The organism is Neisseria subflava, assembly GCF_003044935.1.
Taxonomy (GTDB): domain Bacteria; phylum Pseudomonadota; class Gammaproteobacteria; order Burkholderiales; family Neisseriaceae; genus Neisseria; species Neisseria subflava_E.
The window spans coordinates 859,370-974,712 of the sequence record NZ_POXP01000001.1; the positions used below are offsets into that span (position 1 = coordinate 859,370).

Consider the following 115,343-nt stretch of genomic DNA (forward strand, 5'->3'; position numbering starts at 1 on the left):
TTTTCAGCCCTCACTTTAAACAGCAAATCAATATTCGGATGTTTGCCCGGATTGGCTTCGGCATCGGCAACATGTTCGGCGAACCATGCCAGGCCGCGTTCTGCCGCCGCTGCGTCAAGTTTACCGCCAAACTCTTGTGCCAAAGCATGGTAAAGCTTGAGCGAGCCTTGTTTGCCGGGTGCATTGGGAATGTGATGAACCACATTGCCCTCTTTGTCGAGAATATCCAAGCCGCTCAAATGATCGATGGCAGGCATGGCGGCCAGATTGTCTTGGAAGCTCATGATTGTCCTTTCTGATGTGGGTTTTAAAGCAAACCATATAACAAGGCCGTCTGAAAGTTTAGGTTTGACACTTTTCAGACGGCCTTAAACATTTCAATTAACGTGTACCGAAAATCTTATCGCCGGCATCGCCCAAACCGGGGATGATGTAGCCGTGTTCGTTCAAGTGGCTGTCGAGTGCGGCAGTGTAGATGGTTACATCAGGATGCGCCTCGTTGACGGCTTTCACGCCTTCCGGTGCGGCAACCAATACCAATGCTTTGATGTTGCGGCAACCTTTGGCTTTCAAAAGGTCGATGGTGGCAACCATAGAGCCGCCGGTCGCCAACATCGGGTCGATAATCAGCGCGGGACGTTCGTCCATGCTGTCGACAAATTTTTCAAAATAAGAAACCGGTTTCAAAGTTTCTTCATCGCGCTGCAATCCGACAACGCTGATTTTGGCAGTCGGAATCAGGTCGAGTACGCCGTCGAGCATACCCAAACCGGCACGCAAAATCGGGACGACGGTCAGCGTTTTGCCTTTGATGCGGTCGCCTTCGATAGAGCCGCACCAGCCGTCAATAATATATTTTTCAATTTCAAAGTCACGGCTGGCCTCATATGCCATCAGACGTGCCAACTCGGTAGTAAGCGTGCGGAATTTGTAAGTGCTGCAATCCGCTTCACGCATCAGCGTGAGTTTGTGGCGGACTAAAGGGTGGTTGATAACGGTAACGTTCATGTTGATTTTCCGAATTGCGTTGATGGAGGGGGATTATACTTTTTTTCGCATGGCGCGCAAAGTGCGTATTCATGCGAAAGGCCGTCTGAATCAGGGTTTCAGACGGCCTTTGTCAACAATTTTACATTGCGTGAATATTTAAAATGCTTAAGCTTTCAACAATTCTTGCAGCTCGCCGGCTTCGTACATTTCCATCAAAATGTCGGAGCCGCCGACAAATTCGCCGTTAACGTACAGTTGAGGAATGGTCGGCCAGTCGCTGTATTCTTTAATGCCTTGGCGTACGGCATCGTTTTCCAATACGTTGACGGTTACATAATCGGTGCAACCTGCCGCATTCAGGATTTGTACGGCACGGGAAGAGAAGCCGCATTGCGGGAATTGCTTTGTGCCTTTCATGAACAATACGACGCGGTGTGTGGTAACGACTTCTTTGATTTGATCGTGGATAGAGGACATGGTGTATTCCTTTTTACTAAATCGGTTGTTCGGGGAAAATCAAATTTCCCGCCATTATACGCAAATTGATGAAGTTGAGGGGCGTTTATCAACGTCGGATCTGACCGTTGCCGTTGATGTAGAACTTGGTCGAAGTCAGCGCTTCCAGACCCATCGGGCCGCGGGCGTGCATCTTTTGGGTGGAAATCCCGATTTCCGCGCCCAATCCGAACACAAAGCCGTCGGTAAACCGAGTGGACGCATTGACATAAACCGCCGCCGCATCAATGCTTTCTTGGAAAAACTCGGCATGGGCAATGCTTTGGGTCACAATCGCTTCCGAGTGGTGCGTTGTATGGCCGTTAATCCAATCGACGGCTTCTTCCACTGATTTCACTATTTTGACCGACATAATATAGTCAAGAAACTCGGTACTATAATCTTCCTCGGTTGCCAAAACAGCATTTTGAAACATACGCAATGCTTCCTGATCGGCTCTAAATTCAACCGGATGCACTTTGGCAACAGCTTCTTCCAGTTTGGGCAAAAACGCCTCCGCTATCTTTTCGTGGACAACCAAAGACTCCGCGGCATTACACACGCTCGGACGCTGCGTTTTCGCATTGACGACGATATCGGCCGCCATCTCCAAATCGGCACTGTCATCGACATAAATATGGCAATTACCGACTCCGGTTTCAATGACGGGGACTTTCGATTTCTCTTTCACCGTCTGAATCAAGCGCGCGCCGCCGCGCGGAATCAGTACATCAATATAATCGACTGACTGCATCAATTCCTCGGCAGCGGCATGACTGGTATCTTCGACCAGCTGCACCACATCAGCATCCATTCCCGCTTTTACCAAAGTCTGCCTGATCACGGCAATCAATGCGGTATTGGAATAAATGGCATCGCGACCGCCGCGCAAAATAATGGCATTGCCGGTTTTAAAGGCCAGAGAAAACGCATCGACCGAAACATTGGGACGGCTTTCAAAAATCATGGCAACCACGCCCAAAGGCACGCGTTTCTGAACAATCTTCAAACCGTCCAGATTAGTATAGCCGCGGACAACCTGACCAATCGGGTCCTGCAAATCGGTAACCTGCCCAACACCTTCCGCAATGCCTTTGATGCGTTCATGATTCAAGCGCAGCCTGTCGAGCATAATGTCCGAAATGCCGTTTTCTTTTGCAGCGGCCAAATCGCGGGCATTTTCCGCCAAAATCATCTCAGCCTGTTCAACCAAATCCTTTGCAACCTGACGCAGCAGATTGTTTTTTCCCACGCTTCCCAAGCTGATTAACGTTTTACTGGCTTTTTGGGCATTCTTGCCCAACTGTTCGATATAGCTCATCAAACCTCCCTATTTCTCTTGTGCAAACCACGTTCCGATAGGCGCGCCATCTAAAACCTGAAGGATATCGCGCGGATTGGCGCTGTTCATCAACACCATCTGGCCGTGATGTTCAAACATCATCTGCGCGCTCTTAATCTTACTGAGCATGCCGCCCGTACCAAACTTACTGCCCGATCCGCCGGCAGAAGCAATAATTTCTTCGGTAATATCGGTAACATGGCTGCGCAGCTTAGCATCGGCGTGAACAGCCGGATTTTTATCAAACAAACCGTTGATATCGGACAACATAATCAGCAAATCGGCTTTAACGATTTTCGCTACAACTGCCGACAAACGGTCGTTATCGCCAAACTTGGTCGCATGGTCCATCTCGTCCACGCTGACCGCGTCGTTCTCATTGACAATAGGGATGACGCCGATGGAAAGCAGGGATTCAAAAGCATTGGTAACGTTTGCCAAACTTTCCGGATATTCGACCACATCACGCGTCAGCAGGATTTGCGATACCGTCATCCGATAATGGGAAAAAATCTGCGAATAAAGGCTCATCATGGCCACTTGGCCGACGCTGGAAACAGCCTGTTGCTGCGCCATTTCCGCCGGACGTTTTTCCATGTTGAGGACATTCAGCCCGAAGCCCATTGCGCCGGAAGACACCAGCACAATTTCTTTGTCCTTACTGACCAAGCTGGAAATGACAAAGGCCAGTTGGTCGATTTTTGCCAAATTGATTTTACCGTTTAGCAACACCAAAGAACTGGTTCCAATCTTAATGACAATGCGTTTTACTGCTTCAAAATCTCGTTTCATTATTCTCCTCTGCTTTCTATTTTTATGATTGCATGCGGCATTATTTCAGCCAAACGTATCTACATCATAACTGCGAAGCAATAGAAAATACAGACAAAATTAAAAAGTACCTCCTTCAAAAGCCATATTTCCAGCTTTTACACGAATCTGTTAACAATAAAACAAAAGGCCGTCTGAAACCCTATTTCAGGTTTCAGACGGCCTTTTACCGATTATTGAAACTTTAGCCTGCAAAGATAAATAAATACAGACCGTTCCCTACAAACGCTTATTGATGGTCGGAAATAATTTTCAACATTTGCGCCAATACTTTAGGATTGGCCGCAACGATGTCGCCACTTTCTAACCAGCCTTCATCGCCGGACATATCGGTAACGATACCGCCTGCTTCTTGGACAATCAATGCACCGGCGGCAATATCCCAAGGTTTGAGGTTGAACTCGAAGAAACCGTCCAAGCGGCCGGCCGCAACGGCACACAAATCCAAAGAAGCCGCGCCTTCACGACGGCCGCCGGCGGTTTTGGCCAAGAAGTCTTTCAAAATCGCCAGATACTTGTCCATCATGCTTTGATCGACAACAGGGAAGCCGGTACCGATCAGGCAGCGGTTCAATTCGATGCGGTTGGAAACGCGGATGCGGCGGTCGTTGAGCAACGCGCCTTTGCCGCGGGAAGCCATATATACGTCGTTGCGCTCAGGTGCGTACACCAAAGCTTCTTGCAACACGCCTTTGTGCAGGAGTGCCATAGAAATGGCGTATTGGGGATGGCCGTGGAGGAAGTTGGTTGTGCCGTCGAGCGGGTCGATAATCCATTCGTACTCGGCGGTGGCTTTACCGTGGGAGCCGCCTTCTTCGCAAGTGATTTTGTGATGCGGATAGGCTTCTTTGAGCGCTTCCACCAAAATCATTTCGGAGCTGCGGTCAACATCGGAAACGAAGTCGTTGAATGCTTTGCTGTCTACTTTGACGGCATCCAGATTGCCGGCGGCGCGAATCATCATTTGCCCTGCTTTACGGGCGGCTTTGAAAGCGGTATTTAAAAACGGATTCATGGTTTTCTTCCTAATTCAGGTAAAATACGCCCTAATGCGCCGAACATGGCACACAAAAGGCTGTTAATCGTTTCCGATGCTGTTAAAGAACATTTCAGACGGCATGGAAAAAGGCCGTCTGAAAACAAAAAGATGGCGCATTATACCTGATTCCCGTACAAACAGAAAATAAAACATGACTTCCGAAAAACCCGCCCTGCCCGCTTACCTGGACAACATCCGCATCATCCTCACGCGCACCAGCCATCCTTCCAATATCGGTTCTGCCGCGCGCGCCATGAAAACGATGGGCCTGCACAAACTGACCATCGTCGCCCCAAATCTGATGGCAACGCCGATGACGGAAAATCCGCCCGTGTTCGACCCGGAGCGTCCGCAATCGTTTAAATTACCGGAAGAAAGCTTCATCCTCGCTTCCGGCGCGGCAGACGTTTTGGAAAATGCCACCATTGCCGCCTCTTTGGACGAAGCCCTTGCCGACACCACCATCGCCTGCGCCCTGACCAGTCGACGCCGCGAAATCACCGCGCCGCTGCAAACCCCGCGCGATTTGGTGCCCGAATTACTGCAGGCCGCCAACCGAGGCGAGAAAGTGGCGCTGGTTTTCGGCAACGAGACTTTCGGCTTGAGCATCGAAGAAGTCCAAGCCTGCAACCGACTGATGACCATCAACGGCAATCCCGACTATTTCTCGCTCAACCTTGCCCAAGCCGTGCAGGTCGTGTGCTACGAAATCTTCAGCCAAACCGATTCGCCCATGACCCACCTGCAACAGGAAGACCACGCTGCGACCCACGAGCAAATTAAAGGCATGGTTGCCCACATGGCAAGCGTGATGAACGACATCGGCTTTTTCAACCGCCGCAACGGCGAGCGCCTGATGCGCCGTATGCAGAGTCTGTTCGGACGCGCCAACACGCAAACCGAAGACATCGATATCCTGCGCGGTTTTTTCAATACCGTCAGCCACCGTATCCATAAAAAAGACTGATTAAGGCCGTCTGAAAACATTTCCAGCCTTTCAGACGGCATGACTGACATTCGGATAAACATGAATTACGCCCTAGACGCATTATGGTGGAAACTCACCAGCCAACCCGTCCGCGACCTCGCCCCGCTGCTGACTGCGCCGCCTTTGTGGCAAAGCGGCTGCGAATTGAGCGTGCGCGAACTATTGGGGGAACTCGGTTTCCGTTACCTTTTGGCATTGGACGCCGATCCCGCTCCGCTAACGGATTACCTTGCCCAACGCGCCCCGTTCGGCCACCGTCTCGGCATTTATGCCGAAGAGCTGCTGGCTTTTTGGTTTGCCAACGCGCCGCATGCCGAACTGCACGCATACAATCTACCCGTTTTTTCAGACGACCAAACTTTAGGGGCTGCGGATTTTGTCGTTTCCCTCAACCAACAGCCCTACCATATCGAGCTGGCGTGTAAATACTACGGCGGAGACCAAGCGCAAAACCTGCGCGGCCTCAATCCTAAAGACACGCTGACGGACAAAGCTGCCAAACTGGTGCAGCAATCCCAGCTGCTGCATACGCCGCAAGGAAAAGCGACCTTAACCGCACAAGACCTGCCGGAAAATCTGCTTCCTGCTTCCATCGTGCGCGGCATCGGATTTTTTCCACACGGTTTCCATGCTTTTGAGCCGCCGCTTAACCCATACGGCTGGCGCGGCGTCTATATTCAAGATTGGGCGGAATACGGGTTTGAACGCCAAGAAGCTCGCTATCACCTGCTCGACCGCATGGCCTACCTCGCACCTGCGCGTGTCGCCGAAACCGAAACATTGAACGAAACCGAAATCCGCCGTATCGAGCAAGGCTTGATTGCCGTTTTGGAATTACGGCCGGACGGCTTTTGGCACGAAATCGAACGCATCATGAAGGCCGTCTGAAACCATTTACCAACTTTAAGAGAACCCATTACATTATGAACGCCGCACAACTCGACCATACCGCCAAAGTTTTGGCTGAAATGCTGACTTTCAAACAGCCTTCCGATGCCGTCCTCTCCGCCTATTTCCGCGAACACAAAAAACTCGGCCGCCAAGACCGTCACGAAATCGCCGAAACCGCCTTTGCCGCGCTGCGACACTATCAAAAAATCAGTACCGCCCTGCGCCGTCCGCATGCGCAGCCGCGCAAAGCCGCTCTTGCCGCACTGGTTCTCGGCAGAAGCACCAACATCAGCCAAATCAAAGACCTGCTTGATGAAGAAGAAACAGAGTTTCTCGGCAATTTGAAAGCCCGTAAAACCGAGTTTTCAGACGGCCTGAATACCGCCGCAGAATTGCCGCAATGGCTGGTGGAACAACTGCAACAGCATTGGAGCGAAGAAGAAATCCTCGCCTTCGGTCGCAGCATCAACCAACCTGCCCCGCTCGACATCCGCGTCAATACTTTGAAAGGCAAACGCGACAAAGTGCTGCCATTGTTGCAAGCCGAAAGTGCCGATGCAGAGGCAACGCCTTATTCGCCTTGGGGCATCCGCCTGAAAAACAAAATCGCGCTTAACAAACACGAACTGTTTTTAGACGGCACGCTGGAAGTCCAAGACGAAGGCAGCCAGCTGCTTGCCTTATTGGTGGGTGCAAAACGCGGCGAAATCATTGTTGATTTCTGTGCCGGTGCCGGCGGTAAAACCTTGGCTATCGGCGCGCAAATGGCCAATAAAGGTAGAATCTACGCCTTCGATATCGCCGAAAAACGCCTTGCCAACCTCAAACCGCGCATGACCCGTGCCGGACTGACCAATATCCACCCCGAACGCATCAGCAGCGAACACGATACCCGTATCGCCCGACTGGCAGGCAAAGCCGACCGTGTGTTGGTGGACGCGCCCTGCTCCGGTTTGGGTACTTTACGCCGCAATCCCGACCTCAAATACCGCCAATCTGCCGAGACCGTGGCCAACCTTTTGGAACAGCAACACAGCATCCTCGATGCCGCCTCCAAACTGGTAAAACCGCAAAGCCGCTTGGTGTACGCCACCTGCAGCGTGTTGCCGGAAGAAAACGAGCTGCAAGTCGAACGTTTCCTGTCCGAGCATCCCGAGTTTGAACTCGTCAACTGCGCCGAACTTCTGCAAAGCCTGAAGGTTGATTTGGATACCGGAAAATACCTGCGCCTCAACTCCGGAGAACACCAAACCGACGGCTTCTTTGCCGCTGTATTGCAGCGTAAGGATTAAGGTTGAAAAAGGCCGTCTGAAATCCTTTCAGACGGCCTTTTTGATAGATTTTTTACATTAAAATCATTAGATACGATAGTCGCGCTTTGCAATAATATACTTTAAGGCCTGTATCTCGACCTTTCATCAGAATATTGTGAAAAGCTGGAAAAAATGCTTTATGCTTTGTAAATGTATGTGTTCTCGTTCAAAATTCGCCCGGTCATGCCTCAGGCGATACCCGATACAGACAACGATAATATATAAATTATTTGGTTAAAAATCATGTCGCATATTTATTCTTCCCCCACAAAGCCCCGTTTATTGTCATCGGCCGTTGCCGTCGCCTGCTGTCTGTTACCGTTTCAGACGGCCTCTGCATACAGCCTGCAAGACATCCTCAGGGACGCTTTAATCAGCGACCCGATTGTGCGTGAAGCCAAAGCCACTCAAGAAGCAGCGCAAAGCACGACCAAAGCCACACGTGCGCGCCATTATCCTGTCGTTACCCTGACCGGCACGAAAGTGCTGGCGCAACACAATAAATACAACAGCAACGACATGGATGACGGTATCGGCGTGCGCGGCAGCGTGAACATCTACTCATGGGGTGCGATTGAAGCCGCCGTCCGCCGCGACCGCAGCCGCGAAGAATACTATCAACACAAATACACCGAAAGCCAAGAGCAGCTGGGCAGCGATATCGGCCGCCTCTACCTGAGCGCATTGCGTGCAAAAGAAACCCTGATCCTCAACGAACAGACTTTGGCGCGCCACAACAACCTCTTAAAAGACTTGGACACCATCGTCAAATATGATGCCGGCCGCCGTTCCGAGCTGATTGAAGCGCGCGCTCGCCAACTGCAAGTGGCCAACATCATTGCCCAACAACGCCGCACCATGGATTTGGCCCTGAGCCGCCTGTCCCGCTATACCTCGCGCCAGCTGACTGCCAACGATTTGGAAGATCCGTTTAAAAACGACACGGCAAAATCCATCAGCGAACGCTTCAACAACCCCAACCGCAACAACAATCCGTCCTATCAGGCGCAATTAGCCGAGCGCGACAGCGTCCGTGCCGATTTGGACACCTCCAAAGCCGAACGCCTGCCTGCCCTCAATTTGGAAGGCAGTGCGACACGCAACACCAGACAGCTTTATTTAAACGTTGCATGGAATGTGTTGGATATTGCCGCACGACACAATGTAGAGCGCAATGCCAAATCATTGATTGCCGCAGAAGCCAAGTCCGAACAAATCCTGCGCGACATGAACGAACGCGTTCAAACATCGGCCATCGATATGCAGGAAAGCGAACAGCGTACCGCGCTGACGGCGCAACACATCGCCGCCCAAAAAGAAGTCATCAAAGTGTACGAATTGCAGTTTAAAATCGCCCGACGTACGCTGACCGACGTTTTGAGCGCATACAGCGAGTTATCCTCCATCGAGCAGGATTATGTTGCCGCCCGCAACGATTTCCGCGATGCGGCGCTCGACTATTTAAATACCCAGGCCAAAATCTCCGCTTGGGTCGGTTTGGCACAAAAATAAAGCCATATCCGCCGGTTAAACCAAAAACATTACGCGAAAAAATATGAAAGCCATCATTGAACACATCGTTTTAGTGACCCGCCTTTTGGGTGCGCCCGTATCCGAAGCCGCTTTGTCCGCCGAAGTCGTACGCGACAAAAAGCTCAAGGTCAACTATCACTCACTGGTCGAAGTCCTGCGCAGCCACGGCTTTGAAAACACCTTATCCAAACGCAATCTGGAAGACATCCCCTCGCTCGCCGTGCCGGTCATGATTATCCTGCACAACGAAGAGGCGGCAGTTATCACCCAAATCGAAGGCTCCGGCCAAGAGCGCAAATACCATATCCGCCAAGTCGACGGTTTGGAACAGGAACTCAGCCACGAGCAGCTCTCCGGCCTGTATTTGGGCTACTGCTGGTTTATCAAACCCAAAATGGCTACCGATATGCGCTCGGAGCTGCCTGAATACCATTTGCCCAAAGCATGGTTTTGGAAAGTCATTTGGCGTTTCCGCAGCTACTACTACCAAGTCATCTTGGCCACCATCATCATCAACTTCCTTGCGCTCGTCAGCTCCCTGTATGTGATGAACGTGTACGACCGCGTTATTCCCAACCAAGCCTATGAAACCTTGTGGGTATTGAGCATCGGCGTGGTCTTGGCGATTTTGTTTGAGTTTGCCGCCAAGATGATTCGCGGTCATTTGACCGATATTGCCGGTAAAAAAGCCGACCTGATCATCAGCTCCGCCCTGTTCCGCCGAGTGATGGCATTGCGTCTGGCAGACCGTCCTGCTTCTTCCGGTTCATACGCCAGTAATTTGCGCGAATTTGAAGCCGTGCGCGAGTTCATGACCAGTGCCAGCTTGTTGACCATTGTCGACTTGCCTTTCCTGTTGCTGTTTATCTTCGTAATTTCCATGGTTGGCGGCAAACTGGCACTCGTTCCCCTGACCATCATTCCGATTGTCGTGATTGTCGGTTTTGTCGTACAACGCCCGCTCTCTCGCCACATCAATGAATCGATGAAAGAAGGTTCGCAACGCTCCGGCCTTGCCGTTGAAGCCATCGAAGGCATCGAAACCCTGAAAACCAACAACGCCACATCTTGGGCGCAACAACGTTGGGATGAATACACCGCCAAAACTTCTGCTTCTTCCATCAAAGTCAAGGACACCAGCAACTTCATGGTCAACTTCGCCGTTGCCATGCAGCAGCTCAATACCGTCTTCTTGGTCGTCGTCGGTACCTATTTGATTCACGCCGACAACCATGCGGAACGCATCACCATGGGTGCATTGATTGCCTCCGTGATTCTGTCCGGCCGCGCTTTGGCGCCGTTGGCACAAATCGCCGGTTTGGCTACCCGCTTCCAGCAGGCCAAACTTGCCCTCAAAGGCGTAAACGACATCGTTACCCGACCTATCGAGCGCAATCCGGAACGCAAATACATTACTTTGGACAACGTTCAAGGCAATATTACCTTTGAAAACGTATCGTTCAAATATCAAGCTGACAACAACAGCGCCGTCGAAGATTTGCACCTGACCATCAAACCGGGGGAAAAAGTCGGCATTTTGGGCCGTATCGGCAGCGGTAAAAGCACCATGCTCAAACTGGCCAGCGGCCTGTACGATACCGAAAAAGGCAACGTTACCCTTGACGGCGTCGATATGCGCCAGCTTGACCCCAACTTCCTGCGCGACCAAGTCCTACTTTTGAGCCAATCGCCACGCCTGTTCCTCGGCACATTACGCGAAAACATGGACTTGGCACGTACCGGCAGTTATTCTACCGACCAAGACCTGCTGATTGCGCTCAACCGCTTCGGCCTTGACAAAATCATCCGCAACCATCCGCGCGGTTTGGATATGCCTTTGGGTGAAGACGGCTTGGGCTTGTCCGGCGGTCAAAAACAAATCATCGCCCTGGCGCGCATGACCTTGCGCAATCCGAAAGTCGTCCTGCTGGACGAGCCAACCACCAGCCTGGACCAAGCTACTGAACGCATGGCGCTCAATGCCATCGCCCAATGGGGTCGCAACCGCACCATGCTTTTGGTAACCCACCGTCCGCAAGTGCTGCAAATCGTCAACCGCATCATTGTCATGGACAATGGTAAAGTCGTAATGGACGGCCCGCGTGACCTGGTATTGCAAAAACTCATGCAAAACGAACAGGCCAAAGCAGCTAACGTCAAACAACAGCAACAAGCTGTCAACGCCAAACAGCAACAACAAGCCGCCGCCCCTCAATCGGCAGCACAATAAAGCAAAAGGCCGTCTGAAAACCTACTTACCCTTTCAGACGGCCTGCCCTAATGGTTAAAATCCACCAAACACAATAAAGACACACGATTATGAGCCGCGAAAACAACGTCAAATCCAAAGACCTACACCTCATCAACGACCTCAACGCCGCCCTTCAAAAAGAAAAACACAGCGGTCAATTTTGGGTCATCATCCTTTTCTTCATTTTCCTGGTTGTCTTCGTTATTTGGGCTTACAACAGCCCGGTCGAAGAAGTGACCCGCGGCAACGGCAATATCATTCCCAGTAGCCGTGAGCAAGTGATTCAAAGCCTCGACCCCGGCATCGTAACCGAAATCATGGTTAAAGAAGGCGATATGGTCGAGAAAGATCAGATTCTGATGAAACTCGACGACACGCGCAGCTCCGCCGTTTTGCGTGAAAGCGAAGCCAAAGTCGAAAACCTCGAAGCCACTGTTGCCCGCCTTAAAGCCGAAGCCTACGGCACCAAGCTCTCCTTCCCTGACAGCGTGGGTCCCGAGCTTCGCCGTCGCGAAATCGCCGCCTACAAAGCACGCCGTCAAGCCATGACCGACGCCGTCAGCGGCCTTTCCCAAAGCAAGGCTGCGCTTGACCGCGAAATCGCTATTACCGCCCCCATGGTTGCCGAAGGTGTGGTTTCCGAAGTCGAACTCTTAAGAATGCGCCGTGAGTCTGCCGACTTGGCCACTCAAATTTCCGAGCGCCGCAACCGCTACAAAGCCGATGCCAACAACGAACTTTTGCAAGCCGAATCCGAGCTGGCGCAATCCAAAGAAAACGTTGCCATGCGCGCCGACCCGGTTGAACGCTCGCAAATCCGCGCACCTATGCGCGGTATCGTCAAAGGCATAAAAGTCACCACCATCGGCGGCGTTGTGAACGCAGGCGAAGACATCATGCAAATTGTCCCGGTTGACGACAAACTGCTGGTCGAAGCCTATATCCGCCCGCAAGACATTGCCTTTATCCGCGCAGGCCAACCTGCATTGGTTAAAGTCAGCGCATACGACTACTCCATCTACGGTGGCTTGGAAGGCAAAGTTACTCTTGTTGGCGCCGATACCGTCAGCAACTCCATGCAAAACCGTGCCAACGACCTGAAACTTGATCCGAACCAAGTCTATTACCGCGTTCTCGTCCAAACCGAAAACAACTCCCTGAAAGACAAAAACGGCAAACCTATGCCGATTATTCCGGGCATGGTTGCAACGGTGGACATCAAAACCGGCGAGAAAACCATCTTCCAATACCTGATCAAGCCGATTACGCGTATGAAACAAGCGTTAAGCGAACGCTAATCGATAAACCGATAAAAGGCCGTCTGAAAATTTTCAGACGGCCTTTGGTTTATGTTTTAAATACCTCCTTATTCAGCAGATAAATTATTTCTCCTTAAAAGCAGTACCGACAAACGTTCTTTTCGGATTGCCGCGCTCAACTTGATAGAGTTGCGCGTGCTGCTCCTGCGCAAAATTTCCAGCCTGTCCGGCATGATGTTTCGCCAGCTTTTGCGCCAATAACATTACCGCCAATTTTTTATTGGCATGCTGGCTGCGTTCGCTCTCGACCCGCACGGAAATGCCGCTTTCTTTATGGGTGGCGTGGACGGCACTCTCGGTTTTATTGACGTGTTGCCCGCCTTTACCGCCCGAACGGCAGGTTTGAAACTCGATTCCGTTTTCAGACGGCATTTCATACATCTGCGGCATATCGGGCAAGCGGAAAACGCCTATATACCAATTTTTGCGCGGATGTTTCGGGCGGACGGGGCTGGGGCATACCCATTGGAGCGTCCCCTGCCAAGTTTGCGCCAAACTTTCGGCTTTCTGCCCTTCCAACTTGAGCGTCGCCGACAAAATGCCGTGCTTATCGGCGGTTTCGGTAACAAGTTCGGCATCAATGCCTTTTGCTTGGGCTTCAGTAAGCAATTCGCCCAAGACGAAACGGGCAAATATACGGCACTCTGCCGGCCCTTGCGCGGTGGAAATTTGCAGATAAACCGCTGGTGTATTCTGTTTCATCTTTACGCTCCACACTCGCCGCCGGTTTTATAAGTCAAAACAGGTTTAAACCGCGCGACCAATTCAATCAAACCTACGTTTTTCATGGCAGCAATAACGCTGTCGATGCTTTTATAAGCCTGCGGCGCTTCTTCAAAAATCAAAGCTTTGTCCTGACAGACAACCACGCTGCCAAATTCGGTCTGGCGCAGGCTGTCGGCAGTATATTTGTGCGACAGCCTGCCTTTGCATTCGCCGCGCTGCCACTTCCGACCTGCGCCATGAGCCAAGGTATTCAACGAAATTTGGCAATCTTCGGCAGGTTGAACCAGATAGCTGTAATCGCCGCGCGAGCCGGGTATCATGACCAAGCCTTTATCAGTGGGCGTTGCGCCTTTTCGGTGCAGCCAACCGGTTATGCCGTCAATCTCGGTTTGCTCCAAAAAATTATGGTGGACATCAAGCAGGCATGTTCCTTCTGCGCGCCAACGATCGAGCATTCTGGCCGCAATCAAACGGCGGTTAAGGCTGGCAAATTCAAGGGCTGTTTGGTGTTCGGCAAGATAGGTCGCCGCCGCTTTGCCCTCTTCCGCCAAACCTTGATGTCCGAAGGCGGCAATATGGCGTTGCAAAATCTGCTGGCCCAATCCGCGCGAACCGCTATGCACCAACAGTTGCAAATGGTTTTCATTAAAATCGGGCGGAAGCAAATCGGTGCGATAAACGGTGTCAACGGTTTGCAACTCGGCAAAATGGTTGCCGCCGCCAATCGTACCGACGGCAAGGCCGTCTGAAAATTGGCGCATATCGACAACGTCGTCTAACAAATCGACCTGTTCGTCTTTGTCTAGTGGCGTATCGATGTTGCCGAGCTGTTTAGCGAGCTTGGCCGGTTTGAGTTTGGCTGCGCGTAAATTGGTCTGCCAAAACGCCATGCCGCAACCGATGTCGTTCCCAATCAGGGCAGGATAAAAATGACGGTCGCTGAAAAATGCTGCACCAACCGGATAACCGCGCCCTGCATGTAAATCCGGCATTCCGGCAACGCGTAGCATATGCGGTAATCGGGCGGTGGTTTCGAGCTGTGCGACAGCGTTGCCTTCAATCCATGTATTTGAATCGGCAATAATTTGAATATGATGGGGATAATTGCCCATGTGTTTATGCTTTCTTTAAAACGGATAGAAACCGACAACTGATGACAATAGGTATCCACCGTCTGCGAAATGTTCAGACGGCCTGGTTTCTAGCCGATAATCGTAGGGAAAGCAGCCCGAAGCGGGCGACATGGAATGCGAAAAGCGTTATCCGAAAGTCAGACCGACGCTTGGGCTGCAAAGAATGTGATTGAGCGGATTGAAGTATTGCGTGTCATGGCTTGCTCCTTTCTTTGCATGAAAATATTAAAAACGTTCGGATTATAGAAGGTTCATTTCCAATCATGCAAACTTACTGACATCAATCTGCCAATAATGTTGCATAAATGGCAACTATTGAGAACATGATTTAGGCCGTCTGAAAACTTTTCAGACGGCCTTTTATACCCAATAATCCTTACAAAACAACGGTCGGATAAGAGCCGACAACTTTCACGAAGGAAGCGCGTTCGCCCAAAAGCTGCAAGGCTTTTTGGACATTTTCATCGCTTTGGTGGCCTTCGATATCGATGAAGAACAGGTATTCCCACAAAACCGATTTGCTTGGGCGGCTTTCAAATTTGGTCATGGAAATGCCCAACTCGGTGAAAGGTTGCAACAAAGCAGTAACGGCACCGGCACGGTTGGGCGCGGATACGACCAAAGAGGTTTTATCGTTGCCGCTGCGGCCGGTTTCTTGATGGCCCATCACCAAGAAGCGCGTGGTGTTGTTCGGTTCGTCTTCGATACACTCGGCGGCAAAGCTCAACTGATAAATTTCCGCGGCAATACGTCCGGCAATGGCGGCCACATTCGGGCTATCTGATTCGGCAACCAAACGCGCTGCTTCTGCATTGCTGGCTACGGCGATACGTTCGGCATTGGGCAGGTTGCGGCCGAGCCAGTCGTTGCATTGCGCCAAGGCTTGGGCATGGGCGAAAACTTTGGTAATGCCGCCGATTTCGTGGCTGTCTTTACGCAACAGGTTGTGATGAATGCGGACAACCACTTCGCCGCAGGCTTTCAAAGCGGTTACGGCCAGCAAGTCCAAAGTGCGCCCCACTGAGCCTTCGGTCGAATTTTCTACCGGCGCCACCAAATAATCGGCTTGGCGCGTTTCAACTTGTTTGAAGCAGTTGTCGATGGTGGTACACGCCATGGTGTGTGCGGCGTGGCCGAAATGTTTGATGGCAGCTTGCTGGGTAAATGTCCCCTTCGGGCCCAAATAGGCAATCGTCAGCGGACGCTCCACCGCCAAACATTCGCTCATAATCTCGCGAAACAGCCGAGTAACTGATTCATCAGGCAAAGGGCCGCGGTTCAAATCCTGAATCCGGCGCAAAACGGTCACTTCCCGTTCAGGACGGTACACCGCGCCTGTCCCTTTCAATTCGCCGATAGCATGCGCATGACCGGCGCGCTCATTGAGCAAACGGAGGATTTCCGCATCGATGCTGTCGATGGCATTGCGGTGCGGCAATAATTGTTCGTCTATGGATAAAGGCATAAGCTGTCTCGCAATTTTGTGAGGGATATTTTCATTTTAACATTAAAGGCCGTCTGAATTCCGTTTTCAGACGGCCTCAACACTATCTTTATCTAACTTTATCGTCTATCAGGTTTGCAAACGCCGCCAATTCCATCATAATTAAGCCTTTTGAACGACAAGGCCTATTCCATGCACTCAAACGGACTGCACACCCGTTTCCTGCCCGATGAAGAAGCAACCCTGAAACTGGGTGAAGAATGGAGCAAGCAGCTTTCCGCTCCGCTGACCATCTATCTTGAAGGCGGACTGGGTGCAGGCAAAACCACGCTGACACGCGGGATTTTGCGCGGACTGGGGCATACGGGCGCAGTCAAAAGCCCGACTTACACCATTGTCGAATCTTATCCGCTGGATACATTCACCCTCCACCATTTCGACCTCTACCGCTTTACTATGCCCGAGGAATGGGAGGATGCCGGTTTGGACGAATTGTTTGCGCCCGACAGCGTCTGCCTCATCGAATGGCCGCAGCAAGGCGGGGAATTCACGCCTCCGGCAGACATTACCATTACATTGACGTACACCGATAAGGGCAGAACCTGCACCTTTTCCGCCCACACAAACCAAGGCCGAAAAAGTTTAGAATCATGGTCAAATTAACTAGAAGACACATTCTCCGTCAAGGCACAGGACTATTTCTCACCCTCACGCCCGTTGGTGCCGCATTGGCCAAACCGGCCTCTCCTGCGCAATTCCTTGCCGTCCGCATTTGGCCGGCGAACGCCTACACACGCGTTACCCTTGAGAGCAACCACTCAATGAAATACCAACATTTTATGTTGGACAACCCCAACCGGTTGGTCGTGGATATTCAAGGCGCGGAAATCAACAGCGTCCTGCAAGGCATTTCCAGCAAAGTGCTGTCTAACGACCCTTTTATCCGCAGCATTCGTGCCGGTCAAAATACGCCCAATACCGTGCGTATCGTCATCGACCTCAAACAAAGTACCCATCCGCAAGTCTTTGCGCTCGCCCCCGTCGGCAACTTCAGAAACCGCTTGGTTATCGACCTCTATCCGCACGGCGCAGATGCCAACGACCCGATGATGGCCTTGCTCAACGGCAATGTTCCCAAACAACGTCAAAATACCAATATCGCATACGACACCCCTGCCCCTAAAAACAATCGCGGCAGCGGTGGCAACCGCCGTCCCGTGATTATGATCGACCCCGGTCACGGTGGCGAAGACCCCGGCGCAATCGGCCCGAGCGGCCTCAAAGAAAAAAACGTCGTACTCTCCATCGCCCGCGAAACCAAAAAACGCCTCGAAGCCTTGGGTTACAACGTATTCATGACGCGCAACGAAGACATCTTTATCCCATTGGGCGTACGCGTTGCCAAAGGCCGTGCGCGCAATGCCGACGTATTCGTATCCATCCACGCCGATGCCTTTACCAGCCCGTCCGCTCGCGGTACCGGCGTATATATGCTCAATACCAAAGGCGCGACCAGCTCGGCGGCAAAATTCCTTGCCCAAACCCAAAACAACGCCGATGCCATCGGCGGCGTACAAACCAGCGGCAACCCCAATGTCGACAACGCCATTTTGGATATGACCCAAACCGCGACCCTGCGCGACAGCCGCAAGCTTGGCCATTCCGTCTTGACCGAATTGGGCAAACTCAACCAATTACACAAAGGCCGCGTTGACGAAGCCAACTTCGCCGTCCTCCGTGCGCCAGATATTCCATCCATTTTGGTGGAAACTGCCTTCCTATCCAATCCTACCGAAGAGCGGCTGCTCGGCAGCGAATCATTCCGCCAACAATGCGCCCAAGCCATTGCCACCGGTATTCAAAAATACATCAATACCGCCGTTTTACGCCGCGGATAATGGCTTGATAAAACAAAGGCCGTCTGAAAATTTTTCAGACAGCCTTATCTTTTCAAGCAATCTATTGGCATGAACAATACAGCAAAATGGGAGAATGGCGGCAAAATAACAATTGAGCCAAACCCTGTCAATCTTTGCTATTACATGTTCTACACTCATATGCGTGCTATTTATTGTTGGTACCTGATTTACCAAATGCCGGCTGTAATTGATCAGCAAGATCGTCTTCAATCAATTGCAGCACATCAGCGGGAAGTGTATCGGCATATTGATGAATCGTTATTTTATATTGGCCTTGATACCATTGATTTAAATGCAATGCATAGGTACTTTTATGCCCGAAGCCCAAATGCTGTGCCAATCTATTCCGAATACTGTGACGTGAAGACCCTACGTATAGAACCTGACTTGGGCGATTTAATTTTGCGCAGGCATGTGTTTTAAGTAAGCGAAAATTTTGAAATTGCTGAAAAGTTGTATTAATGTCGCCTTCAATCTGTTGGATAACATAAATAAAGCATCCATGACTGGGCAATTGTTCCAACGTTGTAAATTCAAAGGTACGGTCAGGTACAAGCTTTTTTGCTTGTATACAATGTTCAATCAATCGGTCAAGATAACGCATATTAACCGCACTTCCCTACCGCAGCCGGATAGACGGATACCTTCGTCTGCGTCAATGCAAACAGGTTTTCCAACTGCATTTGCGCCTGACGGTTGGCATGTTCCAAAATCTCAGCCCTACATGCGCTTTGCAATACCTGCCGTTTCGCCTCTTCCTGCACCGTCTTGAATACAGACTTATCCATAGGCAGCAAATTAAACGAGCCGGTCTGAATATCGTACACTTCGATATTTTCCAAATCCACGCTCAAGATTTCCACCGCCGGCAGACTGATTAATACCTTGTCGTCCACAATATTGACATTGTCCGCGCCTAACTTGTCCAAATCCAAACCGGCCAACACCTTGCCGCGCACAATAAAAATACCGCTTTGCGAATCCTGCCACAGCCTGCGCCAATCCCCTTTTTTCTCCGTACGGATAATCGTATCGATATAAAATGCCGTACTTTCCAAGCGGTTCATCTGCTTAATCTGCATCAAAACCCCCTCACGGGACAAAACCTGATGTTCTTCGTTCTGACCATGCAGGGCATAAAACCAGCCGCCTGCAGCCGTCAACGCACACAACACCAGCACGACCAATCCGCGCCCAAACATTTTCATTTCAAACATTCCCCATTAAAATAATCATCAAAACATTCCCCATATTCTCCCAAAACCGTCAATTTCAAGCCATACCCAGGCCGTCTGAAACAATAAATTTCATTACCAAAAAGTAATAAAAAATCTCAACAAACAAAGTTTGCCTTTTGGTAAAGACAAGACTACAATCCATTACACACAATTCAATTTCATCTCATCATGAATACCACCGACCTGCGCCGCCACAACCTGCGGCAATGGATAACACAACACCACAACGGCCAGCAGACCAAGTTTGCCCAAGCCATCTCCATCAACCAAGGCGAGCTGTCCGCCCTGCTGAAAAACAAATCTTTCGGCGAGAAAAAAGCCCGAAAAATCGAGCAGGCAGCCAATATGCCTGACATGTGGCTGGATCAAGACCACCAAGACCGCCACGCCCCCACCATCAGCCAAGAAAGAAATACCATGTCCCACATCTCCACCATTCCCGAAATCCTAGCAGACATCAAAGCCGGCAAAATGGTCATCATCACCGATGCCGAAGACCGCGAAAACGAAGGCGACTTGCTGATGGCCGCCCAATTCGTTACCCCCGAAGCCATCAACTTCATGATCAAAAACGCACGTGGCCTGGTCTGCCTGCCGATGGACGGCGAAATGGTCGAAAAACTCGGCCTGCCTATGATGACCCAAAAAAATGGCGCACAATACGGCACCAACTTCACCGTCTCCATCGAAGCCGCCCACGGCATCACCACCGGCATTTCCGCCGCCGACCGCGCCCTGACCATTCAAACCGCCGTTTCCCCATCCGCCAAACCCGAAGACATCGTCCAACCCGGCCACATCTTCCCACTGCGCGCCCAAAAAGGCGGCGTACTCGTCCGCGCCGGACACACAGAAGCCGGCGTCGATCTGGCACAAATGAACGGCCTGATTCCCGCCGCCGTCATCTGCGAAATCATCAACGACGACGGCACCATGGCGCGTATGCCCGAACTGATGAAGTTCGCCGAAGAACACAATCTCAAAATCGGCACCATTACCGACCTCATCGAATACCGCAGCCGTACCGAAAGCCTGCTTGAAGACATGGGCAACTCACCCGTACAAACCCCATGGGGCGAGTTCCAACAACACGTTTACGTCGACAAACTCTCCGGCGAAACCCACCTCGCCCTCGTCAAAGGCACACCTTCCGCCGAAGAAGAAACCCTCGTCCGCGTCCACGAACCCTTCAGCGTCATGGACTTCATCCAAACCAACCCGCGCCACTCATGGTCGCTGCCCAAAGCCCTTGAGCGCATCCAACAAGCCGAAAGTGGCGTAGTCATCCTCCTGCACCGCACTGAAGACGGCGCCACCCTGCTCGACCGCACCCTACCCAAAGGCGCCAACCAAGCCTACAAATGGGACAGCAAAAGCTACGGCATAGGCGCACAAATCCTCGCCGGCCTCAACGTCAAAAAACTGCGCGTCCTCGGCCAGCCGTCATCCTTCACCGGCCTCACCGGCTTCGGCCTCGAAGTCGTCGGCTTTGAAGAAGCTGAAAAATAATCTTGCTTGATTAACTCTCAAAGCAAATGAAACAAAAGGCCGTCTGAAAGTTTTCAGACGGCCTTTTAAGTTTGTTATCCAACTCAAAAACTGCGAATATAAAAAAGCCGATACACCTTTCCGATGTATCGGCTTTCGCTATCTGCTCAACGCTTAATTTTTGCTGGGCAGTTCTTTTTCGCTCAATGGTTTGATGTACCAAATATCGCGGCAGTAGTCGGCGATGGAGCGGTCGGATGAGAAGAAGCCCATGTTGGCGATGTTGATCAAGGCTGATTTGCGCCATGCGGATACGTTGCGGTAGTGTTCGTCCGCTTTGTATTGCGTGTCGATGTAGCTGCGGAAATCGGCCATCAGTTGATAGAAGTCGCCGTATGGTTGCAACACGTCGTTGTAGCGGTTTGGCTCTTCCGGAGAGAAAGTGCCTTGGCTGATTTGGTTGACGACGCGGCGTAGATCGCTGTCTCGCTCGATATAGCTCAACGGGTCGTAACCATTGCGGCGGATTTCTTCGACTTGCTCGACGGTGTTACCAAAGATATAGCAGTTGTCCGCGCCGACTTTTTCCAAAATCTCAACGTTCGCGCCGTCCAGTGTACCCATGCAGAGCGCGCCGTTAAGGGCGAATTTCATGTTGCTGGTACCGGATGCTTCTGTACCCGCCAGTGAGATTTGTTCGTGCAAATCAGCGGCTGGGATGATGATTTGGGCGAGGCTGACGCTGTAGTTCGGGATGAACACAACTTTAATCAAGTCGCGGATACGGGTGTCGTTGTTGATAACTTTGGCGACGTCATTAATCAGTCGGATGATTTTCTTCGCCATGTAATAAGCGGATGCGGCTTTACCGGCAAAGATGAACACGCGCGGCTGCCAATCGAAATCTGGGTTTTCCAGGATTTTGTTGTAGCGGTCGACGATGTGCATCACGTTCAATGCTTGACGTTTGTACTCGTGGATACGTTTGATTTGGATATCGAAAAGTGCATCGGTATTAACTTTGATGCCCAGCTCGGTTTCAATGTATTTAGCAAGGCGCTCTTTGGCGGCTTTTTTCACTTCGCCGAATTCTGCCTGTACGGAGGCATCGTCCACTTTGTCGTTGAGCTTGGTCAAGTTGTCCAAATGCAGACGCCAGTCTTCGTCGCCCAGATGTTTGTCCAAGAATTTGGTCAGGCCCGGGTTGGCGATGTTGATCCAGCGGCGCGGGGTTACGCCGTTGGTTACGTTGGTAAAGCGTTCTGGGAACACTTTGGCAAAGTCGGCGAAGATGGATGTGGTCATCAAATCGGAGTGGATTTTTGCCACGCCGTTGACTTTGTGCGAACCGATAACCGCCAGCCATGCCATGCGGACGCGACGGCCGTGGGTTTCATCAATGATGGATACGCGGCGGACAAAGTCGTCGTCGAAGTTGCCAATGGCGCGTAAGGCATTGAGGAAGTAGGCGTTGATTTCAAAGATGATGTCCAAGTGGCGCGGCAGCAGACGGCCCATCAGGTCAACCTGCCAAGTTTCCAAGGCTTCGCTCATCAATGTGTGGTTGGTGTAAGAGAAAATCTTACAGCACATATTCCATGCTTCAGTCCATGCGATGCCCTCTTCGTCAATCAGGATGCGCATCAATTCTGGAATGGCGAGCACCGGATGGGTATCGTTCAAGTGGATGGCGACTTCGTCTGCCAAAGTGCGGATGCTTGGGAAACGGCATTTGTGACGGGCAACGATGTCTTGAACGGAAGCGGAAACCAAGAAGTATTCTTGCTTCAGGCGCAATTCGCGGCCGGAATCGGTAGAGTCGTTCGGATACAGAACGCGTGAGATGTTTTCGTCGCTGTTTTGTGCGCGAACAGCAGAGGCATAGTCGCCTCGGTTGAAGTCGGCAAGGTCAAACAGGTTGCCTGCGTGTGCAGTCCACAAACGCAATGGGTTGGCACATTCGCCGCCATAGCCCGGAATAATTTCGTCGTATGCCCAAGCGGAAATTTCTTCGCTCGGCTGCCATTCTTTTTTGTCGCCCAAGTTCAATACTTGACCGCCGAAACGGACGGAATATTGTTTGTTCGGACGGGCAAACTGCCATGCCAAATCTTGGTCGAGCCACAAATCGGGTTTTTCAACTTGTTGGCCATCCACGATTTCTTGTTTGAACATACCGTATTGGTAACGGATGCCGTAGCCCATGGCCGGAATGCGCAGGGTTGCCAAAGAGTCGAGGAAGCAGGCGGCCAGACGGCCCAAACCGCCGTTACCCAAACCCGGATCTTCTTCTTGTTCGCAGACATCGGCAAATTCTTTGCCCAGTTGCTTGAAGGCTTCTTCAAATTCGGCGTAAACGCCTTCGTTAATCAGCGCGTTGACAAACGAACGGCCGAGCAGGAATTCCATAGACAGGTAATAAACCATGCGTTTGCTGTTGTCGATGTGGGCGCGGCGTGTTTTGAGGAAATCTTCCGCAATCAGGTCACGCGCGGCAAGCATGGCGGCGTTGAGCCATTGGTGTGAAGTTGCCTCCTTCGGATCTACGCCCAAGATGAAAATCAGCTTGTAAACGATGGACTTGCGGATGGTTTCGGCGTCCGGTTTAGGCATTACATAATCGTAACCGGAGATGGGGAGTTTTTTCTTAGCCATGGAAGCCTTTCTCTAGCGTGAGGCACTGGACAACGCGCCTGATGGTTTTATTAAAAACAACGAAACTCGGTTTTCAGACGGTCTGACAACGGCAACAGGCCGTCTGAAAGGAATGGTGCGTAGATTTGTTACAAACTAAGGAGATTATAGCGGAAAGATTCAAAAAAAGGATATATTTTTCTTTATAAAACATTCAATTAACAATTAAACCATTCATCATCTTATTGGCATTTTCAATTTATACCACTAAGCTGCAAATCATAAAATACTGACAAAATATCAAAGAATTAATCAACCAATAGTTTAATTCTCATTTAATTTGTTTTATGTAAAATCCAAATCCCCATATGCTCAACAACACATTTTCCTGATTCTTCGTAATTAAATTTCTCAGATGGTACGCAAGAAATTTCCCAATTGCCTTGAGGCAGGTTAAATAACTGACGACTACGTTTGGCATTGACCAACAGCAGCCATTCATCGTCCAAAACAACCTGAATCGCCTTGCTGCCCCTGTTGTGCCAACAATATTCGGTCATCGGGCTGCTATCGGCATTGAGCCATTGCACACGTTCTTTTTGCCACCAGCAATCATCTGTCAGCAGCTTGATTTGACTTCGTACGCGTATCAGCTCTTGAGTGTAATTCTGCAACATATGAGACTCATTTTGCCAATCCAACCATGTAATCGGATTATCTTGGCAGTAGCTGTTGTTGTTGCCTTGCTGACTGTTGCCAAACTCATCGCCCGCCAAAAGCATGGGCGTACCGTTGGATAAAAACAAGGAGGCAAGCAGCGCTTTGGAAGTGTATTCGCGGTTGAGCAAAACTTCTTCATCATCGGTTTCGCCTTCTACGCCGTGGTTGTAGCTGATGTTTTCATTATGCCCGTCGCGGTTGTTTTCGCCGTTGGCTTCGTTGTGTTTTTCGTTATAGCTGACCAAATCGCGCAGGGTGAAGCCGTCGTGTGCAGTGATGAAGTTGATGCTGGCGGACGGATGGCGGCCACTGTGGTTGAAAATATCGGACGACCCGGCCAAACGTTCGGCAAATGCACCCAAATTGCCGCTTTCCCATGACCAAAACGCGCGCATATCATCGCGGAAACGACCGTTCCATTCGGCAAAAGGTTGAGGGAAATTGCCCAAGTGATAACCGCCCTCGCCGATGTCCCATGCTTCGACAATCAGTTTCAAACCGGCCAAAACCGGGTCTTGATACAGGACTTGGAAAAAACGGCCGTACGATTGGAAATCGGGTTCGCGTCCCAATACGGTTCCCAAATCGAAACGGAAGCCGTCAACATGAAACTCTTCAGCCCAATAGCGCAGGCTGTCTGCCGCCCAACGGGTAACGTCGCGCCGGACAATATTGAGCGTATTGCCGCAACCCGACCAGTTTTCATAATTGCCGTAAGGGGTGTGCCAATACCATAAGGTGTTGTCGATACCGCGCTGACACAGCATCGGGCCTTTGTCGTCCTGTTCTGCCGTGTGGTTGTACACGACATCCAAAATCACTTCCAAACCTGCCTGATGCAGGGCTTTGACCGCTTGTTTAAACTCCGCCGCCGCACGCTCGGGATTGTCGGCATAAGACGGCTCGACGGCAAAATGAGAATAAGTGTTGTAGCCCCAATAATTGCTCAAGCCCATCTGCTGAAGATGGTATTCGTCCAGATGATAATGAATCGGCAGCAGCTCGACCGTTGTTACCCCCAACTCTTGCAAATAGGCCAAAACCCGTTTATCGCACAAGGCCTTATAAGTGCCTGCATATTTCAAATCGGGGAATTGCTTGGTAAACCCTTTGACATGGGCTTCATAAATAACGGTTTTGCCCCACGGTATTTCCGGACGGCAATCTTTGGCCCAATTGAATCGACTGCGTCCGATCACGACGCTTTTCGGCGCAACGGCGGCATTGTCGCGTTCATCTTCCGGTCTGAACCATGCCATTTCTTCGGCGGTACGGTAGCTTGGTTTGCCGTCAATTTTTTTGGAATACGGGTCAATCAGCAATTTGTTGGGATTAAAACATGAGCCGTATTCTGCGTTTTCACGTCCATACACGCGAAAACCGTATCGCTGCCCTGCCTTAACGTCCGGCACAAATCCGTAAAATACCGAACCGCGCCGCGAAGGCATCTCCAAACGGGTTTCTTTATCCTTATCAAACAGACACAATTCGACCTTTTCGGCATTGATGGAAAACAAGGTGAAATTCGCGCCCTTGCTTGTCAGGGTCGCGCCCATGGGATAAGGCTTGCCTTCCTCGATATGCCATGATTTGGCAGTCATAGAATGATTCCTTGGTATGTATTTGGTTTCGTGTCCAATATAAGGCCGTCTGAAAATCTTTCAGACGGCCTTGAGTCATATTGATATCACTATCTTTTAATTTTCAGCTGATTAGGCAGGCATGATACCCACCCTCAAAGTTGATTTACGCTTCGTCTTTGAGTGCCGCCTGATACAGGTAAACGGTTGCCAAAGGCGGTACGGTAACAGACAAGGAATTTGGTTTGCCATGCGACCAAACTTCTTCTGTCTCCACCGTTGCGCCGGTAGAAACGCCGCTGCCTTTGTAATGCAGGTCGTCTGAATTGAGGATTTCGCGGTATTCGCCGGCAGAATTCACGCCGAAACGGTAGCCTTCGCGTACCACAGGCGTGAAGTTGCTGATCACAATAACGCGGTTGCCTTCACGGTCGCGGCGCTCGAAGACGAATACGGAATTGTCGCCGTCATCTGCAACCAGCCACTCAAAGCCTTCAGACCATTGGTCTAATTGGTAAAGCGGCGCGTTGTCTTTATAGACATGGTTCAATTCGCGTACGAAGTCTTGTACGCCTTTGTGCCAGCCGCCATCTTGCTCCAGCAAGAACCAATCCAGTCCTTCGTTGTAGTTCCACTCGCGGCCTTGTGCAAACTCGTTGCCCATAAACAAGAGTTTTTTGCCGGGGAAGCCGTACATAAAGCCGTAGTAGGCGCGCAGGTTGGCAAATTGTTGCCAGCAGTCGCCGGGCATACGTCCGAGCAGCGAACGTTTGCCGTGCACGACTTCATCGTGTGAAAGCGGCAGGACAAAGTTTTCGCTGTACTGGTACATCATGCCGAAAGTCATTTTGTTGTGGTGATATTTGCGGTTGATGGGGTCTTCCATCATGTAACGCAACGTATCGTTCATCCAGCCCATATTCCATTTGAAGCTGAAGTTCAAACCTTCTTGACGGGTGACGTTAGCGAATGAAGTAGATTCTTCGGCAATTTCAGTCGCAGCTGGAACCTCCTCTTTCAACATGGTGTTGGTATCACGCAGGAAAGCGATGGCTTCGAGGTTTTCATGGCCGCCGTATTGGTTCGGAATCCACTCGCCGTCTTTGCGCGAATAGTTGCGGTAAATCATCGAAGCAACCGCATCAACGCGGATACCGTCAAAGCCGAAACGTTCTATCCAATACAAAGCATTGCCTTGCAGGAAGTTTTTCACTTCGTTTCTGCCGAAGTTGTAAATCAAGGTGTTCCAGTCTTGGTGGTAGCCTTCGCGCGGGTCGGCGTGTTCGTACAGCGCGGTGCCGTCAAATTTGGCCAAGCCGTGATCGTCGGTCGGGAAATGGCCGACCACCCAGTCGAGGATAACGCTGATGCCTGCGTCGTGCGCGGCTTTAATCAATGCACGCAATTCTTCCGGCGAACCGAAACGGCTGGTCGGCGCATACAAACCGGTTGCCTGATAGCCCCATGAGCCGTCAAACGGATATTCGGAAACAGGCAAAAACTCGATATGGGTAAAGCCCATGTCTTTGACGTATGCCACCAGCTCTTTGGCCAACTCTTCATAAGTCAGCCAAAAATTGTTTTCCGGATTGCGTTTCCACGAGCCCAAATGCACTTCATAAATGCTGATAGGCGCATCAATGGCGTTGGCACAGGCGCGGAAAGCAGGTTCTTCCACTTCGTCAGGCAAGCCGCGCACGATAGATGCCGTGGTTGGACGCAGTTCCGCACCGAAAGCATACGGGTCGGCTTTTTCACGTACATTACCGTTGGCATCGCGGATTTCAAATTTGTAGAGGGCATTGAGTTTGACTGCAGGAATAAAGATGTCCCAAATGCCGTTGTCGCGATGGAAACGCATCACATGGCGGCGGCCATCCCAGTTATTAAATTCGCCGATGACGGAAACGCGTTGCGCATTGGGCGCCCATACGGCAAAGCGTACGCCCTTCACGCCGTCCAACTCGGCAAAATGTGCGCCTAAAGTCTCATAAGGACGCAGGTGTTTGCCTTCGGCCAACAGCCAGGAATCCATGTCTTGCAACGCAGAGCTGAAATGATAAGGGTCTTCTTCAATCACTGGCTCGGAATCTTCGGTATAACGGATACTCAAAGCGTAATCGGGCGCATCATCAGGCAAAACGGCCACAAAGAAACCGCGTTCATCAATTTTTTCAGACGGCACGATGAGTTCGCCGCTGCGGCGGTTCACGATATCCACGCTTACTGCGCCGGGAATCAAAACGCGTACTACTTCATCGCCCTCTGCAAGGCGGTGTCGTCCCAGATAAGCGAACAAATCGCTGTGGGTGGCAAGAAACAGGCTTTCGACCGTATCGCGCTCGATTTGGTCAAGTTCATGATAAGCCTTGATTTGGCTGTTTGTTTTCATGCGTACCTCGTCAATAATGGCAAGTTGGCCGCCCATGAGGCGGTGTTGTAGGAAATCTTCCAAAGAAACCGGCATTTTTTGCGCCCAGTTCGGATAGCCTTCGGTTACACCCGGGACATTCAGATTGTCGATGACGCCCAGCAGGTTTTCCAGTTGTACGGCGTAAAGTTTGCTGCGGCTCAATGCGCCGTATTTATGCAAAGCCCCCAGCAAGATTTCATCGGCTTTTGCCGGCATTTGTACGTCTGCACCCAGACAGCCGGTTTCTTTCAATTTATCCAGCAAATCGGCTTTATCGTGTTCGCGCTCGTCCAAGGCCGTCTGAAAAGCGGCTACATCAGGCAAAGTACCGAGCTTGAACATCGTATCCAAATCTTTGCCTATCCAATAACCTGCCAAAGGCGCAACATCGTGGGTACTGATGACCGTAATCGCCTGCTCGGGGTATTCTTCAGGTAATTGGAAACCGTTCCAGCCCTTGCTGAAATACATCACTTTGTAGGAGAACACTTGATAGCGATTGAGCAGATAACGCGCTTGATCGGGTACCGTTCCCAAATCCTCGCCGATGATGACGCAACGGTTGCGCTGGCTTTCCAATGCCAAAATGGCGAAAGTCACTTCGGCATCGTAATGCACATATGCGCCGAAATCTGCTGTTTTATCGTTTAAAACCCACCACAAACGACACAATGCCATCACATGGTCAATCCGCAACACGCCATACAGGCGCATGTTTTCGCGCAACAGATGGGCAAACTTTTCATAGCCCGTATGTTTCAACATCGACGGATTAAGCGGCGGCAAATTCCAATTCTGCCCTGTCGGCCCCAAAGGATCGGGCGGCGCACCGACCGATACGTCCATACAATAATCTTGACGGTTTAACCAAGTATCCGCGCTGCCTCGCGCCACGCCGACCGCCAAATCGCCGTAAATACCGAGTTTGACACCGTATTCGGCAGCGGCTTGGTTGACTTCTTGCAACTGCTTCGCACAAAGCCATTGCAGCCACATATAAAAACGGATTTCACGCTCATGACTAAGCGCAAATTTTTCTACTGCTTCGCCATCAGGTTGATGAAATTCAGACGGCCATGACTGCCAACCCACTTGTCCGGGACGGCTGTAATACTGGTCCAAAGCCTCAAACAAACCGAAGCCCTGCAAAGCCTTGCCTTTTTCTAATACAAATGCTTCAAATGCAGCACGTTCATTTACCGCAGCCTCGCAAGTATCTTGTTCAAACGCGTTAAACGCCATCTGCAGCGCATCACGCTTACATGCCCAAACCGCCGTATAAGTCACCGTTTCCGTAACACGCAAAGCGGCGATACGCTGACGGATTTTTGGTTGTGCCAACCAGTTTTTCAGTTGTTCGTTATAAGTAAACGCCCCGACTTTCTCGATATCCAAGTAAATCGGATTGAGCCATTCGCGCGAAGAAGGGCTATACGGGCTGGCAAAGGCAGGCTTGCTGGTAAACAAGGCATGCAAAGGGTTGATACCGACAAAATCCAGCTTTTTCTCTGCAGCATATTTCATCAGGTTCAGCAAATCGGTAAAGTCGCCTATGCCCCAGTTGCGCTCGGAACGCAGGCTGTACAAATGCATGGTCAAACCATTCATCCGTCCGCCATTGGCAAGCAGTTTGGGTTGATAAACCGATTCAGGCGCAACAATCAGACGTACAAGGCAACATTTACCGTCGGTCTCGGCCGATAAAGTGTAATAACCGCAAGTCAGTTGGGGCAGCTTAATCCAAAGCGTATCGTTGTCGCCCGGATACAAAGTCAAGGTCTGGCACTCATCCGCCTCATTAATCAATACGACCGCTTCCGCACCATGAAATTTAGACGGCATCTGTAAAGATTCTTCACCGTTTTCATGCGCGACCATCGTATTCAGATAAAGGCCGTCTGAATCCGGTTTGCTTTTGTCCAAAATAGCAACGATCGATTCCAAAACTTCAGGTTTGGTCGCATGATATGTACCGTTGATGTCGTGGTAGCCTAAATCAATACCGGCCTCTACAGCCTGCTGCTCCAATGTTTCACTCATTGCATTCTGCCTGTTTTACCAATATCTGAATCTTAATACAGATTTTGTCGCACCGTTACATGTAATTCATTGTAGTCTCTAACAAAATCCATATTTCCCCGCTTGATTTGACCTGAGCCAAAATTTCCTATTTATCTGTCTTGTAAAAACTTAAAGGCCGTCTGAAAAAGAAGGTTTCACTCCTGTTCAGACGGCCTTTATCATGTTTCAAGCCTGATTAGTGGTGATGATGACCATGCGGGCCATGTACGTGACCGTGGGCAATTTCTTCCTCAGTCGCATCGCGTACACCTTCAACGGTCGCTTTGAACAATACTTTCATACCGGCCAAAGGATGGTTGCCGTCTACTACGGCTTTACCGTCGGCAACATCGGTTACACGATAAATCAATACATCGCCTGTTTCCGGATCATCGGCTTCAAACATCATGCCGACTTCAACTTCAACAGGAAATACGCTTACATCTTCAATGCGCACCAACTCAGGATCTTGCTCGCCGAAAGCATCATCGGGCGACAAAGCCACTTCGACGGTATCGCCTACATTTTTGCCGTGCAACGCTTCTTCCACCAAAGGGAAAATACCGTCATAACCGCCATGCAAGTAAGCAATCGGCTCTTCGGTTTTGTCCAACAACTGGTTGTTTGCATCGTACATTTCATAATGCAGGGAAACTACGGAATTTTTAACAATAGACATCATGTCGTCCTTAATCAATATTTATAAAGTCAAGTTCAGGCTATTCTATCACAGCTGTAACTAAACAATCGGTTTACCTTAAACAAATACTTTTAGCAAACACAACAAAACCGAAAAAGTCCATATAAAAAACAAAATTGAATGATCCCAATCCATAAAAGTTGCTTTTTCACAACACAAAGTTGCTAAATTACAAAAATTTCCCTAAACGCAAAAACATTCCAAACCCTTAAAACCTATAACAAATAAAAATACACAACTAATTGAATATAATGTATTTTTAAAATCTTCATTAATAATGAATATTTTTAGATGATTTTTCGCGCGCCAATATGATTTACATTATTTTCACTATTTTCGTATTGATTTTAGCCGGCAAACGGTTACGCAACGTTGCATTGACCTATCTCGTGGGGCATAATATTGAAAAATTCAGCAATGAATTTCTACTGTATAGGCCGTCTGACGGCTATTTTTAGTTTAAATCGATTTAAAAAAGGTTCTTAAAAATGAAAAAATCTCTGTTCGCTGCTGCTTTGTTGTCTTTAGCTTTGGCCGCTTGTGGCGGTGCTGATAAAGCTGCTGAAACTGCCGCTTCTGCTGCTTCCGAAGCCGCTGCATCTGCTACTGAAGCTGCTGCATCTGCTACTGAAGCTGCCGCTTCTGCTGCTTCCGAAGCTACTGAAGCCGCTGCTTCTGCTACTGAAGCTGCTGCATCTGCTACCGAAGCCGCTGCTTCTGAAGCTGCTAAATAATATTCTTTTGAATATTTTGAATATTAAGAAAAGCAGGATACCATTGCGTATCCTGCTTTTTTACATTCCTCACACTCCCCTTCCCGACTTTTCCGCCTGACTGCCATGCACCTTCACGACCGTTTTACTGAGTTTCTTTCCGCTTCTGAAATCATCGAAGCCACTCCGGCCTTGTTAAACGACCAACGCCGCCGCTTTGTTTCTTCGCCGGATATTGTCTTACAGCCGAACTCTGTCGAAAGCGTGCAGAAAATCATGCGTTTCTGTTTTGAAAACCGCATCCGCGTCACCCCGCAAGGCGGCAATACCGGATTATGCGGTGCAACAGTAACCACCGAAGGCGTACTGCTCAATCTCTCCAAGCTCAACCGCATCCGCGATATCAACCTTGCCGACAACAGCATGACGGTTGAAGCAGGCATGATTTTGCAGAATGCTCAAAAGGCGGCAGCCGAAGCCGGACGACTGTTTCCGCTCAGCCTTGCTAGCGAAGGCTCTTGCCAAATCGGCGGCAATATCGCCTGTAATGCCGGCGGTTTGAATGTCTTGCGTTACGGCAGCATGCGTGATTTGGTATTGGGTTTGGAAGTCGTTTTACCAAACGGCGAACTGGTTTCCCACCTTCAGCCCCTGCACAAAAACACGACCGGCTACGACTTGCGCCATCTTTTTATCGGCAGCGAAGGAACATTGGGCATCATTACCGCAGCCACACTCAAACTCTTTGCCCAGCCCAAAACCAAAGCGACCGCATGGGTAGGTTTAGACGATATTGAATCCGCCGTCTCGCTTTTGACTGCGGTGCAAGGTCATTTTGCCGAGCGCTTGACCAGCTTCGAGCTGATCAGTCGCTTTGCCCTCGATTTATCTTCGGAATTCAGCCAACTCAAAAAGCCCGCCGATGCGGAATGGCATATTTTGATTGAACTTGCAGATTCCGTTCCCGATGCCGGACTGGATGAAAAGCTTGCCGAATTTCTCTATCAAAACGGATGGGAAAACAGTATCTTGGCGCAATCCGAGCAAGAGCGCTCCGACTTATGGACCTTGCGTGAAAATATTTCTGCTTCCCAACGCAAACTCGGCACCAGCATCAAACACGACATCGCCGTCCCTATCGCCCAAGTGGCCGCCTTTGTCCGCCAATGCGCCCCTGCCTTGGAAACCCGCTTTCCCGGCATACAAATTGTTTGCTTCGGACATTTAGGCGACGGCAGCCTGCATTACAATACATTCCTGCCCAATGTATTGAGCAATGAAGCCTACCAATACGAAGACGCCGTCAATACCATTGTTTATGAAAACATCCTTACCTGCCACGGTACGATTGCCGCAGAACACGGCGTAGGCATAATCAAAAAACATTGGCTGCCCCGTGTGCGTACGCAGGCAGAACTCGTTCTGATGCATGCCATCAAAAATCAGCTTGACCCTTATGGCATTATGAATCCGGACAAACTCCTGCCTTCTTTGGATTAACCAATACAAAAGGCCGTCTGAAACATTTCAGACGGCCTTTTTATTTTATCCAAACTATTTCAATGCCGTTTTCCAATCCAATCCGCCCAAGGATGGTACCTGTATCACTTCGTTGGTATCCAAATTGACCGCTGTCAGCTCTCCGCCCCACAACGCGCCGGTATCCAAAGCAATAACCTGATCGGTATTAACGTAACCCAATGACGACCAATGTCCGAACACGGTAATATAATCCAAATTCTGCCTATCGGGTGCTTTAAACCAAGGGCGCAGGTAAAGCGGCATTTTTTTCAAAGTGGATTTATATTCGTAATCCAATTCGCCTTTGTACGTCAGCGCACGCATACGGGTAAAGACGTTGATAATCATGCGTAGGCGCTCATAGCCTGTCAAATCGTCCGTCCACTCGGTCGGCTTGTTGCCGTACATTTTGCCAAAAAATTTCCTGTACTTTTTACCTTGCAATTCATCCTCAGCTTCACGGGCAAGGCTTTCGGCTTTATTAACAGACCATTGCGGCAAAATACCGGCATGCACCATCACATGCCTGTCGCCGCGTACCAAAAGCGGTTGATGACGCAGCCAGTCAAGCATGGCATGACTATCGGGATGGGTCAAAATCGGCTCAACCGTATCACTACGCTTGAGCGTTCCTTCACCGCAACCGACTGCCAAAAGATGTAAATCATGATTACCCAAAACCATTTGCACGCTGCTGTCATGCTCTTTGGCAAATTTCAGGGTTTCCAATGACTTCGGACCGCGATTGACAATATCGCCGACCAGCCAAAGGGTGTCCGTACCATGATTAAAGCCGATTTTGGCAAGCAACAAAGTCAGCTCGTCAAAACAGCCTTGAATGTCTCCGATTGCGTAATGTGCCATTATTATTGTTTTCCGTTGTTATTCTTTTCAGACGGCCTCAAGCCCAGCCCAGGCCGTCTGAAAACATCATTTATGCATTTAAAACCAATACTGCTTCTGCTTCAACCTGAACGCCTTTAGGCAGGCTGGCCACGCCAACTGCCGCACGTGCAGGGAAAGGTTGTTCGATAAATTCAGCCATCACTTCATTGAACACGGCAAAGTTGGCCAAATCAGTCAAATAAGCATTGAGTTTGACGATATCGTTTAAAGAACCGCCGGCTGCTTCGGCTACGGCTTGCAGGTTTTTAAATACTTGCACTGCTTCGGCGCGGAAGTCGCCATTGCCGACCACGGTCATCGTAGCCGGATCCAAAGGAATCTGACCGCTCATATAAACCGTATCGCCTGCGCGGACTGCTTGGCTGTATGCGCCAATCGCGGCAGGGGCTTTGTCGGTATGGATAATGGTTTTAGACATGATATTCTCCTCAAGTAGAAATGTCAGAATCAGGTGGAAGCTTCGAATTTTACTTTCAACAGAAATACGTTTCAATAAAAGCATTCAATTAATGCGTTTAGCCCGTCTTGTTCTTCCTCAATTTTAAACCTACAATCCCACACATTATTCATTTCAAAGCCGAAATTATCATGTTTTTTGTCTTATCCCCAGCCAAAAACCTCAACGAAAAAGACCCTTCCCCCGTCAGCAGCTTTACCCAGCCCGACCTTCTGCCCGAAGCAGAAATCCTGATGCAGGAGTTGCGCCAGCTTGCCCCTCAACAAATCGCCGAGCTGATGCATGTTTCCGACAAAATCGCCCTGCTCAATGCCGAACGCAATGCCGTATGGCACACGCCGTTTACGCCTGAAAACGCCAAACAAGCCGTATTTATGTTCAACGGTGACGTCTATGAAGGTATCGCCGCCGATACATTCAAACCGGAACAAATCGACTACCTGCAACAACACGTCCGCCTACTTTCCGGCCTATATGGCGTACTGCGCCCGCTCGACTTGATGCAGCCCTACCGCTTGGAAATGGGCACAGCCTTTGCCAACTCGCACGGCAAAAACCTCTACGAATTTTGGGGCGATAAAATTACCGACCTGCTCAACCAAACGCTGAAGCAGGCAGACAGCGACGTTTTAATCAACCTCGCCTCACAAGAATATTTCAAATCCGTCAACACCCAAAAACTCAACGCACGCCTGATTACACCGATTTTTAAAGATGAGAAAAACGGCAAATACAAAATCATCAGCTTCTACGCCAAACGTGCGCGCGGTTTGATGGTACGCTACGCGGCAGAACACGGCATTACCGAGCCTGAAATGCTCAAAAATTTCGACTACGAGGGCTATTCATTCAATGAGGCAGCTTCAAACGAAGCCGAATGGGTATTCATGCGTGAAGAACAATCCAAATAAAAACAGAATCCTAGATATTTTTTCTAAAATACCTCTTGGCAAAGGCCGTAAGTTCCATTAATATTACGGCTTCAAGAATGGAAGCGTGGCAGAGCGGTTTAATGCAACGGTCTTGAAAACCGTCGAGGGTTGATAGCCCTCCGTGAGTTCGAATCTCACCGCTTCCGCCATTCTTGATATTTTTTTATCTAGTAAAAATGAAATGCGAGACTTGATGATTCAAGTCTTTTTTTATTTTCAAATCCAAAGAATCCCGTAAAGGCCGTCTGAAACTTTCTATAACACAGTTTCAGACGGCCTAATCCCTTTAAAACTCCCCCAAATCCCTAAAGTCCTACCTAGACATTTAGGAATTTTGGGGGGGATTTTTGCAAAGGTCTTCGCTTTTCTAATCTTTGCCATCAATGGTATCAGCCGACCCATTACCAATGCGGAATTTTTGCTCAACCATGCTGGGCTTTTCCTATGCCGACGCGATTGTACATTTTTCCTCAGGTCCGTGTGCTTCCTTATCATTTGCAGTAGGATTTGCTGCATATTCCGAGCTGTTGCCACAGAGTACCGCCGTTGCTTTTATATTGGAGGAGGTTGCGGCAAACGGTGTCGTGATGGAGTGTCATTCGATGATGGTATGGTGGTAGGACAGGTCTCGAATGTGATATCGTTCTTCTTGGGTCAGTTGCGTGTCGCTCAGGGTAATCTTTCTTATAGGAAAGGCTGTATGCTGCTACATACCGAACTTTTCCGTTATGTAAAGTTTGCCCTTCAAATCCTAATCTGCTGGCCTCTATTTATCATTATTTAATCGCTACAAGGATATTTAAATGAAACGGGAAACCATTGCCCTGCATGCAGGCTATCAATCCGAACCGACTACCAAATCCGCTGCTGTCCCCATTTACCAAACCACTTCCTACACTTTCGACAACACGCAACACGGCGCAGACTTGTTCAACCTTGATGTAGCGGGCAATATCTACACCCGTATGATGAATCCGACCACTGCCGTTTTGGAAGAGCGCGTTGCCCGTTTGGAAGGCGGTATCGCCGCATTGGCTGTCGCCAGCGGTATGGCTGCAATTACCTATGCCGTTCAAACCCTGGTTGAAGCAGGCGACAACATCATTGCAACCAAAACCCTCTACGGCGGCACATACAATTTCTTTGCCCACAGCCTGCCGCGCCAAGGCATAGAAGTACGCTTTATTGATCCGGCCAAGCCAGAAGAAATCGCCGCCAATACCGACAGCCGCACCAAACTGGTGTATTGCGAATCTATCGGCAATCCCGCCATCAATGTTGTCGATATTCCAGCATTCGCCCAAGCCGCACACGCTCAAGGTCTGCCTTTAATGGTAGATAATACCGTCGCTACGCCCACATTATTCCGCCCGATCGAACACGGCGCCGACATCGTTATCCAATCCCTGACCAAATACATCGGCGGCCACGGCACAACGATTGGCGGTGCCATTATTGATGGCGGTAAATTCCAATGGGCAGGCAATCCGCGTTTTGAAAAAACCTTCAATCGGCCTGATCCGTCTTACCACGGCGTAAACTACTGCGAACATTTTGGTGCGGCCGCCTACATCGCCCGTGCCCGCGTCGTCCCGCTGCGCAATACCGGTGCCGCCCTGTCTCCGCACAGCGCATTTTTACTGCTGCAAGGTTTAGAAACCCTAGCCCTGCGTATGGAACGTCATTGCGAAAACGCCCTAAAAGTAGCCGAATTCTTAAAGAAACATCCGCAGGTCGAATGGGTGAACTATCCTGCCCTGCCCGACAGTCCGTATAAAGCTCTGATTGACCGCGACTACGGCGGCAAAGCCTCCGGTTTGCTGAGTTTCGGCATTAAAGGCGGACGCGAAGCCGGTGCAAAATTTATCGACGCACTGCAACTCTTCCTGCGCTTGGTAAATATCGGCGATGCCAAATCGCTGGCTACCCATCCTGCCACAACGACCCACCGCCAGCTTGACGATGCAGAACTCGCCGCAGCAGGCGTCAGCCCCGACATGGTACGCCTGAGCGTGGGTATCGAGCATATCGACGATTTGCTTGCCGACTTGGCACAGGCATTGGATGCCGCACAGGCATAGGCAATAGCAGCGCTAATTAGATGAAAAAAGCCTCCGCTTAAAAAGGCCGTCTGAAAACTTCTTTTCAGACGGCCTTTTCCTTTTCTACAAATCAAATGCGGCGTTAATCAAACGTTTGGTGTAATCGTTTTGCGGATGGTGGAAAATCTGATCCGCGCTGCCGTACTCAACCATTTCCCCCTGCTTCATCACAATCACATTGTCGCTGACGGCACGCACAACAGACAAATCATGACTGATGAACATATAAGTCAGGCCGTATTTCTTCTGCAAATCGCGCAAAAGCTCGACCACTTTGGATTGTACGGAGCGGTCAAGCGCAGAGGTCGGCTCGTCCAAAAGAATGAATTTCGGGCGCAGGATAACGGCGCGTGCAATAGCGATACGTTGACGCTGGCCGCCGGAGAATTCATGCGGATAACGGTTGAGCGCGTCAAGCGGCAGGGACACTTCCTTCATGACTTCCAAAACACGCTGGATACGTTCTTTTTTGGTCATTTCAGGATGATGAACCGTCAAACCTTCGCCAATAATTTCGCCAACGGTCAGGCGTGGGGAAAGCGAACCGAACGGATCTTGGAACACAATTTGCCGTTGCGATTTCAGACGGCGTGCTTCTTCGGCGGTATAGTTTTTCAGGTCTTTGCCTTCAAAGGAGATATGGCCGGTATAAGGCAGCATCTGCATGACGGCTTTACCCAGCGTGGATTTGCCGGAACCGGACTCGCCGACGACGCCCAATGTTTCGCCTTCTTTAATTTTGAGGCTGATGCCTTTGACGGCGTCAAAAGTTTTGAGCGGTTTGCCGAAAAAGTTTTGCTTCAATACGAAAGAAACATTGACATTGTCGGCATCGATTAACACACCGGCGCTGGTTTCTTCCGGCTCTTTCATGCCTTTGGGAATGGCATTGATGAGTTCGGCGGTATATTCGTGCTTCGGATGGGCAAATACTTCTTTGATTTTGCCGCGCTCGACAATTTCGCCATTACGCATGACGCAGACGGTTTTGGAATAGTGTTCCGCCAAACCCAAATCGTGGGTAATGAAGATAATCGCCATGCCCATTTGCTGTTGCAAATCGTGGAGCAAATCAAGAATCTCGGCTTGAATGGTCACATCCAAAGCTGTGGTCGGTTCGTCGGCAATCAGCAGGTCAGGTTCATTAATAAGCGCCATGGCAATCATAATGCGTTGCAACTGACCGCCGGAAAACTCGTGAGGATATTGTTTCATGCGGCGCTCGGCTTCTTTGATGCCCACACGTTCCAGCAATGCCAATGCTTTTTGTCCTGCTTCTTTTTTGCCGAGCTTTTTATTGTGCACACGCGCCGCTTCAATCAGCTGCGCACCGATACGCATAAACGGATTGAGCGAAGTCATCGGCTCTTGGAAAATCACGCTGATGCGGTTGCCGCGCAAATCGCGTAAGGTTTTCTCATCGGCATCCAAAATGGAAATGCCGTCAAAAGTAATGCGCGAATCTTTGCCATAACGGGCAAATTTCTCAGGCAGCAGGCGCATAACGGACATAGATGTTACAGACTTGCCCGAACCGGACTCGCCGACCAAAGCCAATGTTTCGCCCTCTGCCACTTTAAAGCTGACATTACGCACGGCATGAACAGTTTTCTCATGCAGTTCGAAATCGATGTCCAGATTTTCTACAACCAGTAACTGTTTTGTCATTTTGATTATCCTTTTGGTTGCGGTTTAGCGGTCTTTCGGGTCAAGCGCATCGCGCAGGCCGTCGCCGATAAAGTTGAAACAGAACAAAGTGGTTACCAAGAAGAAACTCGGCACGAGCAGCTGCCATGGTGCGGCTTCCATAGAAATTGCGCCTTCTTGCAACATCGAACCCCAACTGGTCATTGGCTCTTGCACGCCTAAGCCCAAGAAGCTCAAGAAGGATTCAAACATAATCATGCCCGGCACCAACAAAGAGGCATACACCATCACCACGCCCAAAACATTCGGAATAATGTGGCGCGTCACGATTTTACGTTTTGCCACGCCGCTCACACGCGCCGCTTCGACAAACTCTTTATGCTTCAAGCTCAAAGTTTGGCCGCGCACGATACGCGCCACGTCCAACCAAGACACCAAACCCACAGCGGCAAAAATCAAAAGCAGATTGCGGCCGAAGAACGTAGTCAGCAGAATCACGAAAAACATAAACGGAAACGCGTTCAAAATTTCCAAAAAGCGCATCATCAGCGAATCGAGCTTACCGCCGATAAAGCCTGCAATCGCGCCATAAAGCGTACCGATGACAACGGCCACCAATGCGCCGGCCACACCGACCAGCAAGGAAATACGTCCGCCGGTTGCCGCACGCGACAGCAAATCGCGGCCGAGCAAATCCGTACCCAGATAGTGATGGGTAGAAAAGGACGGCGGAATCTGCATATTGTCCCAGTCGGTGAAGTCGTAGGTGTAGCGGACAATCCATGGCGCCACAATCACAAAAATGCTGATCAGCAACAGGATGATAATGCTGTACACTGCCGCTTTGTTCTGTTTAAAACGCCGCCATGCATCGCTCCACAGGCTTTTGCCGTGCACTTGGGCGTATTCTGCTGCCTCTGCGAGGGCCTGAGTCTGCTTCTTTTTAAATAACATAATGTTCTCTCTCGCTTTTTATTCTTTCTTCAGGCCGTCTGAACGTTTCAGACGGCCTTTGCGCAAATGGGATTAATAACGGATTTTCGGGTCAATAATGGCATACAGAATATCGAGGATGGCGTTGAACAAAATGGTCATGATGCCGACCAAAATCGTCAAACCCAAAATCATGCCGTAGTCGCGGTTGAGCGCGCCGTTGACAAACAATTGTCCGACGCCGGGAATACCGAACACGTTTTCAATCACAATGGAGCCGGTAATGATGCCGACGAATGCCGGACCTAAGAAAGAAACAATCGGCAGCATGGCGGGACGCAGCGCATGGCGCAGGATGATGCGGCTCATGGGCAGGCCTTTGGCGCGTGCTGTGCGGATAAAGGGGCTGTTCAATACTTCGATCATCGCGCCGCGCGTAATCCGCGCAATACTGGACACATAACCGATGGACAGAGTAACAACGGGCAAAATCAGATTCATCAGTGCGCCATCGTTCCAGCCGCCGGCAGGCAGCCATTGCAGTCTGACGGCAAACACCAGCACCAATACCGGCGCCATCACAAAGCTGGGAACGACAATACCGGTCATCGCACCGCTCATCAGCGCATAATCCAGCCAGCTGTTTTGTTTTAAGGCGGCGATAATGCCGATAAACATGCCGAAGATAGCGGCAATCAAAAAGGCGTAGAAGCCAAGTTCTGCCGATACCGGCAGGGATTGGGCAAGCAACTCATTAACGCTGAAATCTTTATATTTGAACGACGGTCCCAAATCCCCCTGCGCCAACTGCTTGAGGTAGTGGAAATATTGGAGGTACATCGGATCATTGAGGTGGTATTTGGCTTCGATGTTGGCCATGACCGCAGGCGGCAGATTGCGTTCGCCTGTGAACGGGCTGCCCGGTGCGAGCCGCATCAGGAAAAACGATACGGTAATCAACACCAGCATGGTCGGGATGGAAGCACATATCCGTTTGATGATGAATTTCAACATAATCAGGCTGTCCTGTCTGAACATACCGGACTCGTGAAAACAAAGCTGACCTGAAGCGGAAATCGGATGAATGGCAGCAGGCGTCTGTAACGTCGCCGCGCCGGTTTCTCTCTCTATTCCGACCGGGTTATTGTTTTTATTCGGAGTCGGGTAAGGTTTTTTAGTTTTTAGATAATTATTGTTATAAGGCCGTCTGAAACTTTGTATCCGCCGTTTCAGACGGCCTTTCACGTTAACGCGCCAAAGGTTCGGTACGTTCAATCAGCCATGCTTTGGCCGCGCCTTCTGTCAAAGGCTCAAGACGGCGGCGCACTTCGGCGTGATATTGGTTCAGCCATTCGATTTCGCTGCCGGTCATCAATTTGGTATCGATCAGGCGCGTATCGATTGGGCAGAGGGTAACGGTTTCAAAATACAGGAATTTGCCGAACTCGGTTTCCTCAGGGTTTTCAACCGGACGGTTGATTACCAAACTTTCGATACGGATACCCCATTTGCCCGGACGGTAAAGACCCGGCTCATTGGAAGTCAGCATACCTGACTTCATCGCGTGATGCGGTTGCGGCACGGCGGCAACGGCAATGCTTTGCGGACCTTCATGCACATTGAGGAAATAGCCCACGCCATGACCTGTACCGTGACCGTAATCGCATTGCGCCTGCCAGAGCGATTTGCGGCAGATGGCATCAATCATCGGGCCTTTGATGTTTTCAGGGAAAATGGTTTCCGCCAGAGAAATATGCGCTTTCAACACCAAAGTGTAATCGCGCTTCATGGCCGCACTCGGATTGCCGACAGGCACCACGCGCGTGATGTCGGTCGTGCCGCCCCAGTATTGGCCGCCGGAGTCAATCAACAGCATACCGTCGCCTTTAATTTTGCTGTTATTTTCCGGTGTCGCGCTGTAATGAGGCAAGGCGGCATTGGCATTGTAGCCGGCGATGGTGTCGAAACTTGGCGAAATAAAGCCGGGACGTTGGCTGCGGTGTTTATAGAGCATGCCGTCGATGTCCAGTTCGCTCAATTCGCCACCGTCTGCCAAGATTTGTTCAAACTCGGCAAAGAAGCCGCACAATGCCGCGCCGTCTTCCGCCATGGTATTGCGGATATGGGCGATGTCGGCATCGGATTTAACCGATTTGAAGAATGTGCTTGGGTGGATGGCTTCAATCAAACGGACGTCTTCAGGCAGGCGGCGCAAAGTGCCGACGGCGGTTTTGTTCGGATCAATCAGCAATGCGCCGTTAACGCCTGCCAAATAGTCCGCCGCTTGCGCATAAGGCAACACTTCAAAACCTGCCGCTTTCAAGGCTTCGGCAGATTCGGCTTTCAGACGGCCTGCATCGGTAAACAATATGGCTTTGTCTTGGCTGATAAACAGATGGGACAAGAACACGGGGTTGAACGGCACATCATCGCCGCGCAGATTGGTAATCCAAGCGATGTCGTCCAAAGAAGAAACCAAATGTGCATCTGCGCCCTGCTCCTTCATGGCCGCACGGATACGGGCCAGTTTTTCGGCCGCCGTTTCGGAAACATAGTCGGGATGGTGAACGTAGATTTCCGGAGTCGGCAATGCAGGACGGTCGTCCCACACTTCGTCCAACAAGGTTTCAGGATATTCGAGGCGGATGTTTTTGGCGGCAAGTGCCTGTTTCAAACCGCGCTCGCCGCTGAGTGCGAACATATCGGCAGGCGCGCCGACGACTGCGCCCTCGGGCAGATTTTGTGCCAACCACTCGGTATAAGGCGCATCAACGCCCATTTTTTTCAGCTCGATGCCGTTTGGAGCAAGCTGTTGGCCGGCCTGTTCCCAATAGCGGCTGTCCGTCCACACGCCTGCTTTATCGGCGGTTACCACCAAAGTGCCGGCTGAACCGGTAAAGCCGGAAAAATCGCGGCGCGCCTGCCAATGCTCGGGCAGGTATTCGGAAAGGTGCGGATCGGCGGAAGGGATGACAAACGCGTCCACGCCATGTTTTTTCATGGCTTCGCGTAAAGCGGACAAACGTTGTTGTACAGATTTCATGTGTTATGTCTCCTATTGTTTCAGACGGCCTCTGTCATCAAGGCCGTCTGAAAACTTATGCTGTCTATAATCAATCTATTTTTTCGGTGCGAACGACCAGCTCTTGACCGTATAGTTCCGCAAAGGGTCTTTGTCGGAATAGCCGATAATATCGGGTTTGACCATACGCACTTCAACCTGATGATACAGCGGAATCAGTGCAGCGTCTTCTTGAAGCTGCTTCTCCGCATCGGCATAGAGCTGGCTGCGCGCTTCCTTGCTGACACCATCTTTCAGCGTATTGTTCATAAATGTATCAAACGCCGCGCTTTTGTAGCGGAATGCATTGTTTGAGTTGTTGGATTTCAAGATATTGAGCATGCCCGCCGGATCGTTAAAATCAGAACACCAGCCGCTGAACGAAACCTTGAAATTGCCTTGCGCGCGCGTATCCAAATAAGTTTTCCATTCCTCGTTGGACAAAGTCGGACGGATAAACGGAATGGCGGCTTTCCACACCGACTGCACGGCAGTAATTTGTTTTTTAGACGCTTCGCTGGTGCTGTACAAGATATCGAACTCAAGCGGATGGTCATCGTTGTAGCCTGCTTCGTTCAACAGTTTGCGTGCGGTTTCGATGCGTTTTTCAGGCGTCCACTCTTTCCACTCCGGATAAACAGGAATCACGCCCTGCATTTGCGGCGGCGTCAATTGGAACGCAGGCGTATCGCCACGGCCGCCCACTTTGACGACGATGTCGCGGCGCGTCAACATATTGAGCGCCTTACGGACGCGCGGATCATTAAACGGCGCTGCTTCGTGGTTCGGCTCCAAATACCAGCTACACAAAGAAGTTGTACGTCTTACTTGGCCGGGAAACTCAATATCCGCCACTTTGACCTGATCGCTGGGAATACCGTAAGTCACATCAATTTCATTGGCGCGATAACGGTTGTACTCGCCGCTGCCTGACAAGAAAATCGCCTTCGGAATGGCTACTTTGTCTTTATCGTAATAATTGGGGTTGCGTTCCATATTGATGTGGCTGTTGACTTTCCAATCCTTTAACAGATAAGCGCCACTGGAAACATAATGACCGGGCTGCGTCCACTTGTTGCCGTATTTTTCGACAGTGGCACGATGAACTGGGAAAGTGAATTGCTGAATCAGCATATCGGGGAAATAAGGCACGGGCGCAATCAGCGTAAATTGCAGGGTCTTCGCGTCCAATGCCTTGACACCCAATGTCTCAGGCTTGGCTTTGCCGTTTAATATATCTTCCGCATTTTCCACTTGGGCATCGACCAAATAGCTGCCGAAAGGTGCGCCGGTAGCCGGATCGGCAAGACGGCGGAAGCTATACACGAAATCTTCGGCAGTAATCGGATCGCCATTACTCCATTTGGCATCACGCAGATGGAAGGTCCAAATACGCTCGCCCTCGCTCTCCCATTTTTCCGCCAAAGCAGGAATGGTTTTGCCTTCGGCATCCGTACCGACTAAACCATCCATCAACTGACGGATAATCGCACCGGCCGCCATATCGCCGCTCATCTGAGGATCCAGCGTGCCCGGCTCGACGCCGTTGCTGACTACCACGCGCTCATAATCGGTACGCTTAAACTCAGGAGCAGGCTTAACATCGCGGCTGCACGCTGACAATGCGAATACGGCAGCCAATGATGCAGCCAACAGCGGATAGGTTTTTCCGGCCATATTTCATTCCTTCTTTTGGGTATTCTTCTTTTTCAGACGGCCTGATTATTCAAACTACACTCAACTACATTTATTTAGAAGTTTTCCAGCATAGTTAAATCATCTATTTCAAACCATGAAAATAGTGTTTTAAACCATATATTCCATCGAAATAATAATAGCCGTCTAAGATTGTCGGCAAATTAACACAAAAATACGTAACTGAAAACTATTTTTCAATTTATCCTACGATAAGTTACAAATGTATTGATTTTTTATGTTTTGTCAAATAAGATTATCCGAACTCTTTCGCCATAAGCAAGAAAAAGACATAAAAAGGAGAATCAAATGAAGAAGTTATCTTACTTTATTGCCACTGCCCTCATCGGCTCTTCCCTAAGTGCCGCCCATGCCGAACCTAAAATGAGCGGCACCATCTACATCATGACCGAGGTCGAACACAACAATAAAACCGGCGTCACCAATACAACCATTTCCGATAAAAGTTCCAGTCTTTATCTCTCCGATGAAGTACGACTCAACAACGACTTATGGCTGAAATGGCAACTTGGCTCCTTTATTTACTTCGATTCCGACCGCTGGGGCGGTTGGGGTACTGCCGACTCATACGTCGCTCTCAACAGCTACAAAAACCTTGGCACCGTCAAAATGGGTTACATCAGTACGCCCATGAACAGCATTTATCTGAACCCGTTCGACACCAACAGCCCGATTTTAGAGTTCGGCAAAATTTCTCGCTTCGGCCAACGCCGTGTTTCCATGGCTTATGAGTCGCCTTGGAAAAACGGTTTCCAATTCAAATTCAACGTTTCCCCCGGTTCCAATGCCGCGCGCAACAACAATGACTGGAATCCGGACAAAAAACGTGACGGCGACTGGGTCTTCGGCTGGGGCGTGGACTACTACCACCCCAACAACGGCTTTAACGCGCACTACGCTGCCGAATACGCACCCAACGACTCTCCAACCGAAACCAAAGACTTCCAAGCCCATGCATTCATGGCCGGATACAGCAAAGACAAAATCTCCGTCGATGCCGCATTCCAATACGCCAAAAATACTTGCGACGGCTTCAGCTGCTGGGGCGTATGGAAAGATGCGGCAGGCAACGTAGCCGGTTCTTACGACAAAGAAATCAACAACACCAAAGAATTTATGGTGTCCGGCTCATACAAAGTAGGAAATTTCAAACCTCAAATCGGCTTTGCCTACGGTAAAAGCTCTGTCGGCGAAGACTACAAACACGTCGCCGTCAGCACCGATTACAGCTTCTCCAAACGGACAACCGCCACACTCGGTGCCGGCTGGTTGAAAGAAAACGTCAATCCGAAATACGAAGAAGATTTGCCGAAAAAATCTTCTTACGCAGTGGGCATGGTATTCAAACACCGCTATTAATGCCTGACAGATTAAAGGCCGTCTGAAACAATTTGTTCAGACGGCCTTTTCTACATCCTATAATTAAACTTGCAGCCCACCTTAAAAATCATTACATTGCCCACACTCAAGCAACAAAAACGTCATCATGAACGCCCACCGCACCCTCATCATCTCCGTTTTTATCGTCGCCAGCTGCGGCCTCGCTTACGAGCTCATCATCGCCGCTCTCGCAAGCTATCTTTTGGGCGACAGTATTTTGCAGTTTTCCTCCGTCATCGGGCTTTATCTGTTTTCAATGGGTATCGGTGCCCACCTGACCCAATACATCAAAGATAAAGACGTGTTGCACCGCTTCATCGAAATCGAACTTCTGGTCGGCATCATCGGCGGCATTTCCGCGCTGGCATTATTTGTGGCCTTCGGTTTATCCGCCGCCCCGTTCCGCACCCTGCTCTACGCTTTTGTACTGATTGTCGGCATGGTTGTCGGCATGGAAATCCCTTTGGTTATGCGCGTGTTAAACCAAAAAGGTGCGGAATTTAAAGAACTCGTTTCCAAAGTATTGACCTTCGACTACTTGGGCGCACTTGCCGTCTCCTTATTATTTCCGCTCCTGCTCGCCCCCAAACTCGGCATGGCGCGTTCCGCCTTGTTGTTTGGCATCTTCAACGCCGCCGTCGCCTATCTGACCGCGCGCGTCTTCAAAGCCGAACTGCCCCGTTACCGCGCCATCCGCCTGCGTGCGCTGATTGTCTTATCCATCCTCGCCATCATCTTCGTCTACGCCGACCGTATTTCCTTCAAAGCTGAACAAAGCTATTTTGGCGACCCCGTCGTCTATCAAAGCCACTCACCCTACCAGCGGCTGGTCGTTACCCGCTGGAAAAACGACACCCGCCTCTATATCAACGGCAACCTGCAATTCTCCTCACGCGACGAAGCCCGTTACCATGAAGCACTTGTCCTGCCTGCCATGCAGATGGTTCCCAACGCCGAGCGCGTCCTGATTCTCGGTGGCGGCGACGGATTGGCGGCACGCGAAGTCTTAAAATATCCGCAGGTCAAAAATGTTACTTTGGTTGACCTCGACCCCGACATGACCGCCACTTTTAGAACTTCCGCCACCTTAAGCGCCCTCAACCAAGGCTCGCTGTCCCATCCCAAAATGCACGTCGTCAACGACGATGCCGCCAAATGGCTGGAAGGGTCGTCTGAAAAATTCGACGTTATCATCATCGACCTGCCCGACCCGTCCAATTTCTCGCTGGGCAAACTCTACTCCGTCCCTATGTACCGCCTCGTTGCCCGCCATCTTGAGCCGCAGGGCAAGATTGTTGTGCAATCGACTTCGCCTTATTTCGCCCCTAACGCCTACTGGTCGGTCGTTGCCACCCTCGAAGCGGCCAAGTTGAATACCGCACCCTATCATGTCTACGTCCCTTCCTTTGGCGAATGGGGATTTGTGTTGGCAGGGTTTGACCAAAATTTCCCCATTCCGCAAAAATTCGACGTACCCACCCGCTATCTCAATGCCCAGACCGTTGCCGAAATGTTTCGCTTTCCGCCTGATATGGCAAGGCGCAAGGTGGAAGCAAATTATTTGAACAACCAAATCCTCGTCAGTTATTTTGAAAGCGATTGGAACAATGTGATGCGATAGAATATCTAAAAGTCGTCTGAAACATCTGTCTTCTTTTAATCTCCGTTCAGACAGCCTCATCGCCCGTTTACCCTTTTTCACACAGCATTTGCTTGAAAAAATAAGGTTTATCTTTATCTAGATAGAACACAATCGACACTATCCGTTGAATGAAGGAACAAACACTTATGCAGTATTTTGGAATCGGTTTTTTGGTTTTAATCTTTTTGGAAATCATGTCCATCGTCTGGGTTGCCGACTGGATAGGTGGCGGCTGGACGCTGTTTGTGATGGCTCTCAGCTTTATCAGCGGTATCTTTATGCTGCGCCATACCGGCATCTCAGGCCTTTTACTCGCAGGTGCAGCCGTCCGCAGCGGCCAAAACATTTCCCTCTATCAGATGCTGTGGCCGATTCGCTATACTGCTGCCGCGGTTTTCCTGCTCAGTCCCGGCTTTATTTCAACCGCCGTCGCCCTGCTCTTGCTGATTCCGTTTAGAGGCAACGCGACCGCTTCTTCTACGCAGTCTTTCCAAAGCCGTCAGACTTACAGCTCCGCCAAAGAGGATGAAGACATTATCGAAGGCGAATATACGGTTACGCGCACCAGCAAAGCCGACAAGCCGCAAGACTATATCGAACACAAACCCGATTGACGACTTCCTTCATAAAAGGCCGTCTGAAATAAAAATACCTCAAAAGTGTTTCATATTTCAGACGGCCTTAGTCATCTCCAGGCTTTGAAAATGTAAATATCGGTTTGTAATTCGGTTATTCCGCATAAATCATTTAAAATAAGCAGTTATTTTGATTCTAAAAACGACACGGTACCCAATGAACGTTCAACGTCTTTTCCCTCTCTCCCTCAGCTTGATTACCGCCGCTGTTTTATCGGCGTGCGCTACCCAAAACACACCGACTGCTTCGAAAACCGAAACCGTCGTTCAGCCTAAATCTACTTCTATTCCTTCACGCCGCGCCGACAGCGAATCCAAAGTCCTGTCCGATTACAGCCAATACCAAAGCGCCATCGATGCCGCCAAACGCGGCGACGATGCTTGGGTACAACAATTTTTATCCCAAGCCAGCGACAGCGCAATGGCTGAAAATGTCCGCAACGAATGGCTGAAAACCTTGGGCGCGCGCGGCCAATGGGATTTGTTCCGTCAAGAATTCAGCAAATTGAACGCCGCCGGCGTCGCACAAGAAGTGCAATGTTATGCCGATTTGAGCAGCGGCAATTACAGCAAAGCCGCCGAGCTGGTTCGCGTTACCGGCAAACTGCCTGCTGGCTGTACCCGCTTGGTTGAAAGCGCGGCAGCTTCAGGCCGTCTGAACGCCAACGATGCATGGCGTCGCGTACGCGGCTTATTGAGCAACAGCCAAACCACAGATGCACGCAACCTCGCCGCCGCATTGGGCAGCCCCTTTGAAGGTGGCGCGCAAGGCGCAACCGAATACAGCCTGTTGAGCGTAATCGGCAAAGATGCACGCAAATCCGCTTCTGCCGCCGCTACCCTGTCCGACATGGAATCAGGCCTCAGCCGCGAACAACGCAGCTTCGCATGGGGCGTATTGGGCCACTACCATGCACAAAGCCAAAATATGCCGACCGCTTTGAGCTACTACGGCCGCGTTTCCGACCGCAAACAACTGACCGACGAACAATTGGAATGGTACGCACGCGCCGCTTTGCGTCTGCAGCGTTGGGACGAATTGGCAAGCGTAATTCAGCATATGCCTGAAAAACTGCAAAAAGACCCGACATGGCAATATTGGCTGGGCCGCAGCTTTTCCGCACAAGGCAAAAGCGGCCAAGCCAAAGAAATGTACGAAAAAGCCGCCGCTTCCGGCCGCAATTTCTACGCCGTAATGGCAGGTGAAGAACTGGGCCGCCGCATCAATACGCGCAACAACGTTTCCGATGCCGATGCCAGAGACGTCCGCCGCATGAGCGAAGACGGTGCCATCAAACGCGCATTGGTTCTGTTTAAAAACAGCCAAAGCAACGGCGATTCCAAAATGCGCCGTCAGGCACAGGCGGAATGGCGTTTTGCCACCCGCGACTTCAACGAAGACAACCTGCTGACTGCCGCACAAGTTGCTTTTGACAACCAGTTCTACGACATGGCGATCAACAGTGCCGACCGTACCGACCACAAACTCAACTACAAACTGCGCTATCTCTCTCCGTTTAAAGACCTGACCGTCCGCTATGCCGCACAGGCAGGCGTTGACCCTGCATGGGTTTACGGTTTGATTCGCCAAGAAAGCCGCTTTGTCATGGGTGCGCAATCCAGCGTCGGCGCACAAGGCCTGATGCAGGTCATGCCTGCGACCGCCCGCGAAATCGCCGGCAAAATCGGCATGAGCAGCAGTGAACTCTACACCATGGACGGCAACATCCGCATGGGTACTTGGTACATGGCAGATGCCAAACGCCGCCTGCAAAATAACGAAGTAATGGCCACCGCAGGCTACAATGCCGGCCCCGGCCGCGCCCGCAACTGGCAGGCTTCTTCGCCTTTAGAAGGCGCGATTTACGCCGAGACCATCCCATTCACCGAAACCCGCGACTACGTGAAAAAAGTTATGACCAACGCGACTTATTACGCGTCATTGTTCAACGAACCGCAAACTTCGTTGAAACAACGTATGGGTACGGTTCCCGGCCGTTATTAATACCCGATAGGCCGTCTGAAAAGTGAGACAGAATCAAACGTTCAGACGGCCTGCAACCTTGACAGACCATCGGGTTTATAAGATAATCGCCCGATTGTTTCTGACCGAAAAGGTCACTTGCACGGCAAAAGCCGACTTGTTAGGAGGTGATGTTTACATCACGGCGCGTATCCCGCCCTGCCCTCGGCAAACCAGCGATACAACAACTCCCCCATTATGACAAACCGTCCTCTATTTCTTAAAACGGTTTGATTGAACAAAATTTAAAGGAAATAAAATGCCTGCTATTCGTGTTAAAGAGAATGAACCATTTGAAGTTGCCATGCGTCGTTTCAAACGTGCCGTAGAAAAAACCGGTCTGTTGACCGAACTGCGCGCCCGTGAAGCGTACGAAAAACCAACTACCGAACGCAAACGCAAAAAAGCTGCTGCAGCCAAACGTCTGCAAAAACGTCTGCGCAGCCAACAACTGCCTCCTAAAATGTACTAATTACAGGCCTGCCCTGTGATAAACGACACACCGCAAGGGCAGCTTTGCGGTGTGTTTTGTTTTTCAGACGGCATCTTTTTATATAAAGTGAGAACATTATGAGCCTAAAAACACAATTAACCGAAGACATGAAAACCGCCATGCGTGCCAAAGACCAAGTATCTTTAAGCACCATCCGCCTGATTAATGCCGCCATCAAACAATTTGAAGTAGATGAGCGCACTGAAGCCGATGACGCAAAAGTCATCTCTATTCTGACCAAAATGGTGAAACAGCGCAAAGACAGCGCCAAAATCTACACCGAAGCCGGTCGTCAAGATTTGGCTGACAAAGAAAACGCGGAAATCGAAATCCTCAACCGCTACCTGCCGCAAATGATGTCTGCAGAAGAAATCAAGACTGTCGTTGAAGCAGCCATTACAGAAACCGGTGCATCAGGCATGGCCGATATGGGCAAAGTCATGGGTGTACTGAAAACCCGTCTGGCCGGCAAAGCCGACATGGGTGAAGTCAACAAGGTTTTGAAAGCCGCATTGACTGCTTAATCATCAATAATTAAAAAGGCTGTCTGAAATATTATTTTCAGACGGCCTTTCTTATTGTGCCAATCAAGCGGCAGTTACTTTACCTTCATGACGCAACAAAGTAATCAAATCGCTGATACGTTTTTTCATGGAACGGCGATCGACGATTTGGTCGATTGCCCCCTTCTCCAACAAGAATTCTGCACGTTGGAAACCTTCCGGCAAGGTTTCACGTACAGTCTGCTCGATAACGCGCGGACCGGCAAAACCAATCAGCGCATTCGGTTCTGCCAAAACCACATCGCCCAAGAAGGCAAAGCTGGCAGATACGCCGCCCATGGTCGGGTCGGTCAATACAGAAATAAACGGCAGACGTTTTTCAGTCAGCAAATGCAAAGCCGCGCTGGTCTTCGTCATCTGCATCAAAGAGTTAATCCCTTCCTGCATACGCGCACCACCGGAAGCCGCCACACAAATAAACGAACAATTATCTGCAACGGCACGACGTACACCCTGAACGAAACGCTCACCCACGACCGAACCCATAGAGCCGCCGATAAAACGGAATTCAAACGCAGCCACAACGACAGGCAGGCCGTTCATGGTGCCTTTCATAACAACCAATGCATCGTCTTCGCCGGTTGCTTTACGCGCAGCCGCGAGGCGGTCGGGATATTTTTTGCTGTCTTTGAATTTCAGCGGGTCGGTCGGTTTAATATTGGCTGCAATCTCTTCACGGCCTTCTTCATCCAAAAGTAGATTCAAACGTTCGCGCGCAGAAAGCGGATTGTGGTGATTACATTTCGGGCAGACTTCGCTGTTTTGCTTCAACTCGGTTGAATAAACCGTTGCCGAACAAGACGGACATTTGTGCCACAGGCCTTCAGGGACGCTGGACGAACTGCTTCGGTTTTTAATTTTCGGAGGAAGAATTTTATCTAGCCAGCTCATGAATGACTCCTTGGAATTCAGAATTCAGACGGCCTGTTGAATGTAAGGCCGTCTGAAATAATGGAATAAAAAATATTAGCGAATCGCGTCTTTCAACTCTTTAACCAACACGCCTACCGCTTCGGCCTCGCTACCTGCGTGGCTTTCAATCTCTTTGACGATACGGCTGCCGACAATAACGGCATCCGCTACCGCACCAATTTTACGCGCACTCTCCGCATTATTGATGCCGAAGCCGACACCAATCGGAATATCGATGTATTTGCGCAAAAGCTCTATTTTACGCGAAACTTCTTCAGTATCCAAACTTGCCGCACCGGTCACGCCTTTGAGCGATACATAATACACAAAACCGCCGGCTACTTTGGTAATCGTTTGAATACGCTCCTCAGTTGTTGTTGGCGCAATAAGGAAAATACAATCAATACCTTGCTCTTTCAACGAGTCATGCAGCGGGGTAATGGTTTCTACCGGAGAATCCACAGTCAATACGCCATCCACGCCAGCGTCGGCAGCCGCTTGTGCAAACGCTTGATAACCCATTTTATGTACTGGGTTCAAATAGCCCATTAACACAATCGGCGTTTTATCATTGGTTTGGCGGAACAAACGTACTGTTTCCAATACGTCGTACAAAGAAACATGATTTGCCAACGCCCTTTCAGCCGCACGCTGAATGGTCGGACCATCCGCCATCGGGTCAGAAAACGGCACACCCAGTTCCAAAATATCAGCACCGTTAGCCACCAGGCTATGCATCAATGCCAAGGTCGTCTCAAGGTTGGGATCACCCACTGTAATATAAGGAATCAGTGCTTTTGCGCCATTGAGCGCTGAGAAAGTTTGTTGGATTCTGCTCATTTTCTGCTATCCATTTCATCGATTCGAATGTTGTCCGACAGCCTAATCTATTCTGCCGTTACATTTATTGTAAAAAACTTAGTCTGCCGCAAAAACAAATGGCCGCTTTTCCCAATCGGCAAACAAGAGGCTAAGTATAACATTTACGGCTATTTCATAGAATCATTTGCAATCAAGATTCTGATATTTTGAAAGCAATATAAAACAATAAAGGCCGTCTGAAAATCATTCAAACAGCCTTTATTAGAATCAATTATGCAAATCTTTGTATGCTTTCGCACTTTTGATCAGATTTTTCCTATCAATTACAGCTCAACATGATGGTTTTGTTGTTCAAAACCAAGATGACGCTCCAAATCAGACAAAATCTGCGTCAGACCATGACGGACTTCTTCCGCATTGGCGGCAGGATTGCCGTTTGCATCCAAAGCGCCACGGCTGAACGTATCGATATACGGTTCAAACGTATCTTTCAGTTTCAACAACTTAACTACATCTGAGCGCGTATATCGATCGCCACCGTATCCAATCACAACATTATTTTCATGTTGCCATTGGGCAAACTGAGCCGGGCTGATTTGCACCAATTGGCACATCTCATCCAACGTAAAATAACGCTTGGCAGGAATAACCGGATTATTGTTGTTTGTCATAGTAATGCTCCACCATGCCTTTGAGTTTTTGGCTGGCATGGAAAGTTACCACACGGCGTGCGGTAATCGGCACTTCTTCGCCTGTTTTAGGGTTACGGCCTGGGCGTTGAGGTTTGTCGCGCAATTGGAAATTGCCGAAACCGGAAATTTTAATTTCTTCACCACGCGCCAAAGTGCTGCGGATTTCTTCAAAAAAGAGCTCGACGATTTCTTTGGCATCATTCTTGGTGACGTTGCTGACTTTGTCGACCAAAATATCAGCCAATTCTGCTTTAGTTAGTGTCATGTGTTTACCTTCATTCAAACTGGTGCAATTATTACCAAAATTCTTTTAAAAATCAAGTCCTCACCAAAAAATCAAATATTATTGGTGATTTTTGGCGACAACTTTTATCTTATTTTAAGCGCGAAGCTGTGCATCTTTTTCGGCTGCCGCTTTAATCATTTTCGCAACCAAAGGCTCGATGACTTCATCTGTCAGCGTGTTTTCCATATCTTGCAAAATGATTTTGACGGCAACGCTCTTCATGCCTTCAGGCACGCCCGTACCGCGGTAAACGTCAAACACGCTGATTTCTTGAACCAGCTTGTTTGCTGCCGCTTTCAGGGCATTTAACAAATCATCATGCGTCACAGCCTCAGGCATTACAAATGCCAAATCTCGGCGCGCAGGTTGGAATTTGGATACAGACTGATAACGGGTTTTCTCACGACCCAATACCGCATCCATATCGATTTCAAATACCAGCGGCGCTTGTGGCAAGTCATATTTTTGCAGCCATTTCGGATGCAACTCGCCAACAAAACCAACTACTTTGCCGTCTGAAACAATATTGGCGGCACGTCCAGGATGCAATGCCGGATGTTCTGTCTTAACAAAGGATACTTCCTTGTTTTTCAAAAGGCTCTCAACATCGGCTTTCATATCGTAAAAATCTACGTAGCGTGTTTTCTCACCCCATTGCTCAGGCAACACGGAGCCATACCACAAACCGCCAATACGTTCGTTTTGAACAAATTGATCAGCCGAATCTTTGCTGAACACACGGGCAATTTCAAACACGCGTACGCGGTTTTGCTTACGGTTCAAATTGTTTTGCAAAACTTCCACCAAACCGCCGATAAGCGTAGAACGCATAACGGCATACTGCGCCGCCAACGGATTTTGCAGGCGGATAGGATTGGTATTGGCAGCAAAGTCTTGCTCCCATTGCTCATCCACAAACGCATAGCTGACTACTTCGCGGTAACCGCGAGCCGCCATTTCGTTATAAACCGCAAAACGCGGACGTTTGGTTTCAGGCAAAGCCAACATCTTCAGACGGCCTGAAGTATAGTCGTCAGGAATATTTTCATAACCGTAAACGCGGCCGATTTCTTCAATCAAATCAGCTTCGATCTCGATATCGAAACGGAAGCTAGGAGAAGTGACACGGAAGCCTTCTGCAGTTTTCTCAGGCTGCAAACCCAAGTGTTGCAAGATAATTTCAACTTGCTCGACAGGGATTTCAACGCCCAATACCGTTTTCAGACGGCCTAAACGCAATTCGACCTGTTTTGCCTCGGGCAATTTGCCTTGTGCCTCAACCATTTCACCGGCTGCACCACCGCAAATCTGCAACACCAATTCGGTAGCACGCTCAATAGCATCAGCTTGCAAGCGGTAATCCACACCGCGTTCAAAACGGAAAGAAGAATCCGAACCAAAACCGTATTGACGGGATTTACCGGCAATAATCTCCGGAGCAAACCAAGCAGCTTCCAACACAATATTTTGTGTCTCATCAGAAACCGCGCTTGCCTCGCCGCCCATCAAGCCGGCCAAGCTCAACGCACCTTTTTCATCAGCGACCACCAGTGTATTGTCAGCCAAAGTAACCGTCTTCTCATTCAGACACGCCAAAGTCTCGCCATTTTGAGCACGGCGGACAATCAAACTGCCTGACAGCTTGTCAGCATCGAAAACATGCATAGGCTGACCGATTTCCAGCATCACATAGTTACCAATGTCCACCAATGCGGAAATGCTGCGGATACCGCTGCGTTCCAAACGTTGTTTCATCCAATCGGGAGTAGCCGCTTTCGCATTGACATTTTCAATAACGCGGCTGATAAAACGACCGCAATCGGCCGGTGCATCAATACGGACAGCCTGTTTTTTCTCGCTGCCAATAGAGGCCGTCTGAATTTCAACAGGCGTAAACACACATTGAGTCAACGCAGAAACCTCACGCGCAATGCCCTTAACACTCAAGCAATCAGCGCGATTAGGCGTAATTTTCAACGTAAACAGCGTATCGTCCAAATCCAAGTATTCGCGGATATTGGTACCGACAGGCGCATCTTCAGGCAGAATGTGCAGACCGTCTACACCATCATCAGGCAAACCCAGTTCATTGGTCGAACACAACATGCCGTTTGATGGTACGCCGCGCATTTTAGTCGGCTTAATTTTGAAATTACCCGGCAAAACGGCACCCGGCAACGAACACGGCACTTTAATGCCCGGCTTGACATTTGGCGCGCCACAAACAATCTGAACTAACTCGCCCGTACCGGCATCAACTTGGGTAACGTTCAAACGGTCTGCATCAGGATGTTTTTCAACGGATTTTACTTCGGCAACAACCACGCCACTGAAAGCAGGGGCAGCAGTATCGATTTCTTCCACTTCCAAACCGGCCATAGTCAAAAGATGTTCCAGTTTATCGGCAGAAAGATCAGGATTGGCTTGGGTTCTCAGCCATGAGTAGGAGAATTGCATTTATCACTTCCTATAAAATAAATCTGCTTTATTTAAAGCGAACTTGAAGATTCAGTTTGATAAAAAAGTCATTGTCTTCTTTGAATAGCCAACCGTAAAAATACTTCTTCTTAGCATCATTGTCAGAATGCCCTGGATTATTTTTATCTTCGCCTGTAGTAGCTTGTTCCAATTTTGTACGCTTTAAGAGATAATTTCTAAGTAAATTGAAGTCATAAATGTGGAAACATACGACACTTCCATCCTTTTTTGCTACAATTACCCCACCAAAAGATTCATATTCTCCCAGCCATACAGCTTCCGAGGTCATTCCCATCGCACTTTCTACTAAAAATTTTTTAATCTTATACTCATAAAACTTCTGCTGCCCCTCCCCCCTTCATAAAAATTTAATGGGTCTGAATCCTCCAATATGTCTACTAATTTTTCAATAGAAGATTCCCTATTCAAATACCTTAAGTATAGGCAATGTGCCAAAATTTCAGGTAGATCCCCATCTATAATCTTCAGATTATTATAAAACTGCCTGGACTGTATTCCTTGAAAGCAAACATCTGCACCAATGTTTTCTATTTTTTCTAATCTTGCTGTTATCTTTCCTTTCTTTCCTTTTGTCTCATAAGTATTACCATTGAAAGACTGTAAATCAAAGCTTTTTGGAAGATTTGTTATCTTATAAATAAAGTTGTTTCCAGCCCCTGTGTTCAATAAAGTTGCATTTTCTCCTAATAAAGACTTAATACTGAAGCCTAAATCAGTATCCTTGGCAAGCCGATAATCATAAATTTTTAACCTTATATCCGATTTAGTACCAGAATTAGCTTTTGCTGTTTTAATTTGATTGCTCTGTAAAAATGGATCTAATTTAGAAATTGGAAATGAACGGTCTTTTCCATCTTTTATACCTGATAAAGCATCTTCAATTACTTTAGTTAATTCCTGATATGTATAGCTATTCAATAATTCTTCTTGAGTATTATCAACTTTAAAGATATGTATTTTTACTTCTTCACCTAGCTCTTCTCTTTCAAACTCTAGCCGATATCCTTGTTCAGATTTATAGCTTTTCATCACTTGATAAATATTTGTATTATCAGGATTTAAATCCATATCTGACTGCACCAACTTTCCCTCTGCAATTAGTTTCAATAATACATATAATTCTGTCCACTCCCCTTTATTTGCTCGTACCGCCATAATTTTATCCCTTATCTGATAATAGCTTGTCTAAAACTCTCTCAGCCACTGCCTGAATTGCTGGCACAGCAACCGAATTGCCGAATTGTTTATATGCGGAAGCATCTGCAACCGGGATTTTAAATTCTTCAGGAAACCCTTGCAGCCTTGCCCATTCGCGCGGAGTCATTTTTCTGATTCCTTCGCGGTTTACCTCGCCTTTAATATTGGTGGTCGGAGTAAAATCGGTAATACGCTTGTCGATTACCAAATTCCGCTCCCTTCCCATACCTCCGACGACAATCGCATTGGCAATCCCGTCATCGGGAATAATCTCATATCCAAACCCATTACCCTTTTCTTCATGCCTTTGTTTGTGTTTTCTTAAAGTATCAATGTATTGGGTGGACAAATAATATTTAGTCGGTACAGTATCTTTTTCCCGTATATCCTTAAAAGCCACCTGAATTCTTGTCGGTTCAGGATATTCGAAATCTTTGATATTAGTATCTTCCCGAAAGCCCACAATAAAAATCCTCTCACGGTTTTGCGGCACCCCGAAATCCTTTGCATTGACAATTTTCGGCTCTGGTACAAAATATCCTAAATCTTCTCTCAACGTATTCAATATCGTCTGCAACGTCCTGCCTCGATCATGATTAGTCAATCCTTTTACGTTTTCCAAAAAGAATGCCTTAGGACGGTGCCTGCGGATAATCTCCGCCACATCAAAAAATAATGTACCGCGCGTATCTTCAAACCCCCCGCGCCGGCCGGCAATCGAAAAGGCTTGACAGGGGAAACCTGCACACAGCACATCAAATTGCTTCGGAATGTATTGTTTGGTTTCTTCCGAAGTAATATCGCCAAACGGTACTTCTCCGAAATTGGCTTCATACGTCTGTTTGGCTTTCTCGTCCCACTCGCTCGAGAACACGCATTTCCCACCCAAGTTCTGCATCGCTATGCGGAAGCCGCCAATACCTGCAAACAAATCGATAAAGGTAAATTTGGGCTTCAAGGCCGTCTGAAAAGTACCACTGTTTTCAAAAAGGCAGTATTGAGCTGCTTTTTCTTCCAAGTATTCGCCTTGATTACCACCCTTAATTTCGTTTTTGTAAATCAATTCTTCTTGCTCGGATGATTTCTTTGACTTTTTCTGCACAGCTGGTTGTATCTTTAACGACATCGTTACTCCAAAAACGTAAAACCGTCCAGCCCTCGGCTTTCAGACGGCCTGTTACTTCCATATCCCGTCGGATGTTGCGTTCTATCTTGGCAATCCAAAATTCGCGGTTGCCCTTTATTTCCGCTTTTCTCTGTTCCCAATCCTTGCCGTGCCAAAACTCGCCATCGACAAACACGGCAACTTTGTATTTTTTAAACGAAAAATCAGGTTTTCCAAAAATGCTTCCGCTATTTTTCCGATACCTGAGCCCCAAAGCCCACATCGCCTTTGCCAATGCAAGCTCAGGTTTCGTCCCTTTGCTTTTGTTGGCACGCATACATTTTTTACGCTGCTCTGGGGTTAATTTATCCATTTTTTGGGGCGTCTGAAAATTACTTAAACTGCTTCAAAAAGTTCAAATCATTATCGAAGAACAAGCGCAGGTCATTGACGTTGTAGCGCAACATGGCAAAGCGGTCGAGACCGATACCGAAAGCGAAACCGGTATATTTTTCAGGGTCGATATTGACGTTTTTCAACACGTTAGGATGTACCATGCCACAGCCGCCGACTTCCAACCATTTGCCGTTTTCGCCCATGATGTCGATTTCGGCAGAAGGCTCGGTGAACGGGAAGAAAGACGGACGGAAACGTACTTGCAGGTCATCGCGTTCAAAGAAGCGACGGATAAAATCAGTGAACACTGCTTTCAAATCGGCAAAAGTTACGCCCTCTTCTACCCACAAACCTTCGGCCTGATGGAACATAGGCGAGTGAGTGGCATCACTGTCCACACGGTAAACGCGGCCAGGGGCAATAATGCGGATAGGCGGCTCTTTTTTGTCGAGCATATAGCGGATTTGAATAGGCGAAGTGTGTGTGCGCAAAACGTCGCCGTTTTCAACGTAGAAAGTATCTTGCATCGCACGCGCTGGGTGATTTGCAGGAATATTCAAGGCTTGGAAATTGTGGAAATCGTCTTCGATTTCAGGGCCGTCCGCCACTTCAAAACCCATACCGTGAAACAGCTCGACCACACGTTGCAAAGTCAAAGTAACCGGATGCAAACCGCCATGTTCTTGTGCACGGCCCGGCAAAGTAATATCCAAGGCTTCTGCAGCCAATTGAGCTTGTAGCTTGGCTTCATTCAGGGCATCGCGTTTGGCATTAAAGGCCGTCTGAAACTGATTTTTGCATTCGTTGATGTGCGCGCCTATGGTTTTACGCTCTTCAGGAGACATTTGACCCAAAGTTTTCAAAAGTCCGGTCAATTCGCCGGTTTTACCAAGATAGCGTGCTTTAATTTGTTCTAAGGCATTGAAGTCTTGCGCGGCTTCAATAGCGGCAATACCTTCTGCAACGATACGGTTTACATTTTCCATAGTGGTTTATCGTCTGTTTGTTGATGGCAGGCCGTCTGAAACAACAAAGCCGTCTGTTGGATTTGATTGCAAACCCGTTCAGACGGCCTTTTGTCTTACTGCGGCCAATCCGTTTGATAAGAGAGGCCTATTTTATCGCAAATTAGTATAAAAAAATAGAGTTTAAAGAAAGAAAATCAACTACATAGGATTTCTTTAAGAAAAGAAAAAAGGAAGCATAAGCTTCCTTTTTAAATAATCTTATCGAATTAAGCAGCCAAAGCAGCTTTAGCTTTTTCAACTAATTGTGCAAATGTAGCTTTGTCGAATACAGCCAAATCAGCTAATACTTTGCGGTCGATTTCGATAGCAGCGCGTTTCAGGCCGTTCATGAATTTGCTGTAAGACAGACCATTTTCACGGGCACCTGCGTTGATACGAACGATCCACAGTTGACGGAATTGACGTTTGCGTTGGCGACGGTCACGGTATGCGTATTGACCGGCTTTCATTACCGCTTGTTTGGCAACACGGTAAACGTTTTTACGACGACCGCGGTAGCCTTTGGCTAACGCGAAGACTTTTTGGTGACGAGCACGAGCGGTAACACCGCGTTTTACGCGTGGCATATTCTAAACTCCTTAAGCGTAGGGCAACATTTTAGCAACAGAAGCCAAATCGCGTGAATCCACCATAGCGGTGCCGCGCAATTGACGTTTAGTTTTAGTGGTTTTTTTGGTCAGGATGTGACTTTTGAACGCATGACCGCGTTTTACACCACCGTTACCCAGTACTTTAAAGCGTTTTTTCGCGCTAGACTTGGTTTTCATTTTAGGCATTGGAAAACTCCATTCGTTATTAGATAAGGTATAAGGGGTTTTGAAATAAATTTCAAACACTTGGATCCCAAAATACCACGGTTTTTGCCGCTAATTAAACCTTATTTCGAGCGGCAATCGAAATAAGCCTTGCATTATAGCTTTATTTTTTCTTAGGCGCAATCATCATCACCATTTGACGACCTTCCATTTTAGGGAAGGACTCGATTTGTGCCACTTCAGCCAACTCTTCTTTTACGCGTTCAAGCAGTTGGGCACCCAATTGTTGATGGGCCATCTCACGACCGCGGAAACGCAATGTCACTTTGACTTTATCACCATCGGCAAGAAAACGGTTGATGTTGCGCATCTTGATTTGATAGTCGCCTTCATCAGTACCCGGACGGAATTTAATTTCCTTGATTTGTACCTGCTTTTGGTTTTTCTTGGCTTCGTCGCGCTTCTTGGCTTGTTGGTATTTGTATTTACCGTAATCCATCAGTTTGCATACGGGCGGTTTGGCAGTTGGGGAAATTTCTACCAAATCGACATCTTGCTCTTCGGCCATAGCCAGAGCTTCACGAACTGAAACGACACCAAGCTGATCGCCTGACTCACTAATTAATCGCACTTCTTTGGCGGTAATTTCACCATTGATTCGTGCTTCGCGTTCTTGAGCGATGATGAATACTCCTATAAAAATTAATGATTGACGAGGGCGTCAGTGATTTCTTGCTGCAATTGTGCAATAAAATCATCTACATTCAAAGAACCCAAGTCTTCTGCTTTGCGGCGTACCGCAACTTTGTTTTCTTGTTTCTCTTTATCGCCGACAACGATTTGATAAGGGAAACGATATTGGCTGTTGTCGCGGATTTTGTAACCGATTTTTTCGTTACGCAAATCCAATTCGACACGGAAGCCAGCTGCCTGCAATTTGGCAGCCACTTCGCGACAATAATCTGCTTGGTTCTCGGTGATATTCATAATCACCATTTGAACCGGCGCAAGCCACAATGGGAATGAACCTGCATGGTTTTCAATCAGAATACCGATGAAGCGCTCCAATGAACCCAAAATAGCACGGTGCAACATTACAGGACGCGCACGGTCGTTGTTTTCTGTTACATATTCTGCATTTAAACGCTCCGGCAATACAAAGTCCAACTGCAGGGTACCGCACTGCCAAGAGCGACCCAAGGCATCTTTAACATGGTATTCAATCTTAGGACCATAGAATGCGCCTTCGCCAGGCAATTCTTCCCACTCCACGCCGCAAGCGGTCAATGCATCACGCAGACCTTGTTCGGCCTTATCCCAAACTTCGTCAGAACCTGCACGTTGTTCAGGGCGGAGGGACAGCTTCACAGCAACATCATGGAAGCCGAATTGTTTGTAAATGCGAACCAACAATTCATTGAATGCGCGTGCTTCATCAACGATTTGATCTTCAGTACAGAAAATATGCGCATCATCTTGCACAAAACCGCGAACACGCATCAGACCATGCAATGCACCGCTTGGTTCATTGCGGTGGCAAGAACCGAACTCGGCCAAACGCATTGGCAAATCGCGATATGAGCGCAAACCGTTATTGAAAATTTGCACATGACCCGGACAGTTCATCGGTTTAACCGCGTATTCGCGTTTTTCGGAACTGGTCACGAACATATTGTCTTTATAGTTTTCCCAGTGGCCGGATTTTTCCCAGAAGGTTTTATCCATAATCTGAGGCGTTTTCACCTCTTTATAACCGGCAGCATTCAGCTCTTTGCGCATATGCTGCTCAATCACTTGCCACAAAGCCCAGCCTTTAGGATGCCAGAACACCATACCCGGTGCTTCATCTTGCAGGTGGAACAAATCCAATTGTTTACCCAGCTTACGGTGGTCGCGTTTTTCCGCTTCCTCGATGCGTTGGATATAAGCCTTCAATTCGTCTTTACTTGCCCAAGCCGTACCGTAAATACGTTGCAACATTTCATTATTGCTGTCGCCGCGCCAGTATGCGCCTGCCAGCTTGGTCAGCTTAAAGTTTTTCAAGAAACGGGTATTGGGAACATGAGGACCGCGGCACATATCGACGTATTCTTGATGATGATACATACCCATTGCTTCCACTTCAGGCATATCTTCAATCAGACGCAATTTGTACTCTTCGCCGCGATCTTGGAAAATTTTGACGGTTTCTGCACGAGGCGTCATCACTTTAATGACGTCATAGTCTTGTGCAATCAACTCTTTCATGCGCGCTTCGATAGCGGCCACATCATCAGGCGTAAATGGTTTTTCAGTTGCAATATCGTAATAGAATCCGTCTTCAATCACCGGGCCGATAACCATTTTTGCATCTGGGTAGAGCTGCTTGACCGCATGACCGACCAAGTGCGCGCAGGAGTGGCGGATAATTTCCACGCCTTCTTTGTCTTTAGGCGTAATGATTTGAACGTGGGCATCTTCGGTAATCGGATCGCAAGCATCCACCAATTTACCGTTAACCTTGCCCGCTACCGTTGCCTTTGCCAGACCTGCACCGATAGACGCTGCAATTTGCGCCACGGTAACGGGTGATTCATATTGGCGGACCGAACCGTCCGGCAAGGTAATGTTCAACATCAGAAAGCTCCAAAACATTAAAAAATAACGGCATAAAGCCGTTATGGAAATTTGGTAGGCACAATTGGACTCGAACCAACGACCCCCACCATGTCAAGGTGGTGCTCTAACCAACTGAGCTATGTGCCTTCATCTAAGTCGCTTATTGTAACGAAGCGTGTTCCCTTTTGCAAGCATCTGTAAATACTTTTCAGACGGCCTGAATATTTTTGTTTGATTTATACCTCATTTTTTATTTCCTCCGTCATTCAGGCCGTCTGAAGCATTGTTTTGACAAAGATAAAATCCGGCCGTCAACCAACGAAAAATCCTTTATAATCTGCCCTTTCATTTCGCACACACGCGAACGTCCAATCTATTATTACTATGCTCAAATTTACCTTACACAAAAAAGACGGTCATGCCCGACGTGGCACTTTGGAACTGAACCACGGCAAAATCGAAACGCCGGTATTTATGCCTGTCGGTACTTACGGTTCAGTCAAAGCGATGAACCCGCAAAACCTGCATGACATCAAAGCACAAATCATTTTAGGCAACACTTACCATCTGTGGCTGCGCCCAGGTTTGGAAGTCATCGAACAATTCGGCGGCCTGCACGAATTTATCGGTTGGAATAAACCGATTTTGACCGACTCGGGTGGTTTCCAAGTATTTTCGTTGTCCGATATGCGCAAGCTGACCGAAGAAGGCTGTACATTCCAAAGCCCGATCAACGGCGACAAACTGTTCCTCTCGCCCGAAGTGTCGATGAAAATCCAAACCGTGTTGAATTCCGACATCGTGATGCAGTTGGACGAATGCACCCCTGGCGAAGCAACGCACAGCCAAGCGCAAAAATCGCTGCAAATGAGCCTGCGCTGGGCGGAACGAAGCAAAAAGGCTTTTGAAGACCTGAAAAACCCGAATGCGCTGTTTGGTATTGTCCAAGGCGCGATGTATGAAGATTTGCGCGAAGAATCGCTGAAAGGCTTGGAAGAGCTCGACTTCCCCGGCTTGGCCATCGGCGGCTTGTCCGTTGGCGAACCTAAGCCCGAAATGTACCGTATGTTGCGCGCCGTCGGCCCTATCCTGCCGGAACACAAACCTCATTATTTGATGGGCGTCGGCACGCCTGAAGACTTAGTGTACGGCGTGGCACACGGCGTGGATATGTTCGACTGCGTTATGCCTACCCGCAATGCACGTAACGGCTGGCTGTTTACCCGTTTTGGCGATTTGAAGATCAAAAACGCCAAACACAAACTCGACAAGCGTCCGATTGATGAAAGCTGCACCTGCTACGCCTGTCAGAATTTCAGCCGCTCCTACCTGCACCATCTGCACCGTGTCGGCGAAATCCTGGGCGCACAGCTCAACACCATTCACAATCTGCACTTCTACCAAGTCATCATGGCAGAAATGCGCGAAGCCATCGAGCAAGGCAAATTTGCCGATTGGCAGGCGCAATTCCATGAAAACCGCGCCCGCGGTGTGGATTAATCCTTTAAAAGGCCGTCTGAAATCAGGTTTGGATTCAAACTGCTTTTCAGACGGCCTCAATATTCTTAATTAATAAAGCACAATCATGTCCCGTTTCCATACCGAACCGCCCTTAGCCTACACCGCACAAAACCGTACCGCCGTCCTGCTGCTCAACCTCGGCACGCCTGACGCGCCGACGGCTGCCGCAGTCAAGCCTTACTTGAAAGAATTTCTGTCTGATCAACGCGTTGTCGAACTGCCCAAGCTCTTATGGCAACCGATATTGCGCGGCTTGGTATTGACTTTTCGCCCGAAAAAAAGCGCGCACGCCTATGAAAAAGTTTGGTTTAAAGAAGGTTCGCCGCTTGAGGTTTACACACACCGCCAAGCAGAAGCCCTAGCCAAACATTTGCCCGATGTCATCGTCCGTCATGCCATGACTTACGGCAATCCAAGCGTTGCCGACGTTTTGGCGGAACTCAAAGCCCAAGGCGTGGGCAAATTGCTGGTCATTCCGCTCTATCCGCAATATGCCGGCTCTTCTACCGGCGCGGCTTTGGATAAAGTGTTCCAAGAGTTATTGCTGCAACGCAACCAAATGAGCGTCCGCACTGTCTCCCGTTATTACGACGATGCCGCCTATATTCAAGCCATGAAGCAGCATATTGAAGCCTATTGGACCCAAAACGGACGCGGCGAAAAACTGATGTTGAGTTTCCACGGTATTCCGCAAAAACATCACGATGACGGCGACCCCTATCCTGACGAGTGCCACCATACTGCCAAACTGCTGGCGCAGGCATTGGGCTTGTCCGAACAAGAATACATCGTTTCTTTCCAAAGCCAGTTTGGTAAATCCCAATGGGTCAAGCCCAGCACGCAAGCCCTGTTTGACCAACTTCCCAAGCAAGGCACGACCAAACTCGACGTCTTCTGCCCCGGTTTCATGGCCGACTGCCTCGAAACCATGGAAGAAATCGCCATTATGGGACGCGAACAATTCCACGCCGCCGGCGGCAAAGAATACCGTTACATCCCCTGCCTCAACGATTCCGCCGACTGGATTGCCGCACTTGCCCAATTAAGCCGGGCCAATCTGCAAGGCTGGATTTGACCTAAACCAAAGGCCGTCTGAAAAATCCACTTTCAGACGGCCTTTAGCGTTATCATCAAGTTATTCAAACGCAAACCAAGCGTGTAGCCATCAAAAACACTACTCAAAAAGGAACACATCATGACTGCACTCCGCCCTATCCTGCTCCTCCTGACCGCACTCAGCATCCCAACCGCTTTTGCCGCTGATGCCACGCTGATGAGCAAAGGACAAAAGATTTACGAAACCAACTGCGCCGCCTGCCACGGCAAAAAGGGCGAAGGCCGTGGCGCCATGTTCCCACCTTTATTCCAGTCCGACTATATCAATAAAAAACCGCAAGTGCTGTTGCAAAGTATGACCAAAGGCATCAACGGCTCGATTAAAGTAAACGGCAAATCCTACAACGGCTTTATGCCTTCTACCGCCATCAACGATGCCGATGTTGCCGCCGTTGCCACTTACATCATGAACGCCTTCAATAATGGCGGCGGTACGATTACTGAAGCAGATGTCAAAAAATCTCACGGGAAAAAATAAAACGTCTCTCCCCTAAAGGCCGTCTGAATATTTCAGACGGCCTTTTCGATATGGAACATATTCTTGTTTCCATATTTATGGTTACGCATCATCAACAAACATACGCAAAAAACCATCAAACCAAAAAAAGCATATGCGTTTTGTGTTAAAGTAAACATTATTTATCGGCTGTTTTGCGTCCAGGCCGTCTGAAAGGTTTTATGTCATGAACTTTTTCCGCAAGACTGTTTTATTTTTAGTCGTCCTCTCCATATTTGCCGCCTGCGGCTCCTTTATTTCCCAATACGTTTTGGGCATGAACCCGTGCGTATTGTGCATCCTGCAACGCTTGTGCGTATTGGCAGTCGGGCTGTTGGCCATTGTTACGGCATTCAGTTCTCAATCTTCCAAATTTGCCCGCTCGCTCTCGGCATTGTTGATTGCCGCTCCGGCCGTTTACGGCGCCGGTGTCGCCGCCTATCAAATTTGGCTGCAAAGCCTGCCGCCCGGCACCGCCCCTTCTTGCGGCGCACCTTGGACCTTCCGCCTGCGCGACTGGCCTTTGTTCGATTGGTTTGAACCTATCGTCCGCGGCTTTGGCAACTGCGCCGAGCCGGACTATCTATTCGGCGTCGCCCTACCGGTGTGGAGTATTTTGTATTTCAGCTTCGTGGTATTGCTGCTGCTTTGGGCTTGGTTGAAAACCAGAAAAATCTGATTGGTTTCGATATAAAAAGGCCGTCTGAAATTTCAGACGGCCTTTTGTTCTTTAAACTGTTTAGTCCAGATTCAACACGGCAGAAGTGTAAACGTCTTGTACGTCGTCCAAATCTTCCAATGCGTCAATCAGTTTTTGCATCTTAACCGCATCTTCGCCGCTCAATTCAGTTTCGTTTTGGGCGCGCATGGTAACGTCGCCGTCAACAGATTTGTAGCCTGCGGCTTCCAAAGCCGATTTCACACCGGCCCAGTCGTTCGGCGCGGTAATCACTTCGATGGAACCGTCGTCGTTGGTGATGACATCTTCCGCACCGGCTTCCAAAGCTGCTTCCATCAGCGCATCTTCGTCAACGCCCGGTTCAAACACCAAATAGCCTTGATGAACGAAGTTGAACGCTACGCAGCCGTCGGTACCCAAGTTACCGCCGTTTTTAGTGAACGCATGGCGCACATCGGCAACGGTACGGGTTTTGTTGTCGGTCAGACAGTCCACCATCAAAGCCGCGCCGCCGATGCCGTAGCCTTCGTAACGCAACTCGATGTATTCCACGCCTTCCAGATTGCCCGTACCTTTGTCGATGGCACGTTGCACGTTGTCTTTAGGCATATTGTTTTCAGCGGCTTTTTCCAAAGCCAGGCGCAGGCGCGGGTTCGCGCCGGGATCGCCGCCGCCCATGCGGGCAGCAACGGTAATTTCTTTAATCAGACGGGTGAAGATTTTGCCGCGTTTGGCATCTTGTCGGGCTTTTTTGTGTTGGATATTTGCCCACTTACTATGGCCTGCCATGTTGATTCCTTTCGTTTTTTCACGCGCTGAGGCGGAATTTGCTTCATTTGTAAGGCGTGCATTTTATCATAAGTTGCCTTTAGCCAAAATATTCAGACGGCCCGAATATTTGCAAAAACAGGCCGTCTGAAAACAAAGAAACTTTTTTAAATAAAGAAGCACATTTGCGGCAAACCTTTGTCAGTTTTTCGTTTTAATTCACGAAGGTTTACGGTATGATGACAAAATCGGTCAAAATTGTTAACAACTTAACCGGTATCGAATGGCAAAACGGCCTGCTCGCCGATATTGCCAAACGCGAAAAATGAGTGGGAGTAGTTACCCGTATCATTTTATTTTTATTGTTTTTATTAAAGGTTTTATTATGGAAGAAATATTGTCTGCTCTGGTGGGTGCAGTCAATCTGGTTCTTTGGGACTACCTGCTGATTTATGCCTTAATCGGTATTGGCCTGTTTTTTACCCTGTACTTGGGCGCGCCGCAAGTGACCAAATTAGGAACAGGTTTCAAATCCGTTTTCGGCGGCTTGTTCAGCAAAAAAGACAAAGACCACGAAGGCAAATCCCTGTCTCAATTTCAAGCGCTTGCCGTAGCGATTTCCGCGCAAATCGGTACCGGTAACGTTGCCGGTGTCGCCACTGCGATTACTGCCGGCGGCCCGGGTGCCATTTTTTGGATGTGGTTGTCTGCCATTTTGGGCATGTCTACCATTTTTGCAGAAGCCGTTTTGGCGCAAAAATACCGCGTGGTCAGCCACGGCAAATACATCGGCGGCCCTGCGTTTTACATCACGCACGGTCTGACCCCGAAAATCGGCCGGGGCGCGGCGCGTTTCCTGTCCGGCTTTTTCTCCATCGCCTTGATTATTGCGCTGGGCTTCATCGGCAACGCAACCCAATCCAATTCCATCGCCTCGGCCATGAATTTGGCTTTCGATATTCCTCCGATGGCTGTCGGCATTGCTTTGGCAGTATTCGCCGGCCTGATCATCATCGGCGGTATCAACCGCATTGCCGGTATCGCGCAATTTGTCGTGCCGTTTATGGCGGTAATTTACATCTTGTGTGCCGTGATTATTTTGTTCAAATTCTCCGACCACATCATCCCGATGTTCCACAGTATCTTTGTTGCCGCCTTCAATCCTGAAGCGGTATTGGGCGGTGCGGCCGGTATCGGTATGCGCGAGGCCGTCCGTTTTGGCGTGGCACGTGGCCTGTTTTCCAATGAAGCCGGTATGGGTTCGACCCCGCACGCTCATGCGACTGCCAACGTCAAACACCCTGTGCAACAAGGTATGGCCGCATTTATCGGTATCTTTATCGATACGCTGATGGTCTGCACAGCAACCGCGCTGATTATCCTGCTGACCGATGCCAACCTGTCCGGCGAAACCGGTGCTGCGGTTACCCAACTGGCTTTTAACAAAGCCTTTCCGGGTTTCGGTTCGCAACTGCTCGCCGTCTGTCTGACCTTCTTCGCCTTTACCACCATCATCGGCTGGTACTACTTCGGCGAATCCAATATCCGCTTCCTGTTCCGCGGCAAACACTTGGGCATCTACCGTGCACTGGTTTTGGTGGCCATCGTACTGGGTACCTTGGGCAAAGTGGATTTGGTTTGGAGTATGTCCGATATGTTCAACGGCTTTATGGTCTTGCCGAACTTAATCGCCCTCTTCCTGCTACGTAAGGAAATCCGTGCGGTTTACGACGATTATCTGGCGCAAACCAAAGCCGGCAAAGAGTTGACCTACAACTACGAATTCCACGAATTCCACGACAAAAACCCAGGTTAACGACAAACAAAAACCTCTCAGTCAAACTGAGAGGTTTTTTTATTTCAGGCCGTCTGAAACTACAACACATAAAAATAAATGCTGATAAATTGCGTCAAACTGCCTGCCAAGACAAATAAGTGCCAGATACCGTGGCCGTGGCGGATTTTCGTATCGTTGATAAACCAATAAATCCCCGCGCTATACAATACGCCGCCCAACACCAGCCAAAATAATCCACCGGTCGAAAGCGACTGTATCAGCGGCCATACCGCCACCACAATCAGCCAGCCCATCAACACATAAATCACCATCGACAGCAGCCGTTTCTCGCTTTTGCGCCCAACCGTCAGCTCTTGAACAATGCCCAGCAAAGCCAGTCCCCACGACACGCCGAAAAGCGACCAGCCCCAGCCGCCGTGAAGGGTAATCAGCGTAAACGGCGTATAGCTGCCTGCAATCAAAAGATAAATCATACAATGATCGACCTTTTGCAAAATCGCCTTGGCTTTCGGCTGCGGAATACTGTGGTATAAGGTTGAACCCAAATACAGAAGCAGCAGGCAGATTCCGTAAGTCAGTGCACCGGCAATCCGATAGCCGTCCGCCGATTCCACCGCTTTCACCAGCATCAGCACCAAGGCCGCCACTGCCAATAAGAAACCGGCCAAATGGCTGTACGCATTAAATCTCTCGCCGTGATACATGAACCATTCTCATTTCTAAAAAACCAAAGTGTACGCGAAGACAGAGGCTTCGTCAGAGAAATCGGTTTAAAAATAAGTTAAAGCGCAAAGGCCGTCTGAAAAACACGGCCTCGCAATATAACAAAAACATCTTTGCAACAAACAAACCATTCTTTCCCTTTTTCAGACGGCCTCACTAAAGTATCGACTATCGCCAAGATTGCAAAGAGAGAAAAAATGTCCATCCAAAACCACCACCTCGACTGGCTCGAAGCCGAGTCTATCTACATCATCCGCGAAGTCATTGCCAATGCCCAAAATCCGGCCTTGCTGTTTTCCGGCGGTAAAGACTCCGTCGTATTGCTGGCGCTTGCCGTCAAAGCCTTCCAAATCGAAGGCCGCCCGCTGAAGCTGCCGTTCAAACTCCTGCACGTCGATACCGGCCATAATTACCCCGAAGTCATCCGGTTCCGCGACGACACGGTCGCACGCACCGGCGTACAACTTGTGGTCGGCAGCGTAGAAGAGTCTATCCGCAAAGGCAGCGTCGTCTTGCGTCGCGAAACCGATTCGCGCAACGCCGCCCAAGCCGTTACGCTAGTTGAAACCATTGAAGAACAAGGCTTTGATGCGCTGATGGGCGGCGCACGCCGCGATGAAGAAAAAGCGCGCGCCAAAGAACGCATCTTCTCTTTCCGCGACGAGTTCGGCCAATGGGATCCCAAAAACCAACGTCCTGAATTATGGTCGCTCTACAATACGCGCCTGTTCCAAGGCGAAAACATGCGCGTGTTCCCGATTTCCAACTGGACGGAATTGGATATCTGGCAATACATCGCACGCGAAAAACTCGCATTGCCGCCGATTTATTACACCCACAAACGCGAAGTTGTCGAACGCAACGGCCTGCTCGTTCCCGTTACCCCGTTGACCCCAAAACGCGAAGGAGAAGTTGCCCAAATCCGCGATGTCCGTTTCCGCACCGTCGGCGATATTTCCTGCACCTGCCCGGTTGCCAGCACCGCCGCCACACCCGAAGACATCATTGCCGAAACCGCCGCCGCGACCATTTCCGAACGCAGCGCCACGCGCATGGACGACCGCGTATCGGAAGCGGCAATGGAAGAGCGCAAAAAACAAGGCTATTTCTAAACCGTTTTTTCAGACGGCCCCTATATATTTCAAACCCGAACAACACGGCAACGCCATCAGCCCCTGCCGTGTTGTTTGCTTTATTATTCTTGCAAATATCATTTAACAACAAAAGCTTAATCGACCATCCTTACCAAGCGACAAACAATAAAACATAAACAAACATGGTATAATGAACGCTTACAGGCAGAGATTTAGACAAAAGTCTCAGGCCGTCTGAAGGAGGAAAAACATGAATCGACGCGTTTATATCGTACATGGCTTTGAAGGCAATCCGCACGGCAACTGGTTTGACTGGCTTTGCGCCCAAGTCAAAAGCACCGGCGCACAAGCAATCTCCCTCGCCATGCCCAATCCCGACAAACCAAGCACGACCGCGTGGCAGTTTACCCTTGACCAGCACATCGGCAAGCCCGATGCCCATACCTTCCTAGTCGGCCACAGTCTCGGCTGCATTACCCTCCTTCACTTCCTCAGCCGCCAACAACCGCAAAAAATCGGCGGCCTGCTGCTTGCTGCCGGTTTTGCCGATACGCTGCCGCCCCTGCCTGCACTCGATGCCTACATTAAAGCAGCGTCCCCCGATTTCGACATCCTGCGCAAAATCGACATGCCCAAACACTGTCTGGTTTCCGACAACGACACCCATGTTCCGCCCGAATTGACTTTGGACATGGCGGCCAAACTCAAAAGTCCTGTTACCCATATTCCCGAAGGCGGCCATTTGATGGCTTCGGACGGCTTTACCCAACTGCCACAGGCTTGGGAAGCACTGAAACCCATGTTGACCGAATAAACACACACTAATCCAGTTTTCAGACGGCCTTGTTTGTCTTCCCTCCCCATAACAGGCCGTCTGAACGACAATAAAAAACAACCTGCCCTTTCAAGCAGGTTGTTTCTTTTTATGCCTCATTGACGGCAAATTTAATATTGCACCGTCCATTCAATCTCGCCGCCGGCCCTCATCGGTACAAGCTCACCATCGCCGTAAGGTACGCTGGCAGGAACGGTTTGCGTTTGTTTGACCAATGTGATGGTATCGGAATTTTCAGGCAGACCGTAGAAACGCGGGCCGTTTTTAGAAGCAAAGGCTTCCAGTTTATCCAACGCGCCTGCTTTCTCAAACACTTCGGCATAAAGCTCAATGGCAGTCATCGCGCTGAACATACCGGCGCAACCGCAAGCATTTTCTTTGGCAGTTTTGGCATGTGGCGCAGAGTCCGTGCCGAGGAAGAATTTGTGCGCCTTATCGCCGGTAACAGCGGCAACCAAAGCCTGACGGTGGGTTTCGCGTTTGAGAACCGGCAAGCAGAAATGATGAGGGCGCACGCCTCCGACCAAAAGGTCGTTGCGGTTGAGCAGCAAGTGTTGCGGCGTCACAGACGCAGCCACATTATCGCCGGCTTCCAATACCAGTCGGGCAGCCTCGGCAGTAGTGATGTGTTCAAACACGACTTTGAGGTTGGGCACTTGTGTTAAAACTGGCTTCATCACGCGCTCGATAAAGGCAGCCTCGCGGTCGAAAATATCAATTTCAGGATCAGTGACTTCGCCGTGAACCAAGAACAAAATGCCCTGTTTCGCCATTTCTTCCAACACGGGAATCAGCTTAAACAAGTCGGTCACGCCGGAATCGGAATTGGTGGTCGCGCCTGCAGGATAGAGTTTAAAAGCCACAATACCGGCAGCTTTGGCTTCACGCACGAGTTCGGGCGTGGCGTTGTCGGTCAAATAAAGCGTCATCAACGGCTGGAAGGTGCTGCCTTCAGGCAGGGCGGCCATAATGCGCTCTTTGTATGCTTGGGCATCGGCAACGCTGATGACGGGCGGCTTCAGGTTGGGCATGATAACCGCGCGGCCCATTTGTCGGGCGGTGTACGGGGCAACGGCTTTGAGTGCGTCGCCGTCGCGCAGGTGTAAGTGCATATCGTCGGGACGGATGATGGTCAGGGTTTGCATAGCTTACTTTCGAGTGGTTTGGTTTGATAATGTTTCAGACGGCCTTTATTCGGCGGTAACGGTTTCTATCGATTTGATGTTTCAATCGTCAACTGATCTAAGGTAAAACGGCGGCCTTATTGTCGTAAGAATGATGGGTCAAATAAAAAACAGCCTGTACTGGAAAATGCTCGGATGACGTTATTTTAACGGTCAGCAAGGTTTCTTTCGGACTACCGGACGCGCGCCATGCGTAGGAAATCTGACGCATAGGCAATGGGGTTTCCGCCAAATTATCGGCACGCAACTCAGCGTTCAAACCTTGTGGCGGATTTTCTGCCAAAGCCAAAAATTGTTTAAAAATCAGATGGTCATCGGCTTTAGCCGTGCGCACGCTGCAACTGTCTTCAGTCAGGTTCAAATAATAATCTGCGCCGTTTTCCGTTTTCTTCCAAATGCTTAATGCCTCCAAATCCATCATTCCGGCAGGCAAATCGGCAATATCTTTTTTCGACAATAAAACCAGTTTGTTGGCATTGGCAAACTCGCCGACAAGGGCGGCATCGCCGTCTGCGGCCACGCAGCTTTGGCGGAACAAGTCGGTTACATTTTGGGCATAATCGGCAGCGTTCTGCGGCGAAACGCCTTCATTGCCGCATGCACTGAGGCAGACAGCCAATACAGCGAGAGACAATGCGACGGCTTTAGACATTTCAGACGGCCTTTATTTATGTTTCAACACCAGCTTGAACACGCCGTCGGCCTCGCTCGATTCCAACAAGACATGTCCGGTCTGACGGCAAAACGCTTCAAAATCGCCGGGCGCGCCGCCATCAGTAGCCAATACGGTCAGCACTTCGCCTTCCTGCATTTGCGCCAAAGCTTTTTTGGCACGCAAAATCGGCAGAGGGCATTTCAAACCGATGACATCCAGAGTTTGTGTATTCATGATGAAAACTCGTCATATTAATTAGAATTAACGTCAATTATACCGCACTTACTTGCACCCCACCCTGCAAGCCCATAAAATAAAGCCGTTTTTCACTTTGGAGCTGTCTATGCGCCGTTTTGCCCTTCTCGCTCTCAGCCTTGCCGCAACTCAAGCATTTGCTTTGGGTTTCAGCCAAAAGGATACGCTGACCAACACGCGTTATCAGGAAAGCCCTGAAGAAGTTGCCGCACGCGAATTTAAAGAACACAAAGCCGAGTTGCCGCCCTTGCCCGATACCCAATCGGGCGATTGGTTCGACCTCTATGTCAACGAAACCTACGGCAAGCAGCCCAAAATCCTGCTCAGCAGCCTGCAAATCATGCCTGCGCCTGACAACAGCATCCGCTACGTCTTGAACGTGCGCTCCGACAAAGGCTACGACAACCTCTCCGTCGAAGGCCTCTATTGCGCCCGCACGTCCTTTACTTACAGCAACGACAAGCGTTCATCTTACAAAGTATTCGCTTACGGCGACACAGTAAACCACCGCTGGATCGAGCCGCGTAAAGGCGATTGGAAGCTGATCGGCAATGCGTTCAGCCGCAACGATGCCCTGCACACCGCCCTGTATCAGGCATTCTGTATCGACGGTATGCCGACAACGGTTGAAGGCTTGGTACAACGTTTGAAAGAACGTGGTGGCCGTCACGGCACAACACTGACCAACCACGACAAATAAACTGCTTTAATCAAGAAAAAGGCCGTCTGAAATTTTTCAGACGGCCTTGTCTTTCAAGACGGCTTAGAATTTGTGATACAGGCCCACAGAAGCGGCTTTTTGTTCAACGCCGCCTTTGTTGGCTGCAGTCAGACGGGTTTTGTTGCCGACTTTCAGATACGCCAGTTGGGCATTGATGCCGGTGCGTTTGCTGAAGGTGTATTGGCCGCCGACAACGACTTGGTCGAATTTATCCACCAATTTCTCGCCGCTGTTCACGCCCTGGGCAGGCCAGCCGTGTGCGTAAGTAATGCGTGGGGTCACGTTGCCGAATTTGTAGCCGACAGTTACCGCTGCATCAACCACTTTCACGGCTTCAGATTTGCCTGAATCGACAGTAATGTCACTACCCTTGTACTGATTAAAACCATCGGTGAAATAACCTAAATATTCGTTGCCTGTCTCATGACCTTTGGCATAGTGTACGCCGCCGCCGACAAAGAGATTGTCTTTGTCGTAATAAGTTTCAACTTTGGCAATTTGTGCCGCTTTGACTTTGCCTGAATTGTCGGTGTACGCGCCGTTGTAGTGGCCGTAAGCCGCATTGGCAGTAAAGCCGTTTTTAGAGAAGCTCACGCCGCCGGTGTATTGGTCTTTGGCCGGTTTGGTGTGCGTGTATTTGTCTGAAGGATTGCGGTTGTCGCGCGGTGCGTAAGACACGTTGAATTTGAATCCGCCGAAATCCGGGCTGTCGTAGCGTACAGCGGCGTTGCGGTTGCCGGTACGGGTAAAGATGCCCAAGCCTGCGGCATTGGTTTTGTACATCCATGGATCGATGGTGTCCATTTCGTTCAGCATATTGCTGAGTTTACCGGCGCGAATCTTACCGAAGTTACCTTGCAGGCCGATGAAGGAATCACGAGTGGCAAAACCTTGGGAACCGCCGGTAATGGCCGTTTTTTGTTCAACTTGCCAGATGGCTTTCAAATCGCCGCCCAAGTTCTCGCTGCCTTTGAAACCGATACGGGAGGTATTGTCATTGATGCTGGTTGCGGTAGAGCTGGTTTCAGAACCTGCGTCACCTTTGATTTTGACCTGACCGACGGTCACGCTGCTTTTGATTTGACCATACAGAATCACTTCTGCAGATGCAGCCAGCGGCAAACCGGCAATAACCAAAGCGATAATCGATTTTTTCATTATTCTCTCCAAAACAAAGTTAAAATCTCGTGAAAACACGTTTAGCAATATTAATGTTTTCCAACGCTACAAACAACTACTTTCATCTTGATAAGCACTTTTATTCATTAGAGTTTAGACTTTTTACAACATTTTCAAATAAAACAGGCCGTCTGAAAGAAATTTCAGACGGCCTCTCCCATTCAAAGTTACTGCAAGGACAATCATCCCTCTTATTGCAATCATTTAATCAAAAATGATTGCTTGATAAATGTTTGCCATATATCAACTCAACATTCCCAAATTGCCACTATCATTAACTTTCTTCTTATGAAGAAGTTTTTTTATATCAATAATTTATTTGGTATAAATTTTTTCTTTTACCTAATATAAATAAACAGGAGCCCTTATGTTGAACAAACATCTCTTTTTATCTTTGCTAATGGCTGTCTCTACTGCAACGGTATCCGCCGAAACCCATCATGCACATTGGTCTTACACAGGTGAAAACGATGCTGCACACTGGGGCGATTTGAGTGAAGACTTTGCTGTCTGCAAAACAGGCAAACAGCAATCTCCAGTGGACTTCTCCACGACAAAAACAGTAAAAGGCAAACAACCGGCATACCGTTACAACGTCGCCGACTACAAAGTAGAAAATAACGGCCATACCCTTCAAGCTACGCCGCAAGGCAAGGCTCAAACCATCGTGATTAACGGTAAAACCTATACCTTCAAACAATTCCACTTCCATACGCCGAGCGAACATACTTTCAAAGGCAAACATTTCCCGATGGAAGCGCATTTCGTCCATCAAGCCGAAGACGGTACTTTGGCGGTCATCGGCTCTGTATTTAAACCGGGCAAAAACAACCCTGCCTTGTCTGCACTCACTGCTAAAAAACTGAAAGCAGGCGAATCCGTAACGTTGAAAAACTTGAATATCCAAGCCCTGCTGCCTAAAGATAGCAAGTCCTTCCAACTGAAAGGCTCCCTGACAACGCCGCCTTGCAGCGAAAACGTGACTTGGGTTGTCTTAAAAACTCCGGTTCAGGCAGATGCGGCGCAGTTTAAAGCCATGCGCGACATTATCGGCGGCGAAAACAACCGTCCCGTACAACCTTTGAACGACCGCGAAGTCAATGAAGACAAATAACTTCTAAGGCCGTCTGAAAACAAAAAAACACCCGGATAACGGGTGCTTTTTCAATCACATCAATCAGGCTTTTTTGTTACCCAACGCGGCTTTCACAAACGCACTGAACAAAGGATGGCCTTTGCGCGGATTGGAAGTAAATTCCGGATGGAACTGACACGCGAAGAACCAAGGATGATTTGGCAATTCGATGGTTTCAACCAAACGCTCGCGGCCTGAGGATACGCCGCCGATGACCAAACCGGCTTTTTCCAACTGAGGAACATAGTTGTTGTTAACTTCGTAGCGGTGGCGATGGCGTTCGCGGATATGTTCGCTGCCGTAGATTTTTGCGGCAAGGCTGCCCGGTTTGAGGTCAACTTCTTGTGCACCCAGACGCATGGTGCCGCCCAAATCGGCAGATTCGTCACGGGTTTCTACGCTGCCATCGGCAGTTTGCCATTCGTCAATCAGGGCAACGACAGGCGCGGCGCATTTCAAGTCAAACTCGGTAGAGTTCGCACCTTTCAAGCCTGCAACATCGCGGGCGTATTCGATCAGGGCAATTTGCATGCCCAAGCAGATGCCCAAGTATGGTACGTTGTTTTCACGCGCATAGCGTACGGCGGCAATTTTGCCTTCTACGCCGCGTGAACCGAAGCCACCCGGCACCAAAATCGCGTCCATGTCTTTGAGCATGGAAACGTCGCCATTGCCCTTCTCGATGCTTTCGCTGTCGACAAAGGTAATTTGTACGTCGGTTTCAGTGTGAATACCAGCGTGTTTCAGGGCTTCGATCAATGATTTGTAGGACTCGGTCAAATCAACGTATTTACCGACCATCGCAATTTTGACGGTATGTTTCGGATTTTGAATCGCATGAACGATTTTCTTCCATTCGGTCAAATCGGCTTGTTTGACATTCAGCTGCAACTGCTCGGTAATAATGCTGTCGATGCCTTGGTTGTGCAGCATTTCAGGGCATTCGTAGATGCTGTCCACATCGTAGCTGCCCACGATGGCACGTTCTTCAACGTTACAGAACAAAGCAATCTTACGGCGCTCGTCCGCAGGCATTTCTCTGTCCATACGGCAGATCAGGATGTCAGGTTGCAAACCGATGCTCAACATTTCTTTAACGGTATGCTGGGTTGGTTTGGTTTTGATTTCGCCGGCGGCGGCAATGTAAGGAACATAGCTCAGGTGGGCAAACAATGTATTGTTGCGGCCGAGCTGGCTGCGCATTTGGCGGATGGCTTCCAAAAAAGGCAACGATTCGATATCGCCGACTGTACCACCGATTTCGACAATCGCCACATCATAACCGGCCGCGCCTTCATGGATACGGCGTTTAATTTCATCGGTAATGTGCGGAATCACTTGTACGGTACCGCCCAAATAGTCGCCGCGACGCTCTTTGGCAATCACGTTTTCATAGACTTGGCCGGTACTGAAGCTGTTGCGGCGGGTCATGGTGGCGTTGATGAAACGCTCATAGTGACCGAGGTCGAGGTCGGTTTCCGCGCCGTCATCGGTTACGAATACTTCGCCGTGTTGAAACGGGCTCATGGTACCCGGGTCAACGTTGATATACGGGTCAAGCTTAAGCATGGTCACGTTCAAGCCACGCGACTCGAGAATAGTAGCAATAGAAGCGGCGGCGATACCTTTACCCAAAGAAGATACAACGCCGCCGGTTACGAAAATGAATTTAGTCATGATGTGATACCCATGTTGGAATGTGTGATTTTAACTTGAAGCAGCATATTCTGGCAAACGGCAAAAGCTTCAGGCCGTCTGAAAACAGCGTTTTCAGACGGCCTTATCATACTAATTCTATATATCAGCGCAACTCGCGGCGCAGGATTTTGCCAACGTTGGATTTTGGCAACTCGTCGCGGAATTCGATGTCTTTCGGCACTTTATAAGCAGTCAGCTCTTTACGGCAGAAATCGATCAGTTCTTCCTTGGTCAAAGACGGATCTTTGCGTACGACGAAGACCTTAATCGCTTCGCCGGTTTTCTCGCTTGCCACGCCGATACAGGCAACTTCCAAGACTTTGTCGTTGCTGGCCACCACTTCTTCGATTTCGTTCGGATATACATTGAAACCGGATACCACAATCAAATCTTTTTTGCGGTCCACCAGCTTCAGCCAGCCTTTTTCATCCATCACGGCAATGTCACCGGTCTCTAAAAAGCCGCGTGCATCGATTGCTTTGGCGGTTTCTTCAGGACGGTTCCAATAGCCTTTCATCACTTGCGGACCGCGTACCCACAATTCGCCCGGCTGTCCGATAGGCACTTCTTTGCCGTCCGCATCACGTAATTCGACTTCAGTCGAAGGAACCGGCAAACCGATACCGCCGCTGTAAGCCTCGATATTCAAAGGATTGCAACATACGCCTGGGCTGGCTTCGGTCAAACCGTAAGCTTCCACAATCGGCGTACCGGTGATTTTTTTCCATTTTTCCGCTACGGCTTTTTGCGTTGCCATACCGCCGCCCAAAGTCAGCTTCAAACGGGAAAAATCGACTTCGGCGAAATCCGGACGGTTAACCATCGCATTAAACAGGGTATTCACACCGATGAACACGCTAATCGGTTCTTTTTTCAATTCACCGATAAACCCCTTCATATCGCGCGGATTGGTAATCAGGATGATTTTAGAACCGGTATTCGCAAAGATCATCAGGTTTACCGTCAAGGCAAAGATATGATAAAGCGGCAACGCGGCAATAACCGTTTCTTTGCCTTCGTGCAGGCTGTTTTTAATCCATTCTTTTGCCTGCAACATATTGGCGCAGATATTGCCGTGACTGAGGACGGCGCCTTTCGCCAAACCGGTTGTACCGCCTGTATATTGCAGCAAGGCAGTATCGTCGCGCGTCAACTCGACTGGTTTGAACGCATTTGCCGCACCTTGCTTCAAGGCCGTCTGAAAAGTCACGGTATTGGGAATGCGGTATTCCGGCACCATTTTTTTTACTTTGCGGATGACAAAGTTCATCAACGCGCCTTTAATCATGCCGAACATCTCGCCGACCGACGCGACAATCACATGTTTGATTTGCGTACGCGGCAACACCAGCTCCAGCGTATTGGCAAAGTTCTCCAACACGACAATCGTTGTCGCGCCGCTGTCTTTCAACTGATGCTCCAACTCGCGCGGCGTATAAAGCGGATTCGTATTCACTGCCACCAAACCTGCCTGCAAAATACCGAAAAGTGCAATCGGATATTGCAAAACGTTCGGCATCATAATTGCCACACGCTCACCGCGCGGCAGTTTCAATACGTTTTGCAGGTAAGACGCAAAATCAGTCGCCAACTTGCCCACTTCGGCATAAGTCAGCGTTTTGCCCATGTTTTGAAAAGCAGGTTTATCCGAGAATTTCTCAACACTTTGACGGAATACGTCGCTGATGGAGCTGTATTGAGAAATATCGATTTCAGGGTTTACGCCTTGTTCGTAGCTTTTGAGCCAGAGTTTTTCCATATTGATCAGTCTTTGTTTTAGTCGTTTTTTGAAATCAAGGCCGTCTGAAAGGCTTTATTCAATCTGCCGCTTCGTTTTCAGACGGCCCTTTTATTAAGCAGTAATAATGACAGGCTTGTCGGTGGACATGATGATACCGCCGCCCAAGCACACATCGCCGTCGTACAGTACCGCAGATTGGCCTGGGGTTACTGCCCACTGCGGCTCGTCAAAGACAAGCTCGATGGTTTCATCATCTAAATAACGCAACGTACAAGGCGCGTCAGCCATACGGTAGCGCGTTTTGCAGGTATAGCGGCCTTCTTTCGGGCGTTCGGGCAATGTGAAACTCAAATCGTTCATAATCAGGCTTTGCGTATAAAGCAAAGGATGGTCATGGCCTTGGACGACAATCAGTTCGTTTTTGGTCAAATCCTTGGCCGCAACAAACCATGGTTCGCCTGCGCCGCCGATACCCAAGCCTTTGCGTTGGCCCAACGTGTAAAACATCAAGCCGACGTGTTCGCCGACTACTTTGCCTTCAGGGGTAACCATTTTGCCATTATTGGTCGGCAGGTATTTTTGCAGAAATTCGCGGAACGGGCGTTCGCCGATAAAGCAAATGCCGGTACTGTCTTTTTTGGTTGCGGTCGGTAATTTGAATTCTTCGGCAAGACGGCGGACTTCAGGCTTCTCCAACTCGCCTAATGGAAAAATCGCGCGCTCGAGTTGGAAAGGCTTGAGGCGGTATAGGAAATAGCTTTGGTCTTTGTTTTGATCCAAGCCTTTGAGCAGGTAATGCACGCCGTTGCGAACTTCTTTTCGGGCATAGTGTCCGGTGGCAATGGTATCGGCGCCCTGCTCTATGGCATAGTCCAAAAAGCATTTGAATTTAATTTCGGCATTGCACAAGACATCCGGGTTTGGCGTGCGGCCTGCGCTGTATTCTTTGAGAAAATAGGCAAATACGTTGTCTTTATATTGCGCGGCAAAATTGACGATGTCGATGTCGATGCCGATGATATCGGCAACGGCAATGGCATCAAAGGAATCTTGTTTGATGCTGCAATATTCGTCGTTGTCGTCATCTTCCCAGTTCTGCATGAACACGCCGCTGATTTGATGGCCTTGCTGTTTGAGCAGGGCCGCGGTAACGGATGAATCGACGCCGCCGGAAAGGCCGACGATGATGTTTGCTGGTGTGTTGGTAGTATTCATGAGCGGAATGTGGGTTTCAAATGCATTTTTTAAAGCGTGATTTTAGCACATTTTGATTTGACGACAGAAAAGGCCGTCTGAAAGCCCAATGACTTTCAGACGGCCTTTATATGCAAATTCAAGCAATTAGTGCTGATGCGCGCCACCGTGAGCACCGTGGTCGTGACCGTGATCCATACCGGATTGTGGTGCGGTTTTTACTTCCAGCTCGACAGTTTGAGGTTTGGCGTTTTTGAATTTCAGGGTTACAGGCACTTTTTCGCCTTCTTTCAATTGTTTTTTCAGACCCATGAACATAACGTGGTAGCTGCCTGGTTTCAGCTCGGTTACGCCTTTTGCAGCCAAAGGCACGCCGCCTTTAACTTCGCGCATACGCATAACACCGTTGTCGTTAATATGGGTGTGTACTTCAACGCGTTCTGCAACAGGGCTGCTGCCGCCTACCAAGAAGTCTTGTTTGGCTTCATCGTTTTGGATTTTCATGAATGCGCCACCCATTTTCATACCTTCGACAGTAGCACGGGCCCAACCGTCTTCAATATGGATACCGGCTGCAGATACGGAAGTTGCCAAGCCTGCCAGAATCAGGGTTGCCATTAATTTTTTCATGTTTTGCTCCTTGTGTTTGCCAAATGGCTGGGATATACAGTCTTCATCTTACAACCAAAGGCCGTCTGAAAACTTTGATATAGATTAATTAATACTATCTAATCCTAACGAATTACCATATTACCACATTTTTAAGCAGTTAATGCAATAATCCAAACAATAAATAACATGAACAAAGCCATCAATTGCGCGGCCGAGCCGGCATCTTTGGCACGCTTGGCCAGCTCGTGTTTTTCAGTAGAAGTATGGTCAACGGCTGCTTCGACGGCGGTATTAAACAATTCGGTAATCAATGAAATAAACGATGCGACAACAAGCACCATTTTGGTGACCGGGCCGAAACCAAGGAACAAAGCCAAAAAAATTAAAATCAGGTTCAGCCAAAAAACTTGGCGAAATGCGCTTTCATAACGATACGCGGCAGCCAGTCCGTCTTTGGAATAACCAAACGCATTGATGATGCGCTTAATGCCGTTTTTACCTTTTTTTTCAGATGCGTAGGAAGATGGTTCCATCATATTCTCAACATAAAAAGGCCGTCTGAAAAGAAACGGTCGGGTCAATTTTCAGACGGCCTTTGGGTTTATTGTTTTGCCCAAGATGCTACGGCATCTGCAAACATGGCGGCAACGTCGAAATCTTTTTGCTTCATGATTTCTTGGAAGCCGGTCGGGCTGGTTACATTGACTTCGGTCAGGTTGCTGCCGATGACATCCAAACCGGCAAGCAAAATACCGCGACGCTTCAATTCAGGCGCAAGGGTTTCTGCAATCTCACGGTCGCGCTCGCTCAATTCCTGTGCCACGCCGCGGCCGCCGGCAGCCAAGTTGCCGCGCGTTTCGCCGTTTTGCGGAATACGCGCCAAAGCATACGGAACAACTTCCCCACCGATAATCAGAATGCGCTTGTCGCCATGTACGATTTCAGGAATATAACGTTGCGCCATGATGGTGCGTGAATCAAGCTGCATCAGGGTTTCCAAAATACTGCCGATATTGGGGTCGGATTCGGTTAGGCGGAAAATGCCCATACCGCCCATGCCGTCCAACGGTTTGATGATGATGTCGCCGTGTTCTTTCAAAAAGGCACGGACATCGGCGGAACGTGTGGTAACCAAAGTCGGCGCGGTAAACTGGCTGAAGTTCAAAATCGCCAATTTTTCATTGAAATCGCGCATTGCCTGCCCGCTGTTAAATACTTTTGCCCCCTGCTGCTCTGCCAACGTCAAAAACTGGGTCGCGTACAGATATTGCATATCAAACGGCGGATCAGTGCGCATAATGACCGCATCGAAGTCTTTCAAGGCCGTCTGAACTTTTACCTCTGCTTTAAACCATTCATGATCGTCATCGTTCTTCGCACCGACAAACTCAAATGCCGCTGCCTGAGCCACTACCCAGCCTTCACGGACGGACAATTCTCCACTCAAGGTATGAAAAAGCTGCCAACCGCGCTTTGCCATTTCACGCATCATGGCGTAAGTAGTGTCTTTATAGGTTTTAAAACTTGCCATCGGATCGGCGATAAACAGGACTTTCATCAAAATTTCCTTGTAAACAGACGATATAATCATACCTTGTATTCTGCCTGCCTGAAAAGGTGGCAAAATATAGTAAAGGCCGTCTGAATCCTATTTTCAGACGGCCTTGAGGCTTTTAGGCAGCTGCTAAATGCAAGAGTTCGGCGGCATGGCTGCGTGTGGTATCGGTAATGATTTCGCCACCCAGCATACGCGCGATTTCCTCAATGCGCTGATGATGGTTCAAGACGCTGATTTCGCTGACAGTTTGTTCGCCTTCGCTATGCTTGCGCACCTGCCAATGGTTTTCACCGCAAGAGGCGACTTGAGGAAGATGGGTTACCGCCAAGACTTGATGTTTTTTACCTAAGGCACGCAAAGCTTTACCGACCATTTCAGCAACGCCGCCACCAATACCGGTATCCACTTCGTCAAAAATCAATGTCGGCACTTGCGTGTATTGGCTGGCAACCACTTGCAAAGCCAAGCTGATACGCGCCAATTCGCCACCGGAAGCGACTTTGTTCAAAGGACGGGACGGATTGCCTTTATTCGCCGCTACCTGGAATTGCACCTGCTCCAGCCCATGTGCGGTCGGCGAAGACGGCAACAAGACGATGTCAAAACGTGCGCCCTTCATGGCTAAATGTTGCATATGCTCGGTTGTTTCTTCGCCCAAACGGCCGGCTGCCTGATGGCGCATGGCAGAGAGGATATGCGCGGCTTCATGGTATTCGGCAAGATTGCGTGCGACTGTATTTTCCAAGGCTTCCAAATCGGCAGCAGCGTGCAGGTTTTGCAGTCGTTCGTCGATTTCTGCCAGCTTTTTCGGCAACTCTTCCGGCTCAATGCGGTATTTCCGCGCCATGCTCATCAATTCGCCCATACGGCTTTCTTGTGCGGCCAATTCATTAGGATCGATGTCGCTGCGACCGGCCACATCACGCATATTGGCACTGATTTCACCCAACTCGGCCTCAATACTTGCCAACATATTCAGGCTTTCGGCAAAGCGCGGCTCAATGTTTTGCAGATTGCCCAGCAGTTTTTGGCATTGGTAGATTTGACGTTGGATGCCGTTGTCGCCGTCTATGCTTTCGCCCACCTGCTCAGCGGTTTGCAGCAACTCGGCCGAATGCGCCAGGCTGTCGTGGCTTTGGCTTAAGGTTTCCCATTCGTTGGGTTTGAGCTCCAATTGGTTTAATTCATTAAACTGCCATTCCAAACGCTCGCGCTCGATGGCCATGGTTTCTGCCTGCTCTTGCGCTTCTTGCAGTGCCTTTTTTGCATTGACCCAATTTTGATAAAGCTGTTTGACTGTTTCCGCCTGCTCTTTGCTGCTGGCAAATGCGTCCAACAACTCGCGTTGCGCGGATTCTTGATTCAACGAATGATGGGCATTTTGGCCGTGAATATCGATTAACTGCTCGCCGATGGCTTTCAGCTGCGCCAATGTTGCTGCCTGATTATTGATATAACTGCGGCTTTTACCCTTGGCATCGATAATACGGCGGATGCTGAGCTCTTCCGCATCTTCTTCCAAAAAGCCTTGCTCCTGCAGCTGCGCTTTCAGTTCAGGCAAACTACTGATATCGAACAAAGCCGACAACTGCGCTTCTTTGGCGCCGCTGCGCACTTGGCTGTAATCGGCTTTATCGCCCAATAACAGGCCAATCGCATCCAGAGTAATCGATTTGCCTGCGCCGGTCTCGCCCGTCAATACGGTAAAGCCGTTTTGAAAATCAAGATTCAGGTTTTCAACAATGACAAAATCACGCAAAGAAAGTGCCAACAGCATTGCAGTATTCCTTAGTAAATCACCCGCACCCATGCGGAATAGCTTTAGATAAACTGATTATAACTAAGATTTTTTATAGTTTGAATCAGATTTTTCTTATAATTTATCTAAGATATTTATTTTAAACAAATTATTTTTTAATCAGGCAATAAAAAGGCCGTCTGAATATTGCTACATGTTCAGACGGCCTAAATTTATTTTACTCTGCCAGCTCTACTTGTTCATGCCCCATCAATTCCTGCCCTACTCCTGCAAGCAGATTCAGATAACGCTCATACTGCTTGAGCATATCGGCAATCAATTCTTTTTGCGTCATATATTGCACATCGTATCCATCGCGCCCATCCGAAAAATACGTCAACGGTATGAACGTTGCCGCATATTTGAAATGAGGCAGGCTGTCTTCACGAATCAACTGGTCGGTAATTTCCCGCTTTACGGATTTAATCCCATAGACAAAATCCCTTACCGTCCCTTTATGCACCACCAGCTCCACCGACGGCTCATCCTGTTGCAACAGGCAACGGATTTCTACGTCCATATTGTATTTTTCGGTCAATTCGTTTTTCAATTCCTGCATTGCCGGAAGCGCCGTATTTTTCATAAATTTGATGATATCGACTTCCTGCGTCTGATTCATCATTTGGCCAAGGCGTTCCCTCCAATGATCGCCCGACCAGAAAATACTGCTCGGATTGACGGCGGTTGCAAAATAGTTGGCATCGTTGTTCAGGGCTTTCCACAAAGAAACCATCATAAAAATCATCAACACCGCAAACGGCAGAGACGCAATCAGGGTCATAGTTTGCAAAATAGGCAAACCGCCGGCACCCAACAACACAATAGCCACAGCCGAAATCAACACACCCCACATAACCGATTGCCACTTAGGCGAAGCCAGCCCTTTATCGCGCGAAGCAATATTGTTCAGCACATAAATGCCCGAGTCGGCAGAAGTGATAAAAAACAGCGCAATCACCAGCAATGCCACCAAGCTGCTGACGACCGGCCATGGCAAATAATTCAAAAAGGCAAACAACAGTTTTTCAGGCTCGTTGGTCAAGGCAGACAAGGCGCCGTTTGCCACATGCGTGTCCAGCCACAGGGCCGAATTGCCAAATACGGTAAACCACAAAATACTCATCAGGCTAGGCACTGCCAATACGCCAAAAATAAATTCGCGGATGGTCCTGCCTCGTGAGATTCGGGCAATGAACAAACCGACAAAAGGCGACCATGAACACCACCAAGCCCAATACAACACCGTCCAGCCGGTAAACCATTTTGTATGCTCAGGCTCGTAGGTATATGACTTAAAGCTGAACGAAACGAAGTTACTCAGATAAGTGCCCAAATTGTCGCTGAATGCGAAAATCAAATACGTCGTCGGCATACTCAACAAGACAAACAACAGCAATGACAGTGCCAATACCAAGTTGGTTTCACTCAAAATTTTGACGCCTTTGCCCACGCCCGAAGTTGCGGAAAATATGGCAATCGCCATCACAACAACGATAATGCCGACCTGCAAGACATAGCTGTTGTCCTGCACCCAGCCCATCTTCAACAAACCGGAACCCATTTGTGCCGCGCCAAATCCCAAGGTTGTGATAATACCGAACAAAGTCGCAATCAAAGCCATCACATCGATGGCATCGCCCATTTTGCCGTTGATTTTGTCTTTTAAAATCGGATAAAAGCAGGAGCGCAACGCCAGCGGCAATTTATAGCGGAAACCGAAATACGCCAAGGCAAGCGCAATGATTCCGTAGATTGCCCAGGCATGAATCCCCCAGTGGAACACCGTATGCAGAATCGCCTCTTGCGCATTGCCTTTGGCAATCGGGGAAGAGAAATGCGATAAAGGCTCGGCCACCCCGAAAAACATTAAGCCCACGCCCATACCGGCCGCAAACAGCATGGCCAGCCATGATAAAAACGAAAACTCAGGTTCGTCCTCGTTTGTACCCAGCCTGATACTGCCGAAGCTGCTGATGGGAAGCGCCAATAAGAAAATAAGGAATACAGAGAAAGTCAGAATGTAAAACCAACTGACATTTTGAAAAATAAACTGCTTCATGGCATTTAACAAAGCCTCAGTATTTTGAGGCCAAACCAAAGCAGCTGACAAAAGCAAAAGGACGAAGAAAAGCGTAATACCGACCACGCTTGGGTTGAAAGAAGATTTGTTTTGAATGAATTGTTTGAATTTCATATCGGTTCCGTAGTTGATACAGCGCATATTTGAAGAACAAACGGGCTGCCGATTGATAAAGAGGGAAACGTTTCCGTATGCCTTCTCAAACTATTACAGAATGAGAGATATTTATTCTAATAATTTTTAAATTATATCATAAAATCAATAAGTTATTAAAATAGATGAAAATTATATTTAAAATCATGATGTTATACAACAATAAAGGCCGTCTGAAACATAATTATTTCAGACGGCCTTTACATTCAAATCAGTTAATCAGCCTGCTTCCTGATTCAACTTCTTCAGCCTCCTCATCGCCTGTCGGCGGCGTTTCCATCAAATCAGGCAACACCAGCTCGCCCAATTCAGTCAGCGGCGGCAATTCTTCCAAACTTTCCAAACGCAAATCGCTTAAGAATGTTGCCGTTGTTGCCCACAATGCCGGACGGCCGACAGAATCACGGTGGCCGATGACTTCAATCCATCCTCTATCCTGCAAGGTTTGCATCACATTTTGCGACACCGCCACGCCGCGTATGCCTTCGATATCGCCACGCGTGACCGGTTGCTGATAGGCAATAATCGCCAGCGTTTCCATCACGGCGCGGGAATAACGCGGCGCGCGCTGCTCTTGCAGGCTGCCCAGTCGTTCAAACGCGGCTTGGGCGATTTGGAAGCGCCAGCCCTCATGGGTATGCACCAGTTGCAAAGCCCTGCCCTGCCAACGGGCCTTCAGTTGCGCCAACACATCAATCAACTTGTCTTGCGACAACGGCGGCACGCACAATTCGCGCATGGCTTTTTCGTTTAAGGGTTCGACTTGCGTCAACAGCGCCGCTTCAATCAGCGCATCGGGAGAAAGTTTTTCAGTCATAATAAAATCAATGTTCAGACGGCATAAACAGCAAAAGGCCGTCCTGAAAGACAATATGGTCAACGGTTTGTTACGCGCTCAAATGCACTTTCAGTTTTTCTTCGTCCAAAAACCAATGGCAAATTTCGGTATCGCCATCCAGCAAGACAGGTACCAGCTCATTGTACTTTTCTTCTAAAACCGGATCGGCATCGACATCAACAATATCCAGCTCAAATCCAAACTGCTCCTGATAAGGCTTTAATTGTTCGCGCATTTTGTGGCACAGGCTGCAATATTCCCGAAACATCAAGGTCAGTTTCATGGCGGTTACTCTCGGAGGGACAAAAGCGGCCATTGTATAGCAAAATACCGCCAAACCATACAGGCATGACAAAGGCCGTCTGAACAGGCGCGAAACGAAATCAAGGATTTCTGTCACGCCTTCAGACGGCCTTTGTGTGTATTCTAAAATTAAGACTGAACGTTAATACCGGCAGTCACGGTATTTTGGGCACTGCTTGCAGTCAAAAACGATGCAGCCAATTCGCCGCAGCAACCGCAACAAGTCGCCACGCCCAATTGAGCCTGCAAATCGCTCATAGTGGTTGCACCGGCGGCAATAGTCTCTTTGATGTCGTGGTCAGTAATGGCGTTGCAGATGCAGACAAACATGATGTGCTCCAATAATTTTGTTACCCTCTGTAATTGAGAGTAGGATTTATTCTTGAACGTAAATATAAATAAAAACGGTTTGCATTGCAATATTGGCACCGTCCTTTTGTTTTGAAATTTTTCTATGTAAATTTGTATTTTGATTGTTATTTTATAAATAGTAAACTTTATAACCGTTCAGACGGCCACGATAACAAAAGGCGGCATCTTCGAAATGCCGCCTCTATTCATGAACGGGAATGGTGTTCATCGACCATGTTTTTCAAACGAATATTGGCAACATGGGTATAAATCTGCGTGGTGTTGATATCGGAATGTCCCAACATCATCTGGACCGAACGCAAATCGACGCCGTGATTGACCAAATGCGTGGCAAAAGCATGGCGCAAACCGTGCGGACTGAGCAAAGCAATACCGGCCGCTTCGGCATATTCTTTGACTATCATCCATGCAAGCTGACGGCTGATGCCGCTGCGTTTCTGGCTGACAAACACTTCGTCGCAGATTTTGTTTTTTAGCAACAACGGGCGCGATTCGTTGCAATAGCGTTCCACCCAATATGCCGCTTCCTGTCCCAACGGAACCAGACGCAATTTGTCGCCCTTGCCTATGGTACGGATACTGCCGCGATGTAAATCGATATCGCTGAGCGTCAATTTGACGGCTTCGGTCACGCGCAAACCTGTTGCATACATGACTTCAAGCAAGGCTTTGTCGCGCAGCCCGTGCGGCGTTTCCACATCCGGCGCAGCCAGCAGCGCGTCGATTTGGGCTTCGGTAATCAGCGTGGGCAGTTTGCGTTCCGATTTCGGCGCCTTGAGAAAACGGGTGGGATTGTCTGCTCTTTGTCCCGTTTCCTCCAACCAGCCGTACATACGCTTGCAAGCCGACAATGCCCGCGCTTGGGACGTGCTTTTTTCCCCCTCCGCATACACGGCATCAGACAGGGCAAATTCATCAGCACTCAACCAATCCTGCCCGCACTCGGCCAAACGCGCTGCGATTTTAACCAAATCACGGCGGTAACTTTGCAGCGTATTGTGGCTGAGCCGGTCTTGCAGCCAAAGGGATTCAAGCAGCTTGTCTATTAAATCGTCCATACTCATCAAACTGTATTGAAAGGCCGTCTGAACGGCATAACTTTACATCCGTTCAGACGGCCTTAGGTTTTCAAAGCCCTATTTAAGAGGCTTGAGAGATTGTATCCAAAACTTCCTGCGCGTGTCCGGCCACTTTGACTTTGCGCCACTCATGGGCAATTTCGCCGTTTTCGTCCAACACAAACGTGCTGCGCTCAATGCCGAGGGATTCTTTGCCGTAAAGCTTTTTCAGCTTGATCACGTCAAACAGTTTGCAAACAGTTTCTTCTTTGTCGCTCAACAATTCAAACTGGAAGCCTTGTTTAGTGCAGAAATTCTGATGCGATTTGACACCGTCGCGCGAAATGCCGACAACGGTATAGCCCAATGCTTTGAATTGCTCCAATCGGGCATTGAAATCCAAGCCTTCGGTGGTACAGCCGGGAGTACTGTCTTTAGGATAAAAATAGACAACCAACGGCAAATGTTCGGCGGAGTTAAAATCGCTGCCGGAAGAAGATGGGAGTGTGAATTGATATTTTGACATATTATTCCTTTCAGACGGCCTAAACCTAGCCTTCGTTTATTTTTCGCTTAAATTCAAATAACTGCGCGTACCTTGAAAATCTTCCAATGCGCGCAACAAAAGCTGGAAGTGGTCGTCATTGCCGGCCAAATCCAACTCATCAGCATTGACGGTCAGCAAAGGCGCGCTTTGATACAAATGGAAGAAATGACTGTATTCGTCATGCACCCGTCCCAAATAGCCTTCAGGAAACAAGCTGATAATGCCTTCGTGACGTTTTTGCAGGCGTTTGCGGTTGTTTTCGACGGCGGTTTGCAGATAAATCACCACATCGGGTTCCGCGTATTGCGGCAAAATACGTTGCTTCATATCGGCAAAAAGCTGTTGCTCGTCATCATTCAAAACGATGGGCGTAAAAATACGGTCTTTTTCCAATAAAAAGTCAGCCACAACCATTCCGCCTTGTGCGCATTGGTCTTCAATAATATTCACGCTTTCAGCGCGGCGCGTCAGGAAGAAAAGTTCGGCAGCCAAGCCATTATTGGAAACATTGCTGTAAAATTTCATGAGAAACGGATTGTGATCCGGATTCTCCGACAACAGCAACGCACTGAAATGCTCTGCCAAGCGGCGGCTCAAAGCAGTCTTGCCACTACCGATGGCGCCTTCGACAACAATATAACGAGGATTCATAGTAACTCTTTGTAATGTGTTTCCCAACAATATTTTATAGCAAAAAAGGCGTGTCCAACACGCCCTTTCTTGTTTTAGTCCGTTTTTCAGACAGCCCTTATTCTTTCAACAGGCGAATACCCTGCCCGCCCAAAGCCTGAGCCAACTCAGCCGCACAGCCATGCTCGCCCAACTCGAAATCCGGAAGGATTTCAACCAACGGCAACATAACGAAACTGCGCTCATGCGCGCGCGGATGCGGCAAGGTTAAATGAGGGTCATCGCTGCGAATACCATCAAAATCGATAATGTCCAAATCCAAAGTGCGCGGCGCATTACGGAAGGTACGTTCGCGCCCAAATTCGGCCTCGATGCGGTTTAACTCTGCCAACAACGCTACGCCGTCCAATGAAGTTTTCACGGTACAAACGGCGTTCACAAAATCGGGCTGATCGTCATAGCCGACCGGCGCAGTCAGATATAGGGAAGATGTTTTTTCGAGCCGGATATGCGGATGCGCGGCCAATTCGGCCAAAGCAGCGCGAACCTGTTCGGTAGGATTGGCGAGATTGCTGCCCAAAGCGATAACGGCAAAATGCGGATACATTTCAGACGGCCTCTTTTAAAACGGCAGCGTTTTGGTTTTGGCAAGGAAAACAATCGTGGCAACACACGACATGGCCAAAACGTAGACGATATAGAATTTCGGCGAACGCGGACGCGAACGCATCATAATCATGCCCAACACAATATAAACCAGCAACAGCAAGATTTTCATGCCGAGCCACGGTGCATTGAACGGCGAAAAATGGGTAATCTTCATCAGCCACAAACCGGTAAACAGCAACATAGTGTCGTTCAAATGCGGCATGGCTTTCCAAATGCCAGCCAACGGCTTCTCAGGATGACGCCAGAGCAGGAAAAAACGGATGTTGAACAACAGGATGGTAATGGCAACGAAAATCTGATGGCTGTATTTTACAAACAGATATTGCATGGCAGTTTCTTATGTTAAGGGTTGAAAAACAAAGCAGCTATTTTACCGCAAACATCTATTTCTGACGCAACTTTTCAATCGCCAGCAGATAGGGAGGCGCATTGCGGCGGTTGACAAAGCCATAGCGCAACACGGCAAATGCTTCCTGCGGCAAAGTTTCCGCCCATTGCACAATCGCCTCAGCCTCTATTCGGCCGGCTTCATGTCCCGGATACAATACCGCTACGGCAAGCCCGCCCTCTTTCAGCAAACCCAAAGTATCCGTCAACGCACGGATACTGCTTACCGCTTCAGTTGTACAATTTTTATCGCCACCCGGCAGCCAACCGAAATTAAATACCGCGGCATCTAAAGGCTCGTCGAGATAAGATAAAAGGTTTTCATGGCCGTCATGTATCAGGGCTACCCGACCATCTACGCCGTTTTCTTTCAGACGGCCTTGAGTCTGCGCCAGTGCTTTAGATTGCACATCAAACGCCCACACCCTACCCGTTTCGCCAACCAATTGCGCCAACAGCAAAGTATCATGCCCGTTTCCGGCCGTTGCATCCAAAGCGCGGCTGCCTGCTTTTAAGGCTTGTCTTAACAGGGAGTGGGCAAAGGGAAGAATGTTTTCAAGCATCATGATAAAGGTCGTCTGAAAATAAAAATACCCTACCGCAAAAGCGGTAAGGTATTGAAAAACAGGAATGCGTTACATCATTTATTCGGCAGGTTGTTGCACAGTCTCAACTTGAACCGGAGCAGCTGCGGCAGCGGCTTGAGGTTGTTTGTTTTCGTGTTGCAGGCTGACTGCGCGTGCAGGAACGATTGTTGAGATAGCGTGTTTGTAAACCATTTGAGTGACGGAAGTATTACGCAGCAGAACAACGTACTGGTCGAACGATTCCACTTGACCTTGCAGCTTGATGCCGTTTACCAAGTAGATCGAAACCGGAACGTGCTCTTTACGCAACGCATTCAAAAAAGGATCTTGTAACATTTGTCCTTTAGCTGTCATATTCTTGAGCTCCATTATTATGATTGTAAAGACGCCAAAATCAGCGTTTGATGGGATTGTAGCCCCGAATAGGATAAATTACCAACTATTTTTTTCTATCACACCGTTTAGGAATCCAGCAATAAGGGAACTTCCCATCAAACCGACTGTTTCATTTCCATATTCACAACAATTCCAAATTCAAATTTGATGTTTTTTAAATTCAGCAAATCTTATCGAAAATATGCCATGAAGCTCTAATGAGCTGTTTTTTATTATAAAAAGGCCGTCTGAAATTGTTCAGACGGCCTTTGTGCTTATTTGCTGAATTGTTTTTTCACGCTGACTTTGGTTTTCTTCTTGAAGCGGTTTTTCTCTTCCTTGCGGCCTTCGCGTTTCTCAATACGGTTGCTCAGGCTGACACGGCGCAGCGGTTTTTTCTTCGGTTTGTCTTCCGCATTTTCATACGGGTTTTCCGAAACATTGTATTGAATTCTGAGCGGCGTACCTTGCAGATTGAAGGCTTTGCGGAACGTTTGGGTCAAATAGCGCGTGTAGCTGTCAGAAATGGCGTGCAGCGAATTGCCGTGTACCACAATTACCGGCGGATTCATGCCGCCCTGGTGGGCATAACGCATTTTCGGACGCACCAAACCAGCACGCGGAGGCTGTTGACGCTCGATCGCGCTTTGCAATACGCGCGTGATTTTCGGTGTCGGCATCTTAATCATTGCCGCGTTGTAGGCAGCCTGAATGCTTTCAAACAAACCGTCTATACCGCGCTCTTTCAATGCAGAAATAAAGTGAAACTTAGCAAAATCAAGGAAATACAGTTTGCGGTTGATATCGCGTTTCACTTGCTCGCGACGCTCTTCGCTGATGCCGTCCCATTTATTGACCGCCACCACCAAAGCACGGCCTGCTTCCAAAGCAAAACCTGCAATCGTCGCATCTTGATCGGCAATATCTTGTTGCGCGTCCAATACCAAAACAGCAACGTTTGCCGCTTCAACCGCCTGCATGGCTTTGATAACGGAGAACTTTTCCACTGCTTCATCCACTTTGCCGCGACGGCGCACACCTGCGGTATCGATGATGGTAAACGGCTTGCCTTCACGTTCAAAATCGATATGAATACTGTCGCGCGTCGTACCTGCCATATCGAAAGCAATCACGCGTTCCTCGCCGAGAATAGCATTTACCAAGGTCGATTTACCGACATTTGGACGGCCGATTACAGCAAAAACAGGATGTTTCGCTTCTTCCTCTTCCTTTTCAGGCTCAGGGAAGGTTTCCAAAATATCTTCAATCAGATAATACACGCCATCGCCGTGCGCACCTGAAATAACATAAGGGTCGCCCAAAGCAAGTTCGTAGAACTCGGCTGCAAGTACAGCCCTATTGCCGCCCTCGCCTTTATTCACGGCCAAATAAATAGGACGCGGGCTTTGGCGCAAACGGTCGGCAATAATTTTATCTTGCGGCGTCAAACCGGTGCGGCCGTCCACCAAAAACACCACTGCATCGGCTTCATCGACAGCCTGCAAGGTTTGTTTTGCCATTTCGTGCAAAATGCCGCTGTCCACAACCGGCTCAAAACCGCCGGTATCGATGACCAAATAAGGTTTGCTGCCGACTTTGCCATGACCATAATGTCGGTCACGCGTCAGGCCGGGCAGGTCATGCACGAGCGCATCTTTGGTACGCGTCAAACGGTTGAATAAAGTAGATTTGCCGACATTGGGGCGGCCGACAAGCGCGATGGTTGGTTTCATGATTGAGTCTTTCTGTGTCAAGTGCCGCCTAAAAACGGGAGCGGAACACAAGCAGGTGTTTTAAAAACACGGTTGATAAGGATAAGTGTAGGCCGTCTGAAAAGTCATTGCAACTTCAGACGGCCTTGATTTCAAACAAACTTATTTCAAGCTGTCGATTTTCATTTGCAGCAATTCGCGGCCTACTGCGGTTTGCGGCATTTTGCTCAAAGCAGCTTCGTAACTTTGTACGGCTTCTTTGGTTTTATTTTGGGCAACGTAAACATCGCCTTTAGTTTCCAGCATCAAAGGCTCGAAATCAGCCTCAACCTGAGTATTCAGGGCATTGATGGCGGCATCGTACTTTTTCTGCTGCAACAGGACAACGCCCAAACGCTGAGCTGCCAAAGCTTGAACCAGCGGTGCGTTTTGGTTTTTCAGTACCCAATTCAAATGACCTTCCGCCACATCATAACGGCCGGCATCAAACTCGGTTGCCGCCACCATCAACGTAGCTTGGGCTGTCGAAATAGAATCAGGATAGTTTTTTTGCAATTCGGCCAAATCGGCGTTGATGGCTTTAGGGTCGGTTTTTTGCTGCGCCTTTTCCACCATTTGCGCCAATACTGCGGCGGCTTCCTGATCTTTTGAAGCTTTTTGGCCTTGGTAAATGGTGTAACCCAAATACCCCAAAGCCGCCACAATCAGCAAGGCAAAGATCCAACGGCCAGTGCGTTTCCAAAAATATTTAAAGTTGTCTAACTCTTGTTGTTCTTCCAAATGGGCTGCCATTTATGCGTTCTTCCATTGTTGTAAAGTGTCTGTCAAATCAGCGGCGGCAACGGTTTGTTGTTCGTGTTTGCCCTGCATATCTTTCAGGGTAACCGTACCGTTTGCCAGCTCATCCTGAGCCACAATCAGAGCAAAGCGTGCGCCACTGTTGTCTGCTTTTTTCATTTGCGCTTTCAGGCTCTGATAGCCGGAATGCTGCATCACATTGAAGCCTTGAGCGCGTAAGGCTTGTGCGTATTTCATCACCTGCAAGTCCGCACCTTCGCCTTGGTGCATTGCATAGACATCAGGCGCAGCGTTCACTTCCAATGAGCCGTATTCGCTCACCAAAAGCAGCAGGCGCTCAATACCCATCGCAAAGCCGATAGACGGCGCAGGTTTGCCGCCAAGCTCTTCAATCAAACCATCGTAACGGCCGCCGCCGCACACAGTCGCCTGCGCGCCGAGTTTGTCGGTCGTCCACTCAAAAACCGTCTGATTGTAGTAATCCAAACCGCGGACCAAGCGCGGATTTTCAATATACTGAATACCCAAACCGTCCAACATCGCCTTGAAGCGTGCATAGTGGTTTTGCGAAGCCTCGCCCAAATAATCCGCCAGACGCGGCGCCGCGTTGCAGATTTCCTGCAAATCAGGGTTTTTCGTATCCAAAACGCGCAAAGGATTGGTTTTCAGACGGCGTTTGCTGTCTTCGTCCAATTTATCTTCATAACGGGTCAGATATTCAACTAATGCCGCACGGTGTGCCGCGCGTTCCTCACGGTTGCCCAAGCTGTTGATTTCCAAAGTCAGGTATTCGCGAATACCCAATTTTTCCCACAAGTCGGCAGACATCGCGATGATTTCCGCATCAATATCCGGCCCTTCAAAACCCAAAGCCTCGATACCAACCTGATGGAACTGACGATAACGGCCTTTTTGCGGACGCTCGCGGCGGAACATTGGCCCCATATACCACAGCTTTTGCGGGCTGTTGTACAGAAGGTTGTGTTCGACCACCGCACGCAAACAAGAAGCCGTACCTTCAGGACGCAGGCTCAAACTCAAAGAATCGTTTGAATCGGAGAAGGTGTACATTTCCTTGCCGACCACATCGGTTTCCTCGCCAATGGAGCGGACAAACAAACCGGTTTGCTCGACAATCGGCGTACGGATTTGCTGATAGCCGTAAGCGCGTGTCCAACGGCCGACCGCATCTTCAAACGCCTGCCAAAACGCAGCCGTCAGTTTGAAATCTTTTTGTTCGACAGGTAAAAGGTCGTTCATACCTTTTACAGATTGAATTTTTTGTGCCATTTCAATATGGGATGAGCGAAAATCAAATAGTTGGGCATTATAGCTGATTTTTAAGGGTTTGTGAGTTTGGGAACAAATCAAAAGGCCGTCTGAAAGTTTCAGACAGCCTTTGATCGATTAACGCTTTTATTTATCCCACCTACTAACCGCGGCCCATCCGCATCACAGGCGCATCAACCTGCCGCGCCTGCTCTTCCGCCAAGCGCGCCATTTCCTGCTCGCGTTCCTGCGTAGCATAAACCTTGTCTACGTTTTGCCGCAAACCGCGTCCGACATTAGAATCCAGCATGCTATCCAAAGCGGCATACCTTTTGTTATCGTCATCTGACAGCAAGGCTGCAAAACCGTATTCGCGGAATTCGTTGGCAGAAGCGTTTTTGACTAAGGGTTTGCTGATGTCGGGTTTGCCTGCGTCGGCATAGGCCTCCTTCCCTGCATCGGGACGTGTGCCGTCGTTCTGCATCATAAACATCCTGTTGTCGAACAGGGATTTCGGCGGCGGTACACTGTTGATGATTTCTTGGATTTTTTCCGCTTGTTCATCTTTTTGCCTATGCGGATGGTTACTGAGGATACGGACTTTTTCTGCCAGCGGTGCAGCGCCGAAAGCGGCAAGCGAAATGGCTGCTTTACTTACCGCTACATCGCCTCGATAATCCTGAATCATGTTTTTATTCGATTCAGCGAGTTGAAGTGCCTGGTTAAAATTGCGTTCGGAGAGGATGGAGTTTTTGCCCACGAAGTTGTCGGAAGAATGAACTTTAATAGAACGGGCCGCTACGCTGACGGCTTTATAGGCTCTGGTATTGCTTTGATTGTTGTAACCGAATTTTTGCAACAGCGCGATGTCGTCTTGTCCAGCCAATACGATGACCTTGCCGTAATGGGCGGAGGCGGCGGAAACCGTATCCGCAGCTTTTACATAGTTGGTTACCGTGCTGCCGCCTTTGGGAACGCCGTGCATTCCGACCGCGCCGTAGCCGTTGAAGGTTGCGCCTTCATGCCCGAAACGGTGGGCTTGGATTTCGACATGTGCGCCGCCGAGGGAATGTCCGACGTGGGTGATTTTTGGGATGGGAATTCGAGGATCGTTTCGATGTATGTCATTAGCTAACTTTATCGCCTCACGGGTCAGCTTTTCCGCATCGGCAGTCTGAAGATTTGCCCAACTGGTTACCATCGCAAGGTCGATGATACCATCCGTAACGCTGGCCGTTCCTCGGTGGGCAACGACAATTTCATTGGTTCGGACATCTTGGTACACTGTTCCTTGATAACCTGTTACAGGGTTGTTGCGGACGGCTAGAACTTTATAATAGTTTCCTCCAATAAGAATAGGTTTGTCATTAGGTTTTGTAACGGGACGAGTATTATAGGCATCTGCGGCAAGATCGGCCTGCTGCTGTCTAGTAATATTACTCATGATTGAATTTCCTCAAGGGTTACAGTTATGGTAAACATTTCTTTATGTTCTTCGGCACTATACAGTTCAGGAGAGGTAATACCGAAATTGACAAAATCCGGAGAAATGGAACCATCTTCCCGTGTAAAATAAGGATATGACCATTTCCAATAATATTTGGTTAATGTTTTTTTCTCTATCAAATCATTGAAAATATTTCCAAAACTAAATCTAGTCTCTGATGGCTCTCCTGTTGCTTTAAAACCCAAGCCGAATCCCTCTATCTGCCAATGGCAGACACCTTCATTAAAGTAATTTTCATCCTGCATTGCATCAGTATAGACAATGGCTTCGTATTCAAACTCCGCTAGCTGGCGAACTTCAATTTCCAAATCTTTTTCCGGATTGGCAGCCACTCCTTCAATGCGATTAATAATATACGAGCAATTTCTTGCTCCATAACCTACACTCATACTCCCCATCAACTTCAACGGTCCGGGTGCATCGTTAATTTTGATTTTAAGGCGGTATGCCTGTTTAGGATGGGGATTTAGCTGGAATCTTGCTTCGGTTTGTTCCTGAATACTCATGCTTTTCTCCGAGCTGCCGCAGGCATTCAGGCTAAGGACTGAAAATACGGCAGCGGTCATTAATGCGTTCATCGGTTTCATCGGTTTCCCCTTCTTGGACTGGCAAAAGGTCGTCTGAAAAACAGGTTTCAGACGGCCTTAATTATAGCAGAAGTGATGTATAAGCGGATTTACTGGCATACAAACGGTAGTTTCCACATTGTACAAGCACTTATGTTCGATAGACCATATAAACATTAGACATAAATGACGATCTGCCGCACTTTCTCAATCCGAAACACCATCTGAAAAAATCCTAAAAACCGAGTACAATCCGCCGCATGAAAAAACGTACCAATCCCCTACCCCTTTTAGACGGTGTCAAACCCAGCTACTTGGTTTTGCCGCATGAAAAGCAGTTTTACGGCTTGCCGCTGCTGCATTTTTTATGCGCTCATTTTCCCTTTGTCGGCGAAGAAAACTGGCGGCGGCGGCTGAACAGTGGTTTTGTGGTGGGCGCGGATGGCGTACCGTTTGATGAGAATACTTTGTTCGAACCCGGCAAGACGATGTTTTATTACCGTGAAACCAGCCGTGAGAGCGAGCCGCGTATTCCGTTTGAAGAAAAGATTTTACATATTGATGAGCATTTGATTGTGGTGGACAAACCGCATTTTCTGCCCGTCATCCCCAGCGGCAGGTTTTTGCGGGAAACCCTGCTCACACGCCTGCGTTTGCGGCCTGAATTGCAGCATTTGAATGTTGAAGACATTACGCCGATTCATCGCTTGGATAAAGATACAGCAGGCGTTATGCTGCTTTCGCTCAACCCTGCCACGCGTCGCGATTATCAGACCATGTTCCAAGAAAAAACCGTCCGAAAAACCTATGAAGCGGTGGCGCCGACGAGGACGGATTTGGACTATCCGCTGCATATTTCGTCACGAATGGAACGCGGCGAAAAATTCTTTCTCACGCGGGAAACGGAAGGCGAACCCAACGCCCACACAACCATCGAGCTTATCGAAAACCGCGGCGCATTCAGCCTCTACCGCCTCACGCCGCATACAGGAAAGAAACACCAGCTCCGCGTGCATATGATGAGTTTGAACATGCCGTTGATGAACGATGCGCTTTACCCTACCCCATTGGCGGCCGGCGAGGAAGACTACGACAAACCTTTAAAACTTTTGGCCAAAAGAATAGAGTTTACTGATCCTGTCAGCAGAGAAATCCGCGTATTTGAAAGCGGCTTTACGCTTTAAGTTATCCAATCCAATAAAAAAGGCCGTCTGAAATTTTTCAGACGGCCTTTTTGTCACAGAATCATTTGATTAGTGATGAATGCAGCTGCACTCTTTATTCATATCAATCACCATACGGCCGGTAATTTTACCTTCGCGCATTTCTTGGAAGATGGCAGGCGCTTCATCCAAAGCACGCAACTCGACTTTAGGCACAACCAAACCTTCTGCGCCGAATTGGAATGCTTCCTCCAAATCTTTGCGGGTACCGACCAAAGAGCCGACCACTTCGATGCCGTCCAATACCAAGCGAGGGATAGACAAATCCATAGACTCAGGTGGCAAGCCAACTGCAACGACACGACCGCCTGCGCGGACGCAGTTAACACCTGAATTGAAGGCAGCAGCGGATACGGCTGTTACAACGGCTGCGTGTGCGCCACCGGTTTTCTCTTGGATGACTTGAGCCGCATCTTCTTTGGCAGCATTGATCACCAAATCCGCACCGGTTTCTTTGGCAAAAGCCAGTTTGTCGTCATTAACATCAATGGCAACAACGTGCGCGCCAAACACTTTTTTCGCGTATTGAACCGCCAAGTTGCCCAAACCGCCTGCGCCGTAAATCGCAATCCATTGGCCCGGACGGACGCCGGAAACTTTAATGGCTTTATAAGTAGTTACGCCGGCACAAGTGATACTGGAAGCTTGCGCAGGATCCAAGCCTTCAGGAACTTTGACCGCATAATCGGCACTCACGATACAGTGGGTCGCCATGCCGCCGTCGGCAGTATAGCCTGCGTTCAATACAGAGCGGCACAAGGTTTCGCGGCCGGTATTACAGTATTCGCAAGAACCGCAGCTTTGGAACAGCCATGCGATGCTGACACGGTCGCCGACTTTCAGATTTTTCACACCGTCGGCAACTTCTTTAACCAAACCGATGCCTTCGTGTCCCAATACGCGACCCGGTTTGTCGCCGTAATCGCCTGCCGCAACGTGCAAGTCGGTGTGGCACACGCCGCAATACTCGACTTCCACCAACGCCTCACCGTATTCCAGCGGACGCAGTTCGCGTTCAACAACTTCTACATCACCTGCTACATCTTTATTTACTACCACAGCATGCATTTTCATGAGAGAGTCTCCTAGGGTGTTGAAAAACTGTTTAGCTATGAATGAGAATACTCCCCATACCCTAAGCCGTCAACCCATAATCTTTTTCAAAACAACGAGTTATGATGTTATACCATAACAAATCCTATTCAGGCCGCCTGAATCTTTAAATATATTAACAAATGCACTTTCATTTCAATCAAATCCTTAATTTTTCAGACGGCCTGCTACATGAAACAACATTGCAAATGTAAATTTTAAGAACATTCTCATTTTTAGTACTTGAACTTAAAAAGAAAAAAGCATAAGCTGCTTTCATGGTGTTGAACCACCTATTCCCATTCATTAAGGAGACAGCATTATGGCAAAAGATTTAAATGTGTTTGATAAAGAATATGGTCTTTTAATCAACGGCGAATGGACGAAAGGTAGCGAAGGCAAACTTTTATCCTCTTACAACCCTGCCAATGGCGATGAGTTGGCCAAGTTCACAGACGCAACCGATGCTGATGTCGATGCTGCCGTAGCCGCTGCACAAGAAGCATTCAAAACATGGCGCAAAACCACGACTGCCGAACGCGCGGCCATTTTGAACAAAATCGCCGATGTGATTGATGAAAACGCCGAATTGTTTGCCCTGCAAGAAACCTTGGACAACGGCAAACCGATCCGCGAAACCCGTGCCGCCGACGTGCCTTTGGCTTCCGACCATTTCCGCTATTTCGCCAGCGTGATCCGCGGCGAAGAAGGCACTGCGACCCAGCTTGACGCCGAAGACCTGTCCATCGTTTTGCGCGAACCGATCGGCGTTGTCGGCCAAATCATTCCTTGGAACTTCCCATTCTTGATGGCCGCATGGAAAATCGCTCCGGCATTGGCCGCAGGTTGTACCATCGTCATCCACCCTTCTTCCAGCACTTCATTGAGCCTGTTGTCCCTCGCTCAAAAAATCAACCACTTGCTGCCTAAAGGCGTGTTGAACGTGATTACCGGCCGCGGTTCCAAATCCGGCGAATACATGCTGCACCACAAAGGCTTCAACAAACTGGCCTTTACCGGCTCAACCGAAGTCGGCCGCCGCGTCGGCATCGCTGCTGCTGAATTACTGATTCCGTCCACTTTGGAATTGGGCGGCAAATCTGCCAACATCTTCTTCGACGATATGCCTTTCGACAAAGCCCTCGAAGGCGCGCAAAAAGGTATTTTGTTCAACCAAGGCCAAGTGTGCTGCGCCGGTTCGCGCATTTTTGTACAAGAAGGCATTTACGACAAATTCGTCAATGCTTTGGCTGAAGAATTCAAAAAAATCAAAGTCGGCCTGCCTTGGGAAGACGACACCCAAATGGGTTCTCAAGTCAATGCCGGTCAACTCGAGACCATTTTGAAATACGTCAAAATCGGCGAACAAGAAGGCTGCCGCATCATTACCGGCGGTAAAAAAATCGAAGGCGAATTGGGCAAAGGCGAATTTGTCGAACCGACTTTGATTGAGGCCAGCAACGAAGCCCGCGTTGCCCAAGAAGAAATCTTCGGCCCGGTTGCCACCGTGATTAAATTCAAAACCGAAGAAGAAGTCATCAAAATGGCCAACGACAGCGAATACGGCTTGGGCGGCGCAGTTTGGAGTACCGACATCAACCGCTGCCTGCGCGTTTCCAACGCATTGGAAACCGGCCGCGTTTGGGTAAACTGCTACAACCGCCTGCCTGCCGGCGCGCCGTTTGGCGGCTACAAAACTTCAGGTATCGGCCGAGAAACCCACAAAATGATGCTCGCCGCCTACACCCAAGTGAAAAACATCTACATCAGCACCCGTGAAGAACGCGAAGGCTTCTATTGATTCGGCGATTCACATTAATCTGATTTAGAAAATATAAAGGCCGTCTGAAACCTGTTTCAGACGGCCTTGCTTTATTCTGTTTCGCAATAAATGCTTTATATCTTTCTCAAAAAAAGCTCCATCACTTTCTCTCCGGCCACAGCCAGCAATGCCCCGGCCACAACCACCATGGCACCCACATAGCTGACGATATTCATATCCGAAGCGGCAAAATAATCGGGGGCGAGATGATGGCCGATGGTGGAAAATATCATGGTGAATACGGGAATCAACGTGGTGACGATACTGACTTTTGAAGCGTCCCAATGGTTGAGAGCTTCGCCGAATGAACCGTAGCCGATCAGCGTGTTCAGGCAGCAATAGATAAAGCAGCCCCATAAAAACGGATTGCCGATATGGGCGATTTGAGACGGTTCGGCAAATGGCAGGAAAACAAAGCTGCTGCAAAAATAAATCATGAGCAGGATTTGTTGCGAATTGAAATGTTTGGACAAAAGTTTTTGCGCCACACCGTAACACACCCAAATCATGCTGCCCGAAGCCGCCATCATCACGCCGACCGCGTAGCTACCCAAGCTGAAAAGTTCGCCGAATTTGTCGTTGAAAAACATGACCAAACCCGTCAGCAAAAGCATCAAGCCAATTTTTTGCCAGTGCGTAAAGGCTTCTTTAAACACGCCAACGCCGACCAAAATCATGGTAAAGGGAGAAAGCTGCCACAACACCTGCGTGGTTGTCGGAGAAATATAGTGCAAACCCATGGCAACGAGAACGAAGTTGGCGGAAATGCCGATAATGCCCAGCAACAATAAAAATAAGGTTTGCTTGGAAAATTCAGACGGCCTCGGCAGCTTGTCGGTCAGCCCCAACAACGCAAACAACACCAGCGACGCCACTAAAAAGCGTATCCACACCAGCGTGGGCGCATCGACGGCTTTTAAGGCCTGTTGTGCGATAACCGGCAGCGAACCCCAAGTCATGGTGGCAAGCAGCGCCAATGAAAAGCCGAGCCAAGGTTTTTGTTTCTTCATTTTTCAGACGGCCTTTACTTACGCGGCTTCCCAGTAGTCGATATAAAGCTGCAATTCGAGATTGTTCCGCCATTCGTTGGCTACGGGGCGGTACACCGTGCGGATGTATTCGGGAATGTCTTCGCTGCAACGCCAAAACATGGCTTCAAATTCGTAGCCGTCTTTTTGTAGCCAGACTTTTTTATGTTTGCCTTCTGCGCCCAAAGGTTGCTGGCGGATGACGTGAAATTCGTCGGTAAAACTCGGTGGCGCGAAGCCCTGCCCCCAAACGTGTCGGGCAAGGTTTTGCGCCTGTTCCAGCGTAATATCGCGGGCAGGCAGGCTGCCGTCGGTAATATAGGTTTGCGACAAATCGTCTTCGCACACCATCTCGCGCACGGCTTCTTCAAAGGCCGTCTGAAATGCGGGAATATTGTGTTCAAGTATGCTCAAACCCGCCGCCATTGCGTGTCCGCCGAATTTCAAAATCAAATCGGGATGGCGTTTAGACACCAAGTCCAAAGCATCGCGCAGGTGCAGATTGGGAATGGAGCGACCCGAACCGCGCACTTCGCCGTTGTCGGCAGGCGCAAACACGATGGTCGGACGATAAAAACGGTCTTTAAGGCGGCTGGCAACAATACCGACCACGCCTTGATGGAAGTCGTCGCGATACGCCACCAAAGTCGTCTGACCTGGAGGCAGGATTTCGGGAAAATCATTCAACGCGTCTTGCAGCATAGACTGCTCGATTTCGCGGCGTTCGATATTAAGGTTATTTAACTGAGCCGCCAGTTCCTGCGCTTCGGCATCATCTCGCGCCAACAGGCAGGCAATACCGACCGACATATCGTCCAGCCGTCCAGCCGCGTTGATGCGCGGTCCCAGTGCAAAACCCATATCAAACGGCTGAGCCTTGCGCCAATCACGCCGTGCCACTTCAAACAAGGCACGGATACCGGGGCGCATTTTACCCAAACGCATCCGTTTCAACCCTTGCGATACGAGGATACGATTGTTGTGGTCTAAAGTAACGACATCGGCAACGGTACCGAGTGCGACCAAATCCAAAAGGTCGCCCAGATTCGGCTCTTTCAGGCCGTCTGAAAAATAATTGCGGCGGCGCAGTTCGGCGCGCAAAGCCATCAACACATAAAAAATCACGCCCACGCCCGCCAAGCTTTTGCTTTGGAAACCGCAGCCTTTTTGGTTCGGATTGACGATGATGCAGTCGGGCACGGTCTCGGCAGGCAGATGGTGGTCGGTCACAATCACATCCAAACCCAATTCCTGCGCACGCGCCACGCCTGCAATGCTGGCGATACCGTTATCCACCGTCACCAATAAATCCACGCCTTGCGTGGCGGCGATTTCAGCCAGCTCGGGCGTTAAGCCGTAGCCGTGCTCAAAGCGGTTGGGCACAAGGAAATCCACTTTCGCCCCCATCGCCGCCAAACCGCTCATACCGACGGAACACGCTGTCGCACCGTCGGCATCGTAGTCGGCGACAATCAGGATTTTTTCCTGACGCTCAATCGCATCCGCCAAACGGACGGCGGCGGCTTCGCAGTTTGTCAGCGTTTGATACGGCAAAAGCGCAGCAAGCTTGTCGTCCAACTCGGCCGGACTTTGCACATCACGCGCAGCACACAGCCGCGCAATCAAAGGATCGGTACCGGCAGTGAGCAAGTCGTTAAAAACAGTCGGATTAATGGAACGTGTTTGGATTTTGACGGACATGGTGTGTGGGATTAAATAGAGAGAAAATTAATTTTTTTAAGCATTTATTTTAAGGAGGAGGCCGTCTGAAACCTGCAATCCGTTTTCAGACGGCCTTGGATATTATTTGCGTGAAGCATCGATAATTTCACCGATCACGACATATGAGCCTGCTATCACTACGCCGACTGCGTCCAAAGCCAATGTAAATGGCGTTTTCAGGATATTCCCCGTCAACTTCCGAACATCGGTACTTTTTTTGGTTTCCACATAATAAATTCTGACCGGGACGGCAGTGTCAAAACGGCGGTCTTCGGCAACATTTTTCGGCGTTGCATAATAATGACCTTCGGTAGAAATACACCGTGTGTAGACAGTTTTACCATCAAGTTCGACCGGCTTGAACGCCAGCTGTTTTAACTTGGCAATCTCGGCAGCTTTTTGAGTATCGTAACGCAGGCAGAAATTCGAGCGGAAAGTTTGCGCTTCAGGGGATTTCAATTCGACCGGCAAAGCCTCATACACCTGTTTTGGATTTTGCCGAACCATTTGAAATCGTTTGCTCAGCTTTGCATCCAAAACCGCCTTCAATTTGGCCGAATCTCTAGGATTAACGACAAACCAATATTTTCCACCCATCATGACCAAGCTGCCTGTTTCCAGTTGCGTATTGTCTTTGGCAACCACGCCAAATGCGTGAATATTGTCTTTGGCAACGGTTTTTTCAGTTGTGGTTTGATGGAAAGGGTTATTTCTTTCCCAAAGATCGGTAGTACATCCATTGAGGGTCAATACACCAATCAGCAAGGCGGTTGCAGAGTGGCGAAATTTCATGGTCATCCTCCTTCGGTATTACGATACAGGCCGTCTGAAACCTGCAATCGGTTTTCAGACGGCCTTAAGGTTTATTCTTCCCAATCCTGCCCTTCTTCTGAAGCGTCGGATTGACCGGCCTCCATCACTGCTTTAATTTCTTGGAACAGCGCACGGAAGTTTTTCGGCGGTTTGTTTTGTTCCTGTTCTTTTTTAGTGTTGCGGATCAAGGTACGCAATTTGCCGGCATCGGCTTGCGGAAAATCGGCCATAAATTGGGTAATCGCGCCATCGTCTGCCAACAGTCGAGTACGCACCTGCTCGACGCGTTGCAAAAAGGCATTGTGTGCCGTATTGTCGCCGCGCAGTTTGGCCAAATAGGCTTCGATGGGCGCAGGGTCGGTATCGCGCATCAGGCGGCCGATAAATTGGGCTTGGCGTTTGAGTGCGCTGTTGGACGTGATTTTTTTATAGGTAACGATGGCCTCGAACAGCTCTTCGTCCAAGCCGATTTTTTTCAGCGTATCGCTGGAAAGCTTGGTCAATTCCATACCCAAAGCCTGCAAATCGTTCATCTGCTTTTTCATTTGGGTTTTGCTGACCCATTCGTCTTCTTGTTCAAACATTGTGTTTCCCTGATTTTCTGAATCTGCCTATTTTATCAGTTTTCAGACGGCCTTTCCGTGCGATTTTTGCAGAGGCCGTCTGAAACGGTTAAAATGCCGCAAAACCCTGTCAGGAAACCTTTTTATGCTGTTTAACCACACACCGGACGAGCTGTTGCGCTTGTGCGGACACACGCTGGATTTGGCCAAACAATCCGGCGCCACCTCGGCCGAAGCCGATTTCAGCGAGTCGCTCGGCCAAAGCGTCAGCGTGCGCTTGGGCGAAATCGAACAAATCGAGTTCCAACAAGACAAATCTCTAGACATTACGGTCTATGTCGGCCAACGCAAAGGCCGCGCCAGTACGGCCGACTTCTCCGAACGCGCCCTGCAAGATACGGTCAAAGCCGCCATCGATATTGCGCGCTATACCGCCGAAGACGATTGCGCCGGCCTTGCCGATGCTGCCTTGATGGCAACCCATATCGGCAACCTCGACCGCTACCACGAATGGGATTTGAGTACCGAATCCGCCATTGATTTGGCCAAGCAATGCGAACAGGCCGCGCTGTCAACGGACAAACGCATTGAAAACTCCGAAGGCGCATCGGTTCATACCGGCCATTACCAATACGTTTACGGCAACACCCACGGCTTTGCCGCACACCAGCAAAGCACGCACCACAGCATTTCTTGCAGCGTTGTCGCCAGCGACGAACACGGCATGCAGCGCGACTATTGGTACGATTCTTCCTGCCGTCACGAAGACATGGATGCGCCTGAACTCATCGGCCAAACCGCAGCCGAACGGACTTTACGCCGTCTGAACAGCCGCAGCGTTCCGACCGGCAGCTATCCCGTACTGTTCGACACCACTGTCGCTATCGGCTTAATCGGCCACCTTATCGGCGCACTCAGCGGCGGCGCGCTCTACCGCCAAAGCAGCTTCCTGATTGACAGCATCGGCAAACAGGTGCTGCCCGAGTTTCTCAGCCTTCGTGAAGAGCCGCATATCCTGCGCTCGTTCCGCAGCACTTATTTCGATGCCGAAGGCGTCGCCACGCAGCCGCGTTTTGTGGTGAAAGACGGCATAGTCGAAGGCTATTTCCTCAGCAGTTACAGCGCGAAAAAACTCGGTATGCAGACAACGGGCAACGCCGGCGGCGCGCACAATCTGTATCTGAACCACACCCACGCCACGCAGGCCGACCTGTTGAAAGAAATGGGGACAGGTTTGCTGGTTACCGAATTGATGGGACAAGGCGTCAACACCATTACCGGCGACTACTCGCGCGGCGCGGCCGGATTTTGGGTGGAAAACGGCGTCATTGCCTATCCGGTTCAGGAAATCACCATTGCAGGACGTTTGCAGGATATGTACCGTGACATCACCGGCGTGGCAGACGACGCATTACGCCGTTCGTCCAACCAAATCGGCTCCGTCTTGGTTTCCAAAATGACGGTTGCCGGCAACTGATTGAACTAAATATACAAAAGGCCGTCTGAAAGATATCTTTTCTTTTCAGACGGCCTCGCCGTTATCTACTTCCATAAAAAACACATCATGCATATTGTCGTCATCCCCTCTTGGTACCCCTCTTCCGAAACCGACGTGGACGGAATCTTTTTCCGCCTCCAAGCCCAAGCCCTGCAATGCGAAGGCATGAAAATCGGCATGGTCGTTCCCATGTTCCGCTACTTGAGGAGCCAGCCGAAAACCATCTTCTCGCGCTTCTACGGCCTGCGCCGCCATCAGCAAGGTGGACTCAACACTTACGCCTACGACAGCATGTATTTTTTCCCGCGCTGCCCGGTTGTCGACATCGACCGCATCCGCTGGGTCAACGCAGGCATGAAAGCTTTTGAAGCCTACATCGCCGACAACGGCAAACCCGACGTAATTCACGCCCATTGCGTCAACTACGCCGCCATTTTGGCCTGCGCCATCTTCAAAAAATACGGCATTCCCTATGTGATTACCGAACACAGCAGCGCCATTTCACGCGGCCTTGTCCGCAAAAACCAATGGCCGTCCATGCACGAAGCCGTGCGCCACAGCGCGGCCCGGTTTGCCGTCAGCCGTGATTTTTGCCGCATTCTCGAAAAAACCTACGCCGGTACAGACTGGCAATACCTGCCCAATATGCTGGGCGGCAATTTTGAACAGGATTTCGAGTTCCCCGAAAAAAACCATCAAGACTTCACCTTCTGCAGCGTCTCCCACCTGCGCCACCTAAAAGGCCACGACCTACTCCTGCCTGCCTTTGCCGAAGCACTCAAAACCTATCCGCAGCTCAAACTCAAAATCGGCGGCGGCGGCGCAGAAGAAGGCCGTCTGAAACAACTGGCAAGCGACTTGGGCATCAACCACGCCGTTACCTTTACCGGCGCATTGACTACCGACCAAACCCTAGACCTCATGCGCCACAGCAACGCATTCGTCCTCGCCAGCCGTACCGAGACTTTCGGCGTCGTCTATATCGAAGCACTGTCGCAAGGTTTGCCCGTTATCGCCACACGCTGCGGCGGTCCCGAATCCATCGTTACTTCCGACAACGGCCTGCTGGTGCCAATCGAAAACATACCGGAACTGACCAAAGCATTGCTCATCCTCTACGAAAACCATGCACACTACGATCCCGTCCGTTTGCGCCAAGATTGCCTGCAACAATTCGGCAGCCGAGCCATAGCGCAACACCTGATCGACACCTTCCAAAAAGTGCTTAATAAATAGGCATAAACCATGCAGGCCGTCTGAAATCCTTCAGACGGCCCGCCTTCTTCCAACAAGACAAATCTAGTGTAAAATTAAGACAATAACCAAACTTTTTGATTTAGAATCAGTCCAAGGAAAAATTGTTACCTATAATAATATCCCCACATACATTATGCGCTATTACGGAACGATTACTCGCTGGAACAGCAAGCGCGGCTTCGGCGCCGCTACCATAGAAGACACAGGCCAAGAAATCTTTCTTGCCCTTGCCGCCTTCACCACCCTTACCCGCCTACCGGCCGAAGGGCAACACATCTCCTTCAACATCACAGAAGGTCGGCGCGGCCGCAAAGAAGCCGAAAACGTCTGCTTCGCCCTCGATTGCGCCGACTGCTTCGATGTCCTCGTCCCTCCCCCAGAAAAACCCCTCGCCGGCAAACAAACCATCGTCGGCCTGATTGCCGTGATCTTCGTCTGCAGCATTTTCGCCGCCTTGTGGTACGGACTCCACTTTTCCGACAACACACCCAAAGAGCCGGCCGTCAAAAAACAAGAAACCATGGTTCACGAAGTAGCCGCCAAAATCGAAGCCGAACGCAAAGCATGGCGCGATGCCGTCAACCGCAGCAACCAACGCTCGGGGCAGCCTCAACGCGCCAAAGATAATACGTCGAAACAATAACGCTTTATCCAATAAAAAAAGGCCGTCTGAAAAAATGGGAAGATGAAATGATAGATTTCTTCCTCATTCTTTCAGACGGCCTTTATTCTTACCTCAATTCGGCTCAGCCATTTCTAACGCCTGTTTAATGTCCACGGCGACGACGCGTGATACGCCTTTTTCCTGCATGGTTACGCCGACGAGCTGCTCTGCCATTTCCATGGTCAGGCGGTTGTGGGAGATGTAGAGGAACTGGGTTTGCGCCGACATTTCTTTGACCAGGTTGCAGAAACGCGAGGTGTTGGCGTCGTCCAGCGGGGCGTCGACTTCGTCCAGAAGGCAGAAGGGGGCGGGGTTGAGGCTGAACAGGGCGAACACGAGGCTCATGGCGGTGAGGGCTTTTTCGCCGCCGGAGAGGAGGTGGATGGTGCTGTTTTTCTTGCCGGGCGGGCGCGCCATGATGGACACGCCGGCGGTCAGGAGGTCGTCGCCTATCATTTTGAGGGTGGCTTCGCCGCCGCCGAAGAGGGTCGGGAAGAAGGTTTGGACTTTGCCGTTGACGGCGTCGAAGGTTTCTTTGAAACGCGCTTTGGTCTTGTCGTCGATTTGGGCGATGGCTTCTTCCAAAAGGGTGATGGCGGCCTGCACGTCTTCGCTCTGGCTGCGGTAGTAGCCGTCGCGTTCGCGCGCTTCTTCGAGTTCTTGCAGGGCGGCGAGGTTGACGGCGCCGAGGGCTTCGATTTGCTGGGTGAGGCTGCCGATGCTGCTGTTCAATACTTTCGGCGATTCTTTCGCCAACGCTTCGAGCGCGTCCAAATCGGCGGCGCGTTCGGTCAGGTTTTGATGGTAGCGTTTGGCGTTAATCAGGGCTTCCTGTTGTTGCAACAGGGCGGTTTGGGTGGCGGCCTGAAGCTGCGGCAGCTTGGTTTGCAGGGTTTGCACTTTAGCGTATTGCTCCCTGCCCTGCTCCTGAATCTGCGCGAGTTTGTCCTGCACGGCGATATACTCTTCGTCCAAAGTCTGTACGGCTTCGGTCAACTCTTCAAGCTTGATGTGCTGTTCGTCGTTTTGGAACTCGGTTTCATAGGCAAGTGCAAGCTCTTGTTGGCGTTCCTGCCAATCGAAGGTTTGTTGTTCAAGCTGGACAATTTGCTGTTGGTAGTTTTGTTTTTGCTGATTGAGCTTGTGAACGGCGACTTCGGCCAGTCCGTATTGGCGGTTGGCTTCCAACAGGGCAAGCTGCGCCTGTTTCAGACGGCCTTGCTGCTCTTGGCGGCTGTGCGCGGTGGTCTGCTGTTGGTGTTCGAGTTCGGCGGCGGCCTCTTGCAAGGTAACGATGTCGTCTGAAAGCCCGTCGGACGTGTGCTGCAACACGGTCTGTTCTTCCGCCAACTGCGCCAGTTCGCGCTCGATGTGTTCGCGACGGATTTGCCCTTGGTTGGTGCGCGCCAGAAGTTCGGCGGCGCGTTGCTGCGCCTGACTGTATTGGCGCGTGTGCTGCTGCTGTTGCTGCATCAGGTTTTTATGTTGCACTTCGGACGAACGCACGGCGGCTTCCGCCTGTTTGAACGCGGCTTCGGCAGCGGAGAGTTCGGGGGCGAGGTTGTCCAGTTCGGACGCAATGCCGTCGAGGCGCGCTTTTTGGGCAATCAGGCTTTCCTGCGCAGGTTTTGCATAGAGCAGGACGCTGACTTTATCGACCTGATGGCCTTCGGGCGTGAGCCAGATTTGGTGTGCGCCCAAATCGCTTTGATGCGCGAGGGCGTAACTTAAATTGGGCGCGCACAATACGCCGTCGAGCCAGTGGTGCAATGCCGTCTGAAACGGCGGCTGCGCTTGGATTTGGTTCAGCAATGCCTGTACGGGCAGGGATTTTTTGATGCCGCCGGAGAGGTCGTCTGAAAGCCATGCTGCCTGTCCCTGCGGCAAAGGCGCGGGCGGCACGAAGCCGTGCGGCACGGCGCGGGCGTGCAGGCGTTCGGCAAGAATGACGGACAAGGCGTGCTGCCACTCGGCGGGCGCGGTGATGTGCTGCCACAGCTGCGGCGCGGCGGCGTGGTCGGTTACCTGCCAGAAGTCGGCAGCTTCCTGCTGCTGCGACAGGATTTGCGACAACGCCTGCTGCTGCGCCTGCAAGGTAATATGTTGCTGCTTCAGGCTTTGGAAGCGGTTTGAGGCCGTCTGAAACGCTTCACGTGCAGCGTGTAAGGCTTCTTCGGCGGCAATGATTTGTTCTTCGTAATGTTCTTGCTGGCTTTGCAACAAGGCGGCGGCTTCCTGCGCTGCAGCGGTTTCGGCTTCATCGGGCAGGTTCAGGGCTTGGTTTTCCTGCTTCAGACGGCCTTTGCGCTCTTCATGCTTGGCAATCGTTTGTTCGGCATGGGCAAGCTGCTGCTGCTTCAACGCCAGTTCACGGCGGATACGGTTTGCCTCGTCCTGCTGGGTCTGGAAGGCAGCATTGAGCGTAGCTTGTGCTTCTTCCAATTCGGGCAGACGCTCTTCGTGTTCGGCAACCTGCATCGCCCACTCCGCCAGCTCGGTTTGTTTTTCTTCAACCTGCAACTCGTTTTCTTCCAGCTTGACGCGGATTTGCTGCTGTTCTTGATGGATGCGCTGCAACTGCGCCTGCGCTGCCTGCTTGTCGCGTTCGATGCGTTGGTGCAGGTTTTGCTGATGGCGGATTTGTTCTTCCAAACGGGCAATCTGCTCGCGCAACACACCGCGTTTGTTGCTCAATTCATGTACCGCCTGCTGTTGCGACTGTTCGGCGGTCTGCAAGGTGTGTACTTCGTCGTTTAATGCCTGAACCTGCGCGGCGGTTTCGTCCTGCTGCGCCTGCAAAGACTGATGCTGCGCGGTCGCTTTGTCGGCAGCGGCAAGCGATTGCTGCCATTGGGCGTAATCGAGCAAATCCTGTTGCTGGTTCAACTGCGCGGTCAGGGATTTGTAGCGTTCGGCGGTTTCCGCCTGTTTCTCGAGCTTTTCCACCTGACGCGCCAACTCGTTCTGCAAATCGCCCAAACGCTGTAA

General features: G+C 49.5%; 102 protein-coding genes, 2 tRNA genes and 1 pseudogene (2 of these 105 running past the window's edge). 34 read left to right on the top strand and 71 right to left on the bottom strand.

From position 1 onward, the window contains the following. From DBY95_RS04170 to DBY95_RS04200, 6 genes are all read right to left on the bottom strand, one after another. Window positions 1–284 carry the 5' portion of a DUF2322 family protein gene (locus DBY95_RS04170; RefSeq protein WP_107723479.1) on the bottom strand. 34 nt of this gene lie to the left of the window's left edge, so only the first 284 of its 318 coding nucleotides appear in the window; its start codon is at window positions 282–284; its stop codon lies off the left edge, out of view. A 97-nt stretch (window positions 285–381) separates the two neighbouring features. Then, window positions 382–1,008, bottom strand: a complete 627-nt coding sequence (gene upp, locus DBY95_RS04175) for a uracil phosphoribosyltransferase (protein ID WP_003746048.1) — start codon at window positions 1,006–1,008, stop codon at window positions 382–384. Between the two features lie 147 nt (window positions 1,009–1,155). After that, the gene (gene grxD / locus DBY95_RS04180) at window positions 1,156–1,467 is read right to left on the bottom strand and encodes a Grx4 family monothiol glutaredoxin (protein WP_003681608.1); all 312 of its coding nucleotides are present in this window, start codon (window positions 1,465–1,467) and stop codon (window positions 1,156–1,158) included. A gap of 88 nt (window positions 1,468–1,555) precedes the next feature. Further along, window positions 1,556–2,806, bottom strand: coding sequence for a glutamate-5-semialdehyde dehydrogenase (locus DBY95_RS04185; RefSeq protein ID WP_107723480.1), 1,251 nt, complete (start codon window positions 2,804–2,806; stop codon window positions 1,556–1,558). 9 nt (window positions 2,807–2,815) lie between these two features. Next, on the bottom strand, window positions 2,816–3,619 hold the full coding sequence (proB, locus tag DBY95_RS04190) for a glutamate 5-kinase (protein ID WP_107723481.1): 804 nt from the start codon (window positions 3,617–3,619) through the stop codon (window positions 2,816–2,818). 268 nt (window positions 3,620–3,887) lie between these two features. Next, window positions 3,888–4,673 carry an inositol monophosphatase family protein gene (locus DBY95_RS04200; RefSeq protein ID WP_036490235.1) on the bottom strand — a complete coding sequence of 262 codons (786 nt, stop codon included), beginning with the start codon at window positions 4,671–4,673 and terminating at the stop codon, window positions 3,888–3,890. A gap of 175 nt (window positions 4,674–4,848) precedes the next feature. Between DBY95_RS04200 and DBY95_RS04205 the strand changes: the two genes are divergently transcribed. The 6 genes from DBY95_RS04205 to DBY95_RS04230 all read left to right on the top strand — a co-directional run bounded on the left by DBY95_RS04205 (window position 4,849) and on the right by DBY95_RS04230 (window position 12,971). Next, window positions 4,849–5,664 (top strand): RNA methyltransferase, encoded by an 816-nt coding sequence (locus DBY95_RS04205; RefSeq protein ID WP_107723483.1) that lies wholly within the window; start codon window positions 4,849–4,851, stop codon window positions 5,662–5,664. A 39-nt stretch (window positions 5,665–5,703) separates the two neighbouring features. Next, window positions 5,704–6,573: a DUF1853 family protein gene (locus DBY95_RS04210; RefSeq protein WP_107723484.1), complete on the top strand. Its 870-nt coding sequence runs from the start codon at window positions 5,704–5,706 to the stop codon at window positions 6,571–6,573. A 35-nt stretch (window positions 6,574–6,608) separates the two neighbouring features. Further along, window positions 6,609–7,868 (top strand): RsmB/NOP family class I SAM-dependent RNA methyltransferase, encoded by a 1,260-nt coding sequence (locus tag DBY95_RS04215; protein WP_049333214.1) that lies wholly within the window; start codon window positions 6,609–6,611, stop codon window positions 7,866–7,868. A gap of 264 nt (window positions 7,869–8,132) precedes the next feature. After that, window positions 8,133–9,401: a TolC family protein gene (locus DBY95_RS04220; protein WP_432760675.1), complete on the top strand. Its 1,269-nt coding sequence runs from the start codon at window positions 8,133–8,135 to the stop codon at window positions 9,399–9,401. Window positions 9,402–9,444: 43 nt separating this feature from the next. Next, window positions 9,445–11,652 carry a type I secretion system permease/ATPase gene (locus tag DBY95_RS04225; protein WP_107723485.1) on the top strand — a complete coding sequence of 736 codons (2,208 nt, stop codon included), beginning with the start codon at window positions 9,445–9,447 and terminating at the stop codon, window positions 11,650–11,652. Window positions 11,653–11,741: 89 nt separating this feature from the next. Further along, window positions 11,742–12,971: an HlyD family type I secretion periplasmic adaptor subunit gene (locus tag DBY95_RS04230; RefSeq protein WP_107723486.1), complete on the top strand. Its 1,230-nt coding sequence runs from the start codon at window positions 11,742–11,744 to the stop codon at window positions 12,969–12,971. An 84-nt stretch (window positions 12,972–13,055) separates the two neighbouring features. Here the strand turns inward: DBY95_RS04230 and prfH are convergent, their stop codons facing one another. The 3 genes from prfH to pheA all read right to left on the bottom strand — a co-directional run bounded on the left by prfH (window position 13,056) and on the right by pheA (window position 16,316). After that, window positions 13,056–13,694, bottom strand: coding sequence for a peptide chain release factor H (prfH, locus tag DBY95_RS04235; RefSeq protein ID WP_107723487.1), 639 nt, complete (start codon window positions 13,692–13,694; stop codon window positions 13,056–13,058). 2 nt (window positions 13,695–13,696) lie between these two features. Further along, window positions 13,697–14,830 carry an RNA ligase RtcB family protein gene (locus DBY95_RS04240; protein WP_107723488.1) on the bottom strand — a complete coding sequence of 378 codons (1,134 nt, stop codon included), beginning with the start codon at window positions 14,828–14,830 and terminating at the stop codon, window positions 13,697–13,699. Window positions 14,831–15,227: 397 nt separating this feature from the next. Then, entirely contained in the window at window positions 15,228–16,316 is a 1,089-nt protein-coding gene (gene pheA / locus DBY95_RS04245) for a prephenate dehydratase (protein ID WP_107723489.1), read from the bottom strand. A 171-nt stretch (window positions 16,317–16,487) separates the two neighbouring features. Here pheA and tsaE point away from each other — a divergent pair, with 171 nt between their 5' ends. Together tsaE and DBY95_RS04255 are read left to right on the top strand one after the other, a co-directional pair. Next, window positions 16,488–16,958 (top strand): tRNA (adenosine(37)-N6)-threonylcarbamoyltransferase complex ATPase subunit type 1 TsaE, encoded by a 471-nt coding sequence (tsaE, locus tag DBY95_RS04250; protein ID WP_107723490.1) that lies wholly within the window; start codon window positions 16,488–16,490, stop codon window positions 16,956–16,958. Beyond that, window positions 16,946–18,193, top strand: a complete 1,248-nt coding sequence (locus tag DBY95_RS04255) for an N-acetylmuramoyl-L-alanine amidase (protein WP_107723491.1) — start codon at window positions 16,946–16,948, stop codon at window positions 18,191–18,193. The genes tsaE and DBY95_RS04255 overlap by 13 nt, the downstream gene beginning before the upstream one ends. A 166-nt stretch (window positions 18,194–18,359) precedes the next feature. Here DBY95_RS04255 and DBY95_RS04260 read toward each other — a convergent pair whose 3' ends face one another. Then, complete coding sequence (locus DBY95_RS04260; protein WP_070607785.1) at window positions 18,360–18,818, bottom strand: hypothetical protein; 459 nt, start codon at window positions 18,816–18,818, stop codon at window positions 18,360–18,362. Between the two features lies 1 nt (window position 18,819). After that, entirely contained in the window at window positions 18,820–19,431 is a 612-nt protein-coding gene (locus DBY95_RS04265) for a DUF4230 domain-containing protein (protein ID WP_107723492.1), read from the bottom strand. Between the two features lie 189 nt (window positions 19,432–19,620). Here DBY95_RS04265 and ribBA point away from each other — a divergent pair, with 189 nt between their 5' ends. Further along, window positions 19,621–20,961: a bifunctional 3,4-dihydroxy-2-butanone-4-phosphate synthase/GTP cyclohydrolase II gene (gene ribBA / locus DBY95_RS04270; protein WP_107723493.1), complete on the top strand. Its 1,341-nt coding sequence runs from the start codon at window positions 19,621–19,623 to the stop codon at window positions 20,959–20,961. Window positions 20,962–21,114: 153 nt separating this feature from the next. Here ribBA and DBY95_RS04275 read toward each other — a convergent pair whose 3' ends face one another. The 4 genes from DBY95_RS04275 to DBY95_RS04290 form a co-directional block, all read right to left on the bottom strand. Further along, window positions 21,115–23,595 (bottom strand): glycogen/starch/alpha-glucan phosphorylase, encoded by a 2,481-nt coding sequence (locus DBY95_RS04275; protein ID WP_107723494.1) that lies wholly within the window; start codon window positions 23,593–23,595, stop codon window positions 21,115–21,117. A gap of 314 nt (window positions 23,596–23,909) precedes the next feature. Beyond that, entirely contained in the window at window positions 23,910–25,895 is a 1,986-nt protein-coding gene (gene glgX, locus DBY95_RS04280) for a glycogen debranching protein GlgX (RefSeq protein ID WP_107723495.1), read from the bottom strand. Window positions 25,896–26,040: 145 nt separating this feature from the next. Further along, entirely contained in the window at window positions 26,041–30,327 is a 4,287-nt protein-coding gene (gene glgB / locus DBY95_RS04285; protein WP_107723496.1) for a 1,4-alpha-glucan branching protein GlgB, read from the bottom strand. Between the two features lie 217 nt (window positions 30,328–30,544). After that, window positions 30,545–31,027 carry an FKBP-type peptidyl-prolyl cis-trans isomerase gene (locus DBY95_RS04290; protein ID WP_003683125.1) on the bottom strand — a complete coding sequence of 161 codons (483 nt, stop codon included), beginning with the start codon at window positions 31,025–31,027 and terminating at the stop codon, window positions 30,545–30,547. Between the two features lie 509 nt (window positions 31,028–31,536). Here DBY95_RS04290 and DBY95_RS04295 point away from each other — a divergent pair. Beyond that, the gene (locus DBY95_RS04295; RefSeq protein ID WP_107723497.1) at window positions 31,537–31,782 is read left to right on the top strand and encodes a hypothetical protein; all 246 of its coding nucleotides are present in this window, start codon (window positions 31,537–31,539) and stop codon (window positions 31,780–31,782) included. A 105-nt stretch (window positions 31,783–31,887) separates the two neighbouring features. Next, the gene (locus DBY95_RS04300) at window positions 31,888–33,261 is read left to right on the top strand and encodes an FAD-binding oxidoreductase (protein ID WP_107723498.1); all 1,374 of its coding nucleotides are present in this window, start codon (window positions 31,888–31,890) and stop codon (window positions 33,259–33,261) included. Between the two features lie 54 nt (window positions 33,262–33,315). Here DBY95_RS04300 and DBY95_RS04305 read toward each other — a convergent pair whose 3' ends face one another. Continuing rightward, entirely contained in the window at window positions 33,316–34,146 is an 831-nt protein-coding gene (locus DBY95_RS04305) for a symmetrical bis(5'-nucleosyl)-tetraphosphatase (RefSeq protein WP_049331278.1), read from the bottom strand. Between the two features lie 70 nt (window positions 34,147–34,216). Beyond that, the gene (locus tag DBY95_RS04310) at window positions 34,217–34,606 is read right to left on the bottom strand and encodes a RidA family protein (RefSeq protein WP_003746001.1); all 390 of its coding nucleotides are present in this window, start codon (window positions 34,604–34,606) and stop codon (window positions 34,217–34,219) included. A 170-nt stretch (window positions 34,607–34,776) separates the two neighbouring features. Here DBY95_RS04310 and yaaA point away from each other — a divergent pair, with 170 nt between their 5' ends. The 3 genes from yaaA (at window position 34,777) to DBY95_RS04330 (ending at window position 37,658) form a co-directional block, all read left to right on the top strand. After that, window positions 34,777–35,556 carry a peroxide stress protein YaaA gene (gene yaaA / locus DBY95_RS04315; RefSeq protein WP_063068245.1) on the top strand — a complete coding sequence of 260 codons (780 nt, stop codon included), beginning with the start codon at window positions 34,777–34,779 and terminating at the stop codon, window positions 35,554–35,556. A 79-nt stretch (window positions 35,557–35,635) separates the two neighbouring features. Further along, window positions 35,636–35,726 (top strand) — tRNA-Ser (locus DBY95_RS04320). A 654-nt stretch (window positions 35,727–36,380) separates the two neighbouring features. Continuing rightward, window positions 36,381–37,658, top strand: coding sequence for an O-acetylhomoserine aminocarboxypropyltransferase/cysteine synthase family protein (locus DBY95_RS04330; RefSeq protein ID WP_107723499.1), 1,278 nt, complete (start codon window positions 36,381–36,383; stop codon window positions 37,656–37,658). Window positions 37,659–37,742: 84 nt separating this feature from the next. Here DBY95_RS04330 and DBY95_RS04335 read toward each other — a convergent pair whose 3' ends face one another. The 5 genes from DBY95_RS04335 to DBY95_RS04355 all read right to left on the bottom strand — a co-directional run bounded on the left by DBY95_RS04335 (window position 37,743) and on the right by DBY95_RS04355 (window position 44,997). Further along, window positions 37,743–39,347, bottom strand: a complete 1,605-nt coding sequence (locus DBY95_RS04335) for an ABC transporter ATP-binding protein (protein ID WP_107723500.1) — start codon at window positions 39,345–39,347, stop codon at window positions 37,743–37,745. A 24-nt stretch (window positions 39,348–39,371) separates the two neighbouring features. Next, window positions 39,372–40,280, bottom strand: a complete 909-nt coding sequence (oppC, locus tag DBY95_RS04340; RefSeq protein ID WP_003683112.1) for an oligopeptide ABC transporter permease OppC — start codon at window positions 40,278–40,280, stop codon at window positions 39,372–39,374. Window positions 40,281–40,352: 72 nt separating this feature from the next. After that, entirely contained in the window at window positions 40,353–41,273 is a 921-nt protein-coding gene (gene oppB / locus DBY95_RS04345) for an oligopeptide ABC transporter permease OppB (RefSeq protein ID WP_036490316.1), read from the bottom strand. A gap of 232 nt (window positions 41,274–41,505) precedes the next feature. After that, window positions 41,506–43,302, bottom strand: a complete 1,797-nt coding sequence (locus tag DBY95_RS04350) for an aminopeptidase P family protein (protein ID WP_107723501.1) — start codon at window positions 43,300–43,302, stop codon at window positions 41,506–41,508. A gap of 75 nt (window positions 43,303–43,377) precedes the next feature. Beyond that, the gene (locus DBY95_RS04355; protein ID WP_107723502.1) at window positions 43,378–44,997 is read right to left on the bottom strand and encodes an ABC transporter substrate-binding protein; all 1,620 of its coding nucleotides are present in this window, start codon (window positions 44,995–44,997) and stop codon (window positions 43,378–43,380) included. A 327-nt stretch (window positions 44,998–45,324) separates the two neighbouring features. Here DBY95_RS04355 and DBY95_RS04360 point away from each other — a divergent pair, with 327 nt between their 5' ends. From DBY95_RS04360 to DBY95_RS04385, 6 genes are all read left to right on the top strand, one after another. Next, complete coding sequence (locus DBY95_RS04360; protein WP_070826500.1) at window positions 45,325–46,395, top strand: porin; 1,071 nt, start codon at window positions 45,325–45,327, stop codon at window positions 46,393–46,395. Window positions 46,396–46,519: 124 nt separating this feature from the next. After that, complete coding sequence (locus DBY95_RS04365) at window positions 46,520–48,037, top strand: polyamine aminopropyltransferase (protein ID WP_308881585.1); 1,518 nt, start codon at window positions 46,520–46,522, stop codon at window positions 48,035–48,037. 167 nt (window positions 48,038–48,204) lie between these two features. Then, window positions 48,205–48,672 carry an FxsA family protein gene (locus DBY95_RS04370; protein ID WP_199903851.1) on the top strand — a complete coding sequence of 156 codons (468 nt, stop codon included), beginning with the start codon at window positions 48,205–48,207 and terminating at the stop codon, window positions 48,670–48,672. Between the two features lie 178 nt (window positions 48,673–48,850). Then, on the top strand, window positions 48,851–50,698 hold the full coding sequence (locus DBY95_RS04375; RefSeq protein ID WP_107723505.1) for a lytic transglycosylase domain-containing protein: 1,848 nt from the start codon (window positions 48,851–48,853) through the stop codon (window positions 50,696–50,698). 277 nt (window positions 50,699–50,975) lie between these two features. After that, window positions 50,976–51,188 (top strand): 30S ribosomal protein S21, encoded by a 213-nt coding sequence (rpsU, locus tag DBY95_RS04380; protein ID WP_003680926.1) that lies wholly within the window; start codon window positions 50,976–50,978, stop codon window positions 51,186–51,188. A gap of 98 nt (window positions 51,189–51,286) precedes the next feature. Then, window positions 51,287–51,733: a GatB/YqeY domain-containing protein gene (locus DBY95_RS04385; RefSeq protein ID WP_107723506.1), complete on the top strand. Its 447-nt coding sequence runs from the start codon at window positions 51,287–51,289 to the stop codon at window positions 51,731–51,733. 63 nt (window positions 51,734–51,796) lie between these two features. Here the strand turns inward: DBY95_RS04385 and accD are convergent, their stop codons facing one another. From accD to DBY95_RS04460, 14 genes and pseudogenes are all read right to left on the bottom strand, one after another. Next, complete coding sequence (accD, locus tag DBY95_RS04390; RefSeq protein ID WP_049331298.1) at window positions 51,797–52,663, bottom strand: acetyl-CoA carboxylase, carboxyltransferase subunit beta; 867 nt, start codon at window positions 52,661–52,663, stop codon at window positions 51,797–51,799. 75 nt (window positions 52,664–52,738) lie between these two features. Further along, a complete protein-coding gene (trpA, locus tag DBY95_RS04395) occupies window positions 52,739–53,524 on the bottom strand; it encodes a tryptophan synthase subunit alpha (protein ID WP_107723507.1) in 786 nt (261 codons plus the stop codon). 305 nt (window positions 53,525–53,829) lie between these two features. Next, window positions 53,830–54,177: a hypothetical protein gene (locus tag DBY95_RS04400; RefSeq protein ID WP_107723508.1), complete on the bottom strand. Its 348-nt coding sequence runs from the start codon at window positions 54,175–54,177 to the stop codon at window positions 53,830–53,832. After that, window positions 54,161–54,463: an integration host factor subunit alpha gene (locus tag DBY95_RS04405; RefSeq protein ID WP_003680933.1), complete on the bottom strand. Its 303-nt coding sequence runs from the start codon at window positions 54,461–54,463 to the stop codon at window positions 54,161–54,163. Before DBY95_RS04405 ends, DBY95_RS04400 begins: the two co-directional genes overlap by 17 nt. Before the next feature lie 114 nt (window positions 54,464–54,577). Next, complete coding sequence (pheT, locus tag DBY95_RS04410; RefSeq protein ID WP_107723509.1) at window positions 54,578–56,941, bottom strand: phenylalanine--tRNA ligase subunit beta; 2,364 nt, start codon at window positions 56,939–56,941, stop codon at window positions 54,578–54,580. Between the two features lie 28 nt (window positions 56,942–56,969). Further along, a pseudogene (locus DBY95_RS04420) lies at window positions 56,970–58,138 on the bottom strand (HpaII family restriction endonuclease). A gap of 4 nt (window positions 58,139–58,142) precedes the next feature. Then, window positions 58,143–59,243 carry a DNA cytosine methyltransferase gene (locus DBY95_RS04425; protein WP_107723512.1) on the bottom strand — a complete coding sequence of 367 codons (1,101 nt, stop codon included), beginning with the start codon at window positions 59,241–59,243 and terminating at the stop codon, window positions 58,143–58,145. Next, window positions 59,221–59,658, bottom strand: coding sequence for a very short patch repair endonuclease (locus DBY95_RS04430; RefSeq protein ID WP_107723513.1), 438 nt, complete (start codon window positions 59,656–59,658; stop codon window positions 59,221–59,223). The genes DBY95_RS04425 and DBY95_RS04430 overlap by 23 nt, the downstream gene beginning before the upstream one ends. Window positions 59,659–59,677: 19 nt before the next feature. Continuing rightward, entirely contained in the window at window positions 59,678–60,667 is a 990-nt protein-coding gene (gene pheS / locus DBY95_RS04435; protein WP_003683075.1) for a phenylalanine--tRNA ligase subunit alpha, read from the bottom strand. A gap of 248 nt (window positions 60,668–60,915) precedes the next feature. Continuing rightward, the gene (gene rplT / locus DBY95_RS04440; protein ID WP_107723514.1) at window positions 60,916–61,275 is read right to left on the bottom strand and encodes a 50S ribosomal protein L20; all 360 of its coding nucleotides are present in this window, start codon (window positions 61,273–61,275) and stop codon (window positions 60,916–60,918) included. Window positions 61,276–61,287: 12 nt separating this feature from the next. Next, complete coding sequence (gene rpmI / locus DBY95_RS04445) at window positions 61,288–61,485, bottom strand: 50S ribosomal protein L35 (protein WP_003675505.1); 198 nt, start codon at window positions 61,483–61,485, stop codon at window positions 61,288–61,290. 142 nt (window positions 61,486–61,627) lie between these two features. Further along, window positions 61,628–62,149 (bottom strand): translation initiation factor IF-3, encoded by a 522-nt coding sequence (gene infC, locus DBY95_RS04450; protein WP_079453677.1) that lies wholly within the window; start codon window positions 62,147–62,149, stop codon window positions 61,628–61,630. A 17-nt stretch (window positions 62,150–62,166) separates the two neighbouring features. Then, on the bottom strand, window positions 62,167–64,080 hold the full coding sequence (gene thrS / locus DBY95_RS04455; protein ID WP_070843132.1) for a threonine--tRNA ligase: 1,914 nt from the start codon (window positions 64,078–64,080) through the stop codon (window positions 62,167–62,169). 52 nt (window positions 64,081–64,132) lie between these two features. Next, window positions 64,133–64,209: transfer RNA gene (locus DBY95_RS04460), tRNA-Val, on the bottom strand. Window positions 64,210–64,446: 237 nt separating this feature from the next. Here DBY95_RS04460 and tgt point away from each other — a divergent pair. From tgt to DBY95_RS04485, 4 genes are all read left to right on the top strand, one after another. Further along, entirely contained in the window at window positions 64,447–65,562 is a 1,116-nt protein-coding gene (tgt, locus tag DBY95_RS04465; RefSeq protein ID WP_107723515.1) for a tRNA guanosine(34) transglycosylase Tgt, read from the top strand. Window positions 65,563–65,647: 85 nt separating this feature from the next. Next, entirely contained in the window at window positions 65,648–66,658 is a 1,011-nt protein-coding gene (gene hemH / locus DBY95_RS04470; protein ID WP_107723516.1) for a ferrochelatase, read from the top strand. A 120-nt stretch (window positions 66,659–66,778) separates the two neighbouring features. Then, the gene (locus DBY95_RS04475) at window positions 66,779–67,177 is read left to right on the top strand and encodes a c-type cytochrome (RefSeq protein WP_070843112.1); all 399 of its coding nucleotides are present in this window, start codon (window positions 66,779–66,781) and stop codon (window positions 67,175–67,177) included. A 205-nt stretch (window positions 67,178–67,382) separates the two neighbouring features. Continuing rightward, on the top strand, window positions 67,383–67,874 hold the full coding sequence (locus DBY95_RS04485) for a disulfide bond formation protein B (RefSeq protein WP_039864291.1): 492 nt from the start codon (window positions 67,383–67,385) through the stop codon (window positions 67,872–67,874). 60 nt (window positions 67,875–67,934) lie between these two features. Here the strand turns inward: DBY95_RS04485 and DBY95_RS04490 are convergent, their stop codons facing one another. Further along, the gene (locus tag DBY95_RS04490) at window positions 67,935–68,663 is read right to left on the bottom strand and encodes a YebC/PmpR family DNA-binding transcriptional regulator (RefSeq protein WP_049329917.1); all 729 of its coding nucleotides are present in this window, start codon (window positions 68,661–68,663) and stop codon (window positions 67,935–67,937) included. A 364-nt stretch (window positions 68,664–69,027) separates the two neighbouring features. Here DBY95_RS04490 and DBY95_RS04495 point away from each other — a divergent pair, with 364 nt between their 5' ends. Continuing rightward, window positions 69,028–70,458 (top strand): alanine/glycine:cation symporter family protein, encoded by a 1,431-nt coding sequence (locus tag DBY95_RS04495; protein WP_107723517.1) that lies wholly within the window; start codon window positions 69,028–69,030, stop codon window positions 70,456–70,458. Window positions 70,459–70,517: 59 nt separating this feature from the next. Here the strand turns inward: DBY95_RS04495 and trhA are convergent, their stop codons facing one another. Next, window positions 70,518–71,144: a PAQR family membrane homeostasis protein TrhA gene (trhA, locus tag DBY95_RS04500; protein ID WP_107723518.1), complete on the bottom strand. Its 627-nt coding sequence runs from the start codon at window positions 71,142–71,144 to the stop codon at window positions 70,518–70,520. Between the two features lie 198 nt (window positions 71,145–71,342). Between trhA and cysD the strand changes: the two genes are divergently transcribed. Together cysD and DBY95_RS04510 are read left to right on the top strand one after the other, a co-directional pair. Next, window positions 71,343–72,275, top strand: coding sequence for a sulfate adenylyltransferase subunit CysD (gene cysD / locus DBY95_RS04505; RefSeq protein WP_107723672.1), 933 nt, complete (start codon window positions 71,343–71,345; stop codon window positions 72,273–72,275). A 232-nt stretch (window positions 72,276–72,507) separates the two neighbouring features. Then, entirely contained in the window at window positions 72,508–73,071 is a 564-nt protein-coding gene (locus DBY95_RS04510; protein ID WP_003681918.1) for an RBBP9/YdeN family alpha/beta hydrolase, read from the top strand. 131 nt (window positions 73,072–73,202) lie between these two features. Here the strand turns inward: DBY95_RS04510 and pyrC are convergent, their stop codons facing one another. The 3 genes from pyrC to DBY95_RS04525 all read right to left on the bottom strand — a co-directional run bounded on the left by pyrC (window position 73,203) and on the right by DBY95_RS04525 (window position 75,165). Continuing rightward, a complete protein-coding gene (gene pyrC, locus DBY95_RS04515; RefSeq protein WP_107723519.1) occupies window positions 73,203–74,237 on the bottom strand; it encodes a dihydroorotase in 1,035 nt (344 codons plus the stop codon). A gap of 97 nt (window positions 74,238–74,334) precedes the next feature. Further along, the gene (locus DBY95_RS04520; protein ID WP_107723520.1) at window positions 74,335–74,928 is read right to left on the bottom strand and encodes an NMCC_0638 family (lipo)protein; all 594 of its coding nucleotides are present in this window, start codon (window positions 74,926–74,928) and stop codon (window positions 74,335–74,337) included. 12 nt (window positions 74,929–74,940) lie between these two features. Further along, window positions 74,941–75,165: a sulfurtransferase TusA family protein gene (locus DBY95_RS04525; protein ID WP_003681929.1), complete on the bottom strand. Its 225-nt coding sequence runs from the start codon at window positions 75,163–75,165 to the stop codon at window positions 74,941–74,943. 109 nt (window positions 75,166–75,274) lie between these two features. Here DBY95_RS04525 and DBY95_RS04530 point away from each other — a divergent pair, with 109 nt between their 5' ends. After that, on the top strand, window positions 75,275–75,886 hold the full coding sequence (locus DBY95_RS04530; protein ID WP_063067910.1) for a CNP1-like family protein: 612 nt from the start codon (window positions 75,275–75,277) through the stop codon (window positions 75,884–75,886). A gap of 63 nt (window positions 75,887–75,949) precedes the next feature. On the opposite strand, the gene DBY95_RS04535 is transcribed toward DBY95_RS04530, so the two are convergent. Continuing rightward, on the bottom strand, window positions 75,950–77,065 hold the full coding sequence (locus DBY95_RS04535) for a porin (RefSeq protein ID WP_107723521.1): 1,116 nt from the start codon (window positions 77,063–77,065) through the stop codon (window positions 75,950–75,952). A 388-nt stretch (window positions 77,066–77,453) separates the two neighbouring features. Here DBY95_RS04535 and DBY95_RS04545 point away from each other — a divergent pair, with 388 nt between their 5' ends. Continuing rightward, complete coding sequence (locus tag DBY95_RS04545; protein WP_070607861.1) at window positions 77,454–78,200, top strand: carbonic anhydrase; 747 nt, start codon at window positions 77,454–77,456, stop codon at window positions 78,198–78,200. 63 nt (window positions 78,201–78,263) lie between these two features. Here the strand turns inward: DBY95_RS04545 and DBY95_RS04550 are convergent, their stop codons facing one another. The 23 genes from DBY95_RS04550 to DBY95_RS04660 form a co-directional block, all read right to left on the bottom strand. Continuing rightward, entirely contained in the window at window positions 78,264–79,898 is a 1,635-nt protein-coding gene (locus tag DBY95_RS04550; RefSeq protein WP_107723523.1) for a CTP synthase, read from the bottom strand. Between the two features lie 124 nt (window positions 79,899–80,022). Further along, window positions 80,023–81,678: an AMP-binding protein gene (locus tag DBY95_RS04555; protein WP_107723524.1), complete on the bottom strand. Its 1,656-nt coding sequence runs from the start codon at window positions 81,676–81,678 to the stop codon at window positions 80,023–80,025. 93 nt (window positions 81,679–81,771) lie between these two features. Next, a complete protein-coding gene (mnmA, locus tag DBY95_RS04560; protein WP_107723525.1) occupies window positions 81,772–82,875 on the bottom strand; it encodes a tRNA 2-thiouridine(34) synthase MnmA in 1,104 nt (367 codons plus the stop codon). A gap of 126 nt (window positions 82,876–83,001) precedes the next feature. Next, entirely contained in the window at window positions 83,002–83,484 is a 483-nt protein-coding gene (locus DBY95_RS04565) for a copper chaperone PCu(A)C (protein WP_049348010.1), read from the bottom strand. Between the two features lie 131 nt (window positions 83,485–83,615). After that, window positions 83,616–83,999: a diacylglycerol kinase gene (locus tag DBY95_RS04570; RefSeq protein ID WP_107723526.1), complete on the bottom strand. Its 384-nt coding sequence runs from the start codon at window positions 83,997–83,999 to the stop codon at window positions 83,616–83,618. Window positions 84,000–84,067: 68 nt separating this feature from the next. Further along, window positions 84,068–85,024 carry a glutathione synthase gene (gene gshB, locus DBY95_RS04575; protein ID WP_107723527.1) on the bottom strand — a complete coding sequence of 319 codons (957 nt, stop codon included), beginning with the start codon at window positions 85,022–85,024 and terminating at the stop codon, window positions 84,068–84,070. Window positions 85,025–85,139: 115 nt separating this feature from the next. Then, window positions 85,140–86,801 (bottom strand): DNA repair protein RecN, encoded by a 1,662-nt coding sequence (recN, locus tag DBY95_RS04580; protein ID WP_107723528.1) that lies wholly within the window; start codon window positions 86,799–86,801, stop codon window positions 85,140–85,142. A gap of 199 nt (window positions 86,802–87,000) precedes the next feature. Continuing rightward, the gene (locus tag DBY95_RS04585; protein ID WP_107723529.1) at window positions 87,001–89,016 is read right to left on the bottom strand and encodes a BCCT family transporter; all 2,016 of its coding nucleotides are present in this window, start codon (window positions 89,014–89,016) and stop codon (window positions 87,001–87,003) included. A gap of 250 nt (window positions 89,017–89,266) precedes the next feature. After that, window positions 89,267–89,872, bottom strand: a complete 606-nt coding sequence (gene scpB, locus DBY95_RS04590) for an SMC-Scp complex subunit ScpB (RefSeq protein WP_107723530.1) — start codon at window positions 89,870–89,872, stop codon at window positions 89,267–89,269. 70 nt (window positions 89,873–89,942) lie between these two features. Continuing rightward, a complete protein-coding gene (locus DBY95_RS04595) occupies window positions 89,943–90,176 on the bottom strand; it encodes a glutaredoxin family protein (protein WP_107723673.1) in 234 nt (77 codons plus the stop codon). A gap of 149 nt (window positions 90,177–90,325) precedes the next feature. Further along, window positions 90,326–90,526 (bottom strand): (2Fe-2S)-binding protein, encoded by a 201-nt coding sequence (locus DBY95_RS04600; RefSeq protein WP_003681978.1) that lies wholly within the window; start codon window positions 90,524–90,526, stop codon window positions 90,326–90,328. Between the two features lie 227 nt (window positions 90,527–90,753). After that, window positions 90,754–91,632 carry a site-specific tyrosine recombinase XerD gene (gene xerD / locus DBY95_RS04605; protein WP_107723531.1) on the bottom strand — a complete coding sequence of 293 codons (879 nt, stop codon included), beginning with the start codon at window positions 91,630–91,632 and terminating at the stop codon, window positions 90,754–90,756. Between the two features lie 76 nt (window positions 91,633–91,708). Continuing rightward, on the bottom strand, window positions 91,709–92,152 hold the full coding sequence (locus DBY95_RS04610; protein ID WP_004519440.1) for a peroxiredoxin: 444 nt from the start codon (window positions 92,150–92,152) through the stop codon (window positions 91,709–91,711). Window positions 92,153–92,188: 36 nt separating this feature from the next. Then, window positions 92,189–92,824, bottom strand: a complete 636-nt coding sequence (locus DBY95_RS04615) for a deoxynucleoside kinase (protein ID WP_107723532.1) — start codon at window positions 92,822–92,824, stop codon at window positions 92,189–92,191. Between the two features lie 97 nt (window positions 92,825–92,921). After that, window positions 92,922–93,410: a 2-amino-4-hydroxy-6-hydroxymethyldihydropteridine diphosphokinase gene (folK, locus tag DBY95_RS04620; RefSeq protein ID WP_107723533.1), complete on the bottom strand. Its 489-nt coding sequence runs from the start codon at window positions 93,408–93,410 to the stop codon at window positions 92,922–92,924. Between the two features lie 15 nt (window positions 93,411–93,425). After that, on the bottom strand, window positions 93,426–93,800 hold the full coding sequence (locus DBY95_RS04625; protein ID WP_003681989.1) for a SirB2 family protein: 375 nt from the start codon (window positions 93,798–93,800) through the stop codon (window positions 93,426–93,428). A gap of 55 nt (window positions 93,801–93,855) precedes the next feature. Further along, complete coding sequence (locus DBY95_RS04630) at window positions 93,856–94,425, bottom strand: tRNA (mnm(5)s(2)U34)-methyltransferase (protein WP_107723534.1); 570 nt, start codon at window positions 94,423–94,425, stop codon at window positions 93,856–93,858. A gap of 78 nt (window positions 94,426–94,503) precedes the next feature. Then, entirely contained in the window at window positions 94,504–94,800 is a 297-nt protein-coding gene (gene hfq, locus DBY95_RS04635) for an RNA chaperone Hfq (protein WP_036493792.1), read from the bottom strand. Between the two features lie 296 nt (window positions 94,801–95,096). Further along, window positions 95,097–96,554: a ribosome biogenesis GTPase Der gene (gene der, locus DBY95_RS04640; protein ID WP_070765104.1), complete on the bottom strand. Its 1,458-nt coding sequence runs from the start codon at window positions 96,552–96,554 to the stop codon at window positions 95,097–95,099. 141 nt (window positions 96,555–96,695) lie between these two features. Beyond that, window positions 96,696–97,325 (bottom strand): YfgM family protein, encoded by a 630-nt coding sequence (locus tag DBY95_RS04645; protein WP_004519433.1) that lies wholly within the window; start codon window positions 97,323–97,325, stop codon window positions 96,696–96,698. Next, complete coding sequence (gene hisS, locus DBY95_RS04650; RefSeq protein ID WP_107723535.1) at window positions 97,326–98,621, bottom strand: histidine--tRNA ligase; 1,296 nt, start codon at window positions 98,619–98,621, stop codon at window positions 97,326–97,328. It abuts the gene before it with no gap. 142 nt (window positions 98,622–98,763) lie between these two features. Beyond that, a complete protein-coding gene (locus tag DBY95_RS04655; protein WP_107723536.1) occupies window positions 98,764–100,044 on the bottom strand; it encodes a lipase in 1,281 nt (426 codons plus the stop codon). Next, entirely contained in the window at window positions 100,041–100,694 is a 654-nt protein-coding gene (locus DBY95_RS04660) for a hypothetical protein (RefSeq protein ID WP_107723537.1), read from the bottom strand. Before DBY95_RS04660 ends, DBY95_RS04655 begins: the two co-directional genes overlap by 4 nt. A gap of 239 nt (window positions 100,695–100,933) precedes the next feature. Here DBY95_RS04660 and DBY95_RS04665 point away from each other — a divergent pair, with 239 nt between their 5' ends. Then, on the top strand, window positions 100,934–101,857 hold the full coding sequence (locus tag DBY95_RS04665) for a pseudouridine synthase (RefSeq protein WP_107723538.1): 924 nt from the start codon (window positions 100,934–100,936) through the stop codon (window positions 101,855–101,857). A 69-nt stretch (window positions 101,858–101,926) separates the two neighbouring features. Here DBY95_RS04665 and adhP read toward each other — a convergent pair whose 3' ends face one another. Next, window positions 101,927–102,970, bottom strand: coding sequence for an alcohol dehydrogenase AdhP (gene adhP / locus DBY95_RS04670; RefSeq protein WP_003681279.1), 1,044 nt, complete (start codon window positions 102,968–102,970; stop codon window positions 101,927–101,929). Between the two features lie 340 nt (window positions 102,971–103,310). Between adhP and DBY95_RS04675 the strand changes: the two genes are divergently transcribed. Continuing rightward, the gene (locus tag DBY95_RS04675) at window positions 103,311–104,789 is read left to right on the top strand and encodes an aldehyde dehydrogenase family protein (protein WP_107723539.1); all 1,479 of its coding nucleotides are present in this window, start codon (window positions 103,311–103,313) and stop codon (window positions 104,787–104,789) included. A 95-nt stretch (window positions 104,790–104,884) separates the two neighbouring features. On the opposite strand, the gene DBY95_RS04680 is transcribed toward DBY95_RS04675, so the two are convergent. The 4 genes from DBY95_RS04680 to yjgA all read right to left on the bottom strand — a co-directional run bounded on the left by DBY95_RS04680 (window position 104,885) and on the right by yjgA (window position 108,957). Further along, complete coding sequence (locus DBY95_RS04680) at window positions 104,885–105,820, bottom strand: DMT family transporter (RefSeq protein ID WP_107723540.1); 936 nt, start codon at window positions 105,818–105,820, stop codon at window positions 104,885–104,887. An 18-nt stretch (window positions 105,821–105,838) separates the two neighbouring features. Further along, complete coding sequence (recJ, locus tag DBY95_RS04685) at window positions 105,839–107,539, bottom strand: single-stranded-DNA-specific exonuclease RecJ (RefSeq protein WP_107723541.1); 1,701 nt, start codon at window positions 107,537–107,539, stop codon at window positions 105,839–105,841. Window positions 107,540–107,641: 102 nt separating this feature from the next. After that, window positions 107,642–108,352 (bottom strand): hypothetical protein, encoded by a 711-nt coding sequence (locus DBY95_RS04690; protein WP_107723542.1) that lies wholly within the window; start codon window positions 108,350–108,352, stop codon window positions 107,642–107,644. 71 nt (window positions 108,353–108,423) lie between these two features. Beyond that, on the bottom strand, window positions 108,424–108,957 hold the full coding sequence (gene yjgA / locus DBY95_RS04695) for a ribosome biogenesis factor YjgA (protein ID WP_107723543.1): 534 nt from the start codon (window positions 108,955–108,957) through the stop codon (window positions 108,424–108,426). 124 nt (window positions 108,958–109,081) lie between these two features. Between yjgA and pmbA the strand changes: the two genes are divergently transcribed. From pmbA to DBY95_RS04710, 3 genes are all read left to right on the top strand, one after another. Beyond that, window positions 109,082–110,413, top strand: a complete 1,332-nt coding sequence (gene pmbA / locus DBY95_RS04700) for a metalloprotease PmbA (RefSeq protein ID WP_107723544.1) — start codon at window positions 109,082–109,084, stop codon at window positions 110,411–110,413. An 87-nt stretch (window positions 110,414–110,500) separates the two neighbouring features. After that, window positions 110,501–111,670, top strand: coding sequence for a glycosyltransferase (locus DBY95_RS04705; RefSeq protein WP_039861987.1), 1,170 nt, complete (start codon window positions 110,501–110,503; stop codon window positions 111,668–111,670). 154 nt (window positions 111,671–111,824) lie between these two features. Then, entirely contained in the window at window positions 111,825–112,334 is a 510-nt protein-coding gene (locus DBY95_RS04710) for a cold-shock protein (protein WP_107723545.1), read from the top strand. 93 nt (window positions 112,335–112,427) lie between these two features. Here DBY95_RS04710 and smc read toward each other — a convergent pair whose 3' ends face one another. Next, on the bottom strand, window positions 112,428–115,343 hold the 3' portion of the coding sequence (gene smc / locus DBY95_RS04715; protein ID WP_107723546.1) for a chromosome segregation protein SMC. The gene runs 570 nt beyond the window's last position; the window shows 2,916 of its 3,486 coding nt (coding positions 571–3,486); its start codon lies off the right edge, out of view — the gene reads right to left on this strand; it ends in the stop codon at window positions 112,428–112,430.

Excerpts from the sequence above, each read along its gene's own strand:
- upp (WP_003746048.1), bottom strand. The coding sequence starts at position 1,008 with ATGAACGTTACCGTTATCAACCACCCTTTAGTCCGCCACAAACTCACG.
- grxD (WP_003681608.1), bottom strand. The coding sequence starts at position 1,467 with ATGTCCTCTATCCACGATCAAATCAAAGAAGTCGTTACCACACACCGC.
- DBY95_RS04185 (WP_107723480.1), bottom strand. The coding sequence starts at position 2,806 with ATGAGCTATATCGAACAGTTGGGCAAGAATGCCCAAAAAGCCAGTAAA.
- proB (WP_107723481.1), bottom strand. The coding sequence starts at position 3,619 with ATGAAACGAGATTTTGAAGCAGTAAAACGCATTGTCATTAAGATTGGA.
- DBY95_RS04200 (WP_036490235.1), bottom strand. The coding sequence starts at position 4,673 with ATGAATCCGTTTTTAAATACCGCTTTCAAAGCCGCCCGTAAAGCAGGG.
- DBY95_RS04205 (WP_107723483.1), top strand. The coding sequence starts at position 4,849 with ATGACTTCCGAAAAACCCGCCCTGCCCGCTTACCTGGACAACATCCGC.
- DBY95_RS04210 (WP_107723484.1), top strand. The coding sequence starts at position 5,704 with ATGACTGACATTCGGATAAACATGAATTACGCCCTAGACGCATTATGG.
- DBY95_RS04215 (WP_049333214.1), top strand. The coding sequence starts at position 6,609 with ATGAACGCCGCACAACTCGACCATACCGCCAAAGTTTTGGCTGAAATG.
- DBY95_RS04220 (WP_432760675.1), top strand. The coding sequence starts at position 8,133 with ATGTCGCATATTTATTCTTCCCCCACAAAGCCCCGTTTATTGTCATCG.
- DBY95_RS04225 (WP_107723485.1), top strand. The coding sequence starts at position 9,445 with ATGAAAGCCATCATTGAACACATCGTTTTAGTGACCCGCCTTTTGGGT.
- DBY95_RS04230 (WP_107723486.1), top strand. The coding sequence starts at position 11,742 with ATGAGCCGCGAAAACAACGTCAAATCCAAAGACCTACACCTCATCAAC.
- prfH (WP_107723487.1), bottom strand. The coding sequence starts at position 13,694 with ATGAAACAGAATACACCAGCGGTTTATCTGCAAATTTCCACCGCGCAA.
- DBY95_RS04240 (WP_107723488.1), bottom strand. The coding sequence starts at position 14,830 with ATGGGCAATTATCCCCATCATATTCAAATTATTGCCGATTCAAATACA.
- pheA (WP_107723489.1), bottom strand. The coding sequence starts at position 16,316 with ATGCCTTTATCCATAGACGAACAATTATTGCCGCACCGCAATGCCATC.
- tsaE (WP_107723490.1), top strand. The coding sequence starts at position 16,488 with ATGCACTCAAACGGACTGCACACCCGTTTCCTGCCCGATGAAGAAGCA.
- DBY95_RS04255 (WP_107723491.1), top strand. The coding sequence starts at position 16,946 with ATGGTCAAATTAACTAGAAGACACATTCTCCGTCAAGGCACAGGACTA.
- DBY95_RS04260 (WP_070607785.1), bottom strand. The coding sequence starts at position 18,818 with ATGCGTTATCTTGACCGATTGATTGAACATTGTATACAAGCAAAAAAG.
- DBY95_RS04265 (WP_107723492.1), bottom strand. The coding sequence starts at position 19,431 with ATGTTTGAAATGAAAATGTTTGGGCGCGGATTGGTCGTGCTGGTGTTG.
- ribBA (WP_107723493.1), top strand. The coding sequence starts at position 19,621 with ATGAATACCACCGACCTGCGCCGCCACAACCTGCGGCAATGGATAACA.
- DBY95_RS04275 (WP_107723494.1), bottom strand. The coding sequence starts at position 23,595 with ATGGCTAAGAAAAAACTCCCCATCTCCGGTTACGATTATGTAATGCCT.
- glgX (WP_107723495.1), bottom strand. The coding sequence starts at position 25,895 with ATGACTGCCAAATCATGGCATATCGAGGAAGGCAAGCCTTATCCCATG.
- glgB (WP_107723496.1), bottom strand. The coding sequence starts at position 30,327 with ATGAGTGAAACATTGGAGCAGCAGGCTGTAGAGGCCGGTATTGATTTA.
- DBY95_RS04290 (WP_003683125.1), bottom strand. The coding sequence starts at position 31,027 with ATGTCTATTGTTAAAAATTCCGTAGTTTCCCTGCATTATGAAATGTAC.
- DBY95_RS04295 (WP_107723497.1), top strand. The coding sequence starts at position 31,537 with ATGAAAAAATCTCTGTTCGCTGCTGCTTTGTTGTCTTTAGCTTTGGCC.
- DBY95_RS04300 (WP_107723498.1), top strand. The coding sequence starts at position 31,888 with ATGCACCTTCACGACCGTTTTACTGAGTTTCTTTCCGCTTCTGAAATC.
- DBY95_RS04305 (WP_049331278.1), bottom strand. The coding sequence starts at position 34,146 with ATGGCACATTACGCAATCGGAGACATTCAAGGCTGTTTTGACGAGCTG.
- DBY95_RS04310 (WP_003746001.1), bottom strand. The coding sequence starts at position 34,606 with ATGTCTAAAACCATTATCCATACCGACAAAGCCCCTGCCGCGATTGGC.
- yaaA (WP_063068245.1), top strand. The coding sequence starts at position 34,777 with ATGTTTTTTGTCTTATCCCCAGCCAAAAACCTCAACGAAAAAGACCCT.
- DBY95_RS04330 (WP_107723499.1), top strand. The coding sequence starts at position 36,381 with ATGAAACGGGAAACCATTGCCCTGCATGCAGGCTATCAATCCGAACCG.
- DBY95_RS04335 (WP_107723500.1), bottom strand. The coding sequence starts at position 39,347 with ATGACAAAACAGTTACTGGTTGTAGAAAATCTGGACATCGATTTCGAA.
- oppC (WP_003683112.1), bottom strand. The coding sequence starts at position 40,280 with ATGTTATTTAAAAAGAAGCAGACTCAGGCCCTCGCAGAGGCAGCAGAA.
- oppB (WP_036490316.1), bottom strand. The coding sequence starts at position 41,273 with ATGTTGAAATTCATCATCAAACGGATATGTGCTTCCATCCCGACCATG.
- DBY95_RS04350 (WP_107723501.1), bottom strand. The coding sequence starts at position 43,302 with ATGAAATCTGTACAACAACGTTTGTCCGCTTTACGCGAAGCCATGAAA.
- DBY95_RS04355 (WP_107723502.1), bottom strand. The coding sequence starts at position 44,997 with ATGGCCGGAAAAACCTATCCGCTGTTGGCTGCATCATTGGCTGCCGTA.
- DBY95_RS04360 (WP_070826500.1), top strand. The coding sequence starts at position 45,325 with ATGAAGAAGTTATCTTACTTTATTGCCACTGCCCTCATCGGCTCTTCC.
- DBY95_RS04370 (WP_199903851.1), top strand. The coding sequence starts at position 48,205 with ATGCAGTATTTTGGAATCGGTTTTTTGGTTTTAATCTTTTTGGAAATC.
- DBY95_RS04375 (WP_107723505.1), top strand. The coding sequence starts at position 48,851 with ATGAACGTTCAACGTCTTTTCCCTCTCTCCCTCAGCTTGATTACCGCC.
- rpsU (WP_003680926.1), top strand. The coding sequence starts at position 50,976 with ATGCCTGCTATTCGTGTTAAAGAGAATGAACCATTTGAAGTTGCCATG.
- DBY95_RS04385 (WP_107723506.1), top strand. The coding sequence starts at position 51,287 with ATGAGCCTAAAAACACAATTAACCGAAGACATGAAAACCGCCATGCGT.
- accD (WP_049331298.1), bottom strand. The coding sequence starts at position 52,663 with ATGAGCTGGCTAGATAAAATTCTTCCTCCGAAAATTAAAAACCGAAGC.
- trpA (WP_107723507.1), bottom strand. The coding sequence starts at position 53,524 with ATGAGCAGAATCCAACAAACTTTCTCAGCGCTCAATGGCGCAAAAGCA.
- DBY95_RS04400 (WP_107723508.1), bottom strand. The coding sequence starts at position 54,177 with ATGACAAACAACAATAATCCGGTTATTCCTGCCAAGCGTTATTTTACG.
- DBY95_RS04405 (WP_003680933.1), bottom strand. The coding sequence starts at position 54,463 with ATGACACTAACTAAAGCAGAATTGGCTGATATTTTGGTCGACAAAGTC.
- pheT (WP_107723509.1), bottom strand. The coding sequence starts at position 56,941 with ATGCAATTCTCCTACTCATGGCTGAGAACCCAAGCCAATCCTGATCTT.
- DBY95_RS04430 (WP_107723513.1), bottom strand. The coding sequence starts at position 59,658 with ATGGATAAATTAACCCCAGAGCAGCGTAAAAAATGTATGCGTGCCAAC.
- pheS (WP_003683075.1), bottom strand. The coding sequence starts at position 60,667 with ATGGAAAATGTAAACCGTATCGTTGCAGAAGGTATTGCCGCTATTGAA.
- rplT (WP_107723514.1), bottom strand. The coding sequence starts at position 61,275 with ATGCCACGCGTAAAACGCGGTGTTACCGCTCGTGCTCGTCACCAAAAA.
- rpmI (WP_003675505.1), bottom strand. The coding sequence starts at position 61,485 with ATGCCTAAAATGAAAACCAAGTCTAGCGCGAAAAAACGCTTTAAAGTA.
- thrS (WP_070843132.1), bottom strand. The coding sequence starts at position 64,080 with ATGTTGAACATTACCTTGCCGGACGGTTCGGTCCGCCAATATGAATCA.
- tgt (WP_107723515.1), top strand. The coding sequence starts at position 64,447 with ATGCTCAAATTTACCTTACACAAAAAAGACGGTCATGCCCGACGTGGC.
- hemH (WP_107723516.1), top strand. The coding sequence starts at position 65,648 with ATGTCCCGTTTCCATACCGAACCGCCCTTAGCCTACACCGCACAAAAC.
- DBY95_RS04475 (WP_070843112.1), top strand. The coding sequence starts at position 66,779 with ATGACTGCACTCCGCCCTATCCTGCTCCTCCTGACCGCACTCAGCATC.
- DBY95_RS04485 (WP_039864291.1), top strand. The coding sequence starts at position 67,383 with ATGAACTTTTTCCGCAAGACTGTTTTATTTTTAGTCGTCCTCTCCATA.
- DBY95_RS04490 (WP_049329917.1), bottom strand. The coding sequence starts at position 68,663 with ATGGCAGGCCATAGTAAGTGGGCAAATATCCAACACAAAAAAGCCCGA.
- DBY95_RS04495 (WP_107723517.1), top strand. The coding sequence starts at position 69,028 with ATGGAAGAAATATTGTCTGCTCTGGTGGGTGCAGTCAATCTGGTTCTT.
- trhA (WP_107723518.1), bottom strand. The coding sequence starts at position 71,144 with ATGTATCACGGCGAGAGATTTAATGCGTACAGCCATTTGGCCGGTTTC.
- DBY95_RS04510 (WP_003681918.1), top strand. The coding sequence starts at position 72,508 with ATGAATCGACGCGTTTATATCGTACATGGCTTTGAAGGCAATCCGCAC.
- pyrC (WP_107723519.1), bottom strand. The coding sequence starts at position 74,237 with ATGCAAACCCTGACCATCATCCGTCCCGACGATATGCACTTACACCTG.
- DBY95_RS04520 (WP_107723520.1), bottom strand. The coding sequence starts at position 74,928 with ATGTCTAAAGCCGTCGCATTGTCTCTCGCTGTATTGGCTGTCTGCCTC.
- DBY95_RS04525 (WP_003681929.1), bottom strand. The coding sequence starts at position 75,165 with ATGAATACACAAACTCTGGATGTCATCGGTTTGAAATGCCCTCTGCCG.
- DBY95_RS04530 (WP_063067910.1), top strand. The coding sequence starts at position 75,275 with ATGCGCCGTTTTGCCCTTCTCGCTCTCAGCCTTGCCGCAACTCAAGCA.
- DBY95_RS04535 (WP_107723521.1), bottom strand. The coding sequence starts at position 77,065 with ATGAAAAAATCGATTATCGCTTTGGTTATTGCCGGTTTGCCGCTGGCT.
- DBY95_RS04545 (WP_070607861.1), top strand. The coding sequence starts at position 77,454 with ATGTTGAACAAACATCTCTTTTTATCTTTGCTAATGGCTGTCTCTACT.
- DBY95_RS04550 (WP_107723523.1), bottom strand. The coding sequence starts at position 79,898 with ATGACTAAATTCATTTTCGTAACCGGCGGCGTTGTATCTTCTTTGGGT.
- DBY95_RS04555 (WP_107723524.1), bottom strand. The coding sequence starts at position 81,678 with ATGGAAAAACTCTGGCTCAAAAGCTACGAACAAGGCGTAAACCCTGAA.
- mnmA (WP_107723525.1), bottom strand. The coding sequence starts at position 82,875 with ATGAATACTACCAACACACCAGCAAACATCATCGTCGGCCTTTCCGGC.
- DBY95_RS04565 (WP_049348010.1), bottom strand. The coding sequence starts at position 83,484 with ATGAAAAAATTAATGGCAACCCTGATTCTGGCAGGCTTGGCAACTTCC.
- DBY95_RS04570 (WP_107723526.1), bottom strand. The coding sequence starts at position 83,999 with ATGGAACCATCTTCCTACGCATCTGAAAAAAAAGGTAAAAACGGCATT.
- gshB (WP_107723527.1), bottom strand. The coding sequence starts at position 85,024 with ATGAAAGTCCTGTTTATCGCCGATCCGATGGCAAGTTTTAAAACCTAT.
- recN (WP_107723528.1), bottom strand. The coding sequence starts at position 86,801 with ATGCTGTTGGCACTTTCTTTGCGTGATTTTGTCATTGTTGAAAACCTG.
- DBY95_RS04585 (WP_107723529.1), bottom strand. The coding sequence starts at position 89,016 with ATGAAATTCAAACAATTCATTCAAAACAAATCTTCTTTCAACCCAAGC.
- scpB (WP_107723530.1), bottom strand. The coding sequence starts at position 89,872 with ATGACTGAAAAACTTTCTCCCGATGCGCTGATTGAAGCGGCGCTGTTG.
- DBY95_RS04595 (WP_107723673.1), bottom strand. The coding sequence starts at position 90,176 with ATGAAACTGACCTTGATGTTTCGGGAATATTGCAGCCTGTGCCACAAA.
- DBY95_RS04600 (WP_003681978.1), bottom strand. The coding sequence starts at position 90,526 with ATGTTTGTCTGCATCTGCAACGCCATTACTGACCACGACATCAAAGAG.
- xerD (WP_107723531.1), bottom strand. The coding sequence starts at position 91,632 with ATGAGTATGGACGATTTAATAGACAAGCTGCTTGAATCCCTTTGGCTG.
- DBY95_RS04610 (WP_004519440.1), bottom strand. The coding sequence starts at position 92,152 with ATGTCAAAATATCAATTCACACTCCCATCTTCTTCCGGCAGCGATTTT.
- DBY95_RS04615 (WP_107723532.1), bottom strand. The coding sequence starts at position 92,824 with ATGAATCCTCGTTATATTGTTGTCGAAGGCGCCATCGGTAGTGGCAAG.
- folK (WP_107723533.1), bottom strand. The coding sequence starts at position 93,410 with ATGTATCCGCATTTTGCCGTTATCGCTTTGGGCAGCAATCTCGCCAAT.
- DBY95_RS04625 (WP_003681989.1), bottom strand. The coding sequence starts at position 93,800 with ATGCAATATCTGTTTGTAAAATACAGCCATCAGATTTTCGTTGCCATT.
- DBY95_RS04630 (WP_107723534.1), bottom strand. The coding sequence starts at position 94,425 with ATGATGCTTGAAAACATTCTTCCCTTTGCCCACTCCCTGTTAAGACAA.
- hfq (WP_036493792.1), bottom strand. The coding sequence starts at position 94,800 with ATGACAGCTAAAGGACAAATGTTACAAGATCCTTTTTTGAATGCGTTG.
- der (WP_070765104.1), bottom strand. The coding sequence starts at position 96,554 with ATGAAACCAACCATCGCGCTTGTCGGCCGCCCCAATGTCGGCAAATCT.
- DBY95_RS04645 (WP_004519433.1), bottom strand. The coding sequence starts at position 97,325 with ATGGCAGCCCATTTGGAAGAACAACAAGAGTTAGACAACTTTAAATAT.
- hisS (WP_107723535.1), bottom strand. The coding sequence starts at position 98,621 with ATGGCACAAAAAATTCAATCTGTAAAAGGTATGAACGACCTTTTACCT.
- DBY95_RS04655 (WP_107723536.1), bottom strand. The coding sequence starts at position 100,044 with ATGAGTAATATTACTAGACAGCAGCAGGCCGATCTTGCCGCAGATGCC.
- DBY95_RS04660 (WP_107723537.1), bottom strand. The coding sequence starts at position 100,694 with ATGAAACCGATGAACGCATTAATGACCGCTGCCGTATTTTCAGTCCTT.
- DBY95_RS04665 (WP_107723538.1), top strand. The coding sequence starts at position 100,934 with ATGAAAAAACGTACCAATCCCCTACCCCTTTTAGACGGTGTCAAACCC.
- adhP (WP_003681279.1), bottom strand. The coding sequence starts at position 102,970 with ATGAAAATGCATGCTGTGGTAGTAAATAAAGATGTAGCAGGTGATGTA.
- DBY95_RS04675 (WP_107723539.1), top strand. The coding sequence starts at position 103,311 with ATGGCAAAAGATTTAAATGTGTTTGATAAAGAATATGGTCTTTTAATC.
- DBY95_RS04680 (WP_107723540.1), bottom strand. The coding sequence starts at position 105,820 with ATGAAGAAACAAAAACCTTGGCTCGGCTTTTCATTGGCGCTGCTTGCC.
- recJ (WP_107723541.1), bottom strand. The coding sequence starts at position 107,539 with ATGTCCGTCAAAATCCAAACACGTTCCATTAATCCGACTGTTTTTAAC.
- DBY95_RS04690 (WP_107723542.1), bottom strand. The coding sequence starts at position 108,352 with ATGAAATTTCGCCACTCTGCAACCGCCTTGCTGATTGGTGTATTGACC.
- yjgA (WP_107723543.1), bottom strand. The coding sequence starts at position 108,957 with ATGTTTGAACAAGAAGACGAATGGGTCAGCAAAACCCAAATGAAAAAG.
- pmbA (WP_107723544.1), top strand. The coding sequence starts at position 109,082 with ATGCTGTTTAACCACACACCGGACGAGCTGTTGCGCTTGTGCGGACAC.
- DBY95_RS04705 (WP_039861987.1), top strand. The coding sequence starts at position 110,501 with ATGCATATTGTCGTCATCCCCTCTTGGTACCCCTCTTCCGAAACCGAC.
- DBY95_RS04710 (WP_107723545.1), top strand. The coding sequence starts at position 111,825 with ATGCGCTATTACGGAACGATTACTCGCTGGAACAGCAAGCGCGGCTTC.